Here is a 114053-nt window from a genome sequence, read left to right as displayed (position 1 = left end):
CGGCCTTCGCGGCATGCGCAAGGTTTTGCAGATACACCTCGCGATGCCGCTCGCGCGGCTGATCGGCGGCGATCAGGCCGGCCATCACATGCAGCTTGCGATTGCCAATCACCCGCGCGTAGTCGAGCGCGGTGTCGATGCTGCGGCGAAACTCGTCTTCACGTCCCGGCAGCGTCGCGATGCCGCGCTCGCCGCTTGCCCAGTCGCCCGGCGGCGCATTGAAGAGCGCTTGCGTGAGGCCGTTCGCATCGAGACGCGCCTTGATTTCTTCCGCGCGGAAATCGTAGGGGAACAGAAACTCGACCGCTTTAAAGCCGTCTTTCGCCGCGGCGGCGAAGCGGTCCAGGAAAGCGTGCTCGTTGTACATCATCGACAGATTCGCGGCGAAGCGAGGCATGGCGGCAACTCCTTTGAAGCGATGTTCGGCGCGCGGCAAACAACACCAGGCAATGCGTAAGCCGCGCGCAAGACGATTAACGGTTGACCAGTTTCGCGGGCGTGAGCCACGTGGCAATCGCGCCGATCACCAGCATGCCGGCCAGCACATACATGCCGGACTGCGTACTGTGCGTCAGGTCCTTCAGATACCCGATCATATAAGGGCTCGCGAAGCCCGCGAGATTCCCGATCGAATTGATGATCGCGATGCCTGCCGCCGCGGTCGCGCCCGACATGAACGCCGTCGGCAGCGACCAGAAAAGCGGCGCGCAGGTCAGCACGCCGGCTGCGGCGAGCGATAGAAATGCAATCGACACAACCGTGTTGCTCGCGAACGAAGCCGCCACCGTGAAGCCCACCGCGCCGAACAGCGCCGGCACGATCAGATGCCAGCGGCGTTCGCGGCGCTTGTCGGCGCTATGGCCCATCAGATTCATCACGACGATCGCGCAGAGAAACGGAATCGCGCTCAGCAAGCCGATATTGAACGCACCGCTAACGCCTGTCGATTTGATGAGCGTCGGCATCCAGAACGTCAAACCATATTGGCCGGTGACGAACGCGAAATAGATCAGCGACATCCACCACGTGCGCGGATCGCGGAACACGGCGCGCAGCGAATGCGCACTGGCTTTTTCCTTCGGCTGCGATGCGGCGATTTCATCGCTGAGCAAGCGCTTTTCGGGTTCGCTCAGCCACTTCGCGCTCGCGATGCCGTTGTCGAGATACAGGATCGTCGCGATGCCGATTGCGACCGCGGGAACCGCTTCGATCAGGAACATCCACTGCCAGCCCGCGAGACCCGAGCTGTTATGAAACGACTGCATGATCCAGCCGGACAGCGGATTGCCGAAAATGCCCGACACCGGAATCGCCGACATGAACACCGCAATGATCTTCGCGCGCCGATGCGACGGGAACCAGTACGTCAGATAAAGGATCACGCCAGGATAGAAACCGGCTTCGGCGAGACCGAGCAGAAACCGCAAGATATAGAACTGCGCGGGCGTCTTGACGAACACGAACAGCGCCGACATCACGCCCCAGGTAATCATGATTCGCGCAATCCAGATACGCGCGCCGAGCTTGTGCATCAGAATATTGCTCGGCAGCTCGAACAGAAAATAGCCGATGAAAAACACGCCCGCGCCGAGACCGAACACGGTTTCGCTAAACGCGAGATCCTGCGACATTTGCAGCTTGGCAAAGCCCACGTTCACACGGTCGAGATAAGCGACCACGTAGCACAGCATCAGGAACGGCACGATGCGCCAGAACACTTTCTTGTAGGTACGCTCGATTTCCGCGGCGCCGGGTTGTCCCAGGGCCGCCGCAATCGGCTGGCCCGATACGGCCTGATACGAACTCATGCAATGTCTCCTTGGATGGATGTGTGATGCGTCGCCTTGGGCGATCTAGCTTTGGATGGTCCGTTGCAACCGGCTACCAGCGCGCGCCGAACACGCTGCGCAGTTCTTCGAGCGCGGCTTCGGAAAGCGGCGCGGGCCGCGAATTCGTCATGAGCCACAAACGTGCGGTTTCCTCGAGTTCTTCGAGTGCATACGACGCCTGCGCGACCGAGCGTTCCCACACCACCGGACCGAGCCGCTCGAGCAACACCGCGCGAACGCTGCCGGCCAGCGCGGCGATTTGCGCGGCGACTTGCGGGTCGCCTGGCCGGCTGTAACGAATCAGCGGGACGTGGCCCACTTTCATCACGTAGTACGGCGTGATCGGCGGCAGTACGTCGCTCTCGTTCCACACGCCCGCAAGCGTGAGCGCGACGAGATGCGTCGAATGCGTATGCACGATGCCGCGCGCCTCGCTGTTGCGCGCATAGATGCCGCGATGCAGCGCGAGCGTTTTCGACGGCTTGCCGCCCGACACCGCGTTGCCGTCGAGATCGACTTTGGCGATGTCGGCGGGATCGAGGCGGCCGAGGCACGCATCCGTCGGCGTGATGAGCCAGCCGTCGTCGAGACGCGCGCTGATGTTGCCGGCGCTGCCCACGGTATAGCCGCGCTGATAAAGACTCGCGCCCGTTATGCAGATTTCTTCGCGCACGCGCGCTTCGTTGGTTGCATGGATGGCGGGTGCGCCGGTCGTTGCGCCGGTCGTTGCGCTAGTCAGTTCACTAGTCATCGAGCGGCTCCGTTCAGATGGCGCAGCGCTTTTTCGAAGAAATCCGTTGCGCCGAAATTGCCGGACTTCAGCGCGAGCGCGAGCGGTTGAGAACCGGTCGTCGCAGTCGCCGGCACGCCCGGATCGATCTGCGCGCCGATGCGTAAACTGTGCACGTCGAGCGCCTGCACCACTGCGCCCGATGTCTCGCCGCCGGCCACGACGAACTTGCGCACGCCGCGCTCATAAAGGCCGCGCGCAATCGACGCCAACGTGGCTTCGACCAGATGCCCCGCCTTATCGACGCCGAGTTCGCGTTGCACCGCTTTGACTTCGTCGGGCGTGGCGGTTGCATAGATCAGCATCGGCTCGCCTTTGTCGAGGTACGTTTGCGCGAATGCGAGCGCCTGTTCGACGACGGCCTCGCCACGCGCGGCCGCGAGCGGATCGATGCGAAACGCGGGACGCGTGTCGCGCCACGCCGCGACCTGCGCGTTGGTCGCTTTCGACGCGCTGCCCGCGAGCACCGCCGACAAACCTTCGACGGCCGGCAACTGCGCGGCATCGTCTTGCGGCTGAAGCAAGCCCGCGCGGCGAAAGTTGGCCGGCAAACCGAGCGCGATGCCCGAGCCGCCCGTGATCAGCTTGAGATCGGCGCAGGCTTCGCCGAGCACGTACAGATCGGCGTCGGAGACCGCATCGGCGATTGCCATGCGTGCGCCCTGCTTACGCAACGCGTCGAACGATTCGCGCACTGCCGCGGCGCCTTTTGCCACCGCGTCGTAGCGCACGAGCCCGACTTGCGATTGCGTCTGACGTTGCAGCACGCGCACGAGGTTCGCGTCGCGCATCGGCGTGAGCGGATGGTTCTCCATGCCGGACTCGCTGAGCAATGCATCGCCGACGAACAGATGCCCGCGAAAAATCGTGCGGCCGTTCTCGGGAAACGCCGGGCATGCAATCGTGAAAGCGCTTGCCTTGTCGTCGGCGCAAAGCGCGTCGAGCAACGCATCGGTCACCGGGCCGATGTTGCCCGCATCGGTCGAATCGAACGTCGAGCAATATTTGAAAACGAACTGGCGGCACCCTTGCGCGCGCAACCAGTCGAGCGCGGCGAGCGATTGCGCGACCGCATCGGCGGCAGGAATGGTGCGCGACTTCAGCGCGACGACGATTGCATCCGCCGCGATCGTTTCGCCATCCTGAGGAATGCCGATGGTCTGCACGGTGCGCATGCCGCCGCGCACCAGCATATTCGCGAGGTCGGTCGCGCCCGTGAAATCGTCGGCGATGCAGCCGAGCAGCGCGCGTTGTGTCGTAGCCGTCATGGCAGGCGCTCCCGCTTACTTGGCCGCCGGCACGTCGATGCCGGGGAAAATCTTGATGACCGCGGAATCGTCCTCGCCGCCGTGGCCGGCCGTGGACGCCATCATGAACATCTGATGCGCCGCCGCCGAAAGCGGCAACGGGAATTTCGAGCGGCGCGCGGTATCGAGCACGAGGCCGAGATCCTTGACGAAAATATCGACGGCCGACAGCGGCGTGTAATCGCCATTGAGTATGTGCGGCACGCGATTTTCGAACATCCACGAATTGCCCGCGCTGTGCGTGATGACGTCGTACAGCGCGTCGGGATCGACGCCTTCGCGCAAGCCGAGCGCCATCGCCTCCGCCGCCACCGCGATATGCACGCCCGCGAGCAACTGGTTGATGATCTTCACCTTCGATCCCGCGCCATGCGCCGAGCCGAGGCGATAGACCTTGCCGGCCATCTTCGCCAGCACGTCCTCGCAGGCCGCGTAAGCCGCAGCGGGACCGGACGTCATCATCGTCATCTCGCCGGATGCCGCGCGCGCCGCGCCGCCCGAGACCGGTGCATCGAGCATCTGCAAGCCGGCTGCTTCGACGCGCTTGCCGAGTTCGATCGCGAAGTCGGGCGCGACCGTCGCGCTTGCGATCACGACGCCGCCCGGCTTCATCGCCGAAACCGCGCCTTGTGCGCCGAACAACACGGCTTCGGTTTGCGCAGCGTTGACGACCAGCGTGACGACCACCTCGCATTGCGCGCCGAGTTCGGCGGGCGATGCGCAACCCACGCCGCCTTCGTTCACGAAGCCCTGCAGCACTTCACTGCGCAGATCGCACGCGTGAACGCGAAAGCCCGCGCGCAGCAACGAGCGCGCGACGCCCAGGCCCATTGCGCCAAGACCGATGACACCGACATTTCTGGACATGCTCGAACCTCTCTGAAGTCTGTTAAGTACTCACGCGAATCGGCGCGGGAATGCGCCGGGCACGGGGCTTTGCATCAGCAAATGCCCGCTTCCGCGAGCCGCCGCGCGGCGTTGTACATATGCGTTCGCGCCGCATTGCGCGCGGCCATCGGATCGCCCGCGCGAATCGCGGCGGCAATGGCCGCGTGCTCTTCGCGCACCTGACGCGAAAAGTCCTCGCGCAACGCTTCATTGCGACGCGTGACGACCGTGCCGGCCTCGAGATACTGGTTCAGGAACGTGAGCGTTTTGAGGAAATACGGATTGCCGGTGGCCGCCGCGATCGCGCGATGAAACGCGACGTCTTCGGTCACGCCGTCTTCGCCCTCGGCGACGGCCTCGTCGATCTTCGCGAGCGCGGCATCAATGGCCATCATGTCGGCGTCGGTGCGGCGCATCGCGGCCTCGGACGCGACTTCGGCTTCGATCGCCCGCCGCAGCGCGAGAATCTGCACGACGGAGCCGGGCTCGACCGCTTCCGCGTAGTCGATGCGCAGCGGCCGCACCGTCCCATGCGCCGCGACGAACACGCCGCTGCCCTGACGCGGCTCGACCACGCCTTCATTCTTCAGCCGCGAGATCGCTTCGCGAATCACCGTGCGGCTCACGCCGAACTGTTGCGCGAGCACGGCCTCGGTCGGCAGCTTGCCGCCGCGCGTGAACGTGCCCTTGTCGATCTGCTTGAGAAGCTGCTGCGCGACCGTGTCGCTCAATGCGCGCGCTGGAATCTTGTCGAACATGCACTGCCTCGTTGTCATGTTATCGGGTCATCATACAAATTTTCGATGCGGACGGCATCCTCGGATACCCTGGGTTTCTCAAGCGCAGGGTGCTTAAGTTGGCGAAACAGAAGGCTTAAGCTATCGTCACGCCTTTGCGCATCCGCATGTTGATCAAGCGTCGATCACGGTCGACCGAGGTCGATTCACTCGACGCGAGCGGTGCCCGAGCCCTTCGAACGCATTCTCCCAGGTCCATGAGCAAAGCCTTGCCGCCGTCCTCCGACGTTTCCGCCAGCGCCGAACCGGCCCCGGACAAACCGGGCGACTCCTACGTGCAGTCGTTCGCGCGCGGCCTCGCGGTGATTCGCGCGTTCGACGCGAAGCGCCCCGAACAGACGCTCACCGACGTCGCCGCCGCGACCGGCCTCACGCGCGCCGGCGCGCGCCGCATTCTGCTGACCTTGCAGACGCTCGGTTATGTCGAAGCCGAAGGGCGCCTGTTCCGTCTCACGCCGAAAATTCTCGACCTCGGCTTCGCGTATCTGACGTCGATGCCGTTCTGGAATCTCGCCGAGCCGGTGATGGAGGAATTGTCCGCGCAGGTTCACGAGAGCTGCTCGGCGGCCGTGCTCGACCGTACCGAGATCGTGTATGTGCTGCGCGTGCCGACGCACAAGATCATGACGATCAATCTGTCGATCGGCAGCCGCTTGCCGGCGTATTGCACGTCGATGGGCCGCGTGCTGCTGTCCGCGCTCGACGACGAAACGCTCGACGCAACGCTGAATTCGTCGCCGCTTTACGCGCACACGCCGCGCACGGTGACGGACAAGGAAGAACTAAAGAAGCTGATCGCGCAGGTGCGCCGCCAGGGCTGGGCCATCGTCGATCAGGAACTCGAAGGCGGTCTGATTTCGCTGTCCGCGCCGATCCGCAATCGCCAGGGACGCGTGATCGCCGCGATGAACATCAGCGGCAATGCGCAGCGCAATTCCGCGAAGCAGATGGTGAAGGCGTTTCTCGAGCCGCTGCAACACGCGGCGCAAAGCGTGTCGGAGATGGTGGCGCGGCGCGGGTGATGGCGCTGGCGCTGGCGCTTGTGCTTGTGCTTGCGCTTCTGCGTGAATAACGTTGAAGCATAAGCGCCGCTGCCCGCGTCCAGGCGTCTAGCGGCTCAGATACCGTTCCACGAGACGCGTCCAGAACGCGGCGCCCACCGGCAGATTGCGGTCGTTGAAGTCGTAATGCGGGTTGTGCACCATGCAGCCGTCCTCGCCGACTCCGTTGCCGATACGCAAGAACGTGCCTGGCCGCTGTTGCAGCATGAACGCGAAGTCCTCGCTGCCCATGAGCATGTCGGTCTGTGCGACGACCTTGTCGTCGCCCACCAGTTCGCGCGCGACTTCGATGGCGAAATCTGTTTCGTGATCCGAATTAATCACGACCGGATAGCCTTCGATATATTCGACGATGGCCTTGCCGCCATAACTCGCGGCCTGCGTTTCGGCGAGTTCGGTAATGCGTTTTTTCAGCAGCGCGCGCACTTCGGCGCTGAACGAACGCACGCTCAGTTCCAGCTTCGCCGTGCTTGCGATCACGTTGTTCGCCGTGCCCGCATGCATCGAGCCGACCGTCACGACCGCCGGTTGCGACGGATCGACGTTGCGCGCGACGATCGTCTGCAACGCCATTACGATGCTCGCGGCGATCACGACCGGATCGACCGTCAGATGCGGACGCGCCGCATGACCGCCCACGCCTTCAATCGTGATGATCGCCTTGTCGCCCGCCGACATGAACGGCCCCTTGCGAAACAGCAGCACGCCCGGCTCCGCGCCCGGATGATTGTGCACACCGAACACGGCGTCGCACGGAAAGCGCTCGAACAGGCCGTCTTCGATCATTTTCTTCGCGCCGCTGTCGATGCCGCTTTCTTCGGCCGGCTGAAAGTACAGGTGCACCGTGCCCGAAAAATTGCGCGTGGCCGCGAGCCGTTGGGCCGCGCCGAGCAGCATCGTCGTGTGACCGTCGTGGCCGCACGCGTGCATCTTGCCGTGCGTGCCGCTTGCATAAGGCAAGCCGGTTTCCTCGACGATCGGCAACGCGTCCATGTCCGCGCGAATGCCGATGCTGCGTGTGCCCTCGCCCATTTTCAACGTACCGACCACGCCGGTTTCACCGACACCGCGCGTCACCTGCCAGCCCCATTCTTCGAGTTTGCCGGCGACGAGCGCGGCGGTCTGCAATTCTTCGTAAGCCAGTTCGGGATGGCGATGAATGTGATGGCGAATGTCGCGCAGGCTTTCGGTGGCGGGAATCAGATCGGCTAGTTCTGTCAAACGCGCGGTTTCGCTCATTTTTCAAGGGACTCCGTGATGGATGAAGCTGAATGAAGGCAGATGCAAAGGCGGCCGTAAGCGTGACGCACGCTCACGCGGCTCGATGTCCAGCACTATAGCCGGGCATGGCCCTTGAGGAAGGCGATCAATGCATGACCCGCGTCTTCGAGTTCGCCTGAGTTGTCGATCGACTCGCAGCGCACGCCGTCGGGCAAGCTGAAAGGCGCGTGACGTGCGAGCCGCGCGGCCACCTGTTCCGCGGATTCGCGCGCGCGTGCGCCGAGACGCGCTTCGAGAATATGCGGCGCCGCGTCCACATGCACGACTTCTGTCCGCGGATAGCGCGCGAGCGCATGATTCAGATACTGACGCGAACCGTTGACGACCACCGTGCAACCACGCGCGAGCCACGCATCGAGTTCGATGCCGATTCCATAGTGCAGCGAATGACTCGACCACTCGAGCGCGAAGAGACCGAGCAACGAACGCGCGGCGAACTCCTCGACACTGAGCGCCACATGTTCCTCGCCATTGCCGCTTGGCCGCGTAATGTAACGATGCGCGAAAAGAATCGGCTCGCCCGCGAGATGCTTGCGCGCAAAGCCCAGCAACGCGTCTTTACCCGCGCCGGACGGCCCCATCACATAGACCAGGCGACCTGTCATTGGCCCCTCACCTCATGGCTTTTAAACGGCACACTTTGCCATAAGACGGCGCGTTTCGGGACCTGTCCAGCGCGACGTATTTACGTGGACAGCGGCACGCGCTCGGGTTCGTCCGCTTCGAACCACGCGGGATTGCGCGCGGCGATGGGACCGAGCGACACGAGAATTTCGCGCAGATGACTGCGCATCGCGGCTTCGGCGGCGGCCGGATCGTGGGCGCGCAAGCCGGCCAGGATTTTCGCGTGCTGTTTGATTAGCAGATCGAGTGGCGACACGTCGGGCAGACTCAAGTAACGCACGCGGTCCATCTGCGCCTTGATGTCCTGGATGGTTTCCCACGCGGCCGTGCAATCTATTGCTTGAGCGATCGCGTAGTGAAACGCCTCGTCGAGTGCGAGAAACGCGGCCGTGTCGTTCGATTTCGCCGCCAGCTTCTGGTCACGGATGTTGTCGGCAAGCGCCTGCAATTGCTCGTCGGTAATCGACACAGCCGCCTTGCGCACGACGGCTGCTTCAATCGCCTCGCGAATGAAGCGCCCTTCGCGCACCTGACGCGGCGAAATGCGCTTCACGAAAGTGCCGCGTTGCGGCAAGACCTGCAATACGCCCGCCTCGACCAGTTTGATGAACGCCTCGCGCACGGGCTGCCGCGACACCTGAAACATGTCGGAGACGTCCTTCTCCGAAAGCGGTGTGCCCGGCGCCATCTGTCCGATAAAAATGGCCTGCCGCAACGCCCGGAAAATCTGCTTGCCGATGGGTTCGTGCGAATCGAACGACACGTTCGCGGTCAGGTCGGGCAGCGCGACATGCTCGCCTTGCTGCGCGCTCGCGCGACGCCGGGCGCGCGGCGCGGCGAGCGTTGCATCGGCGGAAATCGAAGGCTTGCTGGCGGAGAAATTCCTGGTGGGCATTTTTGCAAACTACGGAGAGCATCGGGTGGGAAGCCTCAGCGATACGTCGCGAGGCTTCGCACCATACTACCATGCACGTTCGATGGTCAGCGTGCTTGCACGCGGCTCGCGAATCCATACGACCGAGCACACCGCGCCGAGCACCGCAATCCCGCCCGCCAGCACGAATGCGCTGCCGTATGCGCCATGCGTCGCCTGCACGATGAAGCCGGTAACCGCGGGTCCAATCACGCCGGCCAGATTCGCCAGCAGATGCACGAAGCCGCCGACGCCGCCCACATGTTCGCGCGGCACCGTGTCCTGAATCACGGCCCAATACACGGCGCCCGTCACATAGAGGAAGAAGATCGAGACCGACATCAACGCGACCGCGCTTTGCGTGCTGGCCACGCGGCCGGCCAGCGCGACGCACACCGCCGCCGCGCCGAGGCAGGTGCCGAGCACGATCTTGCGCGACAGGAGCGGCCTGCCCGTCAACCGCAGAATCAGGTCGGAGATGAAGCCGCCCGCTGCGAGCCCGATGCTGCCGAGTACCCACGGGATCACCGTGGCGATACTCATGTCATGCAAGCTCAGGTGATGCGCTTCCGTCAGATACGTCGGGAACCACGAGAGAAAGAAGAACAGCACGTAGTTATACGAGAAGAATGCGAAGGCCGTCGCGAGAATGATCGGCTTGCGCAGGAAGTGGCCGAGGCCGAGCTTCTCGCCGTCGGCCGAATGGGCGATTGCGTGTTCATCCGCCTGACCGGCCAGAATGATCTCCATCTCCGCCTGCGAGACACGCGCGTTCTGCTGCGGATGCTCAGTCGTCGTCGCGGCCCATGCGATCAGCCAAAGCAGCCCCAGCAGCATGATTGCGACGAAGGCCCAGCGCCAGCCAAACTGCACCGCCATGAAGCCCACCACCGGACCCGCAAGCGCGCCGCCAAGCGGCGTGCCGGAACTGATCACGCCGATCGCGCTCGCGACTTCCTTGCGCGGAAACCAGTTGTTGACCATCTTGCTGTTAGACGAGCTGAACGGCCCTTCGCCCATGCCGAACAGCACGCGCAAGACGATGAGCGAACCAATGCCCGTCGCAAGCGCCGTTGCTCCGCAAAACACGGACCATACGCCCATTGCCGTGCCGAACACGCGTTTTGCGCCGACCTTATCCGACAGCACGCCGCCCACGAAATTGAACAACGCGTAGCCGACGAAGAAGCTGCTGAACACCACGCCCATTTGCGCGTGCGAAAAGTTAAGGTCTTTCTGGATCAGCGGCGCGGCGATAGACAGCGCCGAGCGGTCCAGATAATTGATGACGCCTGCGAGAAACAGCAGCGCCACGACAAACCAGCGTTGACTTTTAATCATGCGATGTCTCCTTCGGTTCTCGCCTCTTGACGGGCGTTAATACCGCTTGTGAATGGGATGCGCGCGCCTCTCGGACGCGCGGCTTCAATCGAAATTCAGGTGCACCTTCATCGATTGCGAGCGATCGAGCGCGACCTCGAACGCCTTGTTGGCGTCGTTCATCGCAAATGCGTGCGTCATGAGCGGGCGCAGGTCCAGCTTGCCGGAGGCGATTTCATCGGCGGCGGTCGCGTATTCGTCGGCGAAGCGAAACGAGCCCTGATAGCGCAGCTCTTTCGACATGACGAGGTTGGCGGCAACAGGCGATTGACCCGCCGGCAAATTGCCGACCTGGATCACCGTGCCGCCCGCGCGCGCCGAGCGCAACGCAGTGTCGAGCCCCGCGGGGCTACCCGATGCTTCTATCACGACATCGAACGTGCCGCGTTGCGCGGACCATTGTTCGATCGTCGCGGTATCGGCGGCATTCACGGTCTGGTCCGCGCCGAGCTGTTCCGCGACGCTCAACGCGCGGCTCGACAGATCCACCGCGACGACCCGATGCGCGCCGGCGCGCCGCGCGACGGACAGCAGAATGCAGCCGATCGGTCCGCAACCGATCAGCAGCACGCTCGCGCCGATGAGCGAGCCGGCCTGCTTCACCGCGTGCAACGCAACGGCGAGCGGCTCGGCCATCGACGCCTGCGCGAAATCGACGCCGTCCGCCACGGGGAAACATTGCCGCGCCGCCACGACAATGTATTGCCGGAACATGCCCTGCGTGTGCGGGAAGGTCGACGCGCTCCCCATGAAGCGCATGTTCAGACAATGATTAGGCATCCCTATCGTGCAGTACTTGCAGGTGCCGCATGCGAGGCCCGGATTCACGGCGACGCGCTGGCCGGGCGCGAGACGCGTTTCCGTACTCACGCCCGCGCCGAGCGAATCGATTTCGCCGGCCACTTCGTGTCCGAGCACAAAGGGCTCGCGCACCGCAAAATCGCCGCTTTTTCCCTTGAAGTAGTACGACAGATCCGAGCCGCAAATGCCGCCCGCGCGCACGCGCACTCGCACCTGACCGGGGCCGGGCTCCGGCGGTTCCATTTCGTCGATGCGGATCAGCTTGGGTTCGTGAAGGACGGCTGCAAACATGGTGGACTCCGGTATTTCAATTCGAAAAGAAGAATGCTCGGCGATAGCGCGGCGTCACCAGTTCCATAGCGTGCCGTCCTCGAGACGCGCAACGGGCAGATAAGCCGGGTCGTACGGGAAACGCGCGGCAGCGGCTTCGTCGATGTCGACGCCGTGACCCGGCGCATCGCCGGGATGCATCATGCCTTTGTCGAAACGCCATGCATGCGGGAATACATCCAGCGCGTCTTGCGGAAAGCCCATGTATTCCTGCACGCCGAAATTCGGCACCCACAGGTCGAAATGCAACGCTGCGCCCATGCAGACCGGCGACAGGTCCGACGGTCCGTGGCAGCCGGTGCGTACCTGATACAGCGAAGCAAATCCGCAATCCGCCGAAGATGCGTGATGCCGCCCGCGTGAGTCAACGTCGCGCGGATATAGTCGATCAGTTGCTCCTCGATCAACTGCTTGCAGTCCCAGATGCTGTTGAACACCTCGCCGACTGCAATCGGCGTGACCGTATGCTCGCGTATCAGGCGGAAGCCGGCCTGGTTTTCGGCGGGCGTCGGGTCTTCCATCCAGAAGAGACGGTACGGTTCGACAGATTTGCCAAGGCGCGCGGCTTCGATAGGCGTCAGCCGATGGTGCACGTCGTGCAGCAGATGCGTGTCGAAACCGAACTTGTCGCGCACGGCTTCGAACAGCTTCGGCACGAAGTCGAGATATTTCTCCGACGACCAGCTTTGCTCTTCCACCGCGCCCTTCGTTGCAGGCTCATACATGCCGCTGCCCTTCGACACGCCATAGACAGAGCGCATATTCGGCACGCCGCATTGAATGCGGATGGCCTGATAGCCCGCTTCGATGTGTTCGGCGTACCGCTCGAGCGCTTCGGGAATGTCGCGGCCGGTAGCGTGTCCGTAGACCATCACGCCTTCGCGCGACGCGCCGCCGAGCAGTTTGTACAGGGGCATGCCGGTCACTTTGCCGAGTATGTCCCACAGCGCCATGTCGACAGCGGCGATTGCCGTCATCGTGACAGGACCGCGGCGCCAGTACGCGCCTTTGTACAGATACTGCCAGGTGTCTTCGATACGGCCAGGATCGCGGCCGATCAGAAGCGGACACACGTGGTCCTTCAGATACGAGGCAACGGCCAGTTCACGGCCATTGAGCGTCGCATCGCCGATGCCGTGCACGCCTTCGTCCGTGACGATTTTCAGCGTGACGAAATTGCGGCCGGGACACGTGACGATGACGTCGGCACGAACGATCTTCATGGTTTCTTCCTTGCAAAGACTGGCCTTGGGGCGGCAACCGCAGCGGCAACGTGTTGCGGAAATCGCGTTTTTCGCAGTGCCCGAAGCGTTGGAACGATGCTACCATACAAGTATATTGAAGCGTCAAATCAGGGTTTTCCCGCTGATTCACTGCGATTCACCGTACTTCGCAGCCCGTGACGCAACTCGTGACCTCGTCTGGATTTCAAACATGAGCACGCCAGCATCGTTGCCTCGACTCAATCGTCAAGCGTTGTCCGCATTGCATGAACATGTGTTATCGCCGCAGGCCGCATGGCGCGAGCCCGGCATCGGCATCGTTCATCTCGGCATCGGCAATTTTCATCGCGCGCATCAGGCGCTTTATACAGAAGAAGCCATGCTCGCCGAAGGTGGCGACTGGGGCATTTGCGGCGTCACGCTGCAAGGCGACGTGGCCAAGCGCGATGCGCTGATGGAACAGCAAGGCTTATACAGCGTCGTTGAACGCGGCCCTGACGGTGCGAAGGTAACGGTCGTGCGCGCATTGCGCGAGGTGCTCGCAATGCCGCACGATAGCGACGCGCTGTTTGCCCGCCTCGCCGATCCCGCAGTGCGGATCGTGTCGCTCACCGTCACGGAAAAAGGCTACTACCGCGATGCAAAAACAGGCGACGTCGCGCTCGACGATCCCGCCGTACAACACGATCTTTCGCATCCACACGCGCCGCGCACCGTGCCCGGCATTCTGGTCGCCGCACTGCGCGCACGCCGCGACGCTGCAATAAAGCCGTTCACCGTTCTCTCCTGCGACAACCTAGCGCACAACGGCGCCGCGTTACGTCAGGTGGTGTGTTCGTTTGCAAGGCAGTCCGATACGGCACTCGCCGACTGGATTGCCGCGGAAGTGGCCTTCCCGTCGACGATGGTCGACCGTATCGTCCCTGCCACGACCGACGCGGAACACGCGAGCGCAGCTGCGGCGCTCGGCTATCGCGACGCCGTGCCCGTGCCTTGCGAGCCTTTCCGGCAATGGGTTATCGAAGACCATTTTCCAGCGGGACGTCCCGCATGGCATGCGGTGGGCGCGCAACTCGTCGACGACGTCACGCCCTACGAACTGGCGAAGCTGCGCATGCTCAACGGCACGCATTCCACGCTTGCCTATCTGTCGATGCTCGGCGGCTTCGCCACGATCGACGAGGCCATCGCCGAGCCCGCCGTGCGCAATCTCATTCACGCGATGATGACGCACGAAATCGCGCCGACGCTCGACATGCCCGCTTCGTTCGACGTAGCCGTCTATCGTGACGCACTGCTCGAACGCTATGCGAACCCCGCGCTCAAACACCGCTGCGCGCAGATCGCGATGGACGGTAGTCAAAAGATTCCGCCCCGCCTGCTCGGCACGATCGCGGCACGAATCGCAGCGAATCAGCCGTTTGCGCGTCTTGCACTGGCGGTCGCGGCATGGATGACGTTCCTGCGCGGTCATGCGGATGACGGCTCGCGTTACGACATCAGCGATCCGCTTGCCGGCAGATTGAAGACGCTCGCGGCATCGGCCAATGGCGAGCCGCAGCGTTAATGGACGCGCTGCTGTCCGTGCGCGAAATCTTTCCCGTGGAATTGGCCCAACAGCCCGCGTTCAGGGACGCGCTTCATCACGCGTTGCAGTTGCTGCAAACGCGGGGTGCACGCGCCGCGATAGCCGCGTCGCAATAGCGCGCGCAAAAAGCAACGTGCGTATTACGCGGTAGGCTCCGCTTCGCGCCCTTCGGGTGGGCCGTCGCCGGCCGTCGCTTGCACGACTTCGATCGGCTCCGTCTGCTGACGCCGACGCGCTTCGAGCACGTCGTGATAGCGCAAATACGCACACCGTCCCCCCGATTTCGCCGCATACATCGCCGCGTCGGCATTGAGCAGCAGTTCTTCGGCGGTGCCGCTGTCGTCGGGAAACTGGCTGATGCCGATGCTCGCGCCCACCGTCATGCCCTGGCCGTCCATCACGATTTCTTCGTTCAGCGTGGTCATGATGCGCGACGCGATGCCCGGCGCCGCCTCAGCCGAGCGCGGCCCTTCGATCAGCACAATGAATTCGTCGCCGCCCAGACGCGCGACGACATCGGCGGAATGCAGCACCTGTTTGAGCCGCAGCGCCACCGCGACGAGCACCTTGTCGCCGACCGCATGGCCGAACTGATCGTTGATCTGCTTGAAGCGGTCGAGGTCGACGAACAGCACGGCGAGTCCTTCGCGGCGGCGCGTCGCGTCCTGGATCGCGCGCTCGAGTTTCTCCATGAACAGCATGCGGTTCGGCAAACCGGTCAGCACGTCGTGCGTGGCGAGATGCACAAGTTCGCGCTGCTTGACGTGCAGCGCGTCCATCTGCGATCGGATTTCGCGGCGCAAGCGGTCGAAGCAGCGCGCGAGTACACCGATCTCGTCGGTGCGCTTGAGCGGCAACGTGCCCATTGCGTGTTCGGCGAACAGATGCGTCGCCGCATACGCGAGGATGTGCAGCGGCTTGGTGAGCGCGCGTGCGAACAGAATGGCGAGCAGCACGGCCAGTGCACTGAAGACCAACACCATGCGGATAATGCTGCCGCCCAGCAGATGCGCGCCGGACAGCACGTCCTCAAGCGGCTTGCCGAGTCCGAGCACGATAAAGCGATTGCCCTCCGACGCGCCGAACGGTCTGCGCACGAAAGCGAGCACCTGTCCGTCCGCCTCGTGGGGACGCGCAAGACCGTTCGCGAGTACTTCGCTTTCCTTCTGTTCGAACAGCGGCTTCGTCACGGCGAAGCTGTCCTGCATCAGCACGCGGCGGCCGACATCGAAGCCGAACGTTTTGGCCGCATCGGGATGGACGAGAAAGTCGCCCCATTCGTTCGCGAGATAAACCTGATAATCGCTCGGCAAATCGCTTTGCAAACGCTTGAGCAGATTCGAGAGATTCACGTCGATCACCACGACGCCGACCACCGCGCCCTGCGCGTTCGCTACCGGCGTGCCGACCCGCAGCGTCGGTTTGCCCTGCGCCGCGTGCGCGCCGTATTCATGATTGACGGAAATCGGCGACGTATAGAGGCGTCCCGGCGAAAAGGCGAGCGGCTCGAACACATACGGAAACTGGCCTTTTTCCTGCAGACTGCCGCCTTGCACGCGTATCAGTCCGTCGGCGTCGCGGTCGAAACGAATGATTTCCAGCCCATGATTCGCGCGGCTGATCAGGCGGATCTGCAGATATTCGGCATGGTGAATCATGAAGCTCGAGTACACCTGCGCGAGCCGTTCGCGGGGCAAGCTCGAGCTTAAACCGTCGTCGGCCGCGACGACTTCCGCCGACGAAGGCAAGCTCGCGAGCACGAGCGCGTCGGCGCCGACGTCGTCGATGGAGGCGGAAAAGCGCTCGCCGAGCAACTCAGTCGACGTCAGCAAGCTGCGCCCCGCTTCCTTCACAAGCATCGTGCGGTTCGAGTGATACGCGTAATAGCCGGTCGCGCCCGAAGCCAGCACGCCGATGCACGCGAGCAGCACGGAGAGTTTGAACGTGAGGCCTGGGCGGATCATCAGAAGCGCTCCGAGCGATCGCCGGACGCGATTCGGGCCCACAGGTCCTCGCGCTTTTGAATGTTCTCGACCGGCCCGATCCACAGAATGCGGGCGTTGTCGCTATTCGCCGCGGGCGCGGTCAATGTATTGGCGAGCCCCTGCCGTTGCGTCAGCAGGCGGCTCACGTCCGGCTCGAGCATGTAATTGATCCAGGCGAGCGCGAGCTGCGGCTCGGCGGCCACGCGCGTCATGGACCAGCAATCGAGCCACGCGAGCACGCCTTCGTCGGGAATCACGTAACCGACGTCGGCGCCCGCGCGGCGCAGCAATTCCACTTGCTGCGTGCCGTAGTTGCCGAACATCAACGCGACGTTGTGCTGAACAAAGAACGCGGTGGCCTCTTCGGGCAACGTGTAATAGGTCAGTAAATTGCGGCGCAGTTCGACGAGCTTGTGAGCGATCGCGCGCATCTGCGTGTCGTTCAGATTGAACGGATCGCGATAACCCAATGCAAGCGCGGTAAACGAAAAGTTGTGCTGCGCGCTGTTGAAGTCGAGCACCTTGCCGCGGTAGCGCGGGTTCCAGAGTTCGCGCATCGAGCGCGGTGCAACCGGAATCTGCTTGCGGTCGTAAATGAGGCCCATCGACGAATAGGTAAACGGAATTCCGTAGACCTTGCCGTCCGAGACGATTCCTTCAATCGATGCGCGCGCCTGGAACCGCGGCAATTGTCGCGCGGTGTTGGGCAGGCTTTGCAGATCGAGCGGCGCGAGGAGATGGGCGCGCGAATAACGCTGTATCTCCGCGGTGTTCGCGGCGAGCACGTCGAAAGGCGGCGCATTTTTCGCGTGCATTTGCGCCCACAACGCTTCGTCGGAATCGACGAGCGTCACTTCCACCTTCACGTCGTAGCGCAATTCGAAAGTCTTCACGACGTCGGCATCGGCGTAACCAGGCCACGCGAGCACATGCAGGACTTTTTTCGCGGCCTCGGCCGATGCACCCGACAGCATCCCGACGCACAGAAACACGCTCAGCGCGACGCGCAGCAAGACGCCGCAATAGCCGCGCGCAGCTAACCGCGCGCGTGGCAAAGCCGCTGAAATTCGCCGCTCGTCATGGCGCTTTTCATCTGCCGTCGAAATCATGTGCATACAACACCGTTAAGCAGAAGGCAGTTCCGGCGAGCCTATGCCCGCGTAATCAATCGCGAATTAAACCGGAGAACATTTCCTCAGACAGGACTGCTCTTTTGGCGCTACATGGCGAGCGAGAGGAGCAACGATGATAGCGCCAAGCAATATCTTTTTGGTTTCCTTACTGCGTAAATGCCGAGAAATAACTCACACTCGGCGGGACACGACGGGCAATCATCCCGTGATAACGGCATATGGCTGACTTTCTTTAATCCTGCGACGAATTAAATTGCCGTGCGATTGACAAATGTCAATTAACGATTCGCATTACCACCGCATTACAGCGACACTACGGCGGTACCACTTCGGCACTCCGCATTCGGGCGCAGCGCGGAAATTCCGATGCGGCGTGCATCGTTTTATGATGCAGCGCGGTCCGGAGCGCTTTTATTTTCGGGGCATGCGCGATGCGCTATCCGGTGTTTCACTAACTACCCAATATTTTTGAACTGATAAGCTTGGCGCGCGCTGCTGGCCGCCCCGGCCGGCGGCTTCAACCCAGGCCCGGTCGTAAGTCGCGCCGGGTTTCCCGCGAGCGGCACAACCGCATGCGGGAGTATTTGAACTACACCGAGGAGTTAAACAGTGAAAAAACTGCTAGCGGCATTGACGGTTGCTCTGCTTGCCACCGTCTCGATCGGCGCACACGCTAAAGATTGGACCACCATCCGTTTCGGCGTCGATGCCAGCTATCCCCCGTTCGAGTCCAAGGGCTCCGACGGCAAGCTCGTCGGCTTCGACATCGACCTCGGCAATGAAATCTGCGCGCGCCTGAAGGCCAAGTGCGTGTGGGTCGAAAACGACTTCGACGGCATGATTCCGGCGCTGAAAGCGAAGAAGTTCGACGGCGTGCTGTCGTCGATGTCCATGACGCCGCAACGCGCCGAACAGGTGGCGTTCTCGTCGAAGCTGTTCAACACGCCGACGCGCCTCGTCGCGAAGAAGGGTTCGGGCATCCTGCCGACGGCTGAATCGCTGAAGGGCAAGACGGTCGGCGTCGAACAGGGCACGATCCAGGAAACCTACGCGAAGACGTACTGGGAAGCGAAGGGCACGAAGGTCGTGCCGTATCAGAACCAGGACCAGGTGTACGCCGACTTGCTGTCGGGCCGTCTCGACGCAGCGCTGCAAGATGCCGTGCAAGCTGAAATCGGCTTCCTGAAGACGCCGCGTGGCGCAGGCTTCGACTTCGTCGGCAAGAACCTCGACGATCCGAAGATTCTCGGCAACGGCGCGGGCATCGGCATGCGCAAGGAAGATACGGATCTGAAGGCGAAGGTCGACAAGGCGATCGCCGACATCATCAAGGACGGCACGTACAAGAAGCTCGAGAAGAAGTACTTCGACTTCGACGTGTACGGCAGCTAATACGCGGACTTCCGCGCCGAGGAGCCGCGCCGTGCGCGTTTAGCGGCGCGCTCCACGGCTCCACGGCTCCGTGAAAACGGGCTCCGCCACACGCGGAGCCCGTTGCGTTTTATGGCGGCAAAACACGCGCGCCGCCGTATCGGCTAAGATCGTGCGATCCGATGCCACCATGCTGGTGCGGCGCGCTTGCCGGATTTGCCGCCAGCAACTGGCCTCATGCAGGCTTCCCCCTTGTAATCAACGAGATAGCGGTGCGCCGCACTTTCCCCCGCGAATTCGACAACCATGCAAACCCAATCCCATCCGCTGATTGCGCCGACGCTCGGCACCGCCCGCAACCTGACGAGTTTTCATTACGGTCCGAGCGGCGGACAGAAGATCTATATCCAGTCGTCCCTGCATGCCGACGAACTGCCGGGCATGTTCGTCTCCTGGGAATTGCGCCGCAAGCTCGCCGCGCTCGAAGCAGCCGGCAAGCTGCGCGGCGAAGTGGTAATCGTGCCGGTGGCCAATCCCATCGGTCTGAACCAGCACTTCCTCGGCCATCTCACGGGACGCTTCGAAACCAATACCGCGCAGAACTTCAACCGCAATTTCCACGATCTTTCGGCACTCGTGCTGCCGGTCATCGAGGGTCGTCTCAGCGATGACATCGACGCGAATCGCACCGCGATTCGCAGCGCGATGCGCGAGGCGCTCGACGCGCAACAGCCCGCAACCGAACTCGAATCGCAACGTCTCGCGCTGCAAAAGCTCTCTTACGACGCGGACGTGGTGCTCGATCTGCATTGCGACTGGGAAGCCGCGATGCATCTGTACACGAACCCGGACCTGTGGCCCGACGTCGAGCCGCTGGCGCGTTATCTCGGCGCGAAGGCGTCGCTGCTCGCGCTGAACTCGGTCGGCAATCCGTTCGACGAAATTCACAGCTTCTGCTGGTCCGATCTGCGCGGCCGTTTCGGCGAGCGCTTTCCGATCCCGAACGGCTCCATTTCGGTCACGATCGAATTGCGCGGCCAGCGCGAGGTGTCTTACGAGTACGCGGAGCACGACGCGCAGGCGATCATCGAATATCTGACCGCGCGCGGCGTGATCGCAGGCACGGCGGCGCCGCTGCCGCCGCTCGAATTCGCGGCCACACCGCTCGCGGGCGCCGAGCCGATCGTGGCGCCGATCAGCGGCGTGCTGGTGTATCGCTGTGAAGTCGGCACGTGGGTCGACGTGGGGCGTGAAATCGCGGACATCGTCGATCCGTTGACGGACCGCGTCGTCACGCTGAAGAGCGGCGTCGCCGGCGTTCTGTATGCGCGGCATTCGACGCGCTTTGCCACCGCTGGCCTCGAATTCGCGCGCATTGCCGGCGCGACCGCGTTTCGAAGCGGCTCGCTGTTGAGTAACTGATTCGCGCGAGCAAAGGTAAAGCGGAAGGCAAACAAAAAGGCGCCGTGAAGGCGCCTTCGCTCCTGGCTTTCCGCTAGAGAAATTTAGAACGCGGGAATAATCGCGCCTTTGAACTGCGTGTCGATGTACTTGCGCACTTCATCGGACTCATACGCCGCGACCAGTTTCTTAACCCAGGGCTGGTTGCGATCCTGCTCGCGCACGGCAATCAGATTCGCGTAAGGGCCTTTCAGATCTTCGATTGCGATGGCGTCTTTAGTCGGCTGCAGGCCGGCCTTCACGGCATAGTCGGTATTGATCGATGCCGCGTCGAGATCGCCCAACGCGCGCGGCAATTGCGCGGCGTCCAGTTCCACCAGTTTGATCTTCTTCGGATTCTCGGCGACGTCGAGCGGCGTTGCATTGACGCCGTTCGTGCCGACGCCCGGCTTCAGTTTGATCACGCCATACTTTTGCAACAGCAGCAACGCGCGATTGCCGTTCGACGGATCGTTCTGAATCCCGACCTTCGCACCTTCCGGCAGATCCTTCAGCGACTTGAGCTTGTTCGAATAGAAGCCCATGGGCGACACATACGTCAGCCCCACGTTGACGATCTTATAGCCGCGCTGCTTGATCTGGCTGTCGAGAAACGGCTGATGCTGAAAACCATTGGCGTCGAGATCGCCGGCATCCAATGCGGCATTCGGCTGCACGTAGTCGTTGAATTCGATCACTTTCACATTCAGCCCCTCGCGCGCCGCTACTTTCGTGACCACCGTCCAGATTTGCGCGTCAGGGCCGCTCATCGTGCCGACCTTGAGTTGCTTGCCGTCGGCGTGCGCAAACGTTGCCGTGAACGAAAGAGCCGCGGCGCTCGCCACAGCAAGCAGATTTTTGATGACGATGCGGCGTTGCATGCAGTTCCCCATAAGCGGTTTGATTGGTAGGCGCGCATCGTCGCATGCGACGGCGGCGGCCTGAAACCAATCGTTTTTCACACGCTTATATCGGCGAACTGGAAAATGCTTATGCCCGCGACGCGCTCCGCCATGCGTCGCTTAATGCTCGACTCTGTCGACTGTGGCGTATGCGCGACAAATTTCAAAATCAATGCACCTGTCACATACCTTACTCAGCGTTCCCTTAAATTTCGGGCCATCGCACGACCTTACCCAAGAAGCGGGGCGTCGCGATCGCTCAATTTTTAATCGGAGAACGTTTTGAACAAAAAACTATTGACCGCCGCTACCCTCGCCGTTTTCGCCAGCGCAGCACACGCACAAAGCAGCGTCACGCTGTATGGCGTGATCGATGCCGGCATCAGCTATGTGAACAACTCGAAGACCGCCACCGGTCACGACAATCTCTTCAAGTACGACGACGGCGTTGCTCAAGGCAGCCGTTGGGGCCTGCGCGGCACCGAAGATCTGGGCAACGGCCTGAAGGCGATCTTCGTGCTCGAAAACGGCTTTAACAGCGGCAACGGCACGCTCGGCCAGGGCGGCGCGATGTTCGGCCGTCAGGCGTATGTGGGCCTGTCGCAGAACAATGTCGGCTCGCTGACGTTCGGCCGCCAGTACTCGTTCTCGACCGATTACCTCGGCGGCAATTACTCGACCGGCGGACAAACCGTTGCGGGCAACTACGCGTATCACATCAACGACGTGGACCAGCTTACGTCGAGCCGTATCAACAACGCGGTCAAGTTCAGCAGCGCGAATTTCGCGGGCCTGACGTTCGGCGCGATGTATGGCTTCTCGAACCAGGCGGGCGCATTCGCAGGCGCGCCGGCAACCGGCACGGCCGCAGCGCCGGTCGCGGGTTCGTCGCGTGCTTACAGCTTCGGCGTGAACTACGCGAACGGTCCGTTCGGTATCGGTGCGGCTTACACGGACATCCGTTATCCGGGCCAGTCGACGCCATCGTTCTCGACGACGATCGCCAACGTCGCGACCGGCAACGTCCGCGATCTGCGCACGTTCGGCGTGGGCGGCCGTTATTCGATCGGCGCAGCCACGCTGTGGGCGTTGTACACGAACACGCGCTTCGAGCCGATTTCGGGCGGCACGACGACGTTCGCCGCGTATGAGGCAGGCGCGAAGTACGCGTTCACGCCGGCATTGACGGCAGGTGCGGGCTACACGTACATGCACCTGAGCAACGCGAATCGCGGCCACTGGAATCAGGTCGATCTGAGCGTCGACTATGCGCTGAGCAAGCGTACCGACGTGTATGCGCTGGGTATCTATCAGATCGCGGCGGGCCGCAACGGCACGCAGGATCTGCAAGCGCAGATCGGTTCGAGCACGAGCTACTTCAACACGTCGGGCACGGGCGCGGACAATCAGTTGGCGTTCCGCGTGGGCGTTCGCCACAAGTTCTAAAGCGATTTGTACCGTGCGATGGCTTGTTGCTTCGCCGGTGTGAATGTGAAGAAACGCCCCTGTTTTCAGGGGCGTTTCTGTTTGCGAAGTGTTTTTCAGCGCACTGAGCGCTGCGTCACACAGCCGGCTCGCGTCTTGCCGAGCGCTGCGGCAACAACACGATACACGCGATGATAAACGCAAGCAGAATGCCGGAGGCGTATAAGCGGCTGATGTGCAATCCGCCTTCCGCAACCGGCTTGTCGAGCAGATCGCCGAGCGTCGCGCCGAGCGGACGCGTGAGGATGAACGCGGCCCAGAAGAGCGCCGTGTGCGATACGCGCGACCAGAAATACAAGGCGGCCACGACGAGCAAGCCCGCGCCGAAGATCATCGCGCCATACTCGTAGCCGACACCGAGACCGCCGCGATCCTCGCCCGCGACCCAGTCGCCGAGAGCCGTGCCGAGTGTCTGCGAGAACAGGATCGTGATCCAGTAGAACCATTCCGCTTTTGCAGTGACGATACTCTGCACGGAGACGGTTCCTTCCGAGCGATACCAGATTGCGAGGCTCGCGGCCAGCAATGCAACGACCAGCGCAACACCGCCTGGATAGCCGATGCCGAGCGACCTGTCCGCGAAATCGGCCATCGTGGTGCCAAGCGTCGTAGTCGCGATGATGGTCGCCCAATAAAGGAACGGACGAAAGTTGCGCGCCTTGATTTGCGCTGAAACGAGCGCGATGAAGAACACCAGAAAAATCGCCGAACCGATCAGGTAGCCGAGCTTCAGCGACATGGACACCCAGTCGCCACCCGTTTCGCCGAGCGTGGTCGCCGCGACCTTGATGATCCAGAAACCCAGGGTCACTTGCGGTACTTTGCTGACAGCCTCTTCGGTAAAGCTGGCGGCGTCGTCTTTCATAACTTGCTCCTTCCTGAGTAGCCTGAACGACCCGCCAATTTAACCTTCGGAGGTTAACGCTTGCTTAAGCGTCGAATAGTGCGTTGCATACATGCCGCATCGGCGCGCTTCAATAAAGCCCCGCCGCCACCTTCTCCGGCATTTCCTTATCGTATTGCGCGCCGTCGAAAGTACCGCCGCTCAAACGCCTATGCATATCTCCCGCACTCGGCAAACTTGCGCGGTCCACCTGCTTTGCCGGGTCCCAAAGACTCGAGCGCACCAGCGCTTTCGAGCAATGAAAATACGCCGCTTCAACCTGCACGATAATCACTGTGCGCGGCAGTTTCCCGCGAACCTCGAAGCGCGCGAGCAAGTCGGGATCGACTGAAATCTCGGCGCGCCCGTTCACCCGCAACGTTTCGCCGACGCCCGGCACCAGAAACAGCAACGACACGCGCGGGTCGGCCACAATGTTTCTTAGACTGTCGATGCGGTTATTGCCCGGCCTGTCCGGCAACGCCAATGTGCGCTCATCGAGTATCTGAACGAATCCGGCAGCGTCGCCTTTCGGCGAGCAGTCCGCTCCGCCCTCACCGACAGAAGACAACACCGCGAACGGAGAAGCGCGTACGAACGCCTGATAGTCGCTATTGAGGCAATCAAGTTCTTTCCACAATGCGCGCTCGTGCGGCGCGCCGTAAATCTGTCCGAGCTGCTCGACGCTTTTAACGGTATGTGTCATGGCGGACGCTCTGCAAGAGAACAATCGGTAGAAATCGGAACATGCAGTATAGGCATTCGGCGCATGTCCGGTAAATCGCTTGCTGCTGTTCCGAGGTCGCGGGAATAAGAAAGCCAGTTCGCCGGTTTAACGATGCAGAGCGCGTCATATCGAACGCAAACCGCTTTCGGACGATCCGCTCGCACATCGAGGAGCAAGCCATGAAAGACAGCCAGGCACATCGCGCGACAGCCCGCGCGCTATTCGCCATTATTTCCGCCACTGCGCTGGTGGCCACGTCGACATGGGCACGCGCGCAGGCATCGCCCGACGCCGGCCATCCTCTCACGCGCGCCGAAGTCATGCATGAACTCGAAGAACTCGAGGCCGCCGGCTACACGCCGTCGCTCGGCGACGACAGTCAGTATCCATCCGACATTCAGGAAGCCGAAAGAAAAGTGGCCGCGATGCACGCGGCGCAAAAAAGCGCGCAGATGGATCAAGATCCGGCAATGCAAGCGATGCCGATGCAAAAATAACCACTCACGCTCGACTCACACGCTACGGGAAATTCAACAGTCGACGCCTCATTCCCCCAACTCGCGCGCGATGAAATCCACGAACGCGCGAATGCGGTTCGACATCTGATGCCGCTGCGAGTACACGGCGAAGATGTCGGCGTTCGGCGTGTCATAACCGGGCAGCACGACCACGAGTGAGCCATCGGCGAGGTACTGCTTGATGTCCCACTCCGCGCGCATCAGAATGCCGTGCCCCTCGAGCGCCCACTTCACCGCGATCTCGCCGTCGTTGGTGGTTAGCGTGCCCTTGATGCGGACGGCTTCCGTCTTCAGCGACGCGCCCTTGCCCGAACTCAACCGCCACACGCCATACGCTTCGTCGCCCTGACGAATGCCGATGCAGTTATGCCGCGTTAGATCATGCGGCGTCATCGGCATGCCGTGCGACGCGATATACGAGGGCGCCGCGCACAGCAGGCGCCGGTTCGCCGCGAGGCGCCGCGCGATCACGCGCGTATCCGGCGGCTCGCCAAAGCGGATGCAGACGTCGAACGTATCGTCGGTGAGCGGCGGCGGCGTGACCGACAACTGAAGCTGCACTGACACCTGCGGATACTTCGCGACAAAGTGGGAGATTGCGGGCGCGACGTGGCTGCGCCCAAACCCGAGCGTCGCATTGACACGCAGCAGTCCCTTCGGGCTCTTCTTCGCGGAACCGAGCAACTCGGCGAGTTCGTCGATTTCGTCGAGAATCCTGCGCGCATGCTCCAAGTACAGCTCGCCTTCGGGCGTGAGCATCATCCGGCGCGTGGTGCGGTTGACGAGCGCGACGCCCGCCCGGCTCTCCATCTGCGTGAGCCGCTTGCTGACGGCCGCCGCCGTCAATCCCAGCTCTCGCGCCGCCGCGCTCAGGCTGCCCGACGCCGCGAGCGTCGAGAAAAAGCTCAGATCCGCTGGCTGAACGGTATCGCGCATCGCTTCCACTTGTGAATTGAAGTTAAAGATGCTTTGAGTTTAGCACCGGTTTTTTCGTGCAGATGTCGATAGAGTCACTGCAACCAACCCAATCAATCAATCATTCGGAGACGCAGCATGAAGACCTATCGCATCGCGACCATTCCCGGCGACGGCATCGGCAAGGAGGTCGTACCGGCCGGCGCCGAGGTGCTCGAAGCGCTCGCCAGAACCACGCAGTCGTTTGCATTCGAGTTCGAAAATTTCGACTGGGGCGGCGACTATCACCGCAAGCATGGCGTGATGATGCCGGCGGACGGACTCGATGCGATCCGCGACAAGGACGCGATTCTGTTCGGTTCCGCAGGCGACCCGGACATTCCCGACCACATCACGCTGTGGGGTCTGCGTCTGAAAATCTGCCAGGGCTTCGACCAGTACGCGAACGTTCGCCCCACGCGCATCCTGCCCGGCATCGACGCACCGTTAAAGCGCTGCAAGCCCGAGGACCTCAACTGGGTGATCGTGCGCGAAAACTCGGAAGGCGAATACTCCGGCGTGGGCGGCCGCGTTCATCAGGGTCATCCGATCGAAGCCGCGACGGACGTGTCGATCATGACCCGCGCCGGCGTTGAGCGCATCATGCGCTTCGCGTTCCGCCTCGCGCAGTCGCGTCCGCGCAAGCTGCTGACCGTCATCACGAAGAGCAACGCGCAACGTCACGCGATGGTGATGTGGGACGAAATCGCGCTACAGGTCTCGAAGGAATTCCCCGATGTCACGTGGGACAAGGAACTGGTGGACGCGTCGACCGCGCGCATGATCAATCGTCCGGCGAGCCTCGACACGATTGTCGCGACGAACCTGCACGCCGACATTCTCAGCGACCTGGCCGCCGCGCTTGCCGGCAGCCTGGGCATTGCGCCGACCGGCAACATCGACCCCGAACGGCGCTTTCCGTCGATGTTCGAACCGATCCACGGCTCCGCATTCGACATCATGGGCAAGGGTCTCGCGAATCCGGTCGGCACCTTCTGGTCGGTTGTGATGCTGCTCGAACATCTCGGCGAATTCGACGGGGCAAAGCGCGTGATGCAGGCCGTGGAAGCCGTGACCGCGGACAAGTCGCTGCACACGGGCGACCTCGGCGGCACGGCGACGACCGCGCAGGTGACGGCTGCGGTGTGCGCTTTCATCGAGCGAGCCGCAAGGCCGGCGGCGAACGCGGCATAAGCCGTGTCAGCCACATAAACCCCCATCGCGCGACAGTTCGCGCCTCGCGACGCGCCCACGGACAACAGCCGCATTCGACGGCTGCCGCGCGCCTCGCACCCTGCTGCTTTCGCAGCAGGACACCGCCCAAGCCTCCAAAGGAGGAGACAATGACGACCGACCTCGAAAGCCGGGTGTCCCGCAAGCTGATGCTGCGGATCATCCCGTTCGTAATGCTGCTGTATTTCGTGAGTTTTCTCGACCGCGTCAACGTAGGCTTCGCCGCGCTGACGATGAACAAGGCCATTGGCCTGTCGCCGACCGCGTTCGGATTCGGCGGCGGCCTCTTCTTTATCGGCTACTTCCTGTTCGAAGTTCCGTCGAACCTGATTCTTCACAAGGTCGGCGCGCGCCGCTGGATTGCCCGCGTGATGGTCTCGTGGGGCATCGTCTCGCTGGCCTCCGCGTTCGTCGTCGGGCCGAACAGTTTCTATGCATTGCGCTTTCTGCTCGGCGTGGCGGAAGCGGGCTTCTTTCCCGGCATCATCCTGTATCTGAGCTTGTGGTTTCCGACCCGTCAGCGCGCCGTGGCCGCCGCGTGGTTCATGGCGGCCGCGCCGATTTCCACCGCGATCGGCTCGCCGATTTCCGGCGCGATCATGAAGCTGCCGCCGATCGCCGGTCTCGCCGACTGGCAAATGCTCTACATTCTCGAAGCGCTGCCCGCGGTCGTACTCGGCTTCTTCGTCCTGAAGTATCTGACCGACACGCCCTCGAAAGCGCACTGGCTCGCGCCCGAAGAGCGCGAATGGCTGATCGCGAAACTGAAGACGGAAGCCGACGCGCGGCAGTCGCATGCGGGCCACACGGCCGGCGCGTTGAGCGCCCTGCGCGATCCGCGCGTTCTCGCACTGGCGCTGATTTACTTCGGCACGTCCGCGGGTTTGTACACGCTCGGCCTGTGGGCGCCGCTCATCATCAGGCAATACGGCTTCGGCTCGTTTGAAACGGGCCTGCTCGCGGGCATACCGAGCATCGTCGCGGTGATCGCGATGATTCTGTGGGCGAGGCACTCGGATCGCACCGAAGAACGCACATGGCACGTCGTCATTCCGTGCGCGCTGGCCTGTCTCGGCTTCGTGTTCGCAGGCAACGCGGCGACCGCGCTGATGATCGTGCTGGCGCTCGTGGTCGTGAACGTCGGCATCAGCGCGGCCAAGGCGCCGTTGTGGGCCATGCCGAGCATGTTCCTGTCGGGCGCGGGCGCGGCCGCGGGCATCGCGATGATCAACTCCATCGGCAACCTCGGCGGCTTCGTCGGTCCATTCGCGATCGGCTGGCTCAAGAACGTGACGGGCGGCTATTCGGCGGGGCTGTATGTGGTTGGCGCGACGCTGGCCGTATCGGCGGTCGTCACGCTGATGCTCAGCCGGCAATCCAGGCAGACGCCGGTCGCAGCGGGCGAGCGGCACGGTCACTGAAGCAACGCGCGTCGCGCATCAACTGGGAACAGGATTCTCCGTCGTGACATCCAACGCCGTATGCAACGCAACGTTGGCTAAACGGGAGAATCCGCATGAAACTGATCCGTCCACAATGGTTAGGCGCGCTCGCGCTCGTGAGTCTCGCTAGCTGGGCGCAAAGCGCCGGGCCGAGCGATCCGCAAATCGCGGCTATCGTCGTCACCGCGAACCAGGTCGACATCGACGCGGGCAAACTCGCCGAGTCGCGCTCGAAGTCGGGCGACGTCAAGGCGTTCGCGAAGCAGATGGTCACCGACCACAGCGCCGTCAATCAATCGGCGAGCGACCTCGTGCACAAACTCAACGTCACGCCCGAGGACAACGCGACGAGCCAAAGCCTCAAGCAAGGCGGCGATGCAAACCTCGCGGCGCTCAAGAAACTGAATGGCGCAGCATTCGATCGCGCGTATATCGATCACGAAGTGACCTACCATGAGAATGTGCTCGACGCGCTCGATAAAACGCTGATTCCGTCTGCGAAGAACGATGAGCTGAAGGCGCTGCTCGTGAAGGTTCGGCCGGCTTTCGTCGCGCATCTCGAACATGCGAAGCATGTGCAGGCGTCGCTGGAGAAAAGCAGTGGTTAAGCGGCGGCATGCGTCGGGGAAGAGCACGCGTGCGTGCGCCGCGCTGGTCTGTGCGATGCTCGCGGCAACGTTGAGCGCAGTACCGGCAAGCGCGGCGGCGCCGACAAGCCATGTCGTCACGATCGAGAACATGCAATTCAATCCGCCTACCTTGACGGTGAAGCGAGGAGACCGCATCGTATGGATCAACAAGGATCTCTTTCCTCATACGGTGACCGGCAACACGCATGCATTCGATTCGCGCAGCATTGCCGCCAACGCGTCATGGTCTTACGCGCCCGCGAAGGCCGGCAGTTATCCGTACGGCTGCACTTTTCATCCGACGATGCACGGCGCGCTAACCGTTCAATGAGAACCCGCACGCGATGACCGAGACAGCGAAACTGCCGTCCATGTCTGCCGCCGACCACGCCGACAACGCCGACGACGATCATGCGATCGTCCGGCGCATCGTCGCGGGCGATCGTGCAGCGTTCGAGGTGCTGATGCGCCGCCACAACCGGCGCCTGTACCGGCTCGCGCGCGCGACGCTGCGTGACGACGCCGAAGCCGAAGACGCGCTTCAGGACGCGTATCTCCGCGCCTATCGTTCGCTCAGCCAGTTTCGCGGCGACGCCGCTTTGTCGACGTGGCTCTCGCGGCTCGTGCTGAACGAATGCTATGGCCGGCTGCGCCGCCATGCCCGCCGCGAGAACGTTGTGCCGATAGTCAGTTCCAACACCGCCGACATCGATATTGAAGCCATGCATCCGTCCGACTCCGAGCCGCCCGACAGCGCAGTAGCGCGCGCGGAAATGCGCGCGCTGATCGAGCGCAAGCTCGACGAATTGCCGGCATCGTTCCGCACGGTGTTCATCCTGCGATCGGTCGAAGAACTCAGTGTCGAGGAAACGGCGCAATGCCTGGAGATTGCCGAAGCCACCGTGCGCAGCCGGCATTTCCGCGCAAAGAGTCTGTTGCGCGAGTCGCTCGCGCGAGAGATCGACGTCGCCGGAAGCGAACTGTTCGGATTCGCCGGTGCGCGCTGCGACCGCATCGTCGCGAACGTGATGTCGCGAATCGGCAAACGCGACGGGACGGATCGAAGCGATTGAAGCCGTCAAAGCACTGCGCGCAACGAAGACAACCCAGGCCTCAACGGTCTGACATAACATCATGTCATGGCCGCTCCAACAATTGCGGCGTTGCTCCGGTCAAATTGGCTCACTATATTTCCACTCAAGCCTGTGCTGTTTGCCGCTTCGGCTCCGAGCCGCAGCGGCACATAGCGCCGACCTGGATGATGTCTTTTCGCTTCAACCGTATCGAGGAGAAGTCGTGATCAGCATGCCAAGGTTGCGCCCGTTTGCCATGACTCTGCTGTTGAGCGCCGTGAGCATGGCGCCCGCTCTCGCCGCGGGAAAAATCACTTTCGTGTCGCAAGGCGGCACGTATCAGGAGGCTCAGACCAAAGCCATCCTCGACCCGGCGGCGAAGGAGCTGGGCATCACCATCAATCAGGACAGCATTCCCGATGCGTGGCCGCAGATCAAGGCGCAGGCCGCGACCGGCAAGCCGATCTGGGACGTGGTGGACACGCCGACCTCGAACTGTCTGCGAGGCGGCCGCGAAGGGCTGCTGGAAAAGCTAGACTTCGCGAAGCTCCCGAACGCCGCGGCGATGCCGGAAAAGTACCGCACGCCCTACTCGGTCGCGTACGAGTTCTATTCGACCGTGATCGGCTACAACAAGAAGACGCTGAAGAAGACGCCGCAAAGCTGGGCCGACTTCTGGAACGTGAAAGCCTTCCCCGGCACACGTGCATTGCGCAACGATCCGCAAACGGTATTGGAAGCCGCGCTGCTCGCCGACGGCGTGTCGCGCGACAAGCTCTATCCGCTCGACGTCGATCGCGCCTTCAAGAAGTTGCAGCAGATCAAGCCCGACATCACCGTGTGGTGGACTTCGGGTGGCCAGTCCGCGCAATTGCTGCATGACGGCGAAGTCGACATGACGATGATCTGGAACGGCCGCGCAAGCGCCGTGCGCAAGGACAACCCCGACGTCGATTTCACGTTCAACGACGGCATTCTGCAAAACACGCAGCTATGCGTGCTGAAGAACGCGCCGAATCTGAACGACGCTATGCGCTTTCTGAACACCGCGGTCTCGCCCGAGTTGCAAGCGAATCTGCCGCTTTATATCGACTACGGTCCGGGCAATCCGGCTGCGTTCAAGACCGGCAAGATCGCGGCCAAGCGCGCAAGCGAGTTGCCGAGTTCGCCCGAGAATGCCGCGAAGCAGGCATTGATGTCCGAAGACTGGTGGGCATCGGATGCAGGCATTCAGGCGAAAGCGCGCTGGCTCAAGTTCATGCAATAACGGGCGGCGTTCGCACTGCCATTCACGCGCCCGCGGGACCACGGTTCATCGCGGGCGTTCTGTTTTCTGGTTTGCGTTGTGCCGCGCGCAGGGCGATGCGGCGCGCGGTCTTCATCCATCCAACGTGATCGACTATCTGATTCTTGGCGGCGGATCGGCCGGCTGCGTACTCGCCGCGCGGCTCTCCGAAGATGCGAGCAACAACGTGTGTCTCGTCGAGGCGGGCCGCGACATCTCGCAGGCGACCATGCCCGCCGACATCCGCAGCCGCTATCCTGGCCGCGCGTATCTCGACACCGCGAACCTCTGGCGGCAACTGAAAGCGCGCATGAGCGCGCCCGCCGCGCTGCGCCGCTATGAACAGGCGCGGCTTCTCGGCGGCGGCTCGGCGATCAATGCGCTAATGGCCAATCGCGGCTCGCCCGCCGATTACGACGAATGGCAAGCACTCGGCGCACAAGGCTGGAACTGGCAAGCGTGTCTGCCCTACTTCCGCAAGCTCGAAACCGATTGCGACTTCAACGGCCCGGACGATAGCGGCCTGCATGGCGCGCATGGCCCGCTGCGTATCCAGCGAACCGGACCGCAACGCATCTCCCCATTCGTAAAGGCCGTGCTCAATACGTTGAAGCACGACTATCCGCTGCACGCGGATCAAAATGGTCTCTGGCAAGACGGCACTTTCATCGGCTCGATTGCGGTGAGCGCCCAAGGCGAGCGCATTCCCACATCCGTTTGTTATCTCGACGACGCGGTGCGGGCGCGGCCCAACCTCACGATTCGCACGAACGAGATCGCAGAGCGCATTCTGTTCGACGCAAAGCGTGCAATCGGCGCGCGCGTGATGCGGCCCGACGGCACGCACGATGACTTGCGGGCGCGCTGCGTGATCGTCTGCTCAGGGGCGATCCACTCGCCCGCGCTGCTGCTGAGAAGCGGCATTGGCCCCGCGAATGAACTTGCCGCGCTCGGCATCGACGTGCTCGCGGATCGCCAGGGCGTAGGCCGCAATCTGATGGAGCATCCGTCTATCGCGGTGTCCGCGTTTCTGCCTCGCGCCGCGCGCACGCCGTTTCCCGACGAGCATCACGAGCAGGCCATCGTGCGCTTTTCGTCGGGCCTGGCTGGCACTGTGCCGGGCGACATGCACGGCGCGATACTGTCGCGCTCGGGCTGGCATTCGGTCGGCTATCGTCTCGGCACGATGTTCTTCTGGGTCAACAAATCGTATTCGCGCGGACGTCTCACGCTTAAATCCGCTAGCGCATTGGATGAACCCAACGTCGATTTCGCGATGCTCTCCGACGCGCGCGATCTCGAACGGCTAAAGCTCGCGCTGCGCTTCGGCGCGCAGACACTCGCCGCACCGGCGATGGCCGCGCATCGCGGCACGGTGTTTCCGTCGAGCTATTCGCCGCGCGTCGCGGCCGTCGCGGTGCCTGGCGCATGGAACGCGCTGCAGCGCGGTGCGCTCGCCGCGCTGCTGGACATCGCGGGGCCGTTGCGGGCAGCACTGGTGCGCCGCGTCATCACGCAAGGCGCGACACTCGACGAACTGCTCGCCGACGATGCCGCGCTCACGCAGTTCGTCACACGTTCGGTGGGCGGTACGTGGCACCCGTCGGGCACCTGCCGCATGGGCGCCGCCGACGACCCGCTCGCGGTCACCGATGCGCGCGGCGCCGTGTATGGCGTCGAAGGACTGCATGTGTGCGATGCGTCGTTGATGCCGTCGATTCCATGCGCGAATACGAATGTGCCGACCATCATGATCGCCGAGCGCATTGCCGATCTGCTGCGTGGGCGTTCGAGCGCGGCTTAATCGTGCCCTGATCGCAACCTACTCGCCGTACCCAACGATACCCTTCACTTCGAGAAACGCTTCGAGCCCCCACTCGCCGTATTCGCGTCCGTTGCCGGACTGCTTGTAGCCGCCGAACGGCGAGCCCGCGTCCCACGCCGGATAGTTCAGATACACGCTGCCCGCACGCAAGCGCAATGCAACGCGCCTCGCGCGCGCCTGATCCGCGGATTGAACATACGCGGCGAGTCCAAACGGTGTGTCGTTGGCAATGGCGATGGCGTCTTCTTCGTCGCGATACGGCATGATCGCGAGCACCGGGCCGAAGATTTCTTCGCGAGCGATCGTCATCGACGGAGCGACGTTTGCGAATACCGTGGGCCGCACGTAGTAGCCGCGCGTCAAACCGTCGGGACGTCCTGGCCCGCCCGCCGCGAGCAGCGCGCCTTCCTCGATGCCCATTTCGATCAGCCGTTGCACGCGTGCGTATTGCACGTCGCTAACGACCGGGCCCATCGTCGTTTCGTCGTCGTCAGCGGGACCGATGCGGTGCGCGGCCGCCGCGCGCTGTGCAATCGCCACGGCCTCGTCGTGCCGCGCTGCCGGCACCAGCATGCGCGTCGGCGCATTGCACGACTGCCCGCTGTTGCTGAAGCACGAGTTCACGCCCGACGTGACCGCGGCTTCCAGGTCCACGTCGTCGAGAAGAATGTTGGCGGATTTCCCGCCGAGTTCCTGATGCACGCGCTTGACGGTCGGCGCGGCCAGCTTCGCGATTTCCACGCCCGCGCGCGTCGATCCGGTGAACGACACCATGTCGACGTCCGGATGACTGCATAGCGCGGCGCCGACAGTCGGGCCGTCGCCGTTCAGCAGATTGAACACGCCTGGCGGCACGCCCGCCGCGTCGAGAATTTCAGCGAACAGCACGGCGTTCAGCGGAGACACCTCGCTCGGCTTGAGCACCATCGTGCAGCCGGCGGCAATCGCGGGCGCGACCTTGCAGACAATCTGGTTGATCGGCCAGTTCCACGGCGTAATCAGCGCGACCACGCCGACGGGCTCATGATTGACGAGCGTCGTGCCCTTCTTGCGCTGCCACGCGAAGCTCTCGCAGGTACGCAGCAGTTCTTCCAGATGACGCTTGCCGAGCGCGGCCTGCCACGCATGCGAGAGCTTTTTCGGCGCGCCGATCTCACGCGAGATCACAGCGGCCATCTCGTCGTAGCGCGCCATGTAGGCGTCGAGTATGCGGCGGATCAGCGCGATGCGTTCGGCCGGCTGCGTCAGCGAGAACGACGCGAACGCGCGTCTCGCCGCGGCGACCGCGCGCTCGACATCTTCCGCATTGCCCAGCGCGATCTCGGCGAACGCTTCTTCCGTGCAGGGATCGACCACGGCAAGGCGCGCGTTGCCGGACGGCGCAACCCATGCGCCGTCGATATAAAACTTCAGTGCATTGGACATCCGCTTCCCAGTCAGAGGAAATGAAAAGGCATCACGCCCGCGCGCCGGCCGAACGCCGGCTCACGACGACGATCATCACGAGACACAACGTCAACGCAGTGAGCATGGTGCTGATCGCGGCGATGGTCGGATCGATCTCGTCGCGCAGCGTGACGAACATGCGGCGCGTGAGCGTCTGATTCGCTCCGCCCGATATGAAGAGCGCGACGACGGTTTCATCGAGCGCCTGAATGAAGACGAACACCGCGCCGGAAATCACGCTCGCCTTGATCTGCGGCAGCGTCACCGTGAGAAAGCTGCGCAGCCGATTCATGCCGAGACTGCGCGCGACCATTTCCTGCGTGCGGTCGAACGTGCGCAAATCCGCGCCGACGGAAATCAGCACGTACGGCAGTCCGAGCATCGTATCCGCGACGATCAGCCCGCCGAGCGTATTCACGTAACCCGCCTGCGTGAAGACGAAGAACACGCCCACCGCGACGATGATGATCGGCACCATCAGCGGCAACATCAGCAGCGTGCGCAAATAGCGCATCGACCAATGCGTGCCGTGCTGGATCGCGTAGGCCGCGGCAACGCCGAGCGGCGTCGCGACGAGCGCGGCGCAAACGGATGCCGTCAGCGTCACGCGAGCGGCGTCGATCCATGCGGGGTTGTCGAAGAACGCGTGATACCAGCGCAACGAGTACGCGGGCGGCGGGAACGTCATGAAGCGCGTGTCGGAGAACGATAGCGGCACGACGATCAGCACCGGCAGCATCAGGAATACGAGGATCAGCACGACGAACGCGCCGAGCACGACTCTGCCTAACGGAATCCTGTTCATTTCGCGCCCAGGGTCTTTTCAAGTGGAATCACGCGGCTCGCGGCATAGAAGATCGCGAACACGCAAACCAGCAGCACGACGCTGACCGCGCTCGCCGCTCCCCAACTGTTGTAGATCTCCACGTTGCGGCTCACCACCATCGACACCATGATCGACTTGCCGCCGCCCATCAGCTCAGGCGTGATGTAAAAGCCAAGGCACAGCACGAAGACGAGCGTGACGCCCGCGACGACGCCGCTCATCGACAGCGGCAGAAACACGCGCCAGAAAACATGCAGCGGCGAGCCGCCGAGGCTCGCGCCGGCCTGCGAGAGGTTCGCTGGAATCTTCTGCATGGCCGAATAAAGCGGCAGCACCATGAACGGCAACAGAATATGCACCATCGCGAGGATCGTGCCGAACTGGTTGTAGGCGAGTTGTATCGGCCGATCCACGAGGCCCATTTCGAGCAGCGCCTTGTTGATGAGCCCGGTGCGCTGCAACAGCACGAGCCATGCGTAAGTGCGCACGAGCACGCTGGTCCAGAACGGCAATATGACCATGCCGAGTATCAGCGCGCTCCATCGCGGCGACACGGAGGCCGCGAAATATGCAACGGGATAACCGAGCAGAAGCGTCACGCCGGTCACGATCGCGCTGAGCCTGAACGTGAGCAGGAACGTATCCAGATAGGTGCCCGTGAAGATGCGCCGATAGTTGACGAGCGTGAAGCCGCCGTCATGCCAGATGGACTGCCACGAGAGCCACGCGAGCGGCACCACCAGCAGCACAAAGACGACGAAAAGCGCGGGCGCGAGCAACAGCAGCATCGCGCGGTCCTCGCGTTGCCGATGGCGCTCCGACGGGTCCATCGCGGTCGTCTGCATCAAGCTGGGTCCCTGAAAAATCCGTTTGGCTGTCGTCATCATGCACCCACGGCGTCAAGAAACTGATACCACGCGGCGACGACGCGAACGCCCGGCGCGCGCAGCGAATGAAACGGCACGGGCCGCAAGCCTTGCTGGCCTAGCAATGCGAGCTCAGGCGTTTCGCCGAGCGCGAGCGCCGCGGCATGCTGGCCGAGCAGGCTCGCCATCGCGACACCTGCTCCGTTATACCCGAGACAAAACGTCGTGACGTCGTCGCTTCGGCCAACATGCGGCAGCGAGTTGAAGGTCATGCCGACATAGCCCGACCATTGGTACTCGATCTGCACATCCGCGAGATCGGGAAACAGCGCGATCATCGCGCGGCGCAGCGCGTCGAAACCGGTGGACTGCCCTTCCTTGCCGAACGCATCGCGTCCGCCGAACAGCATGCGACCGTCAACCTTGCGGAACCACTTCATCATGCGACGCGTTTCCGTATAGCTGCGGCGCTGCACCATCAGGCGCGCATCGAGTTCCGCGGGCAGACGCTCGGTTGCGATCATCGCGCTGCGAAACGGCACGAGCTCGCGTTGATAGGCGGCGGTCGCGGCCGTGAGATCGGAATACGCATTGGTCGCGACGATCACCTGCTTCGCGCGCACCGCGCCGTGAGGCGTGCGCAGCACGGCGCCGCCCGAGCCGCGCTCAGCACGCGTCATCTCGACGATCGGCGTTGCTTCGTAAATCGGCACGCCGCGCGCGGTCAGTCCGCGCGCGATGCCGTACACGTATTCGAGCGGCAGGATCGTACCGGCATCGGCGCTCAATACGCCGCCGACAAATTCCGCCGATCCCGTCTCGCGAGTTATTTCCGCGGCCGATTGCACGGTCATCGACGTATCGCCCAGTTGCGTGCGCACCCAGTCCGCTTCCGCGCGAATCGCTTCGAACGCTCGCTCGGTGTGCGCGCAACGCAGGCTGCCCGTATGCTCGAAACGCGCGCGCTCGAGCCTGAATTCGTCGACGAACGATTCGACCACGCGCACGCCTTCATGCGCGAGCCGGTGCATGCGCTTCGCGGTATCGAGTCCATGCAGCTTGTCGATCTGCGGAAACGACAAGCGGAATTTCGACGACACCACGCCGCCATTGCGCCCACTCGCGCCCCAACCCACCGGGTTTGCATCGAACACCGCGCAGTCGACGCCGCGTTTTTGCAGCGCATACGCGGCGGCGAGGCCCGAGTAGCCCGCGCCGATCACGGCCACGTCGACGATGAGATCGCGAGCGAGCGGCGTGCCCGTGCTGACGGGCGCCTGCTTTTCGGCAGTGCGCGCCGCCATCGCGCGCCATAACGAATCGGGCTGCGGGCGTTGCGAGGCGTTGTGAATCGCGGGCGCGAGCATGACTTTAAGCGGCGCGCGCTTCGGCTTCGACCGCGTCGGCGAGCGCGCCGAGCGTCGCGAATTTGAACGTCGGCGTCGTGACGGCTTCCGGAACCGGCGTCGCGCCGAAACCCTTCATGCCCTGACGGCGCTCGATCCAGCAGGTCGCGTAACCGAGCTTCGTCGCGATGCCGATGTCGTGATACTGGCTCTGCGCGGTGTGCAGAATTTCGTCGAACTTGAAGCCGAACGCGGCCTGACGTCCGCGGTTATAGGCGAAGAATTGCGGGTCCGGCTTCGCGACGCCGGTTTCGTCGCAGCACACGGTGTCGTCGAACGGATCGCCGAGTGTGTGCGCATACGCCGACAACGCGACGCGGTCCGCGTTCGTCATCGCAACGAGCCGGTAGTGTTTGCGCAGGCGCTTCAACGCTTCCACCGAATCTTCGAACGCGGGCCATTCGAGCACGTCGCGCTGGAATGCGGCGGCGGATTGCGCGTCGTCGGGCAGGCCGAGTTCCTTCGCGAGATACAGATAGACGTTCGCCATCTCGTGACTCGAGCGCCCCGGATATTTCGCGCGTCCGCGCATATACGGTTCGAAGATCTGATCGTCGGTGAGGTCTTTCGCCGCCGCGCCGCCCAGGCGCCGCACGGACGCGAGCACGCCCTGTTCGAAGTTGATCAGCGTGCCGACGACATCGAACGTCAGGACCTTGAAATCGGTGAGCTTCATTGCATCATCCTTTGCGGGTTGTGAGGGTTGCGTGAATTGCGCAAGAGGTAAGCCCGGGCGGGCGCGAGAGGAATCAGGCGGGCACGACGATGGTGTCCTGCGGATCGAGCAACACCGTCATAGGCTCGCCCGGCGATGGAATGCGGCGACGCGCGTCGTGATTGCCGGGTTGGCGCAAGCTGATCGAGGTGCCGTCGGCGAGCGCGGCGAACACGCGCAAACTCTCGCCCTGATACAGCACTTCGGTCACGCGGCACGACAGCCGGTTGGCGCCTTCGGCGGAACCGCCGTCGATCACGAGCTTTTCGGTTTGCACGGCGAGCAGCAGACGCTCGCCGCGCGGCAACGGATGCGTGGTGCGCAGCAGCGCGTCGCCGAGCCGCACGGCGTCGTCGCCGGCGCGGCTCACGTCGAGCAGCGTCGCCTCGCCGATGAAGCTCGCGACGAACGCATCGCAAGGCCGGTCGTACAGACGCTCCGGCGTATCGATCTGCACGAGCTTGCCGTTCTTCAGCACCGCGACGCGGTCGCTCATGGTGAGCGCCTCGCGCTGATCATGCGTCACGTAGACGATCGTCGCGCCGAGCTTGCGGTGCAGACGCCGCAGTTCGATCTGCATGGTCTCGCGCAATTGCTTGTCGAGCGCGGAGAGCGGTTCGTCCATCAGGATGAGTTGCGGCTCGAACACCATCGCTCTGGCGAGCGCGACGCGCTGACGCTGGCCGCCCGAAAGCTGGCTGATGTTGCGCGCCTCGAAGCCGCTCAGTTCGACCATCGCGAGTGCGTCGGCCACTTTCTTCGCCCAGCCCGCTTTCGGCTCGCGGCGCGCGCGCAGCGGGAATGCCACGTTCTCGCCGACCGTCATGTGCGGAAACAGCGCGTAGTTCTGGAACACGATGCCGATATTGCGTTTATGCGGCGGCGCAAATGTAATGTCATTCTCGCCGACCCAGACTGCGCCCGAACTCGGCTGAACAAAGCCGCCGAGGATGCCGAGCAGCGTCGTCTTGCCCGAGCCCGACGGCCCTAGCAGCGACACGAACTCGCCGGGCGCGATGTCGAGCGAAACGTCGTCCAGCGCGACCACCGGACCGTAGCGCTTGCCTGCCGACCGGATCGAGACTCCTGTTTTCGCTCGTGCGTCCATTGCGTTTTTTCTCGCTAAAGGGGCTGCGTTAGGGAAAATATAGGTGGCAAACTTTTTGGCGGCAATTCCCAAATTGTTGGATCGGGCATAACATGAAGTCATGCCGAATCTACGCAAAAAATTGCCGAGCGCGAATGCGCTGTTCGTCTTCGAAGCCGCCGCGCGCTGCGGCAACTTCACGCGCGCCGCGCAGGAACTCTATGTGAGCCAACCCGCCGTGAGCCGCATGCTCGCGCGCATGGAAGACCACATCGGAGTGCGCCTTTTCGAGCGCGTGCGCGGCGGCATCGAGTTGACGGAGAACGGGCGCATTCTCTATCGCAAGATCTCCGAAGGATTCAACGGCATAGAGAGCGCGATACGCGAAATCGAGGCGCGCGCCACGGGCGTCGAGTCGGTCACGCTGTCGGTGTCGACCGGCTTTACGACGCATTGGCTGATGCCGCGCATGAGCCGCCTGAACCAGGCGTTTCCGTCGATTGATCTGAGGTTTCAGCTCATTTCGGGGCGCATCGGCGGGCCGCTGGTCGACGTCGATCTCGGCATGCGCTTTCTGCACGCCGACGAAATCGACGAGAACAGCGTGCTCGTCATGCCCGAAACGCTGATGCCCGTTTGCAACCCGCGCTACCAGGAAACGGCGCAAACGGAGGCGGGCCGCGAGCATGGCGATACCGTCATCGTGATGGACGACGAAGAGCGCGGCTGGCATCACCGCTTTGGCGCGTTCGAGCAGCATGGCCGGCGCGTCGCGGGCATGCTCAGCTTCAACGACTACGCGATCGTCGTGCAGGCCGCGCTGCTCGGCCAGGGCATCGCGCTTGGCTGGTTGAACGTGGTGTCGCACTGGCTATCGCAGCGCGCGCTGGTCCCCGCCGAGGAGCAGATCATCGTGACGAGTCGGCGCTGCTGCCTGGTGTCGCCGGCGAACCGGCCATTGCGGCCGATTGTTGCGGATGTGCGCGACTGGATCGTCGAAGAGATGCGCGCGGATTTGCGTACGTTGGAGAGTGCGTATCCGCAGTTGGGGTTGCGTGGGGCGTTGAAGGAGTGCGGCGTGACTATCGGCTGAGGGCCACTCGCTCAAAGTCCCTGTTTCATCGTATTGAGCGTGGAGCCGAAAGACTGATGCGCGTTGACCGCATTGATGATGTCCGCGAGGAACCACGGAAGAATCAATTGAGTGTCGGGATCGGTCACGCCGACGCTCAGTACTGGCGGCTTCGGTTTGGACTTAGGCTGATCGGTGCGCGCGGTTGGCGTGGTGGAGGTTGCGGCAGTGGGTGGAACCTGCCGCGCGTCTCGTTCAGCGGACGGCGGCCATGTCGATGAACAGCCGGCCGCGAAGATCGCAGTGATAGCCACAGTAGCGCTGACGTAAAACCGCTTCATGATGTGAACTCCCGCTATATTGCTTCGACAGAAACGGCAGGCGCGAAGTTCGTCGGAAGGCGTTGCAGCGCTCTGGGCCGGGCCTTTTCCGAACCAAGCCAGCATCTCGCGCAAGCCCTGCGCACGCGAACTCTGGTACGCTGCGCCCTTTGCAACAGCTTGCATTCGACTCGATGGAAACTCCTTTCAACGATCGCGGCGTGTCGGTCACCCGCAATGCGCTTTCATCCGCCGGCCAGGTTTTCCCGCTGCGCGACATCGTCAGCGTGAAGGTCGTCACCGTGCAGAAGAACAAGGTATTGCCCATTACGATTTCGGTCGTGGGGCTCGTCGGCGCAATTGTCGGCGGCGTGCTTCGCGCGCCGGTGGGAATCGTGTGCGGCGTGATGCTGGCGGTCGTCGGCTGGCTCACGTGGGCGACGCAGGATGTCACGCACCGTCTGATGGTGCAAACGGCCAATGGCGAACGCGAGGCGCTGTCGAGCGTCGATCGCGACTTCGTCGAGCGCGTCGGCGCGGCCGTGAACGAAGCCAAGGGCGCAGCCGCTTCGGCTTCCGCCACGCAGAAAGTTTGAGTAAGCCGATGTTGAGCCCGCGCTCGCGGGCTTGTTAAAGCGGCCGACAGCATAGGTAGATGTGCGCGTCGGCGTCACGCTAAACGCAAATCGCCGCGGCATCGAGCCGCGCTTCCCTTCACACATCTTTGCAAGTGCTCGCCGGTGGCCGGTTAGAGTCGCCGCTCCTGTTATCGCGCGTTCACTTTCGCAGGCCTCGCGATGCGTCGCTCTCTGTGCGTAGCAGCCGCATGCATCGCCTTCGCAAGGGACCGCCTTTTTGCGAGCGTGTCTCATGTCCCTGCTTACTGTCACTGGTTATGCCGCGCGCCGGCATCTGCACCTGCATCTGCATCTTCGTCTGCATCGTCATTGGCGCCGCTTGGCCGCCGCCGGGCTGTTTGCGACCGGCGCGCTCACCGCGCTCAGCGGCTGCTCGACCACTTTCCCGACGCCCACGCCGCCCGCCTCGAGCGTTTCGCTGATCAACGGCGGCAAGGACGGCGTGCTGATTCCGCTGCACGTCGAACGTGCCGATGAAGACCACGCGCGTCTCGGCCTGCCCGTTCAACTCGACGGCAAGCCGGTCTACGTCGCACTCGATACGGGCACGCAAGGCGTGCGTGTGCTGAAGTCGGTGCTGCCCGGTTCGGACTATCCGAGCGCCGCGCCGGCGAGCACGCTGCTGCTCGCGAACGGCGCGCAAATTTCGGGCGCCACGGTGAAAGTGCCGATGAGCGTCGCGGGATCGAACGCAGTAAAGGTCGACGCGCAGGCCGTGGACGCCGTCAGTTGCCAGGCCAACGCCAAACGCTGCGTCGCGATGGACGGCTACACCGGCGAATTCGGCTGGGCCTTCTCCGGACTGTTCGGGGTGGGCGCCGCGCAACCGGACGACACCTGTTGCACGCAACCGCTGCGCGCGCTCGTCGGCCACATCGGCGAACGCTATGTGGTGCATGCCAGTTTCGCGAAACCGTACTTGCTGCTGAGCCCGTCGAGCGCGATCACGAAGGACTACACGATGGTGCCGATGACGGTATCGAAAGACGGCGCATTGCAGTGGCCGCGAGGCTGCGTCAATGTCGGCGACAAGACGACGTTTTGCGCGCCGCTGGTGTTTGCCACGGCAACCACTGGCATGATCCGCGTCGAAACCGATACGGCGCCGAACTGGACCGGCGACGACAGCCCTGGCAAGGTGCTCATTCAAGGCAACTACAACGCGGCGATTGGTTCGGGCAAGTGGGTGCATCGCTACGACGACGCGCAAGTCACCATCGTCAAGGCGCAACCGGGGGCAAACCGCATCGTGATCGGTCTGATGGGCATGCAGAACATCGACGTGCTGTTCGATTTTCCGCACGCTCAGTTGGGGCTTTATGCGCGGGAAACGGTTGAGAGGTTGACGCCTTGAGGGTGGTGTTTTAGGCAAAATAAAGGCCGTGCGTCGGTGGATGTGGTGGGTTGTTATTCACCGACGTGGTGCCGTGCGCTCTTTCCATAGCGTCGTAAAAGTAGCGTCGTACTGGCCGCTCCGGCTACGTACTGATTCGCCATCCTTACTTCTAGGTATTGGGTGCGCTTGGTCATGAAAGACACCCCAACGTCGGATCGGTTTCCGACCTTTGGGGTGCAGTTCCTTTGCCCGAGCTCGGGTTACCCGGATAAACATACCTTCAAATATTTCGCCTCATTGGGCGGAATTTGTCGCAAGTCACGTTAAATGCCTTCGCGTCGTGCCGACGCGGCCTCTGTTTCGCCCATTTCCCCGTTTTCAGACCAGTCCTATATCGCGCTGCGCAAGTACGGCGCGAGCATGGTCAATCAGGGCCAAACCATCGCCCTGTTGTAGCCGGTAGCCGCACGGCCGGCGTCTTCGTTGGTTCCGGAGGTATGGAAATGTCGAATCAGAAAAATCGCAAGGGGACGACCTATGCGTTCGCGACGATCGGTGCACGGAGCGCGGCGGATGCGTTACTAGTGGTTCGGAGGTTTGCATCGACGGCTTTCCGCTAGCGTGCGTTGGCGACGTCGTGACGTATAGCGATGGTAGTCAAGCGGTGATGGACGAGAGAGAGCCAACAACTAGGGCTTGAAGTAGCGCACCGAACAGGAGACAAGCATGTTTGATCGACTTGTAGCAGATGGAGACCGCACCACGACAGGCGGAGAAGTTATTGGCCGTAGTGACTTCTATAACGAACAAGGCAGGATGTACGCGCGCAAGGAAAATCATGCGACGTGCGGAAACTGCAAAGGCGGATGGCCAATCTACGGCACTGCAAGCAATTGGATGGATGACGGCTCGCCATATGTGAAGGACCTGGACCGCGTTCTATGCCCATGCGGTAGGAATTTTGTTCTTGCCGCAGGTTCGTCCAATGCGTTCTGTTCCGACAGCAAAGGTGAGGCCCCGGCCGCGCAGAGGTGTCAGGAATTTCGTGTGCTGAGGTCGATTAAAAAATCTCAGCTTATGGCGGAGGTGAATCGCTCGCCGAACAGAATGGCGAACTGATTGACAGCTTGCCGCCAGGTGATAGGCGGCATCTTCCAGTCCTTTTCGATGTTACGCAAGGCCAGATACAGCAGTTTGCTGGCGGCTTCGTCGCTCGGGAAGTGGCCGCGATTCTTGACGATTTTGCGCAACTGCATGTGCATGCTCTCGATGGCGTTGGTCGTATAAACGATTCGACGCACCTCGGGGGGATAGGCGAAGAAGGGAATCACCTGTTCCCATTGGCGTTGCCACATGGCCGCGACGGTCGGGAATTTGCGGCCCCATTCGCTTTGCGCAAAGGCGTCGAGTGCCGCTGCCGCCGCCTCGGCCGAGGCGGCCTGATAGACTGGCTTGAGCGCGGCAGCCAGCGGCTTACGGTCCTTCCAGCTCGCCAGATTCAGCGAATTGCGGATCAGATGCACAATGCAGGTCTGAATCTGGGCGGCCGGATAGACCGCCTCAATCGCCTCCGGGAAGCCGCGCAGACCGTCAACCACCGCGATCAGAATGTCGTGCAGGCCGCGGTTTTTCAGTTCGTTGAAGACCTTCAGCCAGAACTTCGCGCCTTCGGTCTGCTCGATCCACAAACCCAGCACCTCCTTGCGACCGTCGGCCCGAATGCCCAGCGCGAGGTACACCGCCTTGTTCCTGACCGTGCCTTCGTCGCGGATCTTCAGCCGCAGCGCGTCAAAATACACGATCGGATACATGGCCTCCAGCGGGCGTTGCTGCCATTGCTCGACCTCAGCCAGCACCTCGTCGGTGACTGTGGAAATCAGATCGGGCGACACCTGCAGCCCGTACAGCTCCAGCAGGTGGCCCTGGATCTCGCGCACGCTCATGCCGCGCGCGTACATGCTGATGACATGGTCGTCGAAGCCCGGCAGCCGGCGTTGATACTTGCCGACCAGTTGCGGCTCGAACGTTGCCTGCCGATCGCGTGGAATATCCAGCTTCAGTTCGCCGTTGGGCGTCAGGACCGTCTTGGAGCTGGTGCCGTTGCGGTGGTTGCCGGCCTTGCCTTGCCCGGCCTCGGCTTCCAGGTGGTGACTCAACTCGGCCGCCAGCATGCGCTCGGCCAGCTGTTTCTTGAGCTGGCCGGCCAAACCCGCCTCGCCCAGGATCGACTCGGCATCCTTGCTCTGCACCTGGGCCAGCAGTTGATCGATCAGCTCATCGGGAAACAGCTTCGGTGCCCTTGGGTTCCTGCTCTTCTTGTTCACTGTTGCATCGGTCATAGGACGTTATTTCCGTTATCGTCTCATGACCTCGGCACACTAAAAAACTGACAGGCTCGGCCGCGCCGACGCTAACTCCAACGACTTCTATCTATGACCAGCAATACACACTCAGGAATAGCGCCGGTGAACCGTTCGAGAACGTGCCCTATCGCGTCCGTATTGGTTCCGAGGTCATAGCGAGTGGAGTAACGGACTCACGCGGAATGACGCAACGAATCGCCACCGAAGACGCGCGCCGGCTAACACTCGAAATTATCCTGAGCCACTAACGCGGCTTCCGGTCGGTATCCCCGCCCAATTGGGAGCATGCCATATCGGATCGTCGTTGATGGAGACCGCGTCATAGCGGCAACCACGAACCGTAACGGCCAAACGGATCACATAGAAACGCAGAAGATTTCGCCCCGTAATTTCAAGTGGAGAAGCAAGCATGTCCGATGATGCAGAGTGGGTAACGGTCCACGATACAGCAATCACCAATACGAATCCGGATTCGATGGTTCATGTCACGATCAATACAGTTCCCATATGCTCGAACATGACGAATAAGCAATTCGCCGAAACCATTATGCGAGCGCGCGATGCAGGGCTCACATTAATCAAGGATCGTATTGCGGCGGTAGCACAATGGGATGCAAACGAGCAGGCCCGCGCTAAAACCTATTTCGGTCGTGCAGACGATGAAATTCGAAGCACCCTGGCCGCCAGACTCCCGCGCTTGCTCGCGGCAATGCAAGAGCTAGTGCCCGAGAAAATTGTCCGCTGGGATGACGCCTCAAACAGAAATCTTACCTGCTCCGTTGTACCTGATAACGGACAGAATCGGGCTGGCGTGTGTAAGCCCGATTCAGAGAAGCGGGTTATTGCGATCTATAGTGCTTTCTGCACGGATTCCAACGGCGAGTTGTGGCACGGTGCGAAGGTCAAAACGCTGATACACGAATGCACGCACTTCACCGACACGTTCAACTCCGACGATATCATGTACGGCAACACTGAAAGCGGGATGCATGCTTTCGCATTGGGGAACCGCGACAAGGCGATACGGAACGCCGATAGTATTGCGGGCTATATTGCGACCTTTGACAAGACAGTAGCACGATGAAAAAACTAATATCCACATGTTTTATCTCCATTGCAGTGGCTACGACTTTCCTGTCGATGCAAGCACGGGCATGCACGGTCAGCGAGTCAATGGAAACACGACTTCCCTTTAACGCCATCGAGCTAACGAACGGAGATAGATTATCAATTGCCAACATCGTACTGGAAGCAAAAAAATGGCCTGACGTCGACATCCAGGCCGTAATCATTGCGGGTGCATACGTTGGAGAGAAGGATCGCGAAAGATTAAAAAGCGAGCGTGGCGAACTCGTGAAATCTTATTTAGTCCAGTTAGGGATTAATCCACAGAATATTCTGATTGAGCCCAAGGTCTTTACCAACGAAATGGTAAAAAACGAGGACGGCACTTTGAACCTGCATCAAATCGCAATTGAGCTTGTGCCTTTGTGCAAAGGTGGTTGCGAACGGCTTTGCGACGATCCACGGATCACACCGCATAGCCGATCTATCAAGTAAATGTTGGCCCCGCTTCGGCGGGGCTCTTCACGTGAGCTTCAACCGCGCGTGGTCATGCGTGGTGTCCGTATGCCTTTAGCTGCTCGCTGTGCCTCCTCACGAAAAGCACCCCAAAGCTCAGATCGCTGTCCAACCTTGGAGGTGCAGTTCAGCCTCGTTCCTTCCCGCACGCGCAACCCACAACCCGCGCCCAACCAAAACCCCCTCACCCCAAACTAAGTGGATTCACCCGCCATATCTCCCGAGCATACTCAGCGATCGTCCGATCCGACGAAAACTGCCCCATGCCCGCAACATTCTCAATCGCGCTTTCCGTCCACGCGCGCTTGTCGATGAAACGCGCGTCCACTTCGTTTTGCGCCTTCGCGAACGCGGCGAAATCGGCGAGCACCATGTAGTGATCGCCCCAATCCACCAGCGTGTGGAAAATATCGGAGAAACGCAGCGGGTCGTCGGGTGAGAAGTAGCCGCCGCGAATCTGGTCGAGCGCCATGCGCAATTCGGCGTTCTGCTCGTACACTTCGCGCGGACGGTAGCCGCTCGCGCGCAGATCGTCCACCTCGTCCGCGGTATGGCCGAAGATGAAGATATTCTCGCGGCCCACCGCATCGCAGATCTCGATGTTCGCGCCATCCATCGTGCCGATCGTCAATGCCCCGTTGAGCGCGAGCTTCATGTTGCCGGTGCCCGATGCTTCCGTGCCGGCCATCGAAATCTGCTCGGACAAATCGGCGGCCGGAATGATCAGTTCTGCCACGCTCACGCCGTAGTTCGGCACGAACACCACCTTGAGACGGTCGCCAATCAGCGGATCGTGATTGACCTTCTGACTCACATCGCCGATCAGTTTGATGATCGTCTTCGCCATCCGGTAAGCGGACGCGGCCTTGCCCGCGAACATCACCACGCGCGGTACCCAGTCGCGCTCCGGATTCGCGCGAATCTGGTTGTAGCGCACGATCACATGCAGCACGTTCAGCAATTGCCGCTTGTATTCGTGGATGCGCTTCACCTGCAGATCGAACAGCGCGTCGGGATTGAAATGCAGCTTCGTATGATGCGCGAGCCGCTGCACGAGCCGCAACTTGTTCTGCCGCTTGGCCTCACGAAATGCTTCGATGAACTCACTATCGCTACGCAGTTCGCGCAATTGCGCGAGTTCGAACAGATTGCCGCGCCAATGCGTGCCGATCTTCTGATCGATCAGCGACGACAGCGACGGACTCGCCTGCGATAACCAGCGCCGCGGCGTAATGCCGTTCGTCACATTCGTGAAGCGGTCCGGGTAGATACGCGCGAAGTCGGCGAAGATGTCGCGCGTCATCAGTTGCGAATGCAGCTTCGACACGCCATTCACCTTGTGGCTCGCGACAATCGCCAGATACGCCATGCGCACGCGCCGCTGTCCGTATTCATCGACAAGAGAAATGCGGCGGATCATCTCCGCGTCGTGACCCGACTGCTCGCTCACATGCTTGAGAAAACCGGCATTGATCTCGAAGATGATCTCGAGATGCCGCGGCAACAAACGCGACAGCATTTCGACGTCCCACGTTTCGAGCGCCTCGGGCATCAACGTGTGATTCGTGTACGAGAAAATTTGCGTGACATGTTTCCACGCCTTGTCCCACGGCAGATGATGCACGTCCACGAGCAAGCGCATCAGTTCGGGAATCGCCAGCACCGGGTGCGTATCGTTCAGATGCACCGCGACCTTTTCGGAAAAGCGCCCGAACGTGCTGTGCGTGCGCTGATAGCGGCGGATCAAATCCTGCATGGTCGCCGAAACGAAGAAGTACTCCTGCCGCAAACGCAGTTCGCGGCCGGCCGGCGTGGAGTCGTCCGGATACAGCAGCCGCGATACGTTCTCCGACATGTTCTTCGTGTCCACCGCATTGCGATAGTCGCCGCGGTTGAACGCGCCGAGGTCGAGCTCGTCGGTGGCGCGCGCGGACCACAGGCGCAGCGTGTTGGTGGCATCGGTCGCATAGCCTGGAATCACCGTGTCATACGCGGTGGCGTTCACATGCTCGGTGTCGATCCATTCGACCTGATCGCCGCGTTGCACGGTGCGTCCGCCGAAATGCACGGTGTACTTGATCTCGGGTCGCGGAAATTCCCACGGATTGCCGGCGCGCAGCCAGTAATCCGGCGCCTCGACCTGCTCTCCATCGACGATCTCCTGACGGAACATCCCGTACTCGTAACGGATGCCGTAACCGAAGCCCGGAATACCGAGCGTGGCCATCGAATCGAGAAAGCATGCGGCCAGCCGGCCGAGGCCGCCGTTGCCGAGCGCGGCGTCGGGCTCGATGTCGGTCAGCGCGTCCATGTCGACGCCGAGACTCGCGAGCGCTTCCTTCATCTGATCGTGGATGCCGAGCGCGAGCAACGCATTCGTGAAGGTCCGGCCGATCAGGAATTCCATCGACAGGTAGTAAACGCGCTTCACGTCCTGTTCGTATTGCAGGCGCGTGGTTTTCATCCAGCGCGCGACGAGCCGGTCGCGCACGGCAAGCGCCGCGGCATGCAGCCAGTCATGCGGATGCGCGGTGACGGCGTCCTTGCCGACGCCGTACATCATGCGATTGGAAATTGAGCGCCGTAGCGCGTCGACGGTACTGTTGAGCTGGTCGAATTCCAGATCGACGGCTGTCATCGAAGCCTCCGGTAAAAGCGCTGCGACATGCGCGAACCGCACAGATGACGGACGGGAGGCGCGTGCCGGTCAGGCGGGTTAAGAATCAGAGTAGGACATTTTACGACTCCCGGATGCCGGCGAGCGCGGGTGCGGGTCACGCACATGCCATGCCCGCCTGCGCGCGCGGCTATCTGTCGGAACGCCCGCTTTGACGCACGGGCGCGGTGCAACGCGCGCGCTGTTGGGCACTGTGCGCGTGCATCGGGCTGTTATCGACGGTGAGGTCAAAGTGTGAAGGCGGGCAACGCGAGCGTGACATCATGCGACGTGGATCGCGTGACACTTGCGATTATTTTTTTGGCGCTGGCACGAGGGCGCGAGCACGCGAGGATCCGAAGTGGCAATGTGATCGAATCGCGGCTTCATCTGCAAGGCGATGTGACTGTCAAGCGATCGCGCGCATCAACATTCTTCGCCGTGCGTAACGCGTGAGCGCCGGCGCCCACCGATTCGAAGACGCCCGGCGGGGCTGACAGTTAGTTGCGTCCGCACGGGATTTCATACGGCTTACGACCCATGCGCGGCTCTGCACGATTTCCGCGTCTCTGTAACAATCGCTACATTCGCCGCGCGGTGCCTTGGTCCCGTTTGGTCGTTCCTCCGGCCGGCCCGCGCTCCTGCTGTTCACCTGGTCTTGCCCCTCGCGCGCCGCATCGCCGATATGCGGCGCGTCGACGTGCCTATCTCCGACGAGCAACCCGTGTCCGATAGACTCAGCGCCGCATCCGCACCGCCCTTTCCCGCGGATGCCCCCATGTCCGCCGCCAACCGCCGCGCGATGGCCGCGATCATGCTCGCCGTCGCGCTCGCCACGCTCGACACCGCGATCGCCAACACGGCGCTGCCCGCGATCGCCGCGGATCTGCACGCGGCGCCCGCGGCATCGGTGTGGATCATCAACGCGTATCAGCTCGCGATGGTCGCGACGCTGCTGCCGCTCGCCGCGCTTGGGGACATCGTCGGGCATCGGCGGATTTATATCGGCGGCATTGCGCTGTTCACGCTGGCTTCGCTCGCATGCTCGCTGGCGCCGACCCTCCCCATGCTCGCCGGCGCGCGCGTGCTGCAAGGCCTCGGCGCGAGCGCGATCATGAGCGTGAACACCGCGCTGATCCGCTTCCTGTATCCGCCGCATCGGCTCGGACGCGGCCTCGGCACCAATGCGCTGATCGTCGGCGTATCGTTCGCGGTCGGGCCGACGGTGGCGTCGCTGATCCTGTCGGTTGCCTCGTGGCCGTGGCTGTTCGCGGTCAACGTGCCGCTCGGCGTGCTCGCGCTGGCTTTCGCGTGGCCCGCGCTGCCGCACACGGAGCGCGGCACGCACGGTTTCGATCCGGTCGCCGCGCTACTGAACGTCATCACGTTCGCCGCCCTGATCTTCGCGCTCGGCGAAGGCGCGCAGCGCGCGTCGACGCAACTCGTGCTGGGCGCCGCGGTGATCGCGCTCATCTTCGGCGCGCTGCTGATTCGCCGCGAAGCCGGCCACCCCGCGCCGATGCTTCCCGTCGATCTGTTCAAGCGGCCGGTGTTCGCGCTGTCGGCGGTGACGGCGGTCTGTTCGTTCGCCGCGCAAGGGCTCGCGTTCGTGTCGCTGCCGTTTTATTTCGAGGATGTGCTGCATCGCAGCCAGGTGGAAACCGGCTTTCTGATGACGCCGTGGCCGGTTGTCGTCGCGTTGGCCGCGCCGCTTGCGGGCAGTCTGTCGGATCGCTATCCGCCCGGCCTGCTGGGCGCGATCGGGCTCGCGGTGATGTCGGCGGGCATGGCGTCGCTCGCGCTGTTGCCGGTGCACCCGCATGTGTTCGATATCGGCATCCGCATGGCGATTTGCGGCGCGGGTTTCGGCTTTTTTCAATCGCCGAATCTGAAAGCGCTGATGGCGAGCGCGCCGCCCGAGCGCAGCGGCGGCGCGAGCGGCATCGTTGCCACCGCGCGGCTGCTCGGGCAGACCACGGGCGCGGCGCTAGTCGCGTTGAGCTTCAGCGTGGCGGGCCGGCATGGCCCGACGCTCGCGCTCGGCGCCGGCGCTTTCTTTGCCGGCGCGGCGAGCCTCGCGAGCGGTTTGCGGCTTCTGGCGCCGTCGCATCGCGCGGGCGTGCATGTGAAAACGTCGGCGAAATAGAAACGGGCGCGCGGCAGGCGTTCAGCCTAAGCGCGCCCCGGCACGATCAACGCGCGGCGAAATAGTCCTTCACCGCCGCGATAAACGTGTCGATGTCGGCGCGCGACACGTCCTTGTGCGTGACGAAGCGCGATGCGTAGAGCATCTGCGTGAGGATGCCGCGCTCCTTGAGCCACGCTTCGAGCGGCGCGCAATGCTGCTGCGGCAACTGCGCGAACACCATGTTGGTCGCCACCGACTGCACCTTCACCTGACCGATCGTTTCGAGCCCCGCCGCCAGATGCGCGGCGTTCGCGTGGTCGTCGGCGAGACGCTCGACGTTGTGATCGAGCGCGTACAGGCAGGCCGCCGCGAGCACGCCGGCCTGACGCATGCCGCCGCCGAGCACCTTGCGCCAGCGGTGCGCGACGTCAATAAGCGCGCGGCTGCCGACCAGCACCGAGCCGACCGGCGCGCCCAGTCCCTTCGAAAAGCAGATCGACACCGAATCGAACGGCTCGCACAAAGCCGCGACCGGCTTGCCCGACGCGACCGCCGCGTTGAACACGCGCGCGCCGTCGAGATGAGCCGACAAACCATGTTGGCGCGCGAGCTGAACGGCTTGCGCGACATAACTCTCCGGGAGCACCTTTCCGCCGATGGTGTTTTCCAGCGCCAGCAACCGGGTACGCGCGAAGTGGTTGTCGATCGGCTTGATCGCAGCCGCGATTTTTTCGAGCGGAATGGAGCCGTCAGGGGCATTTTCGAGCGGCTGCGGCTGGATGCTGCCGAGCACCGCCGCGCCGCCGCCCTCGTATTTGTACGTGTGCGCCAACTGGCCGACGATGTATTCGTCGCCGCGCGCGCAGTGCGCCATCAATGCCGCGAGGTTGCTTTGCGTGCCGCTCGGGAAGAACAGGCCCGCTTCCTTGCCGGTGCGTTCGGCGAGGGTGGCTTGCAGACGCAGCACGGTGGGGTCGTCGCCCCAGACGTCGTCGCCTGTTTCGGCGGCCGACATGGCCGCGAGCATCGCCGGAGTCGGACGGGTTACGGTATCGCTGCGCAGATCGATCATTGTGTGTCCCAGTGCGTCTTTCGAGTGAGAAGCCATGACGGGCGGCCGGCGCCGCTCGTATTGCTCATGCTGCTCGCCGTGGCGAGAAGCACGGATCGGGCGCCGGCTTGTGAGCCACACAGTGTATTCAATTTGCACGGCGCTCGCAGAGCCGCGTGAGCGTGAGCGCGCGCCGCCGCAGGTCAGCCCGGCCCGGGCTTGCTCAGCCGCCCGGCTTCGGCAGCCAAGCGAGCGGATCGACCGGCTGCCCGTTCTGGCGAACCTCGAACTGGACGGAGCCGACGCCGCGGCCGTCCACCCCGACTTCGCCGATGGTCTGCCCTTGCGCGACCGCATCGCCTTCCTTCACGAGCAGCGTGCTGTTCTGCCCATACGCGGTGATCAGCGAGTCGTCGTGCTTGATGATGATGAGCGGGCCATACGCCTCGATGCCCGAACCCGCGTAGACCACGCGGCCGGTGGCGGCCGCCTTGACCGGATCGCCGGGACGTCCGCCGATCACGATGCCGTTCGACTTGCCCGGCGCAAACGTCTTTAGAACCGGGCCGCGCAACGGCCATTGCAGCACGCCTTGCTGCGGTCCGGCGGAGGCAGTCGGCGCACCCGGCGCCGTCTGGCCGCCTGGACCCGTCGCAGCATTCGGCGCGACGCTCGCGGGCGGCGCCACGACGCTGCCGGAGGCCATCGGCGGAGCGACGCGCAGCACCTGTCCGGGCGCGACGGCCGCGTTCACCGGCAGGCCGTTCCAGGTCGCGAGGTCCTGCGGCCTATGCCCGTATGCCGATGCGATGCCGGCGAGCGTATCGCCCTGGTTGACGCGGTAGAAACCGGCCGGCACGGGCACCGTGCTGAGCGTGGTCGGCCGCGCCTGGTTGTTGCCGTAGAACGGCGTGCTGTCCCACGGCATGCTCGTGCAGCCGTTGAGTATCACGGCCAGCCCGGCGGCCGCCAGCAGACGGGTCGCGACCAATGAAGTCCCCGTCGATTGCCTTGGTCTCGTCATGTGATTTTCCTCGACATTTTTTGATTCAATCTTGTGATTCGATCGACTTCAATCGATGCCTCTAGCATTCCGCGTGCCGCTGATCCCGCGGCACTCAAACGCTGCCCTCGGCCTCGACCACGAGAATCCGCGCGACGCCAAGCGGATGCGCGACATGCTCGGTGCCGACCGATGCGTAGAACACATCGCCCGTTTCCAGAATCGCCGCCTGTTCGACGCCATCTTCGCGATAGCGCATCTCGACGCGGCCGTCCAGCACGGCGAACACTTCCTCGCCGTCGTTGACGTGCCACTTGTACGGCTGATCGGTCCAATGCAGACGCGTGGTGATGCCGCCCATATTGGCGATGTCGAGCGCGCCCCAGGCGCGCGTCGCGGTGAAGCTCCTGCTGCGAATGATCTTCATGGTCCCAAGGGCACGAGTTAAAGGACGGCGCGGATTCAGCCGCTGTTCAGCCGCGGTTCGATGTTCGAGCCCGACGCGGCAGCCGTCCGAGCCGCTGCGAGCCGCTGCGAGCCACTGCCAGCGCCGCGATTTCGAACGGCCATTATAAGTCGCGTCGCGCACGCGTCTCGCCGATACCGCGCCCCGTTCGGCGCAATCGTGTGAGCATTGAAACCTTTGGACCCTCATCTATACTCAACTTTGCTGCGCCTGCGTGGCGCAGGCGCAAACGACCGGGTCCCGCAAGGAGTTGAGGATGAACAACGCCACCTTTCTGGCCGTGCAACTCAGCGTCGACGACGTCGCCGCGTCGCCGGGACTGGCCGAGTTGCTGAACATGCATCTGATTTTCGCCGCCGACGTCGCCGAAGCGGCCGACGCGCTCGTGCAGCTTGCGAGCATCGCCGGACTCGCGAGCGGCGTCGAGGCGCGCGTCGAGATTCCCGCCGTCGCGATCGAGCGGCTGCGCGAGACGCTCGACAATCTCAGCGGCTACGACGAATCATGGCTGCTCGCGCTCGAACCGAGCCGCGCGCTATTCGACGACATCGGCCGGCAACGCACGCTGCATTGACGCTGCGCTCGCACGCGAGGTCCGCGTCGACGCGCAGCCCGGCGAGCCCGATGGAACCTGCGTCATCCGTCGGCACCCGCCACCGGGCTTCCGCATTTCGCTCACCGCCCAATCCGCCAGTTAGCCGGAACGCTTGATTGCCGGCGTCGTCTGGTCGTTTCGGGCGAGTCAACTGGAGGAACCGCCGTGAAAAGTCTCCTGAACCGCCGTAGCGTGCTGACCGGTCCATCGCATGTCGTGAGGGTCCCGCAGAGCCATCCCGCCGCATCCGATTCGCCCACTGACGCGCACGATGACGCATCGCCGAATCTGGCGTCCGCGGAGTCGTCATCGGATGACGGTCTTGCGCCGAATCCTGGCGCCGGCGCGGGTTCCAATGCGGCACACGCCGCCGTGGCCCGCAGCGGGCCGCGCCCGGTGCTGGCCTTGCGGCCCGTGCAGACGGTGCCCTCGCAGGTCAGCGCGCGCGGCGTGCAGATGGCCAATACGGCCGAAGTCGAATGGCTCGCCGAAGAAGAAGCGCTCACGCCGTTTCGCGTGTTCCGCAGCTTTGCCTACTCGGTCAGCCTGCTGTTTCACGGGAAGGAACTGGTGTACTACGTCGCGCTGTATCAGGACGGCGCGTTGTGGCGCGCGCTGAAAGCGGCGGATCTGGAAGCCGCCGAAGCCGCGTTCCGTCATTTCGAGGACCAGGCGACCCGGCTGTCCGACTGCGAAACGCGCCGCGCGCAACTCGAGGCGCAAAACGAGCAGTTGGCCCGCATGATCGCGCGCTCGGAAGCCGAAGCGGAACGGCTGCGCAGCGATCTGCAGCGACGCAGCGTGCAGGAACAGGCGGCGTCGAACCGGCAGCATCAGGTGCGCAAGGAGGTGTCGCAACTCGAGGCGCAACGTGTTGCGGCGCAGGCGCATCTGAACAAGGCGCATCGGCAGATGCACCAACTCAACCTGACGAGCAACGAAGCGATTCCGCACTTGCCGACTCGTTGAATCGGCGGATTGGGGCGGTTTTGGTCTTGGCGGTTTACCAAGCGCCCACGCGGATCGCGCGCTGAGTAACCGGTAAACGGCAAACGCCGCCAGGCGAAAACCTGGCGGCGTTTTTTTGCTTAAGCGCCTCTACAGCCGGCGGCGCTTCGTCCAACCCGGCAATTAGTTGCCGAAATAAACCGAGCTGCGATCCGTCGTGACTGCGCGGCCTGCTTGCGAGCTGCCGGCGATCGGTGCGCCGTAGCCGCTGTCGGCGACTTGAGCCGAAGCTTGGGCGGTGCCGTTCGCAGCGTTCACACGCGTTTGAGCAGCTTGCAGGTTCGCCGGGTAGTCGACATGGTCGCCGACCGGGTTGTAGCCTGCCTTTTCGAGCTGGACCAGTTCGGCGCGGACTTGAGCGCGCGTGACCGGCTGGTTCGATTGAGCAAACGAAGCAACGGGAGCGGCCAGAGCGGCGGCGATAACAGCGGCAGAGATGATCGTCTTCATGATGTAAAACCTCCAGAACTTGTTGTGATGCGCTTCCGGGTTTGTTGTCCCTTGCGCTTGAACAGAAGTTTAGGAGGCCGGTCATCTAGGGGAAACCCCTAAAACGACGAAACTCTATTCCGCAAATTGCAATAGTCCGCGTCTGAAATTGCCGCTGATCTATCCCGCCGATAGCCTGCGGCAACAATAGCGGCACAGCGAATTCAAACGCTGCGCCGCCGCGTGCGCCCTTACAGCAAGCGCGCGCGGCGGCGCGTTTCAAGCGATTCAAGCCGTCCGCGCCGTTCCATCGGCCCGCAGGTTCAGCTCCAGTTCGCGTGGAAGCTACCCGGCTTGTCGACGCGCTCGAACGTATGCGCGCCGAAGAAGTCGCGCTGCGCCTGGACGAGGTTCGCGGGCAAACGCTCCGAGCGATAAGCGTCGAAATACGCAATCGCCGACGCGAAAGCCGGCACCGGCACGCCCGCATTGATCGCCGCGACCACCACTTCGCGCAACGCCGTCTGGTAGTTGCTCGCGATGTCGCGGAAGTACGGATCGAGCAGCAGATTGGCGATCGCCTTGTCTTTCGTGTAGGCGTCCGTGATCTTCTGCAGGAAGCGGGCGCGGATGATACAGCCGGCGCGGAAAATTTTCGCGATCGTGCCGAAGTCCAGGTCCCACTTGTACTCTTCCGACGCCGCGCGCAGCTGCGCGAAACCTTGCGCGTACGAAATGACCTTGCTGAAGTAGAGCGCACGGCGCACTGACTCGATGAACGCCTCGCGCTCCGCGCCGAGCGGCTTCGCCTTCGGGCCGTCCAGCACCTTGCTCGCGGCCACGCGCTGACTTTTCAGCGACGACAACACGCGCGCGAACACCGCTTCGGTGATCAGCGGCAGCGGCGCGCCGAGGTCGAGCGCGTTCTGGCTCGTCCACTTGCCGGTGCCCTTCTGCGCCGCGCGATCCAGAATCACGTCGACGAGACCCTTGCCGGTTTCTTCGTCCTTCTTGCTGAAGATCTTCGACGTGATTTCAATCAGATAGCTGTCGAGCTCGCCCTGATTCCATTCGGTATAGACCTTGCCGAGTTCTTCGTTCGACAGGCCGGCCACCTGCTTGAGCACCGCGTAGCTTTCCGCGATCAGTTGCATGTCGCCGTATTCGATGCCGTTGTGCACCATCTTCACGAAGTGGCCGGCGCCGTCCGGGCCCATGTAGGCGACGCACGGCTCGCCGTCCGGCGCTTTCGCGGCGATTTCGGTGAGAATCGGTGCGACCAGATCGTAAGCGTCGCGCTGACCGCCCGGCATGATCGACGGGCCTTTCAGCGCGCCTTCCTCGCCGCCCGACACGCCGGTGCCGATGAAATGCAGACCGGCCTTCGCCAGTTCCTGATTGCGGCGAATTGTGTCCGTGAAATGCGTATTGCCGCCGTCGATCAGAATGTCGCCCTTCTCCAGCAGCGGCTTGAGCGATGCGATGGTGGCGTCGGTCGGCTCGCCTGCCTTCACCATGAGCAGAATGCGGCGCGGCTTTTCGAGCGATTCGACGAACTCTTCGAGCGTGAACGCCGGCACCAGCTTCTTGTCCGGATATTCGGCGATGAGTTCGTCGGTCTTTTCACGGCTACGGTTGTAGACCGACACCGCGTGGCCGCGGCTCTCGATGTTGAGCGCCAGGTTGCGGCCCATGACCGCTAGCCCCACTACGCCGATTGCCTGTTTGCCCATGTGAATTCTCCAGTGTCCAAAAGTGTCGTGACGCCGCGCCGGAATGAACGTCGGCCGGACGTCGAGGGTGAAAGCATAAAAGAAATGCCGGTTCGCCGCTTGTTATCGGGCAAGCAACGGCGCGCTTTGGGTTCGCTTTGGGTTCGCTTTGGCCGCGCTTTTGGCCGCTCCCGCCGCTCCCGCCACTTTCACGGATCGCGCCGATTGCGCGCAGTCACCGTGTCTGGCCGGCTTGCGCGGCGCGCTTCCTGAATACGAGGCTGAAATTATTGGCCGGCATCGCGATCGGCTCGTCGCATTCAAATCCCGCCGATGCCCCGAGCGCCACCACCGCCTCCATATCGCGCACGCCCCACGAAGGATCGCGGCTTCGCAATTGGCGATCGAAAGCTTCGTTGCTCGGCGCCGTGTGTGCGCCGCCGCGTTTGTATGGGCCGTACAGATACAGTACACCGCCATCCACGAGATAGCGGCTCGCGCCTGCGAATAACGCCTGCGCGGCGCTCCACGGCGAAATGTGGATCATGTTGATGCACACGACGGCGTCGAGCGCGCCGACGTCCCACTCCGGCTGATGCACGTCGAGCGCGAGCGGCACGCGCAGGTTGGGCGGCGCGTCGTGTGCCATCCATGCGGCAATCGACTCGCGCGCTTCCGCGTCGGCGTCGCTCGGTTGCCAGTCGAGGCCGGGCAGCGCGCCGGCAAAGCAGAGCGCGTGCTGACCGGTGCCGCTCGCGATTTCGAGCACGTGGCCCGTGGCCGGCAGCACCGTGCGCAACACCGCGAGTATCGGTTCGCGGTTGCGTTCGGTGGACGGCGAATGTTGCCGCATCGACGGAAGAGGTTCGGTCATGAGGATGGCGTTTCCATTGAATGAATGGCGTTGGCTCGATAGCGTAGGTGTTGGCGTGCGCCGCTCAATCTACCGCGAGGCGGCCGGCCAGAGCGGTCAGCATATCGGCGCACGGCGCCGCGATTTTCAGCGACAAAAGCGGATCGGCGCGCGTGCGCCCGAGGTTGATCGCCGCGATCGGCTTGCGCTGCTTTTGCGCCCATACGCAGAAGCGGTAACCGGAATAGACCATCAGCGACGAGCCGACCACGAGCACCGCGTCTGCGGCATCGAGCGCATGCGACGCCGCTTCCACGCGCTCGCGCGGCACGCTTTCGCCGAAGAACACCACCGCCGGTTTCAGCAAACCGCCGCAATTCGCGCACGCCGGCACGCGAAACGTTTCGAGCGCGTGCCATTCGAGATGCGCGTCGCCATCGGCGGCGGCTTCGGCGGTGACGCTGCGCAGCGCGGGGTTGTCCGCTTCGAGCGTCTGCTGGATCGACGCGCGCGAATGCTGCGTTCCGCAATCCAGGCAAATAACGCCGTCGATTCCGCCATGCAACTCGATCACCTGGCGGCTGCCCGCGCGCTGATGCAAACCGTCGACGTTTTGCGTGACGAGCGTCGGCACATGACCGGCGGCTTCGAGACGCGCCAGCGCCGTATGCGCGGCGTTCGGCTGCGCCTGCGCGACGACCGGCCAGCCGACCATGCTGCGCGCCCAGTAGCGCCGGCGCATCGCATCGCCGCCGAGGAACTCCTGCAGCGTGATGGGCGGCGAACGCTTCCATTCGCCGTTGTCGTCGCGATAGCCGGGAATGCCGGAGTCCGTGCTGATGCCCGCGCCGGTCAGGACGAACAGGCGCGGGTAACGTTGCACGAAGTCGTGAAGGTCGTCGAGCGTGTGCGATGCGCTAACGGCTTCGAGCGCTTCAAGCGCTTGGGACGACTCAACAGGCGCGGAACGAAGATCGCTCATGACGCCTTCAACCGCGTCCGACGAACGGCATCTTGCTCGCCATGATCGTCATGAACTGCACGTTCACGGACAGCGGCAACTGCGCCATATGCAGCACGGCGTCGGCGACATGCTGGACGTCCATCAACGGTTCGACCGCGATCTCGCCGTTCGCCTGCGGGATGCCGCGCGCCATGCGCTCGGCCATTTCCGTTGCCGCATTGCCGATGTCGATCTGACCGCAGACGATGTCGTACTTGCGGCCGTCGAGCGACACGGCTTTGGTGAGGCCGGTGATCGCGTGCTTGGTCGCCGTGTAGGCAATGCTGTTGGGCCGCGGCGCATGCGCCGAAATCGAACCGTTATTGACGATGCGCCCGCCGCGCGGATTCTGCGTTTTCATCAGACCGAACGCGGCGCGCGTGCAGAGAAACACGCCGGTCAGATTCGTGTCGACCACCGAGCGCCATTCGTCGATGGCGAGTTCGTCGATGTCCACCGGCGAGCCGTTGCGGCCCGCGTTGTTGAACAGCACGTCGAGCCGGCCATAGCGCTCGCGGATCGTGTCGAACAAGGCGGCGACGCTGTCCGCGTCGGTCACGTCGCAGGGCACGGCCAGCGCTTCGCCGCCGAGCGCGTGCGCCGCTTCGACCACGGCTTCGAGCGCCGCCCGTCGACGGCCCGCGAGCACCACGCTATAGCCGTGCTCCGCGAGGCGCAGCGCGCATGCGCGGCCGATGCCGCTGCCCGCGCCCGTTACCAAAGCTACCTTTCTGATTCCCGTCACTGTCACAACATGTCTCCCTGTTTGCCGGCGGCGAGGCGCCACTGCCTCGTACGTTACCGCAGCGCAGGGGCGATCACAAATGCCCGCGACGCGAGCGCATTGCCCTGACGCCGCGCTTTCATTGCCGTTCCTGTCCGCGGTCGCGGCGGCTCGCGCATCAATGGTATCGTTCGACGTTGCGCGCGGCGCCTTCGCGGCGCCTGATCAAGCCGCGCAATTACCGGAAGCACGTTTTATGAATCCACTCTCCACGCCCCACGACACGCCGCATGACGCTCGCGCGGCACCGCTGCGCCGCTGGCCCGAAACCGGCTATCCCGCGATGCTCACCGCGACCGCCGCATGGCACGTGCTGGTGCTGGCCGCGTGGCTCGTCGCGCCGCGCGCATGGCCGTGGTGGCTCGCAGCGATCTTCGCGAATCACGCTGTTTTCACGGTGGCCGGTCTGCTGCCGCGCACGTCGCTGCTCGGTCCGAACTGGACGCGCTTGCCCGCCGGCGCGCGCAACGCGGACGCCATCGCCTTGACCATCGACGATGGCCCCGATCCGGTCGTCACGCCGCAAGTGCTCGATCTGCTCGACGCGTTAGGCGTGCGCGCAACCTTCTTCTGCATCGGAGAGAAGGCGCGGCGTTATCCGCAACTCGCACGCGAGATCGTCGCGCGCGGTCATGCGCTGGAAAATCATTCGCAGGTCCACGTGCATACGTTTTCCATCACGCTGCCTGGCGCGCTGTTGCGCGAGATCGACGCCGCGCAACGCACGTTCGAAGAACTCAGCGGCGAGCGTCCGATGTTTTTTCGCGCGCCGGCCGGCTTGCGCAACATCTTTCTCGAACCGGTGCTGCGCAAGCTCGATCTGCGGCTCGCGGCGTGGACGCGGCGCGGCTACGACACGCGCGAACGCGATCCGCAAGTGGTCGCGAGGCGGCTGCTCGACGGCCTCGCGGCACGCGACATTCTGCTGCTGCACGACGGCAACGCCGCGCTCACCGTCGACGGCAAACCGCTGATTCTTGCGGTGCTGCCGGGTGTCGCCGAAGCCGCGCGCAAACAGAAACTGCGCTTCGTCACGCTGCGCGAAGCGCGCATCGACGGTTGATACGCGGCTTCACGGCCATCAGCATCACATGCGGAAATCCGCCGCCATGTCTTCGTCCGAACGTGCTTCTAGCGCCCCGCTGCGGCACGCCTTGATGAAAGCGTCGTAGTCGCGCTCAACCTGATCGGCGTATGTCGTTGCATACGTTGTCAGCGCCTCGGCGAACTGATCGCCGCGACCGATATACGCGTTGACTTCGATCGCCTGGCCGCTTGCCTTTGCATGCGCTCGCGCCATCACCCAGCCGCACAGTTGCGCGTAACCGGTCAGCAGATCGCTATCGAATAGCTCGATGCTGGCCGACAGCTTCATGTCGCGCAATTGACGGAAGTAGTAATGCCGCCCGAGCGGACTCGTCGCCCAGCCGAGAAAGATGTCGCTTGCGGCCTGCAACATGCGCTGCCCTTGCACGACGCGCTCGCCCTGATGCGTGGCCGGCGGCGACTTGAAATAGCACGCGACGACCGACGGCCTCGCTTCCTTGATCTGCATGAAGAGCGGCTTGCTCATCGGGTCGACGAGCAGCACGGCCGTGCAGCGTGTGCCGACGCTGCCCACGCCCACCACCTTGAACACGATGTCCTGCACGCTGAAATGAGCGAGCAGTTCGCGCCGATCGTGCGACATCGTCTTCAGGTAGTCGCTCCACATGCCGTCCAGCATGTTGCCTCCGCGCGGGCCTTTTAGTTCTTCGGTCTCTTCGGCGGTGAAGAGCGTGTTCGCGCCGAGCACATGAAAGAGCGCGGGCGGCGCATCGCGAATCACCCAGCGCTCGCCGTCATGCCCGGCCATTCTTTCGAACAGACTTTCGTGCGTGCGGCTCGCCGCCTTCTCCATGCCGCGGCGCACGGCGCGACGCCGTTCCGGCGTGAGCGCCGTCTCGGCCATGCGCTCGAATGTGATGCGCTCGTACCAGAGTTCGAGCGCGCCGCATTGCGCGTATTGCGCCATGCGATTGCGATATTCGTTGACCGCCGTCATCACCAGATCTTCCGCCGCGCCGCGGCTCAGGCGCATATGACGCGCCGCGATCACGAGACTCGCGGTGAGGCGTTTCAGATCCCATTCGAATGGGCCGACCGACACTTCGTCGAAATCGTTCAGGTCGAAGACAAGTTGTCGCTCGGGCGTCGCGAAGCCTCCGAAGTTCATCAAGTGCCCATCTCCGCAGATGGGCATGGTCAAGCCCGTGTCGTGAACCTTGCTGAGATCGTGAGCCTGCAACAGCGCGGTGCCGCGAAAGAACGTGAACGGCGATGCAGCCATGCGCCCATAACGCAGCGGCACGAGATTGCGCACGCGGCCTTCGCTGCTCTCCTTCAGCAACTCGATCGGATCGCGGCGCAACTCGCCTACTGTCCGGTGACTCGAGCGCTTCGATTTTTCGCGGGCGGCACGGCCACGCGCCTCACGGTCGGCAATGGTGCTGGCTTTCATGCTCATCTCCGTTCTTCTTGTGAAGGTTCACTTCCGTTCGAGAGACCTGACGCCGGTCGCATTGCATGCTAGCAGAGCAATCGGTAAAAAAGTGAGGGCGCTTTTACCGATGCCGCATACGCGACTCACGCGCGCTTCTATTTTTCCGCTTTGACTCGTTCGAACACTTCAGCAATAGCCTTTCGAGCCGTTTACCAGTACATGCGGAAATTCAGTGACGCACGCAGCGTCCTTGAAAAAGGACGTCTTTCGGGACGACGTGCGGCGCGCAAGATAACGGAGAGAATATGTTTGTCGCAATTGGCTGGTTATTGGTGATCGGCTCCGTCATAGGGAGCTTCATTGGCGTGGGCGGCCATTTGCCGGCGCTGATTCAACCGTTTGAATTGCTATGCATTTTCGGCGCGGCGATTGGCGCGTTTGTCGTCAGTAATCCGACCTCGACGTTGAAGAAGACGCTCAAGGCGATTCCGTCATGCTTCAAGGGCGGCGGCTATACGAAAGAAAAGTATCTGGAACTGATCGCGCTGCTTTACGAGCTGCTTCAGAAAGCACGCAAGGAAGGCATGATGTCGCTCGAAGCCGACGTCTTCGCGCCCGAAGAAAGCGTGATTTTCCAGAAGTATCCGCATGTGCTCTCCGATCATCATCTGCTCGATTTCATCGTCGACTATTTGCGCATGATGTCGGGCGGCAACGTCAACGTGCTCGAAGTGCAGGACCTGATGGATGAAGAACTGGCCACGCATCACGCGGAAGCGTCGGTGGCCGCGAACGCGATTCAGAAGATGGCCGACGGCCTGCCCGCATTCGGCATCGTCGCCGCGGTGATGGGCGTGGTCCACACGATGGGTTCGGTCGGCGCGCCGCCCGCGGTGCTCGGCGAGATGATCGCCGGCGCGCTGGTCGGCACGTTCCTCGGCATTCTTCTCGCGTATGGTTTTATCGGGCCGCTCGCCGATCTGCTGAACGCGAAAGGCCGCGCCGAAGCCAAGCCGTTTCAATGCGTGAAGGCCGTGCTGCTCGCGTCGTTGTCCGGCTATGCGCCGCCCATCGCCGTGGAATTCGGACGCAAGGTGCTGTTCATCGCCGACCGCCCGAGCTTCCAGGAACTCGACGACGCGGTGCGCGCCACCAAGACGCCGAAGCCGGCCGCAAGCGGAGCAGCGTAATGACGCAACGACGTTCACGCGGCTCGGAAGACGAGGCGCCGCCGCCGATCATCGTGCGTCGCTCGAAGAAGGGCGACGACCACGGTGGCCATCACGGCGGCGCATGGAAGATCGCGTATGCCGACTTCGTCACCGCGATGATGGCGTTCTTCCTGCTCATGTGGCTGCTCGGCTCCACGTCGAAGTTCGACAAGCAAGGCATCGAGGATTACTTCAACACGCCGCTCTCGAGCCTGCTCGGCGGCAGTGAAGGCACGGCCGCCGCGCGGCCGAGCGTGGTGCAAGGCGGCGGACGCGACATCTCCGATACGCGTCCCGGCGACGGCAAAAAGACCCAGATTGAAGCAGCCACGCCTGTCAATGTCGTGCCGACGGTGGCGCCCGCGGACGCGGCACGCTTGCAGCAACTGAAGGAAAAGCTCATTTCGCTGATCGAGCAAAGCCCAACGCTAAAGGCGTTCAAGGATCAGATCCGCATCTCGATCACGAACGAAGGCTTGCGCATCGAGATCGTCGATTCGCAGAACCGGCCGATGTTCGCGTCCGGCAGTCCGCGTCTGCAAACTTACGCTGTCGCGATACTCACGCAGATCGGCGCGGCGCTCAACGACGTCGAGAACCGCATTTCAATCGCGGGCCATACGGATGCCGTGCCGTACACCGGCGGCCCCGTCGGCTATTCGAACTGGGAGTTGTCGTCAGAACGCGCGAACGCCGCGCGACGCGCGCTCGTTTCGGGCGGCATGCATGGCGAAAAGTTATTGCAGGTGCGCGGCCTCGCGGACGTGCTGCCGCTTAACAGCAATGTCGTCGACGAACCGACCAACCGGCGCATCAGCATTCTCGTGATGAACAAGGCCGCGGAACAGGCGTTTTTCCACGATGGCGGCCGTACGTCGATTGACGAAAGCACGCCGGCCAGTTCGGCGATTCCCGCAGTCGCGGCGCGCACGCATGCGGCACCGGGCGCGACGATCGTTCGCTAACGCGTTTTGCGCCGCCGGGCGCTCATATCCAGTTCGACCCATGTCGGCGCGTGGTCGCTCGCGTGCGGCTCGCCGCGCACCCAGCGATCCACGCCCGCGTCGCGCAAACGCGGCGCGAGGTCCGGGCTCAGCAAGATGTGATCGATGCGCAAGCCCGAGTTGGTGTCCCAATGACGGCGAAAATAATCCCAGAAGGTATAGACGCGCTCGTCGCCAAAGTGTGTGCGCAACGAATCTGTCCAGCCTTGCGCGAGCAGGCGCCGATAACGTTCGCGGCTTTCCGGCTGCAGTAGCGCGTCTTTCAGCCATGAGCGCGGATTGTAGATGTCCTCATCGGTGGGCACGACGTTGAAGTCGCCGGCCAGCACGACCGGATGCCCGCTCTTGAGCAGATTCGCCGCGTGGTCGATCAGATGGTCGAACCACTTCAGCTTGTATTCGAACTTGGGACCGGGCTGCGGATTCCCGTTCGGCAGATAGAGACAGCACACGAGCAATCCGTCGACGGCCACTTCGAGATAGCGGCTATGCGTGTCGGCCTCGAAGCCCGGCAAGCCGCGGCGGCTTTCGAGCGGCGCTTCGCCCTTCGACAGAATCGCCACGCCGTTCCACGCGCTCTGGCCATGCCAGATCGCGTGGTATCCGGCGTCGCGCACGGCATCGGCGGGGAACGCGCTGTCCGCCGCCTTCAATTCCTGCAGACAGACAATGTCCGGCGCCTCGCGCTCGAGCCATTGCAGCAACGCGGTCTGACGCGAGCGGATTCCATTGATGTTGAACGTCGCAATGCGCAGCGTCGCCACAGTATGTCCTCCCTGCACGCAAGTTATTCCGACGAGGCCTCGCTCGACACTTGCGACGCCGCTTCATCGCACCATTCGATCGCCCACGATCGCGCGCACGAGATCGCATCCGCTTCGTTCGAGAAGGCGTCGATGTCGCCGGAATCGTGCGAACGGAAATGCTCGTTTTTCCGCGGGATATGCGTGATTCTGGCGCGCGCGTAGTAGACGCCTTCGTCCGCATGGCGTGCCCGGCAATCGATATGAAAATGCCTGTAGTCGAACTGCATCGGTTGTCCTCTGAACGCTTGATGCCGATCACCCGTAGCATCGCTCGTACCCGCTGCGGATTCAATGCGGCGCTCACACGCGCGACGCGGGGCCGCGCCGCGTCACGCGAGTGAGTGGACCCGCATCAGTTTGGCACGTTCACCGCGCCGTTTGCGACCGTGATCGCATTGCCGCCAGGGCTCGTCGCGATTGCCGGCAAGTTCGCGGTCGTCAATGCAGGCGCCGCGCCCGGCGTGCCGCCGCGCGGCACCGTGTGAACCACTTGCGAAGGCGGCAGCGGCGTGCCGTTCTTCAGGTGGCTCCACATCAGGTTGAGCGCCTGAACGTTGTAGTAATGCAGCGGCACGAAGCGCGTATCGAAACCGGCCACGCCGAGGAACGCGTCGAAGTGCTGACCGTTCGTGATTTCATAGAACGACAGCTTGCTCGCCCCGCCTTCGACCAGCCGGTTCGTCGCCACGTACGGCCGCGAAGCATGGTTGATCGGCACCAATGCATCGGCGCGTCCTTGCACGATGATGGCCGGCTTGCCATGCAGATTCGCATTCACCCTGACTGCTTCGACATTCGTGGTCAACGTGCCGTTGGTCCACAGCGTGCGCAGACACGCAGCGCCGACGTAACTTGCATCGACCGTGGCGAGCCGGTGATCGAATGCGCCCAGCGTGCCCGCGTTGTAGACCAGGTTGATACCGTTGGTCGGCGGCACACCATTGCCGTTGCCGAACACTGTCAGCATCGGCGAGACGGCGGGCGTCACGCCGGCCGCGCCCGTCGAACTCGTCGTGCCGAAGCTGAAGTTGCACAGGTTGTCGGTCACGCTCGCTTTGGCATAGGCGTTCGCGTACGTCACCGCGACCGCCGGCACGGCTTGCGAATCCCACATCGGCGCATGCAGCAGATCGGAGTCGGTCTGGTAGCCGTTCTGATGCAGAAGCGCGAGCGCGTTGATCGCCTGCGTCGTGGTGTCGCCTCCGGTGATCACGCCATTGTTCGCGAGCGTCGTGCATCGCGCGGTGCGAATCGCGGTGGTGGTCGCGAGCGGCAGCGCGGTCAGATACGGCGACCCGGTCGCGGCAGGCGCAAGCGCCGCGCAAGGTTCTAGCAGGTTCGCGAGCGTCATGTAATCGGCAAGCGGCTTGCCGAATGCGCCGACGGGCACGCCGCCTTGCGACACCGACACTTGCGACGGCACGCGTATGTTGATTTGCGGCTCGCCGACCACCACCGCGGTGATGAGGCCCGAAGTGTCCTGCTCCGCCGCCGCCAACGACGCACCGCCGCCATTGCTCACCGATGCCGCGATCGTCAGAATGCTGCCCGGTTTATAGCGCACGGTGCGGGTCGAGCCGTTCAACGTGCCGTATGAATCGTTGAGCGCCCAATACGCGAACTGGATCGCCTGCAACGTGTCTTTGCCCCAGTCCTGCTCCGGGTTCTGCTGCGAGTGTGCGTGCTTGAACGCATAGCGGTTCGGGAACTGGGTGTTGTAGGTGGCGAGATCCGTGTTGCCGAGGTTCGCTGTGAAGAGACTCGCCTTGCCCGCGGCGTTCGCGTCCTGCAACGTGCCGTCGATCAGCGTCACGCGATTGGTCGACAGTTCATGTGCGCCGTTGCCCGAGCCCTTGTCGGTGTACGCGACCGCACAGCCGCGCTTGAGGCCCCACTCGCCCGCTGCGGAAATCGCGCCGTACACACCGCGCGAACCCGATGACGTTGCCGTGACAATGCACGGTTGATCCGCGTTGAAGCTTGCGGGAATCTGCACGAGCACGCTGACGTTCTGCTTACCGCTGCCGTCGTCGGCGAAAGCCAGATATTCCTTGCCGGCGATCTTGCCTTCGCCGAGCGTGTCGTTGCCGTTCAGATCGACATTGGGCCCCCAGAAGCGTCCATACCCGCCATTGCTCGTCATATCGACGAGCGCGCGATAGTTCGACCAGATCGCGAGCCGCCGCAGTTCGGCGGCCGTGGGTTGCGCGGCGTTCGCAATCGTGGGCGCCGTGGCTAAAGCAAGGCCAGTTTTACCGAGTCCGGCCGTCAGCAGGTCGTCACTATTGCCGTCATAAGACTGCGTCTTGACCGTGCCGACGATGAAGTTCGGCAAGGTGTTCGTTTGCGGTGGCGGCGGCCCGTCGTCGTCGCCCCCGTGGCAAGCGCTCATGGCGAGCGCGACGACGATTGCAATGGGAAGCGTGGACGTGCTTCGAATGGCTGATGTCATCTGTGCTTGTCTCCGTTATTGTGCAATACCGTTTTGCGTAACCGTTGTACACGCAAGCGCGCCGGATTTGCTACGCTGAACTTCTGAGCGCGACGCCTCGGATACCGACGCATCGTCAGCCTGCATTGACCTTTCAGCGGAGTCAATAGACCGTCATGGCAAGAGATAACGAATGTGAACATTCGGGTGACGAAGCCGCCTTGCGTGAGCCCTTGAGTCAACCTTCACGGCGCCGTTTTCTACAATCGGCTGCAGCCGCGGCCACTGTCGGTGCGGCACCGCACCTTCGCGCGCAAACCCAAGCACCCGTCGCCCCGGCCGCAGGGACTGCGCAAACTGTCCCGCCCCGGCCCGTCACCTTGAACGTGAATGGCCGCAGTTATGCGTTGCAACTCGAGCCGCGCGTCACTCTGCTCGATGCCTTGCGCGAGTACGCGGGCCTGATGGGCACGAAGAAAGGCTGCGACCGCGGACAATGCGGCGCGTGCACGGTGATCGCTAACGGACGCCGCATCAACTCATGCCTGACGCTTGCCGTGATGCACGAAGGCGAGACCATCACCACGGTCGAAGGGCTCGCGAGCAACGGCGCGTTGAGCCCGTTGCAACGCGCGTTCATCGAACACGATGCGTTTCAGTGCGGCTACTGCACGCCCGGACAGTTATGCTCGGCGACTGCGCTGCTCGAAGAGTTTCGCAACGGCGCAGCGAGCGTGGTGACCGCGGATATTCGTAGACGTCCTACCAAACTTTCCGACGACGAAATTCGCGAGCGCATGAGCGGCAATATTTGCCGTTGCGGCGCGTACGCGAACATCGTGGCCGCGATCCGCGCCGCGCATAACGGCAGCGGCCAGAACGCGAGCGCCGCCGACGTCGACCACGATCACCACGACCACCACGATCACGCGTGAGGCAAGCACGAGCATGGATGCGATCTCTTACGAACGCGCCGCCGATGTCGCCGGCGCAGTGCGAGCGGCGCAGCAACCGGGCGCGGTGTTCATCGGCGGCGGCACGAATCTGCTCGATCTGATGAAGGGCGGTGTCGAACGGCCGGTGCGGCTCATCGACATCACGCATATCGGCGGACTCGACGACATCACGACGTTGCCTGGCGGCGGCATCCGCATCGGCGCGCTGGTGCGCAATAGCGATGCCGCGAATCATGCGCTGGTGCGCGAACAATATCCGCTGCTCTCGCAGGCGTTTCTATCGGGCGCATCGGCGCAATTGCGCAATATGGCGACCGTCGGCGGAAATCTGCTGCAACGTACGCGCTGCGGCTACTTTTACGACACCGCGTTTTCACAGTGCAACAAGCGCACGCCGGGCAGCGGCTGTGCGGCTCTCGAAGGCCACAACCGCATGCACGCGATTCTCGGCGCGAGTCCGCAGTGCGTCGCGGTGAATCCGTCGGATATGAGCGTCGCGCTCGCGGCACTCGACGCTGTCGTGCGCGTAAGTGGGCCGACTGGCGAACGAAGCATTCCAATCGCGGAATTTCATCGGCTTCCGGGCGACAGGCCCGATGTCGATACCACGCTGCGCCCAGGCGAATTGATCACCGCGGTCGATCTTCCGCCACCGCTTTTCAGCGGGCATTCGCATTATCTGAAAGTGCGTGACCGCGCCAGTTACGCATTTGCATTGGTGTCGGTCGCCGCCGCATTACAGATGGATGGCGAGCGCGTGCAGACCGCGCGCATCGCACTCGGCGGCGTCGCGCACAAGCCCTGGCGAGCAAGTGCCGCCGAGCAGCTACTGAACGGCCAGCCGCTCACGCAAGCCACGCTGAACCGCGCCGCTGCGGCCGCGTTGAACGATGCCAGGCCGCTGCGCGATAACCGCTTCAAGGTGCAGCTCGCGCAACGCGCAATCGTGCGCGCCGTGAACGAAGCAGCGGGCCGGCCGGGAGGTCTCGCATGAATCTGATCGGTCAACCGTTCGACCGTACCGACGGTCTGCTGAAAGTAACCGGCGAAGCGCGCTATGCGGCGGAGTTCCCGGAGGCGCGTCTGGCGCATGCGGTGCTCGTCACGAGCACGATTGCACGCGGCACCATTGCATCGATCGATGCGAGCCGCGCGCAAGCCGTGCCCGGCGTGTTGCTGGTGATGACGCATGAGAACGCGCCGCGTCTGCCGAACGGCGGCAAGGCGCAATTGGCGCCGCCCGCGGGGCGTCGGCTGTCGCTGTTGCAGGACAACGAAGTGCATTACAACAACGAGCCGGTTGCGGTGGTCGTCGCCGATACGCTCGAGCATGCGACCGACGCCGCGCGTCAGTTGCACATCACGTATCGGGCGAGCGCGGCCACGCTCGACTTTGCGCAGGCGAAGGCCAACGCGCATGCGCCCGACAAACCGCAGGGACGTCAAACGGATACGCAGCGCGGCAGTTTCGACGACGGCATGCGAAGCGCCGCCGTGCATATCGACGCGACGTACACGACGCCGATCGAGCATCACAACCCGATGGAGCCGCACGCGACCATGGCGCGTTGGGACGGCCCGCAACTCACGCTCTACGATTCGACGCAAGGCGTGAGCGGCGAAGCTCAGGCAGTGGCGAAGACGCTCGGCATTTCGCCCGGCGACGTGCGCGTGATTTCGCCGTTCGTCGGCGGCGGCTTTGGGTGCAAGGGCTCGTCGTGGTCGCATGTGTCGTTGTGCGCGATGGCGGCGAAACAGACAGGACGTCCGGTGCGGCTCGTGCTCGAGCGGCCGCAGATGTTCGGTCCGGTCGGCGCGCGCCCGCACACGGAACAGCACCTCGTGCTGGCCGCGCGGCGCGACGGCACGCTCACCGCGATACGTCACGACAGCATTTCGAATACGTCGATGATCGAAGACTGGACCGAGACCTGCTGCATGGTCACGCGCATGTTGTACGCGGTGCCCAATCAGGTGACCACGCACCGGCTCGTGCCGCTGAACGTCGGCACGCCGACCTTCATGCGCGCGCCCGGCGAGACGACCGGCTCGTTCGCGCTCGAATCGGCAATGGACGAGTTGGCCGTCGCGCTCAGGATGGACCCGCTTGCACTGCGCCTGAAGAACTACGCGGAAGCCGATCCGCAGGAAAACAAGCCGTGGTCGGGCAAATCGTTGCGCGAGTGCTATCAGGTCGGCGCGGAAAAATTCGGCTGGTCGCGGCGCAATCCCACGCCACGTTCGATGCGCGACGGCAACACGCTGATCGGCATGGGCATGGCGACATGCACGTATCCGGCCAATCGCAGCGAAGCCGGCGCGATCGCGCGAATCCTGCCGGACGGCACGGCGATGGTGGCGTCGGGCACGCAGGACATCGGCACGGGCACTTACACGGTGATGACCCAGGTCGCCGCCGATGCGCTCGGCTTCGCGCCGGAGAACATCCACTTCGCGCTCGGCGATTCGTCGCTGCCGAAGGCGCCGGTGTCGGGCGGATCGCAGTCGGCGGCGAGCGTTGCGCCGGCCGTGCGGGACGCCGCCAACGCGGCGCGCGCGCAGTTGATCGCGCTCGCGTTGGCGGACCCGGCGTCGCCGGTGCACGGCATCGCGCCCGACGACATCACCGTGGAAAACGGCTGGGTGACGAGCCGCTCGCAACCGGCGAAGCGCGATCCGGCCGCGGCGATCATCGCGCGTGCGGGCGGCAAGCCGATCGAGGCGACGTCCACCGTCAAACCGGGCGACGAAAAGCAGAAGTACTCGTTTCACTCGTTCGGCGCGGTGTTCGTCGAAGTGCGCGTGGATGCGGACCTCGGCACGATTCGCGTGCCGCGCGTCGTCGCCGTGTATGACGTTGGGCGCGTGCTCAACGAGAAGACGGCGCGCAGCCAGATGCTCGGCGGCATTGTGTGGGGCGTGGGCGCGGCGTTGCAGGAAGAGTCGTCGCTCGACACGCGCTATGGGCGCTTCACGAACGCGAACCTCGCGGAATATCACGTGCCGGTGAACGCGGACATCGGCTCGCTCGACATCACGTTTCTCGACCGGCCGGACCCGTATATCAATTCGCTCGGCGTGCGCGGCATCGGCGAAATCGGCATTACGGGCGTGTGCGCGGCGCTCGCGAACGCGGTGTATCACGCGACCGGTGTGCGCGTGCGCGATCTGCCGGTGACGCTCGACAAGGTGATGCAGCCGACGCGCGTCTGAACGCATGGCGGGCGCTTGCCTCGGGTTGCATTGCGCCGCACAATCGGAGGCACTTTCATTCTCCGGTGCCCGCTCATGGCTTACTCGTCGCTTGCCACTGGCATCTTGCTCGCCGCAGGCGTCGGCTCGCGCTTCGATCCGCAGGGCGTGCAAAACAAGCTGCTCGCGCGACTGCCCGACGGCACGCCGCTCGCCCACGAAGCCGCGCGCCGGCTGTTGCTGGTCGTGCCGACGGTGCTGGCCGTGGTGCGGCCGGGCGCCGAAGCGCTCGCGCGTCTGCTGAACGAGGCCGGTTGCGACGTGGTGTTCGCGGCCGCCGCCGAACGCGGTATGGGCGCGAGCCTCGCCGCGGGCATCGACGCCAGCGACGACGCCGAAGGCTGGATCGTCGCGCTCGCCGACATGCCGCGCATCCAGCCTTCGACGATCGAAGCCGTTGCGCGCACGCTCGACGGCGGGGCGTCTATCGTCGCGCCGTTTTATGAAGGGCAGCGTGGGCATCCGGTGGGGTTTGGCGCGGAGCATCGCGAGGCGCTGATGTCGCTCGATGGGGACAGCGGCGCGCGTTCATTGCTGATGTCTTGGGCGTGTGGTGCGGCTGGATGTCGACGATGCGGGGGTTTTGGCGGGGAATGTGGATACGCCGGGGGGATTTTGCCGGGGGGTGGGGGGGTGAGTGGGTTGGGGGTGAGTGGGTTGGGCGTTGAGCGGTCGTTCCGGCGAGAAGCGGGTTAGTGTGGAGTCGGGCGGGTGTGCGGGGTCGGGCAGTTGACGTTGGGCGTTGGGCGTTGGGCGTTGGGCGTTGGGCGTTGGGCGTTGGGCGTTGGGCGTTTGGCGTTTGGCGTGCGACGTACGGCGTACGGCGTACGGCGTTGGTGTTCCGCGTTCGGCGCAGGGCGTTGGCCCCTGCCCGCTGTGCGCTGGCCGTGAGCCTTGGCGTGCAGCAAACCGCAGGCTTGCGTCGACGCCAAGCTTGGGCGCATACTGTATATCCATACAGTATTTTAACGCGCCGCTAGCTGCCGCTCGCCGCGTGCCCCCGGCCGCAACCCTTTCGCATGAATCGCATTTTCATTTACCCGTCTTTCAGCGCCTGGCGCGACACCGCACGCTTGTCGTTGCGGCATGGCGTGCAGCCGGAGCGGATCGAATGGATTGAGTGCCCGAAGACGGCGCCGGAGCCTGCGAGCGCCATCGGTTGCAATGGCACGGGCGCGACGCTAAGTCAGCCGCTTGCCGATGCGTCGGGTGGGTCGGGTGGGTCGGGTGGGTCGGGTGGGTCGGGTTCGCCGGATGCGTCGGATGCGTCGGATGCGTCGGATGTGTCGGATGCGTCGGATGCGTCGGATGCGTCGGATGCGTCGGACATGTTGCAAGCCTCGCACGCGTCGGCCGCATCGCACCCGTCTCACGCGTCAGCAACCCCGGACGCATCAAGCACCCTCGCGGCAACAACCGCCATCCCACGCGAGCTACTCGCCTGGCTGAAAGCGGCCGCCTGCTTCCGCGCGCCCGACCGCTGGGCGCTGCTCTATCGAGTCCTCTGGCGCTGGACACGCGGCGAACGCGAAGTCCTCGACCTCGGCGACAGCGACGGCGCATTGCTCGATCAGCGCGTGCGCGCCGTCGAGCATGAAACCGAGGACATGCTGAACCTGACCTTGTTCAGAAGACGCGATCCGTCGATGGGACCGCCCGAGTTCGTCGGCTGGTACGAACCGCATCACGATCTGCTCGAGTACGCGGCCGAGCGCTTCGCGGCGCGCATGGGCTACTCGACATGGATGCTGGCCACGCCACGAGGCGCCGCGCTCTGGAACGGCATGCTGCTGCACATATCGCAGGCGGTGTCTGAGCACAGCGTCGACGTTCCGACCGAAGACGCAATGTCGGGCGAAGCCGTCACCAGCGAGTCCACTGAAGCGCTCTGGCTCGGCTACTACGAGGAAGCCGTCAGCGGCGAGACGCCGCCGGTGCCGCTTCGGTACTGGAGAGCCCCGCCCGAAGGGCCGCCGTTGCCCGCGCAACTCGCGCGCGAGCGCATCTGTCGTCGCGGACAAAACGCTGTTGTGACCGTACCGGCTGCTCCGCCGGCGGGATATTCCGCGCTGACGCCACCGCTGCGCGAGCCCACCGGTCCGCTCGATACGTGCCGGCGTTGCGCGTTATGGCGCAACGCGAAGCAGCCGGTGCTCGGTGCGGGTGCGGGTGCGGGTGCGGGTGCGGGTGCGGGTGCGGGTGCGGGTGCGGGTGCGGGTGCGGGTGCGGGTGCGGGTGCGGGTGCGGGTGCGGGTGCGGCTGCGGGTGCGGCTGCGGGCGGCTGCGTGAGTGCCAACGCCAATGCGCATGCAGGTTCCACCCCCGCCAGTCCCCCAATCATGGTCGTCGGCGAGCAACCTGGCGAGTATGAAAACCAGCACGGCGTGCCCTTCACCGGACCGGCCGGTCAGTTGCTCGACAGCGTGCTCGCCCGCGCCGGGCTCGAACGCGCGGCGCTCTATCTGACGTATGCGGTCAAGCATTACAAGTGGGAGATCGTCGGCCGCGAGCGCATTCATCGCACGCCCGCCCAACGCGAGGTGGAAGCCTGTCAGTATTGGCTCGACAAAGAACTCGCGCAGCTTGCGCCGCGGGTGGTCGTCGCGTTAGGCCCGACGGCGTTGAGAGCGCTGACCGGCGCGCACGTCAACCTGTCGGAATATGCGGGGCGCACGATCAGTCATGGCGGGCGCATCATCGTGCCGACCTGGCATCCGGCCTATGCGTTGAGGACCGCCGACCCGCGTTTGCGCGACGACATCGTCGCAAGAATCGCGACTGCGTTCAGGTGGGCGGCGGGACTGGCGGGCGACGCTTCCGAGCGTCGGTGACAACCGCCTAAGCCAGGACGTCGCTCGGGCGTGCACAGGCACATGGCTTGCGCAAACACTCGTAGCTATGCATGAGCGCCGCAGAACGGCGAACCGACAGTGAACCGACCGCGAATGAACCGCAAACCGACCGCGAATCAACCGCGCAACTCGTTCCAATTCCGCCTAAGCTGATGTGACGCCGCGATTGTCACGCAACGCTACGCCGTCGTTGAAGCGGCGCACGCGTTCGAAACCACCGACTGCCCATGAGCGAAACCAGCCCGCGCCTGTTCATCGTGTCACCGCATTTCGACGACGCCGTCTTCAGTTGCGGCGCATTGCTCGCTGCGCATCCGGACGCCGCGGTCTGCACGGTATTCGCCGCGCCGCCCGAGCATACGATGCACACCGAATGGGATGAAAAGTCGGGTTTCGTCAACGCCCACGAGGCGATCCACGAGCGCACGTTCGAAGACAATCGCGCGCTCGAATTGCTCGACGCCATTCCGCTGCGCATGCCGTTTCGCGAAAGCCAGTATTCCGATTCGCCGTCCATCAGCAAAATGGCGGCCGCGCTCGAGGAAACCATCTATCGAACCACGGCCAACACGTTGCTGATGCCGCTCGGGCTGTATCACGACGATCACGTGCGCGTGTTCGAAGCGTGCTGCGAGATCCTGCCGCGGCTGTCGCATCTCGCCTGGTTCGGTTATGAGGAAGCGATTCACCGGCGCACGCCGGGGGTCGTGCAGGCACGCCTCGCTGATCTGGCGCAGCGCGGCATCGTGGCGACGCCGGCCAATCCGAGCGCCGGCCACACGATCGACATGCAGCGGCGCGCGCAGATCAAGCGCGAAGCCGTTCACGCATACCAGAGTCAGTTGCGGGCGTTCGGGCCGGGCAATTACGACGACGTGTTCGCCACCGAGCGCTACTGGCAACTGAGCGTGGGCCGTCGCGTGAAAAGGTAGCGGAACGCGTGAAAAACACAGCGGGAAGCGTAGGCAAAAACGCAGGCGAAAGCGCGGACAAAAAGCGCCGCCGCGAAATCCCGCCCGACAGCAAAACCGCCTACCCTTGAAGTGAACCGCACGCGCCGTCGCGCTATCGCACAACTCTCAACCACAGGTGATGCAATGAGCTACGACATGCATACGAGCCCGATCCCCGATCCCAACGCCGACCCGACGCGCGACCCGGAAGGCGATCCGCTGACACCGCCGTCGCCCGGTCATCACAACGACGAACCACAGCGCCCCGAAGGACCGCCCGACAAAGACCCGGTGTGAGCCGCGAAGCGTTAGCAAATCAGCCGCGAACCGACAGCCGCCTGCATAAACCGCACACGACATGCGGGCATGCGACGGCGGCACGGCGGCACACCCGCACCGCAATCAGCTCGTCAGTTCGCTGAAGCCCTGCAACAGCCGGTCGATGTCGGCGGCGTGGATGTTACCCATCGTCGAGATGCGGAAGAGTTCCGCCGACAGCCCGCCCTGCCCGGCATAGATCACGAAGCCGCGCGCCTTCAGCGCGTCGTGCAATTGCGGATACGTGACGCCGTTCGGCAGCCGGTACGCGCGCAACACGACCGACGACTCCTGCGGCGCCAGCACGCTATCGATGCCGCGCTCGGCCAGCCCCACGCGCGCCTGCTCGGCGAGCGCCGCGTAGCGCGCATGACGCGCGCGCCAGCCGCCTTCGTCGGCGATTTCGCGCAACGCTTCGACCAGCGCGTAGTACGCGTGAACCGACGGCGTGAACGGCGTATTGCGCTGATCCTGCAGGCGCGCGAGCCGTCCGAGGTCGAGGTAGTACGTGCGGCTCGCCGCCTGCGCGAGCACCGCGCGGCGCACCAGCACGAACGACGCACCCGGCACGCCGTGCAGGCACTTGTTGGCGGTCGCGGCGACGGCGTCGAGACTCGTATCGGCGAAGTCGATCGCCTCGGCGCCGAAGCTGCTCACGCCATCAACCAGCAAACGCAGACCGCGCGCGCGGCACAGCGCACCGAGCGCGGCGAGATCGTTCAGCCGCCCGGTCGTCGTTTCATGATGGATCACCGCGACGTGCGTGAACGCCTTGTCCGCGTCGAGACGTTCGGCGATTTTCGCGAGGTCCGGCGCCTGCATCCAGTCATGCTTGAGCGCTTCGTGCGCAATGCCGTATTGCGCGGCGATCTGCGCGATACGCTCGCCGTACACGCCGTTTTCCACCACCAGCAGCTTGCCGTTTTGCGGCACCAGCGCGGCCGTCATGCTTTCGACGGCGGCCGTGCCCGAACCCGTCATCAGCACCGCTTGCCATTCGCTCGCGTCGAGGCCGTAAAGGTCGACGAGACGCGTGCGCGCCTCTTCCTGCAAATCGAAAAACTCGCTTTCGCGATGGCACAGGTCCGTCTGCAACAGGCTGTTGCGAACGCGTTCGGTGAGCGTCACGGGGCCGGGATTGAGCAGCAGCATGGGCGCGTCTTCCTTTGACTTCAGGCGGCGCCGATGTGACGCATCAAACGCGTTTTCACATCGGGCGGAGTGATGGTGGGACGCGGCAAGCCGTCAGGCGTGCCGCGGCGAATGACGAGGCGCGCAAAGCGCGGACCGTCGAGCGGCGCGGACTCGAACAGCGCGTCGAGCACAGCCGGATCGTCGCTTTCGACCGCCGACGCATAGCCGCACGCCGCCGCGACGCCCGCAAACGAGACCTGCGGCGAGACCGTCGCCTGCCCGCCCGTGGAGTCGTGCGCGCCGTTATCGAGCAGTACGTGCGTGAGATTCGACGGACCGTAAGCGCCGATTGTCGCGAACGCGCCCATGCGCATCAGCGCCGCACCGTCGCCGTCGAGCGCGACCACGTGCAGGTCCGGACGCGCGAGCGCGAGACCGAGCGCGAACGGCGTGACGCAGCCCATCGAGCCGACCATGTACAACTGGTTCGGACGATCGTCGATCGCATAAAGCTCGCGTCCGCAAAAACCGGTCGACGCGAGCACGACCGTCGATTCGAGCGGCGTGTGCGCGATCACCTTCTTTAACGCGTCATGACGCGACGCGAGTTCGCTCGCCGCCACGCCGGTGAATTGCGAACGCGGCGCGACCGGCGCACGACGCGCGCCGGCATCGCCCGCCTTCAATTCGTATGGCGCGACGCTGCCCTTTTGCATGACGAGCGCGTAAGGGCGGCCCGTTTCGTCCATATGGGCGATCGCGCGATCCAGCGCGGGGCCGATTGCGTCGGGTTCGGTCGGAAACGTCTCCCACGGAATTTCCATCGTGTCGAGCATCGCGGGCGTGACCGGTCCCATCAACGCGTGCTGCGGTTCGTCCGCGACGCCGGGCTGGCCGCGCCACGTGACGATCAGCAATTGCGGCAAACGGAAGGTCCACGTGAGCGACGTCAACGGACTCACGGCGTTGCCGAGGCCCGAGTTCTGCATCATCGTGATGCCGCGGCGGCCGTTGCGTGCGCCGAGAGTGACGCCGCCGATCAACGCAACCGCATCGCCCTCATTCGCCGCCGACACGTAGTGCAGCGACTCGTCCTGCAACACGTAGTTGATGAACGGCGTCAGGTACGAGCAAGGCACGCCCGCATACCAGTCGAAGCCGCGCTCGCGCGCCGCCTCGACAAACTGTGCGGCTTCGATCATTGCGCCGCTCCGCTCGCTGCGTCAGAGGCCGCACCGCCGACCGATGCCGCGAGCGGCGTCTGTCCGTGCGCGAAGTCGCCGGCGCGGCGGAAGTCTTCGAGATCGTTGACGCCGCGCCAGTGGCCGTGCACGTATTGCACTTCGATCGACTCGCCTGCTTCGATCAGCGCGTTCAGCAACGCGGGCATATCGAGCGATGCAAAGTCGGCGCGCGCCTGCAATTGCGCCATGACAGTCTGCAGACGCTCGCGGCCTGCGCCACGCACGTTGAGCAAACCGACCCAGCGGCCATGCGGCGTTTGTGCGGCGATCGCCGACGACGCCTCCTGTCCGCTCGACACATGGCGCAGCACGACCTTGTTGCCGAACAGGCCGCGGTCGTCGGAAGCCGAGCACCACGCGAAGTCGCGCACGCTGGCGTTTTCCGCATCGGTCAACGAAGAATCGACGACCACGCTGAAGGCCGCCTCGCTCTCCACCAGATCGCGCAGGATGTAGCTGCGGAACAGCAGATCGCCGTACGAGATCACGGTGTCGCCCGAGAGCTTGTCGAGCGCGCACGCGAGCGACGCGAGTTCGCCGGTCTGCTCGTGCTTGTCATTGACGACGAGCTTGATGCCCGCCGTATCGATGGCATCGGCGCGATAACCGCCGACCACCGTGATGTCGTTGACGCCCTGCTTCTTGAACGCGTCGACGAGCCAGCGCAACAGCGGCTTGCCCGCGACCGGCAGCATGACTTTCGGACGGTCTTCGGTGACGGCCTCGAGGCCCTTGCCGCGGCTCGCCGCGAGCACGACCGCGGCGCCTGCCGCGCGGCCGCTCGACAGATAGCGGTCTTCCGCTTCCGAATACTCGTCGGCGTCCTGCAAACGGAAAATTTCGTTGACCGCGGCGATGCGGTCTTCCACGTTGACTAGCGTTTGGCTCGTGTGGATTTCTTGTGCGACCGCCTGCATCGCCGACGTGGCCGCGCGAATCAGATGGTTCGCCCAGATCACGGTGCTGATGCCGGCTTCGCGGAACACTTCGGTCGGCGTGCTGTAGTACTTGGTCGGCACGATCACGAGCGGCCCGCGGCCCACCCACTCGCGCGCGAACTCGAGAATTTCGTCGGGGCGCGAGAGCTTGCTGTGAATCAGGATCGCGTCGGCGCCGGCGCGACGATAGGCTTCGGCGCGGCGCAGCGCCTCTTCCATGCCCCAACCGGCAATCAGCGCTTCCACGCGCGCGACGATCGAAAAATTCTCGTCCGACTGCGAGTCCTTGCCGGCCTTGATCTTGCCGCAGAATTCGTCGATGTCGGCAAGCGGCTGCGCCTCGCCGTTGATGAAGCTATTGGTCTTCGGGAACTGCTTGTCTTCGATGCACACGCCGGCGATGCCGCGTTGTTCGAGCTTGCGCACGAGGCGGCGCACGTTGTTGAAATTGCCGTAGCCGGTGTCGCCGTCGAGCAGGATCGGCAGATCGCTCGCGTCGGCCATGAATTCGAGGTTGTCGACGACCTGGGTCCAGCTTGCCTCGTTGTTGTCGCGCACGCCGAATTGCGCGGAGATCGCGAGGCCCGAGCCCCAGATCGCCTTGAAGCCGGCTTCGCGGACGATGCGCGCGGAGAGGCCGTTATGCGCCTCCATCATGAATTCGAGTTCGCTGCTGACAAGCATCTGGCGCAGACGTGCGCTGCGTGAAGAAGAGACGAAGGCGGGTTCGCGGGCGTTCATGTTCTGTACTCCTGGTGGCGGGCTTATTGGCGGGCCTGCTTGCGGGTTTATCGGCGCTCTTTTTGCCCGGCTGGCGACTGGAAAATGGCGACTATAGCGGAATTTTCATTTAGTCGTCATTTAGACGGCTGTGCTTTTGCTGTATTGCTTTTAAGTGGAGAAATGTGTCGATTTTTGCAGCGCAGGCGCGCTGGCAAGCGCTTTGGAATTGAGTGGCGTTTTGTGGTTTATTGATGCGAAGGCTTGCCGGGTTGGGTTGGTGCGCGTCATCGCGGAATTAATTCCATTTCTCGGCACCGGCTTTTTATTAATCAGAGACTCGTCGCTGCGGATAATGCTTTTTATTAACTGCGCAGAATTAAATAAATGCTTTCGCATCAGGTGCATTACCTCCGCCCACACCCTTTAATCAGACGAAACGCGCATTGGCAAAGGGTTTCCCCTGCCCTCATGAGCAAAGTGAAACCTGCCGTAAACAGAGTCAGCGAGAAGCACACAGCCCAATCCGATCGACCCTTTGCCAAGCACCATTCTTTGCTATGACTCTGAACAAAAAATTAGCCTCAATGATCGCCGTCCTGTGGTTCGGCCTGATTCTGATCGGCGGCTTCGGCGCATGGCAAAACCGTGCGTCGATGGTTAGCGACCGGCGCGACCAGCTCACGTCGCTGATCGATCAGGCGAACCACGTGGTCGCCCGTTACTACGCAATGGCGCAACAGCACGCCATCACCGAAGACGAAGCGAAGAAGCAGGCGCTCGCCACGCTCGAATCGATGCGCTACGGCAAGGACGGCTACATCTCCGTGAACGACTCGCAGCCCGTCATGCTGATGCATCCGTTCAAGAAAGAGATGGTCGGCAAGAACCTCGCGCAGTTCGCGGACCCGGCGGGCAACCATCTGTTCGTGGATATCGTGAACGCGGGCAATCACGAAGGCGGCGGCTTTGTCGACTACCTGTGGGCGAAGCCCGGCAGCGACAAACCCGTGGCGAAGACCAGCTATTCGCAGCACTTCCAGCCGTGGGACTGGTATGTCGTCACCGGTATGTACATGGACGACGTGCAGCGCGCGTTTTACGCGGGCCTGTTGCGCTGGCTCGCGATCACGGTTGCGCTCGGCGGCATCGCCACGGGCATCATGCTGCTTGTGTTGCGCAGCGTGCGCCGCTCGCTCGGCGGCGATCTGGAAGTGGCCGTCGAACATGCGCAACTGATGGCGGGCGGCAATCTCGCCGTGCGCGTGCCGGTCAAGGACAACGACGCCGGCAGCCTGCTGCATGCGTTGCAAACCATGCAGGCCGGTCTCGTCGATACGGTTTCGCGGGTGCGCGCCGGTACGGAAAACATCAACGTCGGCGCGAGCGAAATTGCCGCCGGCAACACCGATCTGTCGCAACGCACGGAGGAACAAGCCGCGGCGCTGGTGCAGACGGCGTCGAGCATGGATCAGATGACGGTCAACGTGAAGCAGAACGCGGACAGCGCGCAACAGGCGGCAGAACTGGCGGGCCAAGCCGCCGACGTCGCCACGCGCGGCAGCCGCGTCGTCGACGACGTGGTCCGCACGATGGGCGAGATCACGACGAGCTCGCGGCAGATCGGCGACATCATCGGCGTGATCGACGGCATTGCGTTTCAGACCAACATTCTCGCGTTGAACGCGGCGGTCGAAGCGGCTCGCGCGGGCGAACAGGGACGCGGCTTCGCCGTCGTCGCCGCCGAAGTGCGCAGCCTCGCGCAACGCTCGGCCACGGCCGCGAAGGAAATCAAGGCGCTGATCGAAACGTCGACGACCACGGTGGAAGCCGGCGCGTCGCTGGTTGCCAACGCGGGCTCGACGATGGGCGAGATCGTGCAGTCGGTGCGTCGCGTGAACGAGATTCTCGAGGAAATCAGCAATGCGTCGCGCGAGCAGAGCGCGGGCATCGAGCAGGTGAATCGCGCGGTCGGCGAAATGGATCAGGTCACGCAGCAGAACGCGGCGCTGGTCGAGGAAGCCGCCGCGGCCGCGCATTCGCTGAAGGATCAGGTGGGCGTGTTGCGCGAGGCGATCTCGAGCTTCGCGTTGCCCACGTGAAGGCGCACGCACGAAGGAGCGCATGAAGGCACGCGTGAAAAAGAAGGCGCTCGACAGGCAGCGAGCGCCTCTTTAACACGCCGCGTCGAAATCGACGCATCAATCGAACGAAATGAGCCGCGCGGATTTTCAAGTCCGCGTGGCTTTTTTACGTCTGTCGCGCGTGTTGGCTTGCGGTAATCTCGCATACAGATTACGTTCTCATTACAATGAGCGCTGCCGCAAGTTAATCCGCTGTCAGTCGGACCGCCATGATCCCGAAGAAAAAATCCCCGTCGCGCGATTCTTATGCGCCCGTCGCGAAGAACCAGTTGCTGGTTGCGCGTCTGCCGATGTGGCGCTCGAAGTTCATCGTCGTGCTGGTGTTCGCCGCGTTTGCCGCGCTCGCGGGCCGCGCGTTCTGGGTGCAGGTGGTGAACCGCGACTTCTATGTCGATCAGGGGCAAAAGCGCTATCAACGCACGATCGAACTCGACGCGACGCGTGGGCGCATTGTCGACCGCAATGGCTCGATGCTCGCCGTCAGTCTCGCGACTTACGAGATTTGGGCAACGCCGAAGCTGCTCGACGAAGCCGCGCTGCCGCCGCTTTCGAAACTGCTCGATCTGCCGCTCGCGGAACTGCGCCGCCGTTTGAACGGCGACAAGACCTTCGTGCTGCTCAAACGCCAGGTGGACGCGGACACGGCCGGGCATCTGTCGAAGCTCGGACTCGCGGGCATCACGCAGATCGCGGATTCAAAGCGTTTCTACCCGGAAGGCGAATCGGCGGCTCACGTGGTCGGCTTTACGGATATCGAGGACAACGGGCAGGAAGGCGTCGAGCTTGCCGCCAACGAACAGTTGCTCGGCGTGCCGGGCCATCGCGAAGTGATTCGCGACCGGCTTGGCCGCGTGGTGTCGGAAACGCGGCCGCTCGTGCCCGCGCAGAACGGCGACACGATTCATTTGACAATCGATCGGCGCATCCAGCAGCTCGCGTATGCACAGTTAAAGGACGCCATCGCGAAGCATCGCGCGGAAGCCGGCAGCGTGGTCGTGCTCGACGCGCGCAACGGGGAGATTCTCGCGCTTGCCAACTATCCGAGCTTCGATCCAAACGATCGCGCGCGCCTCACGGGCCGGCAGTTGCGCAATCGCGCGGTGGTGGACACGTTCGAGCCCGGCTCGACGATCAAGCCGGTGGTCGTCGCGTTGTCCATCGACGAAGGCAAGGTGCGGCCGCAAAGTGTGATCGACACGGCGCCTGGCTGGTACAAGATCGGCCCCGCGGTGATCCACGACACGTCGAATCACGGCGCGATGACCGTCGCCGAAGCAGTGCAGAAATCGAGCAATATCGCACTCGCCAAACTCGCGCTCAATCTGCCCGCCGAAAAAATCTGGGCCAAATATCAGGAGTACGGACTCGGCATGCGGCCCGAGCTGACCTTTCCGGGCGTGGCGTCGGGCAAGGTGCGGCCGTACAAACGCTGGCGTCCTATCGAGCAGGCGACGATGGCGTATGGCTATGGGCTCTCGGCGTCGCTGCTGCAGATCGCGCAGATCTACACCGCCTATGCCGGCGACGGCACGATGCATCCGGTGCGCCTCGTGCGTGAGAACATCGATGCCGCGGCCGCCGCTTCGCAAACGGGCCACGCGGTGACTACGCCGGCCACCGCGCGCGCGATCCGTTCGATGCTCGAAATGGCCACAGGCGACGGCGGCACGGGGCGCGCCGCAACCGTCGAAGGCTATCGCATCGGCGGCAAGACGGGCACTGCGCGCAAGCAGGTCGGCGCGTCCTACGCGAAGAACCGTTATCGCGCGCTCTTCGTCGGCATGGCGCCGATGAGCGACCCGCGCCTGATCGTCGCGGTGATGATCGACGATCCGGCCGGCAAGGCGTTTTATGGCGGCACTGTCGCAGGCCCCGTGTTCAGCGCGGTAACAGGCGGCTCACTGCTACTGCTCGGCGTGCCGCCGGATGCGCGAGGCGTCGACGGACAAAACGCCGCACACGCATTTGCACCGTCTTAAGTCTCGCTTAATTCTTTGCTGCAACCATGCGGCTCAACATCCCCTGTTGAGCCGCCAGATCATCGGCGGCGTTTTTTTCAGCGATGTTGCCGACGCGCAAAAGAAAGACTCCATGCCTGCGAAAAAGAAGGAGGACGAACCATGGTTGAGGACGCGGTGTTCGAGCATCTGCGCGCCATGCCTGGCAACGAATGGGTCGGGCAGATTCACTCATGCAGGGTCTCCGACCCGCTGCAGCCGCCCTGGGGACGTTCATACCGGCTTGTCGAATGGACGATGAAGCACACGCCCGAAGCGAGCCGCCGCGTGGTGCCCGCCGAGAGCACGCCGCTCGAGATCGCCCAGGCTGTCGTCTCGCATGTGCCGGGGCGGCGCTTCTGTCAGCACGGCGACGAATAGCAGAAGTCCAACGCGTCTTCGAGCCGGTCGTTGCCCCAGAACATTTCATCGCCGATAAAGAACGTGGGCGCGCCGAAAATGCCTTTGGCCGCGGCCGCTTCTGTCTGTCCACGCAGACGCAGCTTGTTCGCGTCGCTTTGCGCTTCAGCGATGATCTGCTGAGCGGGCAAGCCGAGTTTGACGAGCGCTTCGCCCACGACTTCGACGGAACCGATATCGCGGTCATGCACGAAGTTCTGCTGCATGATCTCGCGGCAATACGCAGCGATCCATTCGCGCTCGGCGCCGAGTAACGCGACGCGCATCGCGAGCAGCGCGGCGCGCGGAAAAACGCTCGGGCGGGTCAGCGCGATACCGTACTTGCGGCACTGCCGTTCCATATCCTTCCAGACGTAGGCGCCCTTCTCCTTCTGCAGGACGAACGGGGAATTGTCAAAACCCAGCGCGCGAAAAATCGGCCCGAGCAGAAACGGCCGCCAATGAATACGCACGCCTCGCGCAGCAGCCTCAGCCTCGATACGCATCACGCTCAGGTAGCTGTAGTTGCTGCCGAAGTCGAACCAGAATTCGATGTCGCGCGCCGGCGCTGTGGAAGCAGTGGTGGGGTTCATCTCTTCCCTCTTGCAATGTCTGACAGTCGAGCGGGGCAAGCTTGCCTATGATGACAGTCTTCGCGTTTCTCAACCGATGGTGAAAGCATGATGCGTTACCCGCTCGATCTGTGTGTCGCCATGCTTCTTGCCGTCGTCGTGATGGGCGCGTCGGTCATGCTGGCGCTGAATTGAAGCTCCGGGCAAACGCTACGCGCGCCCGCGAAAAGTCGCGATATACTGTACGTATATACAGTACTTTTCGTATGAGCAATGCGTCTTCCTCCCTTCGAGCCTCCCACGCTTGCCGAGCTGCGCGCCTTCTGGCGCGCGCGTGACGAGCGCGCGGTGCAGCGGCTCATCCTCGAAATCCAGCGGCAGCGGCTTACGCTGCTCGAACTGCGCAATCTGATCGACTGCGGCGTGCAGCAGGCACGCGCCGCGGACCGCACGCTCGTCGAACGCGGCGAACCGCTCATGACGCTGCGTATCCGCCTCGCGCAGGAAGTACTGCGCGTCGGCGAAATCGACGATACGCGGCAAATCAGCCGTGCGGAGCAGGAAAGGCTCGCGGTGCGCACTCAGGAACAGATCGAATACGCGCGCGAAGGGCGTTTGCGAAGACAGCGCCGCAACATCTAGCCGTCGCGGCGCGCGGCCGCCCGCTTAGCGCGTTTGCGTCGCTACGCGCAGGCCGAGCGATATGAACAGCACGCCGATAATCTTGTTCTGCCAGCGGCGCAGCCACGTCAGGCGCCCAACGAGTCTGCCGAGCGGGCGAATCGTCAACACGATCAGCGTCGTGTAAAGCGCGCTCATGCCGACGAAAATCAGGCCCAAGGTGGTGAACTGCAAGAACGTCGACCCGTGCTCGGGATGCACGAACTGCGGCAGAAACGCGAGAAAGAAGAGCGCGGTTTTCGGATTGAGCACTTCGGCGGGAATGGCCTGAAAGAACGCTTTCGACGCCGACACGGGTGCGCTCGCAGGCATCTCGCCGCTCGCCGGTTTTTCGCGCAAGGCCCGAATGCCGAGATAGACGAGATAAAGCGCGCCGATCCACTTGACCGCGTTGAAGGCGAGCGCCGACGTCATCAGCAACGCTGAAAGACCGACTGCCGCGCCGAGCGTATGAACGAAGTCGCCCACCGCAATGCCGAGGCCGGTGAAGATGCCGGCCTTGCGTCCTCCGTGAACCGTGCGTGTCAGAACCAGCAGGACCGCGGGCCCCGGAATCAGAAAAAGACCGAGTACGACGGCGACGAAGGTGCCTAACGTGGACAACTCGAGCATGCTGTTCATTCTGTCTCCTCGCGGTTTCCTGCTGATTGGCGGTTCCGTTCAATTCGTGCTCCGCAAAGTGTACCGCGCTCGCGCTTGTGCCTGCTTGCGGTTGCGTTGGTGCTTGCGTTCGCGCTCGCACGACAGCCCGCATCGCAAAGTCGCTATGATTCGAGTCTGGGCCGAAAGCCGGCTCCGACGTTTTTTATCGCAGGCTATTGAGCGGAATTTCCAGGTGACTTACACGTTGTCGGCGCGGCACATCCACGAACTCGAGATTCGCAAGAGCCGGTTTATTGCGTATGCGATACCCGTCGAGGATCGCGACGCCGCGATGGACGAACTGCGCCGTCTGCGCGACGAGCATGCGGCCGCGACGCATGTGTGCTGGGCGTTGCTGGCAGGCGGCCAATCAGGCATGTCCGACGACGGCGAGCCTTCCGGCACCGCGGGCCGGCCGATTCTCGAAGTGCTGCGGCATCACGATCTGGACGGCGTGCTGGCCGCCGTCGTCCGCTATTACGGCGGCGTGAAGCTCGGCGCGGGCGGCCTCGTGCGCGCCTATACGGACGCGATCGCCTCCGCGCTGCTGGACGCGCCGCGCGTCGAACGGATTGCTCAAGGATCGCTGATCGTCGAAGTCGGTTACGCCGACGAAGCCAAGGTGCGTCGCTGGATCGAAGCGGAAAGCTACGCGCTCGCCGATACCGCGCACGCAATGCTCGTGAAAATGACGATCCGTTTGCCGGTCAATAAAATCGACGACGCGCGCCGCACGTTGGTCGATATGACGCAAGGCAAGGCCGGCTTCTTCTGATAGCGGCGCGTTCGAGTTTTATTTAGAAGATGGCTTGCGAGTGGCCGCTGTTACCATGCTGTTCTCGAACGGCGTATGAATGTACCGCCAGCACGTGCCACCACTTAAAGGGCCACTCCTCTGATCTCGACCGCCGCTTGTCCCCACGCAGCGCCCGAATCGGCGCGGCATCGTTCGCTTGTGCCGCATCTTGCGCGCCCGTCAGCGTCTATACGAATCACAATGCTCAAGGGCTGCGGCGCCGTCGCGCTGCCTTTGATGCTGTCGGCCTGCTCATGGTCGTGGTTCGGTCTCAACAGTCATAGTGCGCCGCGCGCCGCCGCTTCGTCCACGGGTTGGCTCAGCGTCGCGCCCGCGCGCGACTTCGCCTACATGCCGGCTGTCGATGGCCGCGTGTCGCCGAACCGCATCGAAAATACGGCGATGACCGTGGTCGTGCTGAAGAACGACATCAGCGAGACCGTGCGCGAGAGTGTGGCGAGCCGCCTGAAGGTGGTGGGCTTCCATCTCGACGACAGGCGCAAACTGCTGAGCGGCAGCATCGAAAAATTCAGCGTCGACGACGTTCGCACGCCGGCGCTCTGGACTCTGCAGATGCGCTATGTCGTGACCGACGCCGTCACGCACAAGGTCGTGTTCTCGACCACCAAAACCGTCAAACGGAAGTCGCCGAAATTCACCAGCAACACTGTTGCGATCGAGGACACGGTCAAGCTCAGCGTCGACGCATTGGTGAAGGACGCCGGGTTCATCAACGCTGTGAACTAGCGGGCGCGACGTAGACGTGTACGTTTATGTGCGCAACGCACGGTAGCGGAGATACCAGGAGAGACGCGCCGCCCGGTTCGCTACAATTGGAAGCAGCGCATGCCGCTGCTTTTTTGCTGCGCTCTTGTGCGTGCCGCGCCAACCGCGCCGGCGCCCATGAGCACTCACTCCGCGAGGCTCCATGTCCACTACCGCCTGGCTCTTTTTTCTTCCCGCCTGCTTCGCGATCAATCTCGCGCCTGGGCCGAACAATCTTCTATCGATCAACGTCGCCGCGCGGCACGGCTTCATGACGGCGTTCCTCGGCGGCGTGGGACGGCTCGTCGCGTTCGCGGCGATGATCGTGCTGGCCGCGACCGGCCTCGCGGTCGTGCTGCATGCGTCGGCGTGGTTTTTTCTCGCGATCAAATTGGCCGGCGCCGCGTACCTGATCTGGCTTGCCATTCAACTGTGGCGCAGCGACGCGCCGGCCATCGACACCACGCAGGAGCAGTGCGCATCGCTCGCGACCGTCGCGCGGCGCGAGTTTCTCGTGGCCGCCGGCAATCCGAAGGCGATCCTCGTGTTCACCGCGTTTTTACCGCAATTTGTCGACATCGCGAAGCCGATGCTGCCGCAATTCGCCGTGCTCGGCGCGAGTTTTCTCGTGCTCGAATGCGTGGCGATCGCGCTCTATTCGTGGGCCGGCATGTATCTCGGCAAGTGGCTGGTGCGCGCGCGGGTGAGGCGGTGGTTTAATCGATGCTGTGGGGCGTTTCTGGCTGCGATGGGGGTGGGGTTTTTGATGGTTAGGCGGGGTTAGGGCGGCGTTGAGGTGCGGGTCGGAAGAAACACGGCCAACGGCGACCGTGTTCCGACATAACTACATTCCGGATCGAATTGCCGGATCACGGCAGCCGGATGCGCCTAGCCTATCCCACGACCTCGTCGGAAAGCGGCAACCGCGCGTGTCCGCCATTGCCGGCGTCTGCGATGAAATCAGTGAACCGGTCGCGATACCACTCGGCGTCGCCATAGCGCGCTTTTGTCGTCTCTTGCGTAAGAAGCCGGGCGACATGATCGACGCAGACGTCCTCGACCGGCAGCGGCTCATGCGGACCCGGTAATGCATTGTCGCGCAGGAATTCCGCACACTTTGGCTGGTAGCAGAACAGCATTGTTGGGACGTCATACACAAAGCTGACGATCGCGCCGTGCAGTTTCGAAGTAACGACACAGGCCGCTGCGGCGAGTAGATCCACGACCGCTGTGATCGAGTCCCCGTATCGAAAACGCTCCACCGAAACGTTCGACGGCGAGAACAGGCGAGCGATGTCTCCTGTCACCGCAACACTTTCTTCGTCCAGCGAGACAAATAGCACTTCATCCACAAGCCGCTGGCTGTCGACGTACGCAAGTATCGCAAGCACCGCGTCAGTATATTGGCGCAGGTGAATGGACACGATCAGCGTTCGTCTATCAGACGGTCTGCGCTTTGGCGTGTAGATCGCAGGCAACGCAAAAGCAAGATCCCTGAGATTGACGGGCGCCGATCCTGTCACTTCGGCGACGAGGCGAACCGACGCTTCATCGCGCACGGCCACGTATGGTATGTCGCGAAGGACAGCCTCGAATGCGCTTCGCCGCTCTACCGATGCAAACGGTCCGACCGAAACGCCAAGCGCTGCGACCGGCTTGCTGAGCCGCCGGCCCAAACGAACGATCAGCTTCGCAAAGGACAGCGAAGCGTTAGCACCAAATAGCGAGCCTCCACCGAAAATGGCCGCCCGCGCAGACAACATCGCTGCAACATAAGTGACCGAGCGTACCGCGGCACCGACTCCGCCTCTTCGCATCCATAGGCTACGTGCCCCCGGCAGATGGAACGAGTGCGTCAACTCTTGCGCCGGTGAAGCGCCCACGATCAACGGCTCGATGCCTCGTGCCCGAAGCGATATGGACTGCAACAGATATCCGAACAGGTCGTCGCCGAAGTTGCGCCTTCCATAGAATCCGAAGAAAGCAATGCGGGTCGTGCGGCTACCCGATGCGCGAGCTGTGCTGCGGCCACGTCCGCCCTTATTGCACCCATTCGATTGCGCGGCGGCCGGCGCCGCTACGTCGAAGTCGTTCATTTCAAGACCTCTGTTGAAAGTGCGCGAGTCAGGGCCGGCGAATGATGAGCATGCACTGGCGACAGCAGACGCCGGTAAATGCCGACGTAAGAGCGAAACAATCGGGCGTCGTCGAACCGGGCAAGCGCATGCTTCGCCGCCGCCGTGCCCATTCGTTCGCGTAATTGCGGGTCGTCGATCAATCGACGTGTGTAATGCTCGAGCTCCGCATCGTTGCTTGCGAGGAAGCCGGTCACGCCGTGGACGATGACATCCCGATTGCCGACGATGCGACTGGCGACCGCCGGCAACCCCGCCGCCTGCGCCTCTATCAGCGCAATCGGCATGCCCTCCCATAGCGAAGGCAAAACGAAGATGTCGCATTGCTGAAGCGCTCGCCTCAATTCCGGCGCGGCAATCCATCCACTCAACTCAACGACCTCGCGATCGATCCAGCGATCAATCGCTTCCGCTTCGCCATCGCCATACCACACAGCACGGACGTTGGATGCTCGCGCGAGACGTTGGGCAAGCTGCGTGAATCGCCACGGCGCCTTCTGATAGGTAACGCGCGCCGACGTGCATACGACGACCTGCTCGCGAGTTTGTCTCGTGGTGTCGGCCCCGAAGTCATCGAGCTTCACCGCGTTCTCGACAAGGCTCGTGCGTTGCGGATTCGAAAGCAACATTCGCGCGTAACGCCATTCGCTTTTTGAGCATGCAACGATGTGCCCGCCCATTGCATGCAGCGTCCGTTCGATTAACAGGAACAGCTTTGCCTTTAACGCAGACGTGTCCTCTTTCAGAAACGCAAACCCGTGCGGCGAATAGATCGTGCACCCGCTTAGTCCGAGCAACCGCGTGGCGATGCGGCCTAGCGCCGCCGCCTTCGACGAGTGGAGATGAACAATGTCGGGCCGCTCCCGAAACAGCTCGACGAAAAGCCTGCCCAGACTCGAGAGGTCGCGAACTCCTATGGCAGTTTGCATTTCCACGACCCGGCGACGCACGCGCGGATCGAACAACTTATTCAGCGTTGCGTTAAGCGGCGTATCTTTGCGCACGGAATGGAGCACAACGACGTCATCGCCCGCAGCGGCCTGACGATTAGCTAGAAGAACCACGCAATGCAGCACGCCGCCACCCAGCGCTTCTGTTACGTGTACGATTTTTTGCCGCAAGATCACTACTCCATATTCTGCAATTCTGGCGCTGCGCGATAAGGCAGGAATGGCGATGCGCCACGACCTTCTTCATCGCTCATGTTGTGGATTCGTCCCGCGAGTGCGATGAGACCGATGGCGAACAGCCACGCCGCCAACCTTGTGTTCATCCGCCCCGTCGGCGGAGCAAACTGACGCCAAAGCACAACCAGCATCAGATAGACGAGAATCAGCTGGAAGCGGATGCCCGCATACGTGACCTGTGTCATGCCGTAAAGCGCCGCTGCCAGCACGGCAAAAATCATCCAGCCGACGGGTGGAATCGCGAACTGCCGCCGATGCATGACCATCACGCCCAGCATGAGCAACTGGATCAACAGGAACAGCAATCCAGACGTTGCATTGGGCGCTTCGATGCCGGTGTAAAGACTCGTCTTGTCGGCGAGGTAGCCTGGGACCAGCAACGACCCGCCGGCGACAGCCAGCGCCGCACCGACGAACATGATCGTGTGCCCGCGCCGCGTGGTCGCGACAAAGAGCAGGAACAGCAATGCCGATGAGAAATGCACACACGTCCCGACCACCGCGAAGATGAAATACCGAAGCGGCTTTCGCTGCGGCGAGAAGCGCGTGGCCAGCAGAAAGATCGAAGCCGCAAGGCCGAATCGCATCACGTTCATGGTCAGTTCATAGAACATGCCGGGCACGAGCACGAGGCCGCCGAACCAGATGCCATGACGACTGCGTGAAATGGACCAGAGCAACAGCAGCGCGGTTGTCATCGACACACTGTTGACGACGAAGCGCGGGTCGGGCTCGATAGCCCAGAGAAGCCTCGCATACGCATTGAACAGCGGCTCGCCGCCATAGCCGTTTCCCTGGCCCAGATCGGCGAACGCCTGGTAGTAGGCGGCCGTGTCGGTGCCGCAATGGCCGCGCAAGACCGCGAGCGCGACCATCGGCAGCGCACACGTCACAATGACAGCGGTGCTGGTTCCACCGTACGCAACGCACAGCGCGACGCCGAGATAGAAGAACAGCAACGGCACGAGGTAGTACGTCATGAGCCGCACCACCCCGCTTGTCGTGTTGCGGTAATCGCCCCTATGCGTCTCACGCAAACCTCCGTGACAGCAGGCAGCGCCGCAGATATTTCGCCGCGCTCAAGGCGGAAAAACACAGCCATTCACCAGGACCGATCACTCGTCGACGGCGCAAGCGCAGGTAGTTGTCCTGCTCGCCTTTCTGGATTTTCAGGAGCTGGGCGCTCAGTCCGGTTTGCGCGCCGAACTGCGCCTTGTAAATGTACGAAAGCGCGGAAGGGAACAGATAGGCCTCGCCTCCCTCCACGAGCACCACTTCCAGCAACATGAAATAGTCTTCGGCGTGGCGCTTGTTTTCATCGAAACGTGCGCCGACGTCCGCGCGCATCAAAATGCTCGAGGGCGTGAAGCGGTTCGAGAACAGAACGCGTCGCCGCGATACGCAGCGCGGCGCGATACGAGCCGGCCACGGTTGAGACGCCGGCTGATCGCCGGCTTCGAGTTGCGCCACAGGATGCCCGGTTATCGCCACCTCGGGATGCGCGCGCATCCACTTGTATTGCGTCGCCATTTTCGACGGATGCCAGCTGTCATCCGAGTCGAGGAACGCGATGTACGGCAGCGTCGTCGCGGACCATCCGGCGTTACGCGCCGCACCCGGCCCCGCGTTGCGCGGCTGCAGAAGTACGCGAAGCCAATTGCGCGGATAAATCTGCGCCAATTCGCGAAGCAATTCGCGCGTGCCATCCGTGCTGCAATCGTCGACGAGAATCAACTGCTGCGGACGACACGTTTGCTCGAAGACAGACTGAACCGCACGCCCGATCGTGTCGCGGCAGTTAAAGCACGGAATGATTACGCACACAGGAATCTGTTCCGGAGGCATTGGCGACATGCTGCGGGCATCTGGCCGCGCGTCGATGCCGGATATCGGCCGCTGCCGTTCGCGGAACAGGAAGTGGCGAGCGCACAGCACGGACAGCACCGCCCACACCACTTCGCCCATCACCGAAGCGGCGGCTGCGCCGACAGTGCCCGCGACCAGCACGCCGATGAGTCCAGCGACCACGCTGAACAGCAGCGCGGCGGCGGCGCACCAGTTGCGCACGCGGATCAGGTTGCGGGTCGTCATCAAGGACGACGCACAGACCGTTAAAAATCTGAACGGTGTGCTCAGTGCCATGATGACGACCACTTGCACCGCTTGCCCGTATTGCCTGCCAAACACCAGCGGGATGGCGACCGGCGCGAGCAGCGCCGCAATCGCGCCCAACGCGAGACCTGAGACGAACATCCATCTGCCGCCTTCCCGATACATCCGCTCGAGACGTTCGTCGCCCGATGCGGCCCATCGATGAAGACGCGGCATGAGCAGTTTCTGGAACAGAACCGTCGGCAACAGATAAAGCGCGCTAACAATCGTCAACGCGACGCTGTATGCGCCGACGTCCTGAGGTTCGCCCAGGTGCGAGACGATAACCAGGCCGCTTTGGCCGTACGCATAAAACAGCAGGCCGGATACACCGAAGGGCAGCGCGTTGCGCCACAGTTCCATGACGGGCGGCGTCGGCAGTCCTTCGCGCGAAAATCGTTCCGCGAGTTTTGGTCCATGCCCGATCAGGTGCACCGCGCCGCTTCGCAGCGCCGAGACGGACTGCCATGCGCCGAGCGTCACAATGACGGCAATACAGCCAAAGCCGGCCGCGACAATCAGGCTGCTTGCGCCCAACCGCCAGCACACCAGAAGCAACATGAGACGTCCGGCATGCTGTAGTCCTTGCCACATTGCAACCCGGCCGAATTTTTCCTCCAGTTGCAACTTCACCGAGGCGATCTCGATTGCGCCTTGCGTCAGCACCGCCGGCAGCATGAATAACAGCAGTGCACCGGTCTGCGCATCCGGAGTGCCTAGCCATGCCCACAAGGCGGCAGCGAGAAGACACACCAGCGCGCTGCGGGTGACGAAACGCACGGATGCTTCCATCCATCGACTCGCGGACCAACCCTCGCTGCCGTACGCTTTGAGCCAGAACGACGGCACGCCGAACCCGACCGCCGGCGCAACGATAGTCACGACAGCGAGCGCAGCAGCGAACCGCCCGTAGTCCGCCGGCGACAGAGACCGCGCAAGCACTGCCTGCACGGCGAACGCCAGGCCCGCCGACATCGACGCGCTGACCAGCAGCACCGACGCAGCGCGAGCGTCACGGATGCGCGAATTCATTCTTGCGCTCCGTCCATCATCGGACGGGCATCTTCACCTCGTGAGCGCCCGTAGCGGTACGTGCCATAGGTGGTGCCATTGCGGAAGCGCCCTGCATGACGATCGATTCCGTTGAGCACTACGCCCTTCACCGCAACGCCCACATGCTGCAAGCGGCGCATGCACTCTTCCATTTCCGCAGCCTTCGTGACCGAGGCGCGAGCGACCAGGAAGATGTTGCCGTTTGAATATGGCGCGAGAATCGCCGCATCGGGCACCGGCAACAGCGGCGCGGTGTCGACGACCACGAGGTCGTAGCGCGCGGACAACGCCTTGAAAAGATCGCCTGTGCGTTCACTACCGAGGTGGTCGGCCGCATTCGGCGGCATCGCGCCAGCCGGCAGGAAGTCGAGCGTCGAGCGCTCCAGCTTGCGGATCGACGCGTCCAGTTTGCCCATGTCGGCGATCACGTCGGACAGTCCGACTGCCGAAATGCAGCCGTATGCGCGAGTGAGTCCGCAGCGTCTCAGGTCGCCGTCGACCAACAGGACACGTTTGCCAGTGCGGGCCACGACCGCGGCGACGTTGGACGCGATAAACGATTTGCCCACATTCGGCGACGGCCCGGTGAACATCACGACGTTACCGCCGCCATCGGACAATGAAAATTGCAGCGCAGTGCGCAGACTGCGCAAACTTTCGATTGCCGGATCTGCTGGGTCGATAAAAGCAAGCGGACGCCGCGGACGCGTTTCCCGACCAAAGTATCCGGACCAATGGAATCCGCCCCTGCGCGCCACCGGCACCACGGAGAGCACGTCGAGACCTGTGCGCTCCGCCAGTTCGCGGGAATCCGCAATCCCATGGAACAGAAGGTCGCGAATGAACGCGGCGCCGACCGCTGCAAGTAACGCGACGGCGATGACCGCGAGGCACAGCAGAAAACGCCAGAAGCGAACCGGGCGGTCGGGCAACAACGCCTCGTCGAGAACGCGGACGTTGCCGACCCGTCCCACTTGCAGAATCTGCAGTTGTTCGATGTTGTTCAGCAAGCCCACGTATAGATCGTTGCTGATCTTGACGTCGCGCTCCGCTTTCACCACCTGGCGCTGCATCTCCGGCAGGCCGTCGATCTGTTGATTGAGTCCACTCGACTGCGATTGCAGAACTGCTAGCTGTCTATCGAGAGCCATCACGGTCGGGTTGGTCGGCGCGAAACGCGTCAACGCTTCGGCTTTCTTCTGCTGCAGCGTGGCGACCTGTATCTCATTGTCGGCCGCTAGTTGCAGTATTTTTTTGGCCTCGCCTTCAAGATCCACCGATCCAAACTTGCTGCGGATTACCGCATAGGCTTTTTCCGCGCTGTCCAGTCTGTCGCGCAAGCCAGGCACCTGGCCGCGCAGGAACGCAAGCGACCGCGCGGCCTGCTCGGCTTTGCGCGCCTCGTTCTGCTCCAGGTAGTGTTGTGCGAGATGGTTGAGCACCTCGGTGATCCGTACCGGATCGGCGCCGCGCAACTTCACGCGCAGCACGTTGGAATCCTTTCCTTGTTCGCTGATCGAGAGGCTGTCCTGCAGCTTGCCAATCGTCTCGAGGCGCGATTGCCGCGTGAGCTTGAAGCGGGCACCAACCGCAGCATGAAACGCGCCGACGCACAACGTCAGCGGACCGTCGTCGGTCATGAAGGTTTCGGTTGCGCCGAGCCGGCCGACCACATCCTGCTTCAACCCAGGTCCGGAGAGCCGGTACGCGCCCGCGCCAGCAACGGTCAACGAGTACGCCGATCCGATCAGTGCGCTGGGCGTGTCGAAGCGTTCGACATCCGCGCGCTCTTCACCCCACGTATAGCCGCCCATGCCCAGCAAACCGGGGCGCGATAATCCCTTGCTGGCGCGTGCGATCGCCCGGCCGACGAGTGGGAAGCGAACTGGCTCGGCTTCGATGTACAGGCCCAACTCGTCGACGACCGCAGCCACGACGAGCCGCGACCGCAGCACCTGCATCTCCGTATCGGCGGAAGACTTGACCTCGAGCATCGACGAAAGGTCCTGACCCAGCAGCGACGACGCGGTACTCGCACTGCTGCTCTCATCGACCTGAGTCACCATGTCCGCCTCGTACTGCGGATCGGAAAGCAGCACTGCGGCAAGACCGAGAACACACAGCGCGCCGAAGATCCACAGCATCATGTGCCGGTAAAGCAGGAACACATCGAGAATCGCCGCGAGATCGAAATCCTTATCCGCGTTGGCGGGTTCGTGCAAAGCGTGGGACTGGTTCACTGTGCCACCCCCTTGACGTGGGCCGCGTCATCGCGATGACGATCAGCGGACCGCACGTTGAATTTCCCTAGCCGCTCTACCCAGTAGTCGATACCCACCGTCAAGCTCTCCCTGCACTGGCGAAACGCCGATAGGGACAAGCCCATGGGGTCGTCGATATCCATGTGGTCGAAGCCGCGCACCGGAAATATGCGGCCGCACATCACGGGAAAAAGCGACTCAATGGTTTGCTTCTGCCGCGCGGTCATCGTAAGAATCAGATCTGCCCGGCTTGCCAGTTGCCAGGTCAACTGCCTTGCGCGGTGTTCCCGCATATCGACGCCGACTTCTGAAAGCACCGCGACGGCGTTGCTCGCCGCCGGTTGCCCGACCATCGCCGCAAGTCCGCAGGAATGTACGTGCACGCCCTCGATCTTCTGCTGTAAAAGAGCCGCAGCCATAGGGCTGCGGCATACGTTGCCTTGGCAAACGGTCAAAACGTTGGAGATCATCTGTCTTTGGTTCTGTATTGCGGTGTGCCGAGGAATTCGACTTCGCACACCGGCGTCATGACGAGCGCCATACCGCCAGTTCATCTATTTGCAACTGCCCCGTCCATCCAATGAAAGCGGCAGTGACCATCGCCTGCGTTGCGCCCGCTGGAACGGTTGCTTGCGCGGCCGGCAGTTCATGCGCGGCGCTTTGCGATTCGCTTGTGCTCAATGGAACGCCCGGCGCGGCATCGAAGTGGAACGCGAATTTCACGCGGCCCGTTACACCTGTCGTCGCTGCGCTGCAGGCCACGTTGAGGACGTCGCCCGGTACAACCGGGAAAGCGGCTCGCGTCGCCACGGAGAACCGCGCGTTGCCTGCATCAGGCAAGCTCACGTGGAGAGCCTGCTTTCGTTTCGCCGATGCGCTGCTCTGCGTAGCCGCAGTGGCGTCCGCAGCCGGACCCGCAACCACAATGCTTCCTGCGAAATCGGCGCCTGCGGTCACCGATGCGCTCCAATGGGTGAGCGCGCCGGCCGGTGTGCCAGGAGTGTCCAGTTCAAAGAGACCGTCGGCATTGATCACGCTTCCTCGCCAGGGCAGCGCGTGGACTTGCTGAAAGCTCATCGCCGACACTGACTCGACCGGCACTTCGTCACCGATCAAAGCCGTCAGGCTGCCTTGAGCGGGAGATTCGAATCGCCACTCGACGCCGGAAGCGGAAAACTTCGCTTTGCCCGCCACCAGTTGACGCGGTGTGTTGCTCAAGTCCTTACGCTTCCAGTGCCTCGGCAGCACGATCGAATCGCGGAATACCGTGCGAAGATGCTTGCCCGCCTGCGCGGCATCGACCAGCAAGCCGTCGATACCTTCTATGTGGCAGTGATTGAAGGCGACCGTACCGAAACTCGCATGGGGCCCGAAATGCACGACGTCGCCGTTGAAGTCGAACGAACACGCGTCGAAAACGAAATCCATGCTGTCGGCGTCGATTGCAATGGCTCGCGCGGAACCGGAAAACGTGCAATCGGCGAAGGTCATCCGCTCACCGCTGTTGACGCTCTTTCCATCGGCGGATGCGACGCAAATACCATGTTCGCGGTTCTGCTCGAACCGGCACGAATGCCATGCACTCAGATAGGTATTGATGGGATCGATCGCGAGCGCTCCGCGCCAACCGGTGATCACAACGTTGCGGCCACCCGCGTCTCGTACCTCACCCGAAAACGAGGGCTGCCGATTGCCCATCACGATGCCCCGCCCTTCCGCGCGTGCCACGCCGGCGCCGAGGATAGAAATCGTGCCTCCCGCTCCATCGAGGAATGGCGAACGGTTGCCGGGGAAGCGCAATTCGGTCGACGGAAGCATCGTTTCGTTTCTGCACGTCAGGCCGTCGCGACCCACCGGCATCGTCGAGAAGTCGAGCAGAACGCCGCCCACTGAACGCAGCTTGATCCAGGGCAAGGTATCGATCGTGTCGGTCAGGACATATCGGCCGGCGGGAATCAGCAGGCTCGGCAAGCAGGAGGTGTCTTTCGTGCGTAGGCCGAGATCGCGCACAAAGTCGATCGCGCGCTGCAGCGTGCCCGTATCGTCGCTCGCACCCGCGCCCTTCCGCGCAAAATCATGCAGCCAGCGAAAGCCACCGGCAGAGTCGTTCCGCTGCGGCTCGCCCCATCCAGGCGAGACCGCGGATGCGCCGAGCACTGCCATCCCGGCCGAGAGTCCGATTGCGGAGCGGCGGTTCATCGTGCCGCTTCCCGCACGCATCCAGCCAGCACAAAGCGCAGTCTCAGGATCACTTCGCCACCAGCCCCGCGGTGAGCCCCGCGTTGATGGCCGGCAACAGCAGACTCAGCACGCGGCTAAAGCGAACGAGTCCGTTGCCGTCGACATAAACGATGTCTTTCGGTTCGAGTTCGAAGCGGTTGGCGAGGACCATCGAGACCGGCGAAGCGGCATCGAGATGAAAAATGCGCGCGTCCGTGCCACGTCCGCGAATGACATATAGATTCCCGGCATCCGCGGTCGCGGAACTGATGCTGCCCGCCTGCGAGAGTGCGTCGCTCAGCGTCATGCGACCGTTGCGCAGCGGCACTGCCGTGACCGGCTTCGCGACTTCACCCATCACGAACACGCCGCTTTCATCCCTCGCGGGCACGCGAACCAGGTCACCTGCACGCAGCATCAGCCTCGAAGGACTCACACCACGCTGCAACATGCGGACGAAGTTTATGTCGTACGACTTGCCGTCGCGAGTCAGCGTGATGCGGCTCTGATCCGCAGCAGGGCTGAAGCCGCCGGCATGGCTGATGGCGTCGTACAGCGTCGTCGGAATATCGTTGACCGCTTGCGCGCCGGCCTGCCGGACCTCGCCATCCACGTAGACCTGCTTCGCGCGGAACGACGCCATGCGAACCGTCACTTGAGGATCGCGAAACGACTTGCCGAGTTCCACGGCAAGCTTGCGTTGAACTTCTGCGACCGTCATGCCCTGGACGTGGATATTGCCGGCAAACGGGAATCGCAGGCTGCCGGTATCGTCGATGATGAATCCGGGCGGCGGATCGAACGCGCGCGCCGCCGCAGGCGAAGGTGAGCCGGATGCGGCCGCTAATTCCGGATGGTCCCAGACAGTGATTTGCAGCACATCGCCCGCGCCGACCGTATAGGCCGTCGCGTGCCCGAGAAGCGCTTCGACGCTTGCGTCGCTACGATGCTCGACCTCGCCTTCCATTTGATCGAGCGAAGCCAAGGTCACTTCGGTGACTGGCACGGGCAACTGCTCGCCCGGCGTCTGGTCGCTGCCGCTGGTCATGGGCAATGCGGCCGATTCCTCCATCCGCATACCGGGCGCCACCGCGCATCCGGTGGTCAGCAACGCGATCACGGTCATCAAGGCACCGAGCCGATACATCGGCTGGGACAAAACTGCAACTGACATCGTACTCAACCTGTTCAAGCGGGCGCGCCGCAGCGCCGCCCTTGTCGACTGCATCGCGGCAGTCATGATTCGTGTGCGTTGGGCTACACCCTTCCATCGAAATGCCGTTTAATAAGCATTCCGATCCACCAACCCCCTCACCACCGTCGCCGCGACAATCCGCATATCCAGCGCGAACGACCAGTTGCGCAGGTAATAAAGGTCGTGTTCGACGCGCGCCTGCATCTTCTCGACGCGATCCGTCTCGCCGCGAAAGCCGTTCACCTGCGCCCACCCGGTAATACCAGGCTTGATCCGGTAACGATGGATATAGCCGTCGACGATCGTCCGGTACTGGTCGTCGTGCTCGATCGCGTGAGGGCGCGGACCGACCACCGACATCTGCCCGCGCAGCACGTTGAAAAACTGCGGCAGTTCATCGAGACTCGTGCGTCGCAGGAACGCGCCGACGCGCGTAATGCGCGGGTCAAGCCGGGTCGCCTGATGAACCACGCCGTCCTGCTGCGCATGAACGCGCATCGAGCGAAACTTGTAGATGCGAAACACGTTGCCGTCGGCGCCCATGCGGCGCTGCGAAAACAGCACCGGGCCTCGCGACGTCAGCTTGATCGCGGCCGCGACGAGCAACATCACCGGCGACAGCGCAAGCAAAGCCGCCGCAGCGAATACGCGGTCGAACAGCGCCTTTTGCATCAGCGCATGAGGCGTCATCGGCGACGCCATCAGGTTGATCGCGGGCAGCCCCACCAGCTCGACCACGTTGCGATCGAACATGGCGAGAGCGCGCACATCGGGAATGAAGCGCAGGTTCACGAGGTCGCCGCTGAATTCCTCGACGATGCGCAGCACCGCGTGCTCTTGCGACATCGGCATCGCAAGCCACACTTCTTCGGTCCGCTCACGGCGCACCCAGTTTGCGAAGTCGCGCAACTCCGAGAACGACGACAGGCCCGCGTCGGCAACCGTTTCGCCGTGCAGCGGATCGAACGTCGCAACGGCGCGAAAACCGGAATCGGTCGAAGCCGCAATGCTCGCGAGCACGCCGTCGCGATGCGCGCCGCTGCCGACCACCGCCACCATCCGCAGATTGCGTCCGGCTCGTCTGATGCGGCCAAGCATCGCGTGGATCAAGAGACGCGAGGCGACGAGCAGCATCGCGGTGATGACGGTCCATCGCACGCACCAGATTCTGGACAGCAGCCCCGCGCGATGAAGCAGAAACATCATCGCGAGCCCGCACAGTTGCACCACGATCCAGCCCGCGACGACGTTGAGCGTCAGATGCAGTTTCGAACGCCCGCGCCACGATTCATACACGCCGAACCACGGCAGCAGCATCATGGCGAGCGCCATGTCCAACGCGACGAATGCGCCCTCGAGGATCGGATGCCCCTCTCCAGCCGGCAACAGGCGCGCAAGCGCCGCCGCCATCGCGATCATGAGCACGTCCAGCAGGCGTGCGAGAGCGCTTTCCATATCGACGGATTCGCGGCCCATCGTTTGACGAAACACCGTACGCATGACTGTGCCTAACGGCCGGCGCGACGACATCGCGAAACCGCGGAGTCGCTATCACCGGACATACCAATACGTCTGGGCACAAATACGGACATCATGGGGTTAGTCTCAACAAGAGCTATCTGGAAATGGACGGACGCGTCACTTCTTGAGTGAGGGCGCATTCTGCCCTTACGCTGAATGCTCAGGGACCAGAAATTTCCTAAGCCTGGCGGCTATTTGTCAGCTAGATAGACGTCGCACGAGCCAAGGCGGCGGAGAGACGTGAAGATGGGATGGCCGCGCCTCGCATGCCGCGGCTATAAGCGATCGCTTATGCAAAGCGCGAGAAACTTTAACTATCTGTATTGACGCCGCGCCCCTATGCTCAATCAGTGACCCTCCGTCGTGTCCGGCGACGCGCGGCATGGGCAAGCGACTTCTCATAGTCACAGGAGCGGCATCATGAAGATCTGCATCTTCGGAGCGGGAGCGATAGGCGGCTTGATGGGCGTGCAGCTTGCACGCGCCGGCGCCGACGTCAGTTTCATCGCGCGCGGCGCGCATCTCGCGGCAATGCGCGAGCACGGCGCGCGTCTGATCATGGACGGCGAGACGGTGAGCGCGCCGGTCCGCTGCACGTCCGATCCGCGCGAGCTAGGCGTCCAGGACGTCGTCATCATCACGTTGAAGGCGCACTCGCTGCCCGGCGTGGTCGATTCGATGCAGCCGCTGCTCGGCAAGCACACGGCCATCGTGACCGGCGTGAACGGCATTCCGTATTGGTACTTCTATCAGCACGGCGGCAAATTCGCGGGCACGCGCCTCGCGAGCGTCGATCCGGACGGCAGTCAATGGACGAAGCTCGGCCCCGAACGCGCGATCGGCTGCGTGCTTTACCCGGCCGCGGAGATCGTCGAGCCTGGCGTCATCAAGCATGTGTACGGCAAGAAGTTTCCGATCGGCGAGCCGAGCGGCGAACGCACGCCGCGCATTCAGCAATTCCACGAGATCATGCAGGCCGCGGGTTTCGAGGCGCCGATTCGCGACAACATCCGCGATGAAATCTGGCTGAAGCTGTGGGGCAATCTGTGCTTCAACCCGATCAGCGCACTGACGCACGCGACGCTCGACGTGCTCACGAGCGATCCCGGCACGCGCGCCGTCTCGCGCACGATGATGCTCGAAGCGAAGCGCATCGCGGATCAGTTCGGCGTGCACTTTCGCGTCGATGTCGAAAAACGGATTGACGGCGCGGGCGCGGTGGGCGCGCATAAAACGTCGACGCTCGTCGATCTGGAAAACCGGCGGCCGATGGAAATCGATCCGCTGCTGACCGTCGTGCAGGAGATGGGGCGGCTCGTCAACGAACCGACGCCGACCATCGACGTCGTGCTCGCGCTCGTCAAGCTGCGCGAGCGCATGGCCTTGCAGGGCGCGTGAGCGAGATCGCGTTTATCGCGTTGGCCGTCGTGGTTTGATGATGGTAGGTGCAAAAGGATCGGACGTCGTCCGATCCTTTTTTATTGCGCCGTTATTGCAATCGCTACTGGTCGATCGCGAGCCAGACCGCCTTCGGCTCGGTGAAGTTTTCAATCGCGACGTCGCCGTGTTCGCGGCCGAAACCCGAATCGCCGGAACCGCCCCACGGCAGACGCACGTCGGTGTAGCCATACGTGTTGATCCAGACGGTGCCTGCCCGCAGGTCTCTCGCCACGCGATGCACGCGGCCAATGTCCGCGCTCCACACGCCGGCCGCGAGGCTATACAACGTGCCGTTGGCAATACGGATCGCGTCGGCTTCGTCCTCGAAACGGATCACGCTTGCCACCGGTCCGAAGATCTCCTCCTGCGAGATTCGCATTTCGTGTTCGACGTTGGCGAATACCGTCGGCTCCACAAAGAAGCCGCGTTCCCCGACCCGCGCCCCGCCCGTCACGAGCGACGCGCCTTCGGATCGCCCCGCATCGACATAACCGAGCACGGTCTTCATTTGCGCGGCGGAAATGAGCGGGCCCATCGACGTTTCGCGCAGCGACGGATCGCCGACCTTGATCGACTTCGCTCGCGCGGCGAGCCGGTCGACCACTTCGTCATAGACATCGCGATGCGCGAGAATGCGCGAGCCCGCCGAGCACACCTGGCCGGTGTTGAAGAAGATGCCCGACGCCGCGGCTCGCACTGCGTTGTCGAGATTCGCATCGGCAAAAATCAGGTTCGCCGATTTGCCGCCGAGTTCGAGCGTCGCGCGCTTGAAGTTGCTCGCCGCGCCTTGCAGAATGCCGCGTCCGACCGAAGGCGAGCCGGTAAACGTCACCTTGTCCACGCCCGGATGCGCGACGAGCGCGTCGCCCACCACACGTCCCTTGCCGGTGACGATATTCAGGACTCCCGGCGGTAGGCCCGCTTCGAGCGCGAGTTCGCCGATACGCAACGCGCTGAGCGGCGTGATCTCCGCGGGCTTGACGATCAGCGTGCAACCGCACGCGAGCGCGGGCGCGATTTTCCACATGCCGATCATCAACGGGAAATTCCACGGCACGATGGCCGCGACCACGCCGACCGGTTCGCGGATCGTATAGGTCAACGCGTCCGGGCGAACCGGCACGACCTGGCCGTTGATCTTGTCGCACCAGCCGGCGTAGTACTCGAGCGTGTCGATCGCGGCCGGAACGTCCTGGCGCATGACGGCGGCAATCGGCTTGCCGGCGTCGAGGCTTTCGAGCGCGGCGAGCTCGTCGAGATTCGCGCGCATCAGGCCGGCGAGGCGGCCGAGAATGCGGCCGCGCTCCGCCGCCTTGATGCCGTTCCACACTTTCAAAGCGGCGCGCGCTGCGATAACCGCTGTGTCGACGTCGGCTGCGCTGCCTTGGGCCACGTGCGCGATCGGCTCTTCGGTGGCCGGATTGATATCGACGGAATATTCGCCTGTGCCCGGCGGCAACCGCTTGCCGTCGATCAGCAGATCATGGCGCCTGAGGTCGGTGTCAGTGTCCATCGTAAAGCTCCTTGCATTGAGATGTTGCGTGGCTGAGTGCTGCAAACCGGTCCGGGGATGACCGGTGCGCGCAAGGACCACGCGGCGCTACGGCTCGTGAAGCGCCGCGCCGCTGCGCGCGGCGACGGGCCATGAAGAATCGGAGACTGTGTGAGAAGCCGGACTTGTGTTTGCCTCCGGGTTTGCCTCGCGGTTCGCCTCGACGCTCGAGCTGCTCGACAACGCCCCGCCCTGCTCGGCAAACTGCGCCCACGCAGCCGCGGCATTCGGCCTGAGCGAGCGGTTGCGGCGATGCACGAGCAGCGTGGTCAATGTCGCCTCGGGCGCGAGAGGCCGGCTCACGAGCGACTCGCCCACGGCGGGCCAATGCGAGTCGACGGGCAGCACGCCGACACCGAGCCCGAGTTCGACCATGCGCAGCACAGCCGCGACGTGCCCGAATTCCTGCACCGGACGCCGCTTCAAACCGTTCGCACTGAACGCGCGATCGAGCGCCGCGCGCACGCCGGCGTCGGCGTTCAGCGTGACGAGCGCCCAGTCGTGCAACGCATCCCAGGCGACGCTCGCGTGTCGGGCAAGCGGATGAGTCGGCGGCATCACGGCATGCAGCGGCGTCGTGAAAACAACTTGCGCATGCAATTGATCGCTGACGAGCGGCTCGGCCAGCGAGACCACGCCGAAATCCACCTCGCCGTGCTCGACGCTCGCAAGCACACCGCTTTGCGCCTGGTCTTCGACGGTAACGAGAAGTTCGGGGAATGCGGACGCGCAGCGCGCGAGTCCCTGGGCGACCCAACTGGACGACAACACCGGATTGCTCGCCAGCGCGACCACACCGCGATGGCCTTCGTAAGCACCGCGCTCTTCGCGCAACGTCAGATCGATTTCATCGAGCAGGCGGCCGATTCTTCTCTCGAGGCTCGCGCCTGCATGCGTCAGTTGAACCTGGCGCGTCGTGCGGTCGAACAGTTTCAGATCGACCGCGTCTTCCAGTTCACGCACGCAACGGCTCACTGCGGACTGCGTCAGATCGAGTTCGCGCGCCGCGCGCGTGAAGCTGCGTTCACGCGCGACGGCGACAAACACCTTGAGTTGCTGCAACGAAACGTTCATGACGTAGTGGCCGGCGCGCGGCTTGCCGGCCTGTTCCTGTTGTTCCTATTCGCCGGTTTGCTCGGGCCAGTGGCTAAGACGCGAGGCCTTGCCGTTCCCGTTACCGGCGACGGCCAGCACGCCTGGCGACGGCTCGTCCTGCGAGTGGATCCAGCGCGAGCGCATCGGCGCGAGGATGAACTTCGCGGACACGCCCGCGGCAATCGTGATCACTGCGGACACCGTGAACACGAGGCTCCATCCGCCGGTTGCCGACAGCACCGATGCAATCGGCACCAGCAGCGAGGCCGTGCCCTTCGCGGTGTACAACGTGCCCGCGTTCGCCGCCGCATACTTGCTGCCGAAGGTGTCGGCGCAAATCGCTGGGAAGATCGAGAAGATTTCGCCCCAGAACAGGAAGATCAACGCGGCGAACGTCATGAACGCATACGGGTTCGTGCCGTACTCCATCATGCCGAGCAACGCGAGTCCTTCTCCAATGAAGATCATGAACATCGTGTTTTCACGGCCGATCTTGTCGGAGATGAAACCGCACAGAGGACGCGTGAAGCCGTTGCAGACGTTGTCGATGGAAAGCGTGGCTGTGAGAAGCGGCAGCGTGACGCCGAAGATCGTCATCGGAATGCGCGCGAGGCCCCAGTCTTTCGCGATTGGGCCGATCTGCGCAGTGGCCATCAAGCCGCCGGCTGCGACTGCGACGAACGACACGTAGATCACCCAGAACACCGGCGTCTTGATCATCTGGCCCGGCGTGAGATCGACCTTCGACACGGAGAACTTTCTCTTCGCCGGCGTATGCTTACTCAACACCGGTTTCACCAGCAGCATCGCGAGCAGCAGAATCGCGACGCCCTGCAAGATGCCGAAGAAGAAGAACGTGTGCTCATAGCCCGAGCGCGTGATCATGTTCGCAATCGGAATCACGGTGACTGCCGCGCCCGCGCCGAAGCCCGCGGCCGTGAGACCCGCGGCCAGACCGCGCCGGTCGGGAAACCATTTCAACGCATTGCCGACGCATGTGCCGTATACGCCACCCGCGCCGATACCCGCGATCACCGCGGACGTATAGAGCATGGGCAAGGTGGTCGCATACGAATTCATCACCCACGCGAGGCCCGCGCATACTGCGCCGCCTGCCACCACGGGCCGTGGACCGAACTTGTCGACGAGCCAGCCCTCGAGCGGCACGAGCCACGTTTCAGTGAGAATGAAGATGGCAAACGCCAGTTGAATCGAGGCCTGGCCCCAGTGATGCCGCGCGTCCATCGGTGCGACGAAGAGCGTCCATGCGTACTGCAAATTCGCCACCAACGCCATGCACACCATGCCGATGACGAGTTGCCACCAACGGTTCGCCCAGAATACGCGGGCCGCGGTCTGTTGAGTGATGTCGTCCATGTGCCTTGTCTCCGCAATTATTTAGTGCAGCCGGCCAAAGCGCCGTGCTGTATGTGTCCCACCTTATCGTTATGACCCGGAAAGCCTTGCAATCCGGGAATGTTTAATATTTGAGTCTTTAAAGTGCTTCCTTTAAAAAGCGCTTTATTCATCGCCTTTTGGAAGTTCTTAATTCCGACTAATCCGTTTTGTTGTTTTCCGCCAATCTGCCGCCTGGTCCCGCCACGCCTGAAATCCAAGCGTTAACCCGAGTGTTCCGTGGCAGCTTCGCCTTGTTTACAAACCCATGCTAGGGTCATTGCTGAATTACTAATAATTAAAGTTTGTTATTATGTTGATTCACATTTGCTTATACATCGGTCATGACGATGCGCAATGCCACGCTGCGTCAATTGAAGGTGTTCGAGACCGTGGCGCGCCACTTGAGCTTTTCGCGCGCCGCCGAGGAACTGCATCTCACACAGCCTGCCGTCTCCACGCAGGTTCGTCAGTTGGAGGAGCACGCGGGGCTGCCGCTCTTCGAACAGCTCGGCAAAAAGATCTACCTCACGCCGGCCGGCACTGAAATGCTGCACTACAGCCGCGCGATCATTCAGCAGTTTCACGAAGTCGACGAAGCGATGAGCCAGTTGAAGGGCGTCTCCGGCGGCAAGCTGAATGTCGCGGTGATCAGCGCAGGCGACTACTTTTTTCCGCGGCTGCTCGCCGAATTCACGCGGCGCTATGCGGGCGTCGTGCTGAACCTCGCTGTCCACAATCGCGAGGAGTTGTTGCATCAGCTCGCGACCAATCAGACGGACCTCGCGGTAATGGTGCGCCCGCCGCACGAGATGGACGCCACTAACGAGCCGTTCGCGCCTCATCCGTATGTCATCGTGGCCGCGCCCACGCATCCGCTCGCGCACAAGCGCAACATCAAGATCAGCCAGTTGGCGAACGAGGCGTTCATCGTGCGCGAGCGCGGCTCGGACACGTGGAATTCGATGGAAGAAGGTTTTGCGGGCCGACTGTCGAATCTGAAGATTGCGATGGAGATCAAAAGCACCGAGACGATCAAACAGGCGGTGATTGCCGGCATGGGCATCGCGTTTTTGTCTGCGCATACCATCAGCCTCGAGTTGCAACTGGGCCATCTCGTGGTGCTCGACGTCGAGAGCTTTCCTGTGATGCTCAACTGGTACGTGGTTCATCGCAAGAACAAGCGCCTGCCGCCGGTTGCGGTGGCGTTCAAGCGCTTCCTGATGGAGGAAGGCGCGAACCTCATCGAGAAGATCACTCGTGTGAAGGAACTGAGCGTCTATAAGCAATAGGCTATGGAGATCCAATAAAACTTTAACTATTGCAAATCGTTCGGTACTTCTATGCTGCAAGCTAGTTTCATCACTTGACAGCCCAGGAGGCCGATCATGAACCACGCTTCGGTTGCGACTCATGCCAGCGCACGCACCACTGCGCGCGCTTCCGCCGATCATTCCAACGACCCGCATCTGAGCGCCTATAACGCGGCGTTCAGCGACCTCGGGCTGCGCTTTCGCTGGGACCACGCCACGCTCGACGTGCTGAGCGAATTCAATAGCGAGGCCGCGCGGATTACCGCATACATCGAGCGGTTTCATGCGCATCTGCATCGCGCTTATGATCCGGACTTTCTCGCGCAACTGATCCTGCAAAAGAAGGCGCAGTACTTTAGTGAATTCGCGGCTTTGGGTGAGTGAGCGGATGGGCGGGAATACGTTCCCGCCTTTTATCGCGGCAGTTGCTTGATTGATCGGGCTCGCGTTCATGGATGCCGGCTTACCGTGGATCGGTTGGACAGGCGCCGTGCCGCGCATGCCTGAATGTTCCGTTGCCTGCTGCCGTTGCTGTCGCTGTCGCTGTCGCTGTCGCTGTCGCTGTCGCTGTCGCTGTCGCTGTCGCTGTCGCTGTCGCTGTCGCTGTCGCTGTCGCTGTCGCTGTCGCTGTCGCTGTTATGCCAGTGTCGGCCGTGACGGTATGCTGCCGCGCGCACCATGACGTGCATTGGGCTGACTTCTTCTGCGTCTTCTCGCCACTTCATTGGCATGTCGGCGCGAGCACAACGCCCATGCGTTTTCGCATGCTTCTTCGAATACTCACGGCTCATCATCACATGCACACCGATCGACGAAGCCAGCGCGCTCATCGCGAGCAACGCGGCGAGGCCGAACGGCTGCGCCGCTTCGGTGACGAAGCCATAGCCGAGCCATCCGCATAACAGCAGCGCGACCGCATTGACGATGTCGTGCCCGCGACGCGCCGTCACGCGAAGCGGCAACAGGCCGCGCAGTTTGCAGAATGCGATCGCCGATGTGGCGAAGATCAACGCGCCGGCGAATACCGCCGCATAGAGTTCGATCCGCTCGGGAATCGCGAGATTGGCCTGGTTTCCCGGCGACAGATAATGCGCGACGCCGACGGACACGACGGATAAACCCATGCCGCTCGCGAGCAACGCGGCGAGCGCGGGTCGTCGTGTGAGATTGCGACGGCGCACGACGGATGCACCGGCGAGCATCGAGCCGAGCGCGCAGGCGAGCAATGCAGCACACGCAGCCGTCAGCGAGACGAGCATTCCAAGCCACACGGTACTATCCGACGCTTGCGGCACGCGCGCTCCTTCCGTGTTGTTGCAACCCGTGGACTTGTGGCCCGCGGATCGACCGATCGTTCTTCAAACGAGTCCCGCCGTAACGCCTGTTGCAGTAACGCCCGGCCCCGGCGCTTCGCGTACCGTGGCTTGCAACGTATTGCGCAGCGTGCCGATGCCATCGATGGAAATGGACACCGTCGCGCCATCCTTGATCGACCCGACTCCCACCGACGTACCGCACGCAATCACATCACCCGGCTCCAGCGTGAGATCCTGCGAAATGAGGCTCACCTGCTCAGCCGGCGAAAACACCATGTCGGACAGCGGATAGTTTTGCCGCTCAACGTCGTCGAGCATCGTCACGAGATGCGCGCTTTGCCAGTCGAAACCGGAGACGATTGCCGGTCCGATACAACAGAACGTATCGAAGCCTTTCGCGCGGCACCATTGCGGAAAATGCGGATTCTCGTTGAGCAGATCGGCTGCGGTCACGTCGTTGACGAGCGTGTACCCGAAGATCGCTTGAGCAGCTTCTTCGACGTTCGCATCGCGGCAGCGCCGGCCAATCACAATGCCGAGTTCGCCTTCATAGACGATCTTGCCGGCGTAGCTCACGGGCCGCCGGATCGGCTCGCCCGAACCGATCACCGAGCCCGCCGGCTTCAGCAGAAAAAGCGGATGCGCGGGCACCGGCTTGTCGAGCTTCGCGGCAAGCGCGTGAAAGTTATTCCACAGTGCGACGATCTTGCCAGGCGCGCAAGGCGCGAGCGGCGTCAGCGCGCGCGTCGATAACACGGCGCCGGTCGGCACCGGTTGATCGAGACTTTCGTACTCGTGCAGATAAGCACCTTCGACGCGGCCGAACACCACACCGCCGTCGCTGGACATGAAACGCATCCACGTATCCATTACGCCGCTCCTTGAGCGCTTCGGCACGATCTTCTTCGCGAGTTGCAAACGACAATCGATTGTCGCGAAGAAAACCGTGCCGCCTTCCGTTTGACGCGTCAGATCAGGCCGGCGCCGCGTGCCCACTGATACTTCGCACCGAGCACCGCGACGGGAATTTCCGTCGAATAGGCGTACGCGGGAACACCATGCGCGTACAGATATTCGGCGGCTTCCTCCACCTGAACGTCGCCTGCCAGCGAGGCCACGATCGGCTTCTCGATGCCGCGCGCCTTCATCTCCTCTTTCACCTCGACGACGAGGCGCGCGAACACCATCGGCGGCGTGATGATGGTGTGCCAGTAGCCGAGAATGATCGCGTGAATGCGCGGGTCTTCGAGGCCGAGCCGAATCGTGTTCTGATACGTGGACGGCGGCTCGCCACCCGTGATGTCGACGGGATTGCCCGCCGCGCCGAACGGCGGAATGAACTTGCGGAACGCAGCGTCGAGATCGGCGGGCATGGTCATCAGCGACAGATGGTTGTCCACGCAAGCATCGGACAACAGCACGCCCGAGCCGCCCGCGCCCGTGATGATCACCACGTTCTCGCCCTTCGGCGTCGGCAGCTTCGGAATGCCGCGTGCAAATTCGAGCAGGTCGCGCAGCGAGCGAGCGCGGATCACGCCGCATTGCTTGAACACGTCTTCGTAGATGCGGTCGTTACCCGCAAGCGCGCCCGTGTGCGAACTCGCCGCGCGCGCGCCGAGACTCGTGCGGCCCGCCTTGAGCACCACGACCGGCTTCTTCTTCGACACGCGCGCCGCCGTTTCCGCAAACGCGCGGCCGTCTTTCAGGTCTTCGCAATGCTGCGCGATGATGTCGGTGTTCTCGTCCTGTTCGAAGAACGTCAGCAGATCGTCTTCGTCGATATCGGACTTGTTGCCGAGGCCGACGATTGCCGACACGCCCATCTTCGCCGAACGCGAGAAGCCGATGATCGCCATGCCGATGCCGCCCGATTGCGACGACAACGCCGCCTTGCCTTGCACATCGTACGGTGTGCAAAACGTTGCACACAGATTCTTCGGCGTGTAGTAGAAGCCGTAAATATTCGGCCCCATCAGGCGAATATCGTATTCGCGCGCAATCGCCACGATTTCCTGCTGGCCTTCCACGTTGCCTGTTTCGGCAAAGCCCGACGGAATCAGCACCGCGCCCGGAATGTGCTTCTTGCCGACTTCCGTCAATGCGCCGGCGACGAACTTCGCGGGAATCGCAAACACAGCGACGTCGATATTGCCCGGCACGTCCAGCACACTCTTATAAGCCTTGTGGCCCATGATCTCGTCGGCCTTCGGGTGGATCGGATAGATGTCGCCCTTGTAGCCACCGTTGATCAGGTTCTTCATCACCGAGTTGCCGATCTTGCCGTCTTCCGCCGATGCACCGATCACCGCGACCGAATCCGGCTTCATGATGCGGTTCATTTGCCGCACGATGTCTTCCTGACTCGGCCGATAGCGCTCAACCGGCGGCGCGAAATCGAGGACGATGCGCACGTCGGCGGCAATCGCACCGCGCTTGCTCGCGAACACCGGGTTCAGATCAAGCTCGGAGATTTCAGGGAAGTCGGACACGAGCCGCGAGACATTTTCGATCAACCCGGCGAGCGCCTCGCGGTCGACGGGTTCGCCGCCGCGCACGCCCTTGAGCATGTCGGCAGCCGCAATGCCGTCGAGCATCGAGCGAGCGTCGTCGCGCGTGGCCGGCGCGAGGCGGAACGTGATGTCCTTCAGCACTTCGACGAGCACGCCGCCAAGACCGAACGCGACCAGCTTGCCGAACGAAGGATCGGTCACCGCGCCGACAATCACTTCCTGCCCGCCGCCGATCATCTGCTGCACCTGCACGCCAAGCAGATTCGCCTGTGCGTTATAGCGCTTCGCGTTCTCCATGATCGTGGTGAATCCTTGCACCACGTCCGCAGCATTCTTCACGCCGACGAGCACGCCGCCCGCTTCGGTCTTGT

Annotated in this window: 100 protein-coding genes and 2 pseudogenes (2 of these 102 running past the window's edge); 43 read left to right on the top strand and 59 right to left on the bottom strand. The window is 63.1% G+C overall.

The window, feature by feature from the left end:
• The 6 genes from otnI to BGRAMDRAFT_RS13265 form a co-directional block, all read right to left on the bottom strand.
• A protein-coding gene (gene otnI / locus BGRAMDRAFT_RS13290; protein WP_006049270.1) for a 2-oxo-tetronate isomerase crosses the window boundary here: on the bottom strand, positions 1 to 397 show its 5' portion. It extends 389 nt beyond the left edge of the window; 397 of the gene's 786 nt are visible here — the first part of the coding sequence; the start codon lies at positions 395 to 397; its stop codon lies beyond the left edge, outside the window.
• A 76-nt stretch (positions 398 to 473) separates the two neighbouring features.
• Entirely contained in the window at positions 474 to 1808 is a 1335-nt protein-coding gene (locus BGRAMDRAFT_RS13285; RefSeq protein ID WP_006049269.1) for an MFS transporter, read from the bottom strand.
• 73 nt (positions 1809 to 1881) lie between these two features.
• Complete coding sequence (otnC, locus tag BGRAMDRAFT_RS13280; protein ID WP_006049268.1) at positions 1882 to 2580, bottom strand: 3-oxo-tetronate 4-phosphate decarboxylase; 699 nt, start codon at positions 2578 to 2580, stop codon at positions 1882 to 1884.
• Positions 2577 to 3887, bottom strand: coding sequence for a 3-oxo-tetronate kinase (otnK, locus tag BGRAMDRAFT_RS13275; RefSeq protein WP_006049267.1), 1311 nt, complete (start codon positions 3885 to 3887; stop codon positions 2577 to 2579). The genes otnC and otnK overlap by 4 nt, the downstream gene beginning before the upstream one ends.
• 15 nt (positions 3888 to 3902) lie before the next feature.
• Entirely contained in the window at positions 3903 to 4793 is an 891-nt protein-coding gene (gene ltnD / locus BGRAMDRAFT_RS13270; RefSeq protein ID WP_006049266.1) for an L-threonate dehydrogenase, read from the bottom strand.
• Between the two features lie 74 nt (positions 4794 to 4867).
• Positions 4868 to 5572, bottom strand: coding sequence for a FadR/GntR family transcriptional regulator (locus BGRAMDRAFT_RS13265; protein WP_006049265.1), 705 nt, complete (start codon positions 5570 to 5572; stop codon positions 4868 to 4870).
• 236 nt (positions 5573 to 5808) lie between these two features.
• Between BGRAMDRAFT_RS13265 and BGRAMDRAFT_RS13260 the strand changes: the two genes are divergently transcribed.
• Complete coding sequence (locus BGRAMDRAFT_RS13260) at positions 5809 to 6633, top strand: IclR family transcriptional regulator (protein ID WP_006049264.1); 825 nt, start codon at positions 5809 to 5811, stop codon at positions 6631 to 6633.
• A gap of 87 nt (positions 6634 to 6720) precedes the next feature.
• Here BGRAMDRAFT_RS13260 and BGRAMDRAFT_RS13255 read toward each other — a convergent pair whose 3' ends face one another.
• The 6 genes and pseudogenes from BGRAMDRAFT_RS13255 to manD all read right to left on the bottom strand — a co-directional run bounded on the left by BGRAMDRAFT_RS13255 (position 6721) and on the right by manD (position 13224).
• Positions 6721 to 7911 (bottom strand): M20 aminoacylase family protein, encoded by a 1191-nt coding sequence (locus BGRAMDRAFT_RS13255; RefSeq protein ID WP_006049263.1) that lies wholly within the window; start codon positions 7909 to 7911, stop codon positions 6721 to 6723.
• Between the two features lie 95 nt (positions 7912 to 8006).
• Positions 8007 to 8558 (bottom strand): phosphonate metabolism protein/1,5-bisphosphokinase (PRPP-forming) PhnN, encoded by a 552-nt coding sequence (gene phnN, locus BGRAMDRAFT_RS13250; RefSeq protein ID WP_006049262.1) that lies wholly within the window; start codon positions 8556 to 8558, stop codon positions 8007 to 8009.
• Between the two features lie 80 nt (positions 8559 to 8638).
• Positions 8639 to 9472 carry a GntR family transcriptional regulator gene (locus BGRAMDRAFT_RS13245; protein WP_006049261.1) on the bottom strand — a complete coding sequence of 278 codons (834 nt, stop codon included), beginning with the start codon at positions 9470 to 9472 and terminating at the stop codon, positions 8639 to 8641.
• A 66-nt stretch (positions 9473 to 9538) separates the two neighbouring features.
• Positions 9539 to 10831 carry an MFS transporter gene (locus tag BGRAMDRAFT_RS13240; protein ID WP_006049260.1) on the bottom strand — a complete coding sequence of 431 codons (1293 nt, stop codon included), beginning with the start codon at positions 10829 to 10831 and terminating at the stop codon, positions 9539 to 9541.
• Positions 10832 to 10915: 84 nt separating this feature from the next.
• A complete protein-coding gene (locus BGRAMDRAFT_RS13235) occupies positions 10916 to 11962 on the bottom strand; it encodes an L-idonate 5-dehydrogenase (protein WP_006049259.1) in 1047 nt (348 codons plus the stop codon).
• Between the two features lie 54 nt (positions 11963 to 12016).
• Positions 12017 to 13224, bottom strand: a pseudogene (gene manD, locus BGRAMDRAFT_RS13225) (D-mannonate dehydratase ManD).
• A 211-nt stretch (positions 13225 to 13435) separates the two neighbouring features.
• Between manD and BGRAMDRAFT_RS13220 the strand changes: the two are divergent.
• Complete coding sequence (locus BGRAMDRAFT_RS13220) at positions 13436 to 14791, top strand: mannitol dehydrogenase family protein (protein ID WP_006049257.1); 1356 nt, start codon at positions 13436 to 13438, stop codon at positions 14789 to 14791.
• Positions 14792 to 14952: 161 nt separating this feature from the next.
• Here BGRAMDRAFT_RS13220 and BGRAMDRAFT_RS13215 read toward each other — a convergent pair whose 3' ends face one another.
• Positions 14953 to 16776, bottom strand: coding sequence for a diguanylate cyclase domain-containing protein (locus tag BGRAMDRAFT_RS13215; RefSeq protein WP_006049255.1), 1824 nt, complete (start codon positions 16774 to 16776; stop codon positions 14953 to 14955).
• Positions 16776 to 17912 carry an extracellular solute-binding protein gene (locus BGRAMDRAFT_RS13210; protein WP_006049254.1) on the bottom strand — a complete coding sequence of 379 codons (1137 nt, stop codon included), beginning with the start codon at positions 17910 to 17912 and terminating at the stop codon, positions 16776 to 16778. Before BGRAMDRAFT_RS13210 ends, BGRAMDRAFT_RS13215 begins: the two co-directional genes overlap by 1 nt.
• A 627-nt stretch (positions 17913 to 18539) precedes the next feature.
• Here BGRAMDRAFT_RS13210 and BGRAMDRAFT_RS13205 point away from each other — a divergent pair.
• Positions 18540 to 19322 carry an ABC transporter substrate-binding protein gene (locus BGRAMDRAFT_RS13205; RefSeq protein ID WP_006049253.1) on the top strand — a complete coding sequence of 261 codons (783 nt, stop codon included), beginning with the start codon at positions 18540 to 18542 and terminating at the stop codon, positions 19320 to 19322.
• Between the two features lie 285 nt (positions 19323 to 19607).
• Positions 19608 to 20723 carry a succinylglutamate desuccinylase/aspartoacylase family protein gene (locus tag BGRAMDRAFT_RS13200; protein ID WP_006049252.1) on the top strand — a complete coding sequence of 372 codons (1116 nt, stop codon included), beginning with the start codon at positions 19608 to 19610 and terminating at the stop codon, positions 20721 to 20723.
• Between the two features lie 83 nt (positions 20724 to 20806).
• Here the strand turns inward: BGRAMDRAFT_RS13200 and BGRAMDRAFT_RS13195 are convergent, their stop codons facing one another.
• On the bottom strand, positions 20807 to 21622 hold the full coding sequence (locus BGRAMDRAFT_RS13195) for a MetQ/NlpA family ABC transporter substrate-binding protein (RefSeq protein WP_006049251.1): 816 nt from the start codon (positions 21620 to 21622) through the stop codon (positions 20807 to 20809).
• Between the two features lie 303 nt (positions 21623 to 21925).
• Here BGRAMDRAFT_RS13195 and BGRAMDRAFT_RS13190 point away from each other — a divergent pair, with 303 nt between their 5' ends.
• Positions 21926 to 23089: a porin gene (locus tag BGRAMDRAFT_RS13190; protein ID WP_006049250.1), complete on the top strand. Its 1164-nt coding sequence runs from the start codon at positions 21926 to 21928 to the stop codon at positions 23087 to 23089.
• Between the two features lie 115 nt (positions 23090 to 23204).
• Here BGRAMDRAFT_RS13190 and BGRAMDRAFT_RS13185 read toward each other — a convergent pair whose 3' ends face one another.
• Both BGRAMDRAFT_RS13185 and BGRAMDRAFT_RS13180 read right to left on the bottom strand, forming a co-directional pair.
• Complete coding sequence (locus BGRAMDRAFT_RS13185) at positions 23205 to 23993, bottom strand: COG4705 family protein (protein ID WP_006049249.1); 789 nt, start codon at positions 23991 to 23993, stop codon at positions 23205 to 23207.
• Positions 23994 to 24102: 109 nt separating this feature from the next.
• Positions 24103 to 24717, bottom strand: a complete 615-nt coding sequence (locus tag BGRAMDRAFT_RS13180; RefSeq protein ID WP_006049248.1) for a pyridoxamine 5'-phosphate oxidase family protein — start codon at positions 24715 to 24717, stop codon at positions 24103 to 24105.
• A 200-nt stretch (positions 24718 to 24917) separates the two neighbouring features.
• Here BGRAMDRAFT_RS13180 and BGRAMDRAFT_RS13175 point away from each other — a divergent pair, with 200 nt between their 5' ends.
• A complete protein-coding gene (locus tag BGRAMDRAFT_RS13175) occupies positions 24918 to 25235 on the top strand; it encodes a DUF4148 domain-containing protein (RefSeq protein ID WP_006049247.1) in 318 nt (105 codons plus the stop codon).
• A gap of 48 nt (positions 25236 to 25283) precedes the next feature.
• On the opposite strand, the gene BGRAMDRAFT_RS13170 is transcribed toward BGRAMDRAFT_RS13175, so the two are convergent.
• Positions 25284 to 26192, bottom strand: a complete 909-nt coding sequence (locus tag BGRAMDRAFT_RS13170) for a LysR substrate-binding domain-containing protein (RefSeq protein WP_006049246.1) — start codon at positions 26190 to 26192, stop codon at positions 25284 to 25286.
• A 117-nt stretch (positions 26193 to 26309) separates the two neighbouring features.
• Between BGRAMDRAFT_RS13170 and BGRAMDRAFT_RS13165 the strand changes: the two genes are divergently transcribed.
• The 7 genes from BGRAMDRAFT_RS13165 (at position 26310) to BGRAMDRAFT_RS13135 (ending at position 33676) form a co-directional block, all read left to right on the top strand.
• Complete coding sequence (locus BGRAMDRAFT_RS13165; RefSeq protein ID WP_006049245.1) at positions 26310 to 27404, top strand: tartrate dehydrogenase; 1095 nt, start codon at positions 26310 to 26312, stop codon at positions 27402 to 27404.
• 149 nt (positions 27405 to 27553) lie between these two features.
• On the top strand, positions 27554 to 28864 hold the full coding sequence (locus BGRAMDRAFT_RS13160; RefSeq protein WP_006049244.1) for an MFS transporter: 1311 nt from the start codon (positions 27554 to 27556) through the stop codon (positions 28862 to 28864).
• Positions 28865 to 28959: 95 nt separating this feature from the next.
• On the top strand, positions 28960 to 29493 hold the full coding sequence (locus BGRAMDRAFT_RS13155; RefSeq protein ID WP_006049243.1) for a DUF4142 domain-containing protein: 534 nt from the start codon (positions 28960 to 28962) through the stop codon (positions 29491 to 29493).
• Positions 29486 to 29845 (top strand): cupredoxin domain-containing protein, encoded by a 360-nt coding sequence (locus tag BGRAMDRAFT_RS13150; protein WP_006049242.1) that lies wholly within the window; start codon positions 29486 to 29488, stop codon positions 29843 to 29845. Before BGRAMDRAFT_RS13155 ends, BGRAMDRAFT_RS13150 begins: the two co-directional genes overlap by 8 nt.
• Before the next feature lie 13 nt (positions 29846 to 29858).
• On the top strand, positions 29859 to 30587 hold the full coding sequence (locus tag BGRAMDRAFT_RS13145; RefSeq protein WP_006049241.1) for an RNA polymerase sigma factor: 729 nt from the start codon (positions 29859 to 29861) through the stop codon (positions 30585 to 30587).
• Positions 30588 to 30843: 256 nt separating this feature from the next.
• Complete coding sequence (locus tag BGRAMDRAFT_RS13140; protein ID WP_044021052.1) at positions 30844 to 31854, top strand: ABC transporter substrate-binding protein; 1011 nt, start codon at positions 30844 to 30846, stop codon at positions 31852 to 31854.
• Between the two features lie 124 nt (positions 31855 to 31978).
• Complete coding sequence (locus BGRAMDRAFT_RS13135; protein WP_006049239.1) at positions 31979 to 33676, top strand: GMC family oxidoreductase; 1698 nt, start codon at positions 31979 to 31981, stop codon at positions 33674 to 33676.
• Between the two features lie 18 nt (positions 33677 to 33694).
• On the opposite strand, the gene BGRAMDRAFT_RS13130 is transcribed toward BGRAMDRAFT_RS13135, so the two are convergent.
• The 6 genes from BGRAMDRAFT_RS13130 to BGRAMDRAFT_RS13105 all read right to left on the bottom strand — a co-directional run bounded on the left by BGRAMDRAFT_RS13130 (position 33695) and on the right by BGRAMDRAFT_RS13105 (position 40064).
• Positions 33695 to 35122 carry an aldehyde dehydrogenase family protein gene (locus BGRAMDRAFT_RS13130; RefSeq protein ID WP_006049238.1) on the bottom strand — a complete coding sequence of 476 codons (1428 nt, stop codon included), beginning with the start codon at positions 35120 to 35122 and terminating at the stop codon, positions 33695 to 33697.
• A gap of 31 nt (positions 35123 to 35153) precedes the next feature.
• Positions 35154 to 35948 carry an ABC transporter permease gene (locus tag BGRAMDRAFT_RS13125; RefSeq protein WP_006049237.1) on the bottom strand — a complete coding sequence of 265 codons (795 nt, stop codon included), beginning with the start codon at positions 35946 to 35948 and terminating at the stop codon, positions 35154 to 35156.
• The gene (locus BGRAMDRAFT_RS13120) at positions 35945 to 36856 is read right to left on the bottom strand and encodes an ABC transporter permease (RefSeq protein ID WP_044020988.1); all 912 of its coding nucleotides are present in this window, start codon (positions 36854 to 36856) and stop codon (positions 35945 to 35947) included. The genes BGRAMDRAFT_RS13125 and BGRAMDRAFT_RS13120 overlap by 4 nt, the downstream gene beginning before the upstream one ends.
• Positions 36853 to 38202 (bottom strand): NAD(P)/FAD-dependent oxidoreductase, encoded by a 1350-nt coding sequence (locus tag BGRAMDRAFT_RS13115; protein ID WP_006049235.1) that lies wholly within the window; start codon positions 38200 to 38202, stop codon positions 36853 to 36855. The genes BGRAMDRAFT_RS13120 and BGRAMDRAFT_RS13115 overlap by 4 nt, the downstream gene beginning before the upstream one ends.
• Before the next feature lie 4 nt (positions 38203 to 38206).
• A complete protein-coding gene (locus tag BGRAMDRAFT_RS13110; RefSeq protein ID WP_006049234.1) occupies positions 38207 to 38917 on the bottom strand; it encodes an HAD-IA family hydrolase in 711 nt (236 codons plus the stop codon).
• Positions 38918 to 38990: 73 nt separating this feature from the next.
• Positions 38991 to 40064: an ABC transporter ATP-binding protein gene (locus BGRAMDRAFT_RS13105; RefSeq protein ID WP_006049233.1), complete on the bottom strand. Its 1074-nt coding sequence runs from the start codon at positions 40062 to 40064 to the stop codon at positions 38991 to 38993.
• Between the two features lie 100 nt (positions 40065 to 40164).
• On the opposite strand from BGRAMDRAFT_RS13105, the gene BGRAMDRAFT_RS13100 reads away from it, so the two are divergent.
• A complete protein-coding gene (locus BGRAMDRAFT_RS13100; RefSeq protein ID WP_006049232.1) occupies positions 40165 to 41136 on the top strand; it encodes a LysR family transcriptional regulator in 972 nt (323 codons plus the stop codon).
• An 11-nt stretch (positions 41137 to 41147) separates the two neighbouring features.
• Here BGRAMDRAFT_RS13100 and BGRAMDRAFT_RS13095 read toward each other — a convergent pair whose 3' ends face one another.
• Positions 41148 to 41621, bottom strand: a complete 474-nt coding sequence (locus BGRAMDRAFT_RS13095; RefSeq protein WP_232292262.1) for a hypothetical protein — start codon at positions 41619 to 41621, stop codon at positions 41148 to 41150.
• Positions 41622 to 41629: 8 nt separating this feature from the next.
• On the opposite strand from BGRAMDRAFT_RS13095, the gene BGRAMDRAFT_RS13090 reads away from it, so the two are divergent.
• The 3 genes from BGRAMDRAFT_RS13090 (at position 41630) to BGRAMDRAFT_RS36110 (ending at position 44528) form a co-directional block, all read left to right on the top strand.
• Positions 41630 to 42031, top strand: a complete 402-nt coding sequence (locus BGRAMDRAFT_RS13090) for a DUF6232 family protein (protein WP_006049230.1) — start codon at positions 41630 to 41632, stop codon at positions 42029 to 42031.
• A 274-nt stretch (positions 42032 to 42305) separates the two neighbouring features.
• The gene (locus BGRAMDRAFT_RS13085; protein WP_006049229.1) at positions 42306 to 43427 is read left to right on the top strand and encodes a hypothetical protein; all 1122 of its coding nucleotides are present in this window, start codon (positions 42306 to 42308) and stop codon (positions 43425 to 43427) included.
• A 708-nt stretch (positions 43428 to 44135) separates the two neighbouring features.
• Positions 44136 to 44528 (top strand): PAAR domain-containing protein, encoded by a 393-nt coding sequence (locus tag BGRAMDRAFT_RS36110; RefSeq protein WP_006049226.1) that lies wholly within the window; start codon positions 44136 to 44138, stop codon positions 44526 to 44528.
• On the opposite strand, the gene BGRAMDRAFT_RS13080 is transcribed toward BGRAMDRAFT_RS36110, so the two are convergent.
• Positions 44480 to 45748 carry an IS256 family transposase gene (locus BGRAMDRAFT_RS13080; protein WP_006049225.1) on the bottom strand — a complete coding sequence of 423 codons (1269 nt, stop codon included), beginning with the start codon at positions 45746 to 45748 and terminating at the stop codon, positions 44480 to 44482. The two genes, BGRAMDRAFT_RS36110 and BGRAMDRAFT_RS13080, sit on opposite strands and share 49 nt — an antisense overlap.
• Positions 45749 to 46181: 433 nt before the next feature.
• Here BGRAMDRAFT_RS13080 and BGRAMDRAFT_RS13075 point away from each other — a divergent pair, with 433 nt between their 5' ends.
• Positions 46182 to 46856 (top strand): M35 family metalloendopeptidase, encoded by a 675-nt coding sequence (locus tag BGRAMDRAFT_RS13075; RefSeq protein ID WP_006049224.1) that lies wholly within the window; start codon positions 46182 to 46184, stop codon positions 46854 to 46856.
• A complete protein-coding gene (locus BGRAMDRAFT_RS13070) occupies positions 46853 to 47332 on the top strand; it encodes a hypothetical protein (protein WP_044020985.1) in 480 nt (159 codons plus the stop codon). The genes BGRAMDRAFT_RS13075 and BGRAMDRAFT_RS13070 overlap by 4 nt, the downstream gene beginning before the upstream one ends.
• Before the next feature lie 205 nt (positions 47333 to 47537).
• On the opposite strand, the gene BGRAMDRAFT_RS13065 is transcribed toward BGRAMDRAFT_RS13070, so the two are convergent.
• Positions 47538 to 49991, bottom strand: coding sequence for a glycogen/starch/alpha-glucan phosphorylase (locus BGRAMDRAFT_RS13065; RefSeq protein WP_006049222.1), 2454 nt, complete (start codon positions 49989 to 49991; stop codon positions 47538 to 47540).
• 796 nt (positions 49992 to 50787) lie between these two features.
• Between BGRAMDRAFT_RS13065 and BGRAMDRAFT_RS13055 the strand changes: the two genes are divergently transcribed.
• Complete coding sequence (locus tag BGRAMDRAFT_RS13055) at positions 50788 to 52155, top strand: MFS transporter (RefSeq protein ID WP_006049221.1); 1368 nt, start codon at positions 50788 to 50790, stop codon at positions 52153 to 52155.
• Between the two features lie 46 nt (positions 52156 to 52201).
• Here the strand turns inward: BGRAMDRAFT_RS13055 and ltaE are convergent, their stop codons facing one another.
• From ltaE to BGRAMDRAFT_RS13040, 3 genes are all read right to left on the bottom strand, one after another.
• Complete coding sequence (gene ltaE, locus BGRAMDRAFT_RS13050; RefSeq protein ID WP_006049220.1) at positions 52202 to 53209, bottom strand: low-specificity L-threonine aldolase; 1008 nt, start codon at positions 53207 to 53209, stop codon at positions 52202 to 52204.
• 202 nt (positions 53210 to 53411) lie between these two features.
• The gene (locus BGRAMDRAFT_RS13045; protein WP_006049219.1) at positions 53412 to 54212 is read right to left on the bottom strand and encodes a peptidoglycan DD-metalloendopeptidase family protein; all 801 of its coding nucleotides are present in this window, start codon (positions 54210 to 54212) and stop codon (positions 53412 to 53414) included.
• Positions 54213 to 54306: 94 nt separating this feature from the next.
• Entirely contained in the window at positions 54307 to 54618 is a 312-nt protein-coding gene (locus tag BGRAMDRAFT_RS13040) for a cupin domain-containing protein (protein WP_006049218.1), read from the bottom strand.
• A 295-nt stretch (positions 54619 to 54913) separates the two neighbouring features.
• Here BGRAMDRAFT_RS13040 and BGRAMDRAFT_RS13035 point away from each other — a divergent pair, with 295 nt between their 5' ends.
• Both BGRAMDRAFT_RS13035 and BGRAMDRAFT_RS13030 read left to right on the top strand, forming a co-directional pair.
• The gene (locus tag BGRAMDRAFT_RS13035; protein ID WP_006049217.1) at positions 54914 to 55231 is read left to right on the top strand and encodes a hypothetical protein; all 318 of its coding nucleotides are present in this window, start codon (positions 54914 to 54916) and stop codon (positions 55229 to 55231) included.
• A gap of 186 nt (positions 55232 to 55417) precedes the next feature.
• The gene (locus tag BGRAMDRAFT_RS13030; RefSeq protein WP_006049216.1) at positions 55418 to 56221 is read left to right on the top strand and encodes a DUF2968 domain-containing protein; all 804 of its coding nucleotides are present in this window, start codon (positions 55418 to 55420) and stop codon (positions 56219 to 56221) included.
• 162 nt (positions 56222 to 56383) lie between these two features.
• On the opposite strand, the gene BGRAMDRAFT_RS13025 is transcribed toward BGRAMDRAFT_RS13030, so the two are convergent.
• The 5 genes from BGRAMDRAFT_RS13025 to BGRAMDRAFT_RS13005 form a co-directional block, all read right to left on the bottom strand.
• Positions 56384 to 56710 carry a DUF4148 domain-containing protein gene (locus tag BGRAMDRAFT_RS13025; protein ID WP_006049215.1) on the bottom strand — a complete coding sequence of 109 codons (327 nt, stop codon included), beginning with the start codon at positions 56708 to 56710 and terminating at the stop codon, positions 56384 to 56386.
• A 302-nt stretch (positions 56711 to 57012) separates the two neighbouring features.
• Positions 57013 to 58422: an NADP-dependent phosphogluconate dehydrogenase gene (gndA, locus tag BGRAMDRAFT_RS13020; RefSeq protein ID WP_006049214.1), complete on the bottom strand. Its 1410-nt coding sequence runs from the start codon at positions 58420 to 58422 to the stop codon at positions 57013 to 57015.
• Between the two features lie 214 nt (positions 58423 to 58636).
• On the bottom strand, positions 58637 to 59275 hold the full coding sequence (locus BGRAMDRAFT_RS13015) for a DUF938 domain-containing protein (protein ID WP_006049213.1): 639 nt from the start codon (positions 59273 to 59275) through the stop codon (positions 58637 to 58639).
• 64 nt (positions 59276 to 59339) lie between these two features.
• Positions 59340 to 60236 carry an NAD-dependent protein deacetylase gene (locus BGRAMDRAFT_RS13010; RefSeq protein ID WP_006049212.1) on the bottom strand — a complete coding sequence of 299 codons (897 nt, stop codon included), beginning with the start codon at positions 60234 to 60236 and terminating at the stop codon, positions 59340 to 59342.
• A 7-nt stretch (positions 60237 to 60243) separates the two neighbouring features.
• Positions 60244 to 61008 (bottom strand): SDR family oxidoreductase, encoded by a 765-nt coding sequence (locus tag BGRAMDRAFT_RS13005; protein ID WP_006049211.1) that lies wholly within the window; start codon positions 61006 to 61008, stop codon positions 60244 to 60246.
• 229 nt (positions 61009 to 61237) lie between these two features.
• Between BGRAMDRAFT_RS13005 and BGRAMDRAFT_RS13000 the strand changes: the two genes are divergently transcribed.
• Positions 61238 to 62104 carry a polysaccharide deacetylase family protein gene (locus BGRAMDRAFT_RS13000; RefSeq protein ID WP_006049210.1) on the top strand — a complete coding sequence of 289 codons (867 nt, stop codon included), beginning with the start codon at positions 61238 to 61240 and terminating at the stop codon, positions 62102 to 62104.
• A gap of 24 nt (positions 62105 to 62128) precedes the next feature.
• Here BGRAMDRAFT_RS13000 and BGRAMDRAFT_RS12995 read toward each other — a convergent pair whose 3' ends face one another.
• Positions 62129 to 63541, bottom strand: coding sequence for a DUF2252 domain-containing protein (locus BGRAMDRAFT_RS12995; protein ID WP_006049209.1), 1413 nt, complete (start codon positions 63539 to 63541; stop codon positions 62129 to 62131).
• Between the two features lie 287 nt (positions 63542 to 63828).
• Here BGRAMDRAFT_RS12995 and motA point away from each other — a divergent pair, with 287 nt between their 5' ends.
• Together motA and motB are read left to right on the top strand one after the other, a co-directional pair.
• Positions 63829 to 64713 (top strand): flagellar motor stator protein MotA, encoded by an 885-nt coding sequence (gene motA, locus BGRAMDRAFT_RS12990; protein ID WP_006049208.1) that lies wholly within the window; start codon positions 63829 to 63831, stop codon positions 64711 to 64713.
• Positions 64713 to 65699, top strand: coding sequence for a flagellar motor protein MotB (gene motB / locus BGRAMDRAFT_RS12985; RefSeq protein WP_006049207.1), 987 nt, complete (start codon positions 64713 to 64715; stop codon positions 65697 to 65699). The genes motA and motB overlap by 1 nt, the downstream gene beginning before the upstream one ends.
• Here motB and BGRAMDRAFT_RS12980 read toward each other — a convergent pair.
• The 3 genes from BGRAMDRAFT_RS12980 to BGRAMDRAFT_RS12970 all read right to left on the bottom strand — a co-directional run bounded on the left by BGRAMDRAFT_RS12980 (position 65696) and on the right by BGRAMDRAFT_RS12970 (position 68996).
• A complete protein-coding gene (locus BGRAMDRAFT_RS12980) occupies positions 65696 to 66502 on the bottom strand; it encodes an exodeoxyribonuclease III (RefSeq protein WP_006049206.1) in 807 nt (268 codons plus the stop codon). The two genes, motB and BGRAMDRAFT_RS12980, sit on opposite strands and share 4 nt — an antisense overlap.
• Before the next feature lie 23 nt (positions 66503 to 66525).
• Complete coding sequence (locus BGRAMDRAFT_RS12975) at positions 66526 to 66771, bottom strand: hypothetical protein (RefSeq protein ID WP_006049205.1); 246 nt, start codon at positions 66769 to 66771, stop codon at positions 66526 to 66528.
• A gap of 125 nt (positions 66772 to 66896) precedes the next feature.
• Entirely contained in the window at positions 66897 to 68996 is a 2100-nt protein-coding gene (locus tag BGRAMDRAFT_RS12970) for a D-(-)-3-hydroxybutyrate oligomer hydrolase (protein WP_006049204.1), read from the bottom strand.
• A gap of 155 nt (positions 68997 to 69151) precedes the next feature.
• Here BGRAMDRAFT_RS12970 and BGRAMDRAFT_RS12965 point away from each other — a divergent pair, with 155 nt between their 5' ends.
• From BGRAMDRAFT_RS12965 to BGRAMDRAFT_RS34985, 7 genes and pseudogenes are all read left to right on the top strand, one after another.
• Positions 69152 to 69910 (top strand): 2Fe-2S iron-sulfur cluster-binding protein, encoded by a 759-nt coding sequence (locus BGRAMDRAFT_RS12965; protein WP_006049203.1) that lies wholly within the window; start codon positions 69152 to 69154, stop codon positions 69908 to 69910.
• 13 nt (positions 69911 to 69923) lie between these two features.
• The gene (locus BGRAMDRAFT_RS12960; RefSeq protein ID WP_006049202.1) at positions 69924 to 70925 is read left to right on the top strand and encodes an FAD binding domain-containing protein; all 1002 of its coding nucleotides are present in this window, start codon (positions 69924 to 69926) and stop codon (positions 70923 to 70925) included.
• Positions 70922 to 73144 (top strand): xanthine dehydrogenase family protein molybdopterin-binding subunit, encoded by a 2223-nt coding sequence (locus tag BGRAMDRAFT_RS12955; protein ID WP_006049201.1) that lies wholly within the window; start codon positions 70922 to 70924, stop codon positions 73142 to 73144. The genes BGRAMDRAFT_RS12960 and BGRAMDRAFT_RS12955 overlap by 4 nt, the downstream gene beginning before the upstream one ends.
• 75 nt (positions 73145 to 73219) lie before the next feature.
• Positions 73220 to 73820: pseudogene (locus BGRAMDRAFT_RS12950) on the top strand (nucleotidyltransferase family protein).
• A gap of 382 nt (positions 73821 to 74202) precedes the next feature.
• Positions 74203 to 76014 (top strand): DUF4130 domain-containing protein, encoded by a 1812-nt coding sequence (locus BGRAMDRAFT_RS12945; RefSeq protein ID WP_006049199.1) that lies wholly within the window; start codon positions 74203 to 74205, stop codon positions 76012 to 76014.
• A 248-nt stretch (positions 76015 to 76262) separates the two neighbouring features.
• A complete protein-coding gene (locus BGRAMDRAFT_RS12940; protein ID WP_006049198.1) occupies positions 76263 to 76967 on the top strand; it encodes a PIG-L family deacetylase in 705 nt (234 codons plus the stop codon).
• A gap of 165 nt (positions 76968 to 77132) precedes the next feature.
• A complete protein-coding gene (locus BGRAMDRAFT_RS34985) occupies positions 77133 to 77285 on the top strand; it encodes a hypothetical protein (protein ID WP_006049197.1) in 153 nt (50 codons plus the stop codon).
• A 105-nt stretch (positions 77286 to 77390) separates the two neighbouring features.
• On the opposite strand, the gene BGRAMDRAFT_RS12935 is transcribed toward BGRAMDRAFT_RS34985, so the two are convergent.
• Genes BGRAMDRAFT_RS12935 through aepX form a run of 3 tightly spaced genes read right to left on the bottom strand, consistent with a single transcriptional unit; the run spans position 77391 to position 81363 of the window.
• A complete protein-coding gene (locus tag BGRAMDRAFT_RS12935) occupies positions 77391 to 78458 on the bottom strand; it encodes a 2-aminoethylphosphonate aminotransferase (protein ID WP_006049196.1) in 1068 nt (355 codons plus the stop codon).
• A 20-nt stretch (positions 78459 to 78478) separates the two neighbouring features.
• Positions 78479 to 79642 carry a phosphonopyruvate decarboxylase gene (gene aepY / locus BGRAMDRAFT_RS12930; protein ID WP_006049195.1) on the bottom strand — a complete coding sequence of 388 codons (1164 nt, stop codon included), beginning with the start codon at positions 79640 to 79642 and terminating at the stop codon, positions 78479 to 78481.
• On the bottom strand, positions 79639 to 81363 hold the full coding sequence (gene aepX, locus BGRAMDRAFT_RS12925; protein WP_006049194.1) for a phosphoenolpyruvate mutase: 1725 nt from the start codon (positions 81361 to 81363) through the stop codon (positions 79639 to 79641). The genes aepY and aepX overlap by 4 nt, the downstream gene beginning before the upstream one ends.
• Positions 81364 to 81902: 539 nt before the next feature.
• Here aepX and BGRAMDRAFT_RS12920 point away from each other — a divergent pair.
• From BGRAMDRAFT_RS12920 to BGRAMDRAFT_RS12910, 3 genes are all read left to right on the top strand, one after another.
• Positions 81903 to 83444, top strand: a complete 1542-nt coding sequence (locus BGRAMDRAFT_RS12920) for a methyl-accepting chemotaxis protein (RefSeq protein WP_006049193.1) — start codon at positions 81903 to 81905, stop codon at positions 83442 to 83444.
• Positions 83445 to 83695: 251 nt separating this feature from the next.
• Positions 83696 to 85465 (top strand): peptidoglycan D,D-transpeptidase FtsI family protein, encoded by a 1770-nt coding sequence (locus BGRAMDRAFT_RS12915; protein WP_006049192.1) that lies wholly within the window; start codon positions 83696 to 83698, stop codon positions 85463 to 85465.
• Positions 85466 to 85606: 141 nt separating this feature from the next.
• The gene (locus tag BGRAMDRAFT_RS12910) at positions 85607 to 85864 is read left to right on the top strand and encodes a DUF2866 domain-containing protein (protein ID WP_006049191.1); all 258 of its coding nucleotides are present in this window, start codon (positions 85607 to 85609) and stop codon (positions 85862 to 85864) included.
• On the opposite strand, the gene BGRAMDRAFT_RS12905 is transcribed toward BGRAMDRAFT_RS12910, so the two are convergent.
• A complete protein-coding gene (locus BGRAMDRAFT_RS12905; RefSeq protein ID WP_006049190.1) occupies positions 85846 to 86475 on the bottom strand; it encodes a 2-hydroxychromene-2-carboxylate isomerase in 630 nt (209 codons plus the stop codon). The genes BGRAMDRAFT_RS12910 and BGRAMDRAFT_RS12905 overlap by 19 nt on opposite strands.
• Positions 86476 to 86727: 252 nt before the next feature.
• Here BGRAMDRAFT_RS12905 and BGRAMDRAFT_RS12900 point away from each other — a divergent pair, with 252 nt between their 5' ends.
• Positions 86728 to 87096, top strand: coding sequence for a hypothetical protein (locus tag BGRAMDRAFT_RS12900; RefSeq protein ID WP_006049189.1), 369 nt, complete (start codon positions 86728 to 86730; stop codon positions 87094 to 87096).
• Between the two features lie 24 nt (positions 87097 to 87120).
• Here BGRAMDRAFT_RS12900 and BGRAMDRAFT_RS12895 read toward each other — a convergent pair whose 3' ends face one another.
• On the bottom strand, positions 87121 to 87747 hold the full coding sequence (locus tag BGRAMDRAFT_RS12895) for a LysE family translocator (protein ID WP_029966487.1): 627 nt from the start codon (positions 87745 to 87747) through the stop codon (positions 87121 to 87123).
• 223 nt (positions 87748 to 87970) lie between these two features.
• On the opposite strand from BGRAMDRAFT_RS12895, the gene BGRAMDRAFT_RS12890 reads away from it, so the two are divergent.
• From BGRAMDRAFT_RS12890 to BGRAMDRAFT_RS12880, 3 genes are all read left to right on the top strand, one after another.
• Complete coding sequence (locus tag BGRAMDRAFT_RS12890) at positions 87971 to 88552, top strand: IMPACT family protein (RefSeq protein ID WP_044021046.1); 582 nt, start codon at positions 87971 to 87973, stop codon at positions 88550 to 88552.
• 222 nt (positions 88553 to 88774) lie between these two features.
• Positions 88775 to 89320 (top strand): hypothetical protein, encoded by a 546-nt coding sequence (locus tag BGRAMDRAFT_RS12885; protein WP_006049186.1) that lies wholly within the window; start codon positions 88775 to 88777, stop codon positions 89318 to 89320.
• Positions 89321 to 89501: 181 nt separating this feature from the next.
• Entirely contained in the window at positions 89502 to 90122 is a 621-nt protein-coding gene (locus tag BGRAMDRAFT_RS12880) for a LysE family translocator (RefSeq protein ID WP_006049185.1), read from the top strand.
• A gap of 109 nt (positions 90123 to 90231) precedes the next feature.
• Here BGRAMDRAFT_RS12880 and BGRAMDRAFT_RS12875 read toward each other — a convergent pair whose 3' ends face one another.
• The 8 genes from BGRAMDRAFT_RS12875 to BGRAMDRAFT_RS12840 form a co-directional block, all read right to left on the bottom strand.
• Positions 90232 to 91434: a polysaccharide pyruvyl transferase family protein gene (locus tag BGRAMDRAFT_RS12875; RefSeq protein WP_006049184.1), complete on the bottom strand. Its 1203-nt coding sequence runs from the start codon at positions 91432 to 91434 to the stop codon at positions 90232 to 90234.
• On the bottom strand, positions 91431 to 92537 hold the full coding sequence (locus BGRAMDRAFT_RS36105) for a glycosyltransferase (protein WP_409372867.1): 1107 nt from the start codon (positions 92535 to 92537) through the stop codon (positions 91431 to 91433). Before BGRAMDRAFT_RS36105 ends, BGRAMDRAFT_RS12875 begins: the two co-directional genes overlap by 4 nt.
• 62 nt (positions 92538 to 92599) lie before the next feature.
• Positions 92600 to 93640 carry an EpsG family protein gene (locus tag BGRAMDRAFT_RS12865; protein WP_006049182.1) on the bottom strand — a complete coding sequence of 347 codons (1041 nt, stop codon included), beginning with the start codon at positions 93638 to 93640 and terminating at the stop codon, positions 92600 to 92602.
• 49 nt (positions 93641 to 93689) lie between these two features.
• Entirely contained in the window at positions 93690 to 95843 is a 2154-nt protein-coding gene (locus BGRAMDRAFT_RS12860; protein ID WP_006049181.1) for a glycosyltransferase, read from the bottom strand.
• Entirely contained in the window at positions 95840 to 98104 is a 2265-nt protein-coding gene (locus BGRAMDRAFT_RS12855; RefSeq protein ID WP_006049180.1) for a polysaccharide biosynthesis tyrosine autokinase, read from the bottom strand. Before BGRAMDRAFT_RS12855 ends, BGRAMDRAFT_RS12860 begins: the two co-directional genes overlap by 4 nt.
• Complete coding sequence (locus tag BGRAMDRAFT_RS12850; RefSeq protein ID WP_157140616.1) at positions 98101 to 98595, bottom strand: arsenate reductase/protein-tyrosine-phosphatase family protein; 495 nt, start codon at positions 98593 to 98595, stop codon at positions 98101 to 98103. The genes BGRAMDRAFT_RS12855 and BGRAMDRAFT_RS12850 overlap by 4 nt, the downstream gene beginning before the upstream one ends.
• A 55-nt stretch (positions 98596 to 98650) precedes the next feature.
• Positions 98651 to 100324: a hypothetical protein gene (locus BGRAMDRAFT_RS36240; protein WP_006049178.1), complete on the bottom strand. Its 1674-nt coding sequence runs from the start codon at positions 100322 to 100324 to the stop codon at positions 98651 to 98653.
• Positions 100325 to 100373: 49 nt separating this feature from the next.
• The gene (locus BGRAMDRAFT_RS12840) at positions 100374 to 101492 is read right to left on the bottom strand and encodes a polysaccharide biosynthesis/export family protein (protein ID WP_370882147.1); all 1119 of its coding nucleotides are present in this window, start codon (positions 101490 to 101492) and stop codon (positions 100374 to 100376) included.
• On the opposite strand from BGRAMDRAFT_RS12840, the gene BGRAMDRAFT_RS34975 reads away from it, so the two are divergent.
• A complete protein-coding gene (locus tag BGRAMDRAFT_RS34975; protein ID WP_175130836.1) occupies positions 101392 to 101631 on the top strand; it encodes a hypothetical protein in 240 nt (79 codons plus the stop codon). The two genes, BGRAMDRAFT_RS12840 and BGRAMDRAFT_RS34975, sit on opposite strands and share 101 nt — an antisense overlap.
• Here the strand turns inward: BGRAMDRAFT_RS34975 and BGRAMDRAFT_RS12835 are convergent.
• Positions 101628 to 103040: an undecaprenyl-phosphate glucose phosphotransferase gene (locus BGRAMDRAFT_RS12835; RefSeq protein ID WP_006049176.1), complete on the bottom strand. Its 1413-nt coding sequence runs from the start codon at positions 103038 to 103040 to the stop codon at positions 101628 to 101630. The two genes, BGRAMDRAFT_RS34975 and BGRAMDRAFT_RS12835, sit on opposite strands and share 4 nt — an antisense overlap.
• Positions 103041 to 103481: 441 nt before the next feature.
• On the opposite strand from BGRAMDRAFT_RS12835, the gene BGRAMDRAFT_RS12830 reads away from it, so the two are divergent.
• Positions 103482 to 104459, top strand: coding sequence for a 2-dehydropantoate 2-reductase (locus tag BGRAMDRAFT_RS12830; RefSeq protein ID WP_006049175.1), 978 nt, complete (start codon positions 103482 to 103484; stop codon positions 104457 to 104459).
• Between the two features lie 103 nt (positions 104460 to 104562).
• On the opposite strand, the gene BGRAMDRAFT_RS12825 is transcribed toward BGRAMDRAFT_RS12830, so the two are convergent.
• From BGRAMDRAFT_RS12825 to oxlT, 3 genes are all read right to left on the bottom strand, one after another.
• On the bottom strand, positions 104563 to 106014 hold the full coding sequence (locus BGRAMDRAFT_RS12825; protein WP_006049174.1) for an aldehyde dehydrogenase family protein: 1452 nt from the start codon (positions 106012 to 106014) through the stop codon (positions 104563 to 104565).
• 87 nt (positions 106015 to 106101) lie between these two features.
• The gene (locus BGRAMDRAFT_RS12820) at positions 106102 to 107127 is read right to left on the bottom strand and encodes a LysR family transcriptional regulator (RefSeq protein ID WP_006049173.1); all 1026 of its coding nucleotides are present in this window, start codon (positions 107125 to 107127) and stop codon (positions 106102 to 106104) included.
• Positions 107128 to 107172: 45 nt separating this feature from the next.
• Complete coding sequence (gene oxlT, locus BGRAMDRAFT_RS12815; protein ID WP_006049172.1) at positions 107173 to 108525, bottom strand: oxalate/formate MFS antiporter; 1353 nt, start codon at positions 108523 to 108525, stop codon at positions 107173 to 107175.
• Positions 108526 to 108887: 362 nt separating this feature from the next.
• Between oxlT and BGRAMDRAFT_RS12810 the strand changes: the two genes are divergently transcribed.
• Entirely contained in the window at positions 108888 to 109835 is a 948-nt protein-coding gene (locus tag BGRAMDRAFT_RS12810) for a LysR family transcriptional regulator (RefSeq protein ID WP_006049171.1), read from the top strand.
• A gap of 96 nt (positions 109836 to 109931) precedes the next feature.
• Positions 109932 to 110240, top strand: coding sequence for a hypothetical protein (locus BGRAMDRAFT_RS12805; RefSeq protein WP_006049170.1), 309 nt, complete (start codon positions 109932 to 109934; stop codon positions 110238 to 110240).
• Positions 110241 to 110305: 65 nt separating this feature from the next.
• Here the strand turns inward: BGRAMDRAFT_RS12805 and BGRAMDRAFT_RS33670 are convergent, their stop codons facing one another.
• The 3 genes from BGRAMDRAFT_RS33670 to BGRAMDRAFT_RS12790 form a co-directional block, all read right to left on the bottom strand.
• Positions 110306 to 111151, bottom strand: a complete 846-nt coding sequence (locus BGRAMDRAFT_RS33670) for an NAD(P)(+) transhydrogenase (Re/Si-specific) subunit beta (RefSeq protein ID WP_006049169.1) — start codon at positions 111149 to 111151, stop codon at positions 110306 to 110308.
• A gap of 63 nt (positions 111152 to 111214) precedes the next feature.
• Positions 111215 to 112042 carry a fumarylacetoacetate hydrolase family protein gene (locus BGRAMDRAFT_RS12795; protein WP_006049168.1) on the bottom strand — a complete coding sequence of 276 codons (828 nt, stop codon included), beginning with the start codon at positions 112040 to 112042 and terminating at the stop codon, positions 111215 to 111217.
• A 98-nt stretch (positions 112043 to 112140) separates the two neighbouring features.
• Positions 112141 to 114053: the 3' portion of an acetate--CoA ligase family protein gene (locus BGRAMDRAFT_RS12790; RefSeq protein WP_006049167.1), read on the bottom strand. 283 nt of this gene lie beyond the right edge of the window; 1913 of the gene's 2196 nt are visible here — the last part of the coding sequence; the start codon falls outside the window, past its right edge — the gene reads right to left on this strand; the stop codon is at positions 112141 to 112143.

The sequence above is a fragment of the Paraburkholderia graminis C4D1M genome (assembly GCF_000172415.1).
In the GTDB taxonomy this organism is placed as follows: Bacteria; Pseudomonadota; Gammaproteobacteria; order Burkholderiales; family Burkholderiaceae; genus Paraburkholderia; species Paraburkholderia graminis.
Note: the sequence above shows the minus strand (reverse complement) of the source record. Positions and strands in the feature narration are given on the sequence as shown.

Coding starts and splice junctions, on each gene's coding strand:
- gndA (WP_006049214.1), bottom strand. CDS start 58,422: ATGGGCAAACAGGCAATCGGCGTAGTGGGGCTAGCGGTCATGGGCCGC.
- BGRAMDRAFT_RS13160 (WP_006049244.1), top strand. CDS start 27,554: ATGACGACCGACCTCGAAAGCCGGGTGTCCCGCAAGCTGATGCTGCGG.
- BGRAMDRAFT_RS12795 (WP_006049168.1), bottom strand. CDS start 112,042: ATGGATACGTGGATGCGTTTCATGTCCAGCGACGGCGGTGTGGTGTTC.
- BGRAMDRAFT_RS12880 (WP_006049185.1), top strand. CDS start 89,502: ATGTCCACTACCGCCTGGCTCTTTTTTCTTCCCGCCTGCTTCGCGATC.
- BGRAMDRAFT_RS13015 (WP_006049213.1), bottom strand. CDS start 59,275: ATGACCGAACCTCTTCCGTCGATGCGGCAACATTCGCCGTCCACCGAA.
- BGRAMDRAFT_RS13130 (WP_006049238.1), bottom strand. CDS start 35,122: ATGTCCAATGCACTGAAGTTTTATATCGACGGCGCATGGGTTGCGCCG.
- BGRAMDRAFT_RS13265 (WP_006049265.1), bottom strand. CDS start 5,572: ATGTTCGACAAGATTCCAGCGCGCGCATTGAGCGACACGGTCGCGCAG.
- BGRAMDRAFT_RS13155 (WP_006049243.1), top strand. CDS start 28,960: ATGAAACTGATCCGTCCACAATGGTTAGGCGCGCTCGCGCTCGTGAGT.
- BGRAMDRAFT_RS12850 (WP_157140616.1), bottom strand. CDS start 98,595: ATGATCTCCAACGTTTTGACCGTTTGCCAAGGCAACGTATGCCGCAGC.
- BGRAMDRAFT_RS12960 (WP_006049202.1), top strand. CDS start 69,924: ATGGATGCGATCTCTTACGAACGCGCCGCCGATGTCGCCGGCGCAGTG.
- BGRAMDRAFT_RS12955 (WP_006049201.1), top strand. CDS start 70,922: ATGAATCTGATCGGTCAACCGTTCGACCGTACCGACGGTCTGCTGAAA.
- BGRAMDRAFT_RS13195 (WP_006049251.1), bottom strand. CDS start 21,622: ATGCAACGCCGCATCGTCATCAAAAATCTGCTTGCTGTGGCGAGCGCC.
- BGRAMDRAFT_RS13175 (WP_006049247.1), top strand. CDS start 24,918: ATGAAAGACAGCCAGGCACATCGCGCGACAGCCCGCGCGCTATTCGCC.
- BGRAMDRAFT_RS12835 (WP_006049176.1), bottom strand. CDS start 103,040: ATGCGTACGGTGTTTCGTCAAACGATGGGCCGCGAATCCGTCGATATG.
- BGRAMDRAFT_RS13180 (WP_006049248.1), bottom strand. CDS start 24,717: ATGACACATACCGTTAAAAGCGTCGAGCAGCTCGGACAGATTTACGGC.
- BGRAMDRAFT_RS13065 (WP_006049222.1), bottom strand. CDS start 49,991: ATGACAGCCGTCGATCTGGAATTCGACCAGCTCAACAGTACCGTCGAC.
- BGRAMDRAFT_RS13215 (WP_006049255.1), bottom strand. CDS start 16,776: ATGATCCGCCCAGGCCTCACGTTCAAACTCTCCGTGCTGCTCGCGTGC.
- BGRAMDRAFT_RS13100 (WP_006049232.1), top strand. CDS start 40,165: ATGCCGAATCTACGCAAAAAATTGCCGAGCGCGAATGCGCTGTTCGTC.
- BGRAMDRAFT_RS13170 (WP_006049246.1), bottom strand. CDS start 26,192: ATGCGCGATACCGTTCAGCCAGCGGATCTGAGCTTTTTCTCGACGCTC.
- BGRAMDRAFT_RS36240 (WP_006049178.1), bottom strand. CDS start 100,324: ATGAACCGCCGCTCCGCAATCGGACTCTCGGCCGGGATGGCAGTGCTC.
- BGRAMDRAFT_RS13240 (WP_006049260.1), bottom strand. CDS start 10,831: ATGATTAAAAGTCAACGCTGGTTTGTCGTGGCGCTGCTGTTTCTCGCA.
- BGRAMDRAFT_RS13165 (WP_006049245.1), top strand. CDS start 26,310: ATGAAGACCTATCGCATCGCGACCATTCCCGGCGACGGCATCGGCAAG.
- BGRAMDRAFT_RS12875 (WP_006049184.1), bottom strand. CDS start 91,434: ATGAACGACTTCGACGTAGCGGCGCCGGCCGCCGCGCAATCGAATGGG.
- BGRAMDRAFT_RS13090 (WP_006049230.1), top strand. CDS start 41,630: ATGGAAACTCCTTTCAACGATCGCGGCGTGTCGGTCACCCGCAATGCG.
- BGRAMDRAFT_RS13145 (WP_006049241.1), top strand. CDS start 29,859: ATGACCGAGACAGCGAAACTGCCGTCCATGTCTGCCGCCGACCACGCC.
- aepX (WP_006049194.1), bottom strand. CDS start 81,363: ATGAACGCCCGCGAACCCGCCTTCGTCTCTTCTTCACGCAGCGCACGT.
- BGRAMDRAFT_RS12820 (WP_006049173.1), bottom strand. CDS start 107,127: ATGAACGTTTCGTTGCAGCAACTCAAGGTGTTTGTCGCCGTCGCGCGT.
- BGRAMDRAFT_RS36110 (WP_006049226.1), top strand. CDS start 44,136: ATGTTTGATCGACTTGTAGCAGATGGAGACCGCACCACGACAGGCGGA.
- phnN (WP_006049262.1), bottom strand. CDS start 8,558: ATGACAGGTCGCCTGGTCTATGTGATGGGGCCGTCCGGCGCGGGTAAA.
- BGRAMDRAFT_RS12805 (WP_006049170.1), top strand. CDS start 109,932: ATGAACCACGCTTCGGTTGCGACTCATGCCAGCGCACGCACCACTGCG.
- BGRAMDRAFT_RS12975 (WP_006049205.1), bottom strand. CDS start 66,771: ATGCAGTTCGACTACAGGCATTTTCATATCGATTGCCGGGCACGCCAT.
- aepY (WP_006049195.1), bottom strand. CDS start 79,642: ATGATCGAAGCCGCACAGTTTGTCGAGGCGGCGCGCGAGCGCGGCTTC.
- BGRAMDRAFT_RS13000 (WP_006049210.1), top strand. CDS start 61,238: ATGAATCCACTCTCCACGCCCCACGACACGCCGCATGACGCTCGCGCG.
- BGRAMDRAFT_RS12995 (WP_006049209.1), bottom strand. CDS start 63,541: ATGAAAGCCAGCACCATTGCCGACCGTGAGGCGCGTGGCCGTGCCGCC.
- BGRAMDRAFT_RS12830 (WP_006049175.1), top strand. CDS start 103,482: ATGAAGATCTGCATCTTCGGAGCGGGAGCGATAGGCGGCTTGATGGGC.
- BGRAMDRAFT_RS12895 (WP_029966487.1), bottom strand. CDS start 87,747: ATGCTCGAGTTGTCCACGTTAGGCACCTTCGTCGCCGTCGTACTCGGT.
- motB (WP_006049207.1), top strand. CDS start 64,713: ATGACGCAACGACGTTCACGCGGCTCGGAAGACGAGGCGCCGCCGCCG.
- BGRAMDRAFT_RS13055 (WP_006049221.1), top strand. CDS start 50,788: ATGTCCGCCGCCAACCGCCGCGCGATGGCCGCGATCATGCTCGCCGTC.
- otnC (WP_006049268.1), bottom strand. CDS start 2,580: ATGACTAGTGAACTGACTAGCGCAACGACCGGCGCAACGACCGGCGCA.
- BGRAMDRAFT_RS13125 (WP_006049237.1), bottom strand. CDS start 35,948: ATGAACAGGATTCCGTTAGGCAGAGTCGTGCTCGGCGCGTTCGTCGTG.
- oxlT (WP_006049172.1), bottom strand. CDS start 108,525: ATGGACGACATCACTCAACAGACCGCGGCCCGCGTATTCTGGGCGAAC.
- BGRAMDRAFT_RS12860 (WP_006049181.1), bottom strand. CDS start 95,843: ATGAATTCGCGCATCCGTGACGCTCGCGCTGCGTCGGTGCTGCTGGTC.
- BGRAMDRAFT_RS12810 (WP_006049171.1), top strand. CDS start 108,888: ATGACGATGCGCAATGCCACGCTGCGTCAATTGAAGGTGTTCGAGACC.
- BGRAMDRAFT_RS13220 (WP_006049257.1), top strand. CDS start 13,436: ATGAGCACGCCAGCATCGTTGCCTCGACTCAATCGTCAAGCGTTGTCC.
- ltnD (WP_006049266.1), bottom strand. CDS start 4,793: ATGTCCAGAAATGTCGGTGTCATCGGTCTTGGCGCAATGGGCCTGGGC.
- BGRAMDRAFT_RS13080 (WP_006049225.1), bottom strand. CDS start 45,748: ATGACCGATGCAACAGTGAACAAGAAGAGCAGGAACCCAAGGGCACCG.
- BGRAMDRAFT_RS13115 (WP_006049235.1), bottom strand. CDS start 38,202: ATGCTCGCGCCCGCGATTCACAACGCCTCGCAACGCCCGCAGCCCGAT.
- BGRAMDRAFT_RS12920 (WP_006049193.1), top strand. CDS start 81,903: ATGACTCTGAACAAAAAATTAGCCTCAATGATCGCCGTCCTGTGGTTC.
- BGRAMDRAFT_RS13075 (WP_006049224.1), top strand. CDS start 46,182: ATGTCCGATGATGCAGAGTGGGTAACGGTCCACGATACAGCAATCACC.
- BGRAMDRAFT_RS12885 (WP_006049186.1), top strand. CDS start 88,775: ATGCTCAAGGGCTGCGGCGCCGTCGCGCTGCCTTTGATGCTGTCGGCC.
- BGRAMDRAFT_RS13110 (WP_006049234.1), bottom strand. CDS start 38,917: ATGAAGCTCACCGATTTCAAGGTCCTGACGTTCGATGTCGTCGGCACG.
- BGRAMDRAFT_RS13045 (WP_006049219.1), bottom strand. CDS start 54,212: ATGACGAGACCAAGGCAATCGACGGGGACTTCATTGGTCGCGACCCGT.
- BGRAMDRAFT_RS13070 (WP_044020985.1), top strand. CDS start 46,853: ATGAAAAAACTAATATCCACATGTTTTATCTCCATTGCAGTGGCTACG.
- BGRAMDRAFT_RS12940 (WP_006049198.1), top strand. CDS start 76,263: ATGAGCGAAACCAGCCCGCGCCTGTTCATCGTGTCACCGCATTTCGAC.
- motA (WP_006049208.1), top strand. CDS start 63,829: ATGTTTGTCGCAATTGGCTGGTTATTGGTGATCGGCTCCGTCATAGGG.
- BGRAMDRAFT_RS12935 (WP_006049196.1), bottom strand. CDS start 78,458: ATGCTGCTGCTCAATCCCGGCCCCGTGACGCTCACCGAACGCGTTCGC.
- BGRAMDRAFT_RS13235 (WP_006049259.1), bottom strand. CDS start 11,962: ATGTTTGCAGCCGTCCTTCACGAACCCAAGCTGATCCGCATCGACGAA.
- ltaE (WP_006049220.1), bottom strand. CDS start 53,209: ATGATCGATCTGCGCAGCGATACCGTAACCCGTCCGACTCCGGCGATG.
- BGRAMDRAFT_RS13085 (WP_006049229.1), top strand. CDS start 42,306: ATGTCCCTGCTTACTGTCACTGGTTATGCCGCGCGCCGGCATCTGCAC.
- BGRAMDRAFT_RS13095 (WP_232292262.1), bottom strand. CDS start 41,621: ATGCAAGCTGTTGCAAAGGGCGCAGCGTACCAGAGTTCGCGTGCGCAG.
- BGRAMDRAFT_RS12910 (WP_006049191.1), top strand. CDS start 85,607: ATGGTTGAGGACGCGGTGTTCGAGCATCTGCGCGCCATGCCTGGCAAC.
- BGRAMDRAFT_RS13010 (WP_006049212.1), bottom strand. CDS start 60,236: ATGAGCGATCTTCGTTCCGCGCCTGTTGAGTCGTCCCAAGCGCTTGAA.
- BGRAMDRAFT_RS12825 (WP_006049174.1), bottom strand. CDS start 106,014: ATGGACACTGACACCGACCTCAGGCGCCATGATCTGCTGATCGACGGC.
- BGRAMDRAFT_RS12915 (WP_006049192.1), top strand. CDS start 83,696: ATGATCCCGAAGAAAAAATCCCCGTCGCGCGATTCTTATGCGCCCGTC.
- BGRAMDRAFT_RS12945 (WP_006049199.1), top strand. CDS start 74,203: ATGAATCGCATTTTCATTTACCCGTCTTTCAGCGCCTGGCGCGACACC.
- BGRAMDRAFT_RS12970 (WP_006049204.1), bottom strand. CDS start 68,996: ATGACATCAGCCATTCGAAGCACGTCCACGCTTCCCATTGCAATCGTC.
- BGRAMDRAFT_RS13285 (WP_006049269.1), bottom strand. CDS start 1,808: ATGAGTTCGTATCAGGCCGTATCGGGCCAGCCGATTGCGGCGGCCCTG.
- BGRAMDRAFT_RS12900 (WP_006049189.1), top strand. CDS start 86,728: ATGCGTCTTCCTCCCTTCGAGCCTCCCACGCTTGCCGAGCTGCGCGCC.
- BGRAMDRAFT_RS13260 (WP_006049264.1), top strand. CDS start 5,809: ATGAGCAAAGCCTTGCCGCCGTCCTCCGACGTTTCCGCCAGCGCCGAA.
- BGRAMDRAFT_RS13200 (WP_006049252.1), top strand. CDS start 19,608: ATGCAAACCCAATCCCATCCGCTGATTGCGCCGACGCTCGGCACCGCC.
- BGRAMDRAFT_RS13040 (WP_006049218.1), bottom strand. CDS start 54,618: ATGAAGATCATTCGCAGCAGGAGCTTCACCGCGACGCGCGCCTGGGGC.
- BGRAMDRAFT_RS13255 (WP_006049263.1), bottom strand. CDS start 7,911: ATGAGCGAAACCGCGCGTTTGACAGAACTAGCCGATCTGATTCCCGCC.
- BGRAMDRAFT_RS13105 (WP_006049233.1), bottom strand. CDS start 40,064: ATGGACGCACGAGCGAAAACAGGAGTCTCGATCCGGTCGGCAGGCAAG.
- BGRAMDRAFT_RS12905 (WP_006049190.1), bottom strand. CDS start 86,475: ATGAACCCCACCACTGCTTCCACAGCGCCGGCGCGCGACATCGAATTC.
- BGRAMDRAFT_RS34975 (WP_175130836.1), top strand. CDS start 101,392: ATGGGCAATGCGGCCGATTCCTCCATCCGCATACCGGGCGCCACCGCG.
- BGRAMDRAFT_RS13245 (WP_006049261.1), bottom strand. CDS start 9,472: ATGCCCACCAGGAATTTCTCCGCCAGCAAGCCTTCGATTTCCGCCGAT.
- BGRAMDRAFT_RS13140 (WP_044021052.1), top strand. CDS start 30,844: ATGACTCTGCTGTTGAGCGCCGTGAGCATGGCGCCCGCTCTCGCCGCG.
- BGRAMDRAFT_RS12865 (WP_006049182.1), bottom strand. CDS start 93,640: ATGACGTACTACCTCGTGCCGTTGCTGTTCTTCTATCTCGGCGTCGCG.
- BGRAMDRAFT_RS12965 (WP_006049203.1), top strand. CDS start 69,152: ATGGCAAGAGATAACGAATGTGAACATTCGGGTGACGAAGCCGCCTTG.
- BGRAMDRAFT_RS13120 (WP_044020988.1), bottom strand. CDS start 36,856: ATGATGACGACAGCCAAACGGATTTTTCAGGGACCCAGCTTGATGCAG.
- otnK (WP_006049267.1), bottom strand. CDS start 3,887: ATGACGGCTACGACACAACGCGCGCTGCTCGGCTGCATCGCCGACGAT.
- BGRAMDRAFT_RS12840 (WP_370882147.1), bottom strand. CDS start 101,492: ATGTATCGGCTCGGTGCCTTGATGACCGTGATCGCGTTGCTGACCACC.
- BGRAMDRAFT_RS34985 (WP_006049197.1), top strand. CDS start 77,133: ATGAGCTACGACATGCATACGAGCCCGATCCCCGATCCCAACGCCGAC.
- BGRAMDRAFT_RS13035 (WP_006049217.1), top strand. CDS start 54,914: ATGAACAACGCCACCTTTCTGGCCGTGCAACTCAGCGTCGACGACGTC.
- BGRAMDRAFT_RS13025 (WP_006049215.1), bottom strand. CDS start 56,710: ATGAAGACGATCATCTCTGCCGCTGTTATCGCCGCCGCTCTGGCCGCT.
- BGRAMDRAFT_RS13185 (WP_006049249.1), bottom strand. CDS start 23,993: ATGAAAGACGACGCCGCCAGCTTTACCGAAGAGGCTGTCAGCAAAGTA.
- BGRAMDRAFT_RS13210 (WP_006049254.1), bottom strand. CDS start 17,912: ATGCACATGATTTCGACGGCAGATGAAAAGCGCCATGACGAGCGGCGA.